Source organism: Agrobacterium sp. 10T429, from assembly GCF_056393925.1.
This window is the reverse complement of sequence record NZ_JBFTGV010000003.1, coordinates 57,672-173,014: the sequence shown is the minus strand read 5'-3', so window position 1 is coordinate 173,014 and position 115,343 is coordinate 57,672. Positions and strand designations below refer to the sequence as shown.

The 115,343-nt window shown below is 59.1% G+C and carries 97 protein-coding genes and 1 riboswitch (2 of these 98 cut by a window edge); of the genes, 49 read left to right on the top strand and 48 right to left on the bottom strand.

The features are described from left to right. On the bottom strand, positions 1 to 244 hold the 5' portion of the coding sequence (locus AC1DCP_RS10145) for a hypothetical protein (RefSeq protein WP_035199459.1). It extends 719 nt beyond the left edge of the window; only the first 244 of its 963 coding nucleotides appear in the window; its start codon is at positions 242 to 244; the stop codon falls past the left edge of the window. A gap of 908 nt (positions 245 to 1,152) precedes the next feature. Between AC1DCP_RS10145 and AC1DCP_RS10140 the strand changes: the two genes are divergently transcribed. Beyond that, a complete protein-coding gene (locus AC1DCP_RS10140) occupies positions 1,153 to 1,923 on the top strand; it encodes a helix-turn-helix domain-containing protein (protein WP_476774291.1) in 771 nt (256 codons plus the stop codon). 59 nt (positions 1,924 to 1,982) lie between these two features. On the opposite strand, the gene AC1DCP_RS10135 is transcribed toward AC1DCP_RS10140, so the two are convergent. Continuing rightward, the gene (locus AC1DCP_RS10135) at positions 1,983 to 2,333 is read right to left on the bottom strand and encodes a hypothetical protein (protein ID WP_013761572.1); all 351 of its coding nucleotides are present in this window, start codon (positions 2,331 to 2,333) and stop codon (positions 1,983 to 1,985) included. Positions 2,334 to 2,729: 396 nt separating this feature from the next. Between AC1DCP_RS10135 and AC1DCP_RS10130 the strand changes: the two genes are divergently transcribed. The 5 genes from AC1DCP_RS10130 to AC1DCP_RS10110 are packed head-to-tail and all read left to right on the top strand — an operon-like array spanning position 2,730 to position 8,159. After that, on the top strand, positions 2,730 to 3,752 hold the full coding sequence (locus AC1DCP_RS10130) for a UDP-glucuronic acid decarboxylase family protein (protein WP_013761571.1): 1,023 nt from the start codon (positions 2,730 to 2,732) through the stop codon (positions 3,750 to 3,752). Between the two features lies 1 nt (position 3,753). Further along, positions 3,754 to 4,737 (top strand): UDP-glucose 4-epimerase GalE, encoded by a 984-nt coding sequence (gene galE, locus AC1DCP_RS10125; protein WP_003510883.1) that lies wholly within the window; start codon positions 3,754 to 3,756, stop codon positions 4,735 to 4,737. Beyond that, on the top strand, positions 4,734 to 6,662 hold the full coding sequence (locus AC1DCP_RS10120; protein ID WP_035199454.1) for a glycosyltransferase family 2 protein: 1,929 nt from the start codon (positions 4,734 to 4,736) through the stop codon (positions 6,660 to 6,662). The genes galE and AC1DCP_RS10120 overlap by 4 nt, the downstream gene beginning before the upstream one ends. Before the next feature lie 15 nt (positions 6,663 to 6,677). Continuing rightward, positions 6,678 to 7,181 (top strand): DUF995 domain-containing protein, encoded by a 504-nt coding sequence (locus tag AC1DCP_RS10115; protein WP_003510879.1) that lies wholly within the window; start codon positions 6,678 to 6,680, stop codon positions 7,179 to 7,181. A 12-nt stretch (positions 7,182 to 7,193) separates the two neighbouring features. Further along, positions 7,194 to 8,159 carry a glycoside hydrolase family 26 protein gene (locus tag AC1DCP_RS10110; protein ID WP_003510877.1) on the top strand — a complete coding sequence of 322 codons (966 nt, stop codon included), beginning with the start codon at positions 7,194 to 7,196 and terminating at the stop codon, positions 8,157 to 8,159. A gap of 48 nt (positions 8,160 to 8,207) precedes the next feature. Here AC1DCP_RS10110 and AC1DCP_RS10105 read toward each other — a convergent pair whose 3' ends face one another. After that, the gene (locus AC1DCP_RS10105; protein ID WP_035199453.1) at positions 8,208 to 9,392 is read right to left on the bottom strand and encodes an AGE family epimerase/isomerase; all 1,185 of its coding nucleotides are present in this window, start codon (positions 9,390 to 9,392) and stop codon (positions 8,208 to 8,210) included. A 433-nt stretch (positions 9,393 to 9,825) separates the two neighbouring features. Here AC1DCP_RS10105 and bcsN point away from each other — a divergent pair, with 433 nt between their 5' ends. The 5 genes from bcsN to AC1DCP_RS10080 all read left to right on the top strand — a co-directional run bounded on the left by bcsN (position 9,826) and on the right by AC1DCP_RS10080 (position 18,871). Further along, a complete protein-coding gene (gene bcsN / locus AC1DCP_RS10100) occupies positions 9,826 to 10,725 on the top strand; it encodes a cellulose biosynthesis protein BcsN (protein WP_035199452.1) in 900 nt (299 codons plus the stop codon). Between the two features lie 82 nt (positions 10,726 to 10,807). Continuing rightward, positions 10,808 to 12,997: a UDP-forming cellulose synthase catalytic subunit gene (gene bcsA, locus AC1DCP_RS10095; RefSeq protein WP_035199451.1), complete on the top strand. Its 2,190-nt coding sequence runs from the start codon at positions 10,808 to 10,810 to the stop codon at positions 12,995 to 12,997. After that, positions 12,994 to 15,480: a cellulose biosynthesis cyclic di-GMP-binding regulatory protein BcsB gene (locus tag AC1DCP_RS10090; RefSeq protein ID WP_065687758.1), complete on the top strand. Its 2,487-nt coding sequence runs from the start codon at positions 12,994 to 12,996 to the stop codon at positions 15,478 to 15,480. Before bcsA ends, AC1DCP_RS10090 begins: the two co-directional genes overlap by 4 nt. Beyond that, the gene (locus AC1DCP_RS10085; protein WP_065687757.1) at positions 15,477 to 16,532 is read left to right on the top strand and encodes a family 8 glycosyl hydrolase; all 1,056 of its coding nucleotides are present in this window, start codon (positions 15,477 to 15,479) and stop codon (positions 16,530 to 16,532) included. Before AC1DCP_RS10090 ends, AC1DCP_RS10085 begins: the two co-directional genes overlap by 4 nt. Next, positions 16,529 to 18,871, top strand: a complete 2,343-nt coding sequence (locus tag AC1DCP_RS10080; protein ID WP_476774250.1) for a cellulose synthase — start codon at positions 16,529 to 16,531, stop codon at positions 18,869 to 18,871. Before AC1DCP_RS10085 ends, AC1DCP_RS10080 begins: the two co-directional genes overlap by 4 nt. A 30-nt stretch (positions 18,872 to 18,901) precedes the next feature. Here AC1DCP_RS10080 and AC1DCP_RS10075 read toward each other — a convergent pair whose 3' ends face one another. Both AC1DCP_RS10075 and AC1DCP_RS10070 read right to left on the bottom strand, forming a co-directional pair. Next, positions 18,902 to 20,056 carry an amidohydrolase gene (locus tag AC1DCP_RS10075; RefSeq protein WP_173997482.1) on the bottom strand — a complete coding sequence of 385 codons (1,155 nt, stop codon included), beginning with the start codon at positions 20,054 to 20,056 and terminating at the stop codon, positions 18,902 to 18,904. 60 nt (positions 20,057 to 20,116) lie between these two features. Then, positions 20,117 to 21,763: a GNAT family N-acetyltransferase gene (locus AC1DCP_RS10070; RefSeq protein ID WP_111801492.1), complete on the bottom strand. Its 1,647-nt coding sequence runs from the start codon at positions 21,761 to 21,763 to the stop codon at positions 20,117 to 20,119. Between the two features lie 233 nt (positions 21,764 to 21,996). On the opposite strand from AC1DCP_RS10070, the gene AC1DCP_RS10065 reads away from it, so the two are divergent. Both AC1DCP_RS10065 and AC1DCP_RS10060 read left to right on the top strand, forming a co-directional pair. Continuing rightward, complete coding sequence (locus AC1DCP_RS10065; protein WP_003510849.1) at positions 21,997 to 22,731, top strand: SDR family NAD(P)-dependent oxidoreductase; 735 nt, start codon at positions 21,997 to 21,999, stop codon at positions 22,729 to 22,731. Positions 22,732 to 22,769: 38 nt separating this feature from the next. After that, positions 22,770 to 24,122 carry an aspartate aminotransferase family protein gene (locus AC1DCP_RS10060; RefSeq protein WP_003510848.1) on the top strand — a complete coding sequence of 451 codons (1,353 nt, stop codon included), beginning with the start codon at positions 22,770 to 22,772 and terminating at the stop codon, positions 24,120 to 24,122. Positions 24,123 to 24,178: 56 nt separating this feature from the next. Here AC1DCP_RS10060 and AC1DCP_RS10055 read toward each other — a convergent pair whose 3' ends face one another. After that, complete coding sequence (locus tag AC1DCP_RS10055) at positions 24,179 to 24,616, bottom strand: EamA family transporter (protein WP_019564660.1); 438 nt, start codon at positions 24,614 to 24,616, stop codon at positions 24,179 to 24,181. Between the two features lie 192 nt (positions 24,617 to 24,808). Continuing rightward, entirely contained in the window at positions 24,809 to 26,155 is a 1,347-nt protein-coding gene (locus tag AC1DCP_RS10050) for a dicarboxylate/amino acid:cation symporter (RefSeq protein ID WP_013761559.1), read from the bottom strand. A 236-nt stretch (positions 26,156 to 26,391) separates the two neighbouring features. On the opposite strand from AC1DCP_RS10050, the gene AC1DCP_RS10045 reads away from it, so the two are divergent. Together AC1DCP_RS10045 and AC1DCP_RS10040 are read left to right on the top strand one after the other, a co-directional pair. Further along, entirely contained in the window at positions 26,392 to 28,233 is a 1,842-nt protein-coding gene (locus AC1DCP_RS10045; protein WP_035199441.1) for a sensor histidine kinase, read from the top strand. Between the two features lies 1 nt (position 28,234). Beyond that, positions 28,235 to 29,599 carry a sigma-54-dependent transcriptional regulator gene (locus AC1DCP_RS10040; RefSeq protein ID WP_065687752.1) on the top strand — a complete coding sequence of 455 codons (1,365 nt, stop codon included), beginning with the start codon at positions 28,235 to 28,237 and terminating at the stop codon, positions 29,597 to 29,599. Positions 29,600 to 29,699: 100 nt separating this feature from the next. Here the strand turns inward: AC1DCP_RS10040 and AC1DCP_RS10035 are convergent, their stop codons facing one another. Beyond that, positions 29,700 to 30,212 (bottom strand): BA14K family protein, encoded by a 513-nt coding sequence (locus tag AC1DCP_RS10035; protein ID WP_065687751.1) that lies wholly within the window; start codon positions 30,210 to 30,212, stop codon positions 29,700 to 29,702. A gap of 176 nt (positions 30,213 to 30,388) precedes the next feature. Here AC1DCP_RS10035 and AC1DCP_RS10030 point away from each other — a divergent pair, with 176 nt between their 5' ends. Further along, entirely contained in the window at positions 30,389 to 31,099 is a 711-nt protein-coding gene (locus AC1DCP_RS10030) for a GntR family transcriptional regulator (protein WP_025595694.1), read from the top strand. A gap of 49 nt (positions 31,100 to 31,148) precedes the next feature. Here AC1DCP_RS10030 and AC1DCP_RS10025 read toward each other — a convergent pair whose 3' ends face one another. Further along, positions 31,149 to 32,405: a D-amino acid dehydrogenase gene (locus tag AC1DCP_RS10025; protein ID WP_065687750.1), complete on the bottom strand. Its 1,257-nt coding sequence runs from the start codon at positions 32,403 to 32,405 to the stop codon at positions 31,149 to 31,151. Between the two features lie 7 nt (positions 32,406 to 32,412). Continuing rightward, a complete protein-coding gene (gene alr / locus AC1DCP_RS10020; protein ID WP_065687749.1) occupies positions 32,413 to 33,579 on the bottom strand; it encodes an alanine racemase in 1,167 nt (388 codons plus the stop codon). Positions 33,580 to 33,706: 127 nt separating this feature from the next. Here alr and AC1DCP_RS10015 point away from each other — a divergent pair, with 127 nt between their 5' ends. Then, entirely contained in the window at positions 33,707 to 34,165 is a 459-nt protein-coding gene (locus AC1DCP_RS10015) for an Lrp/AsnC family transcriptional regulator (protein WP_003500727.1), read from the top strand. Positions 34,166 to 34,263: 98 nt separating this feature from the next. Here AC1DCP_RS10015 and thiD read toward each other — a convergent pair whose 3' ends face one another. From thiD to AC1DCP_RS09990, 5 genes are read right to left on the bottom strand one after another with little or no spacing between them, the layout of a single operon-like run. After that, complete coding sequence (gene thiD, locus AC1DCP_RS10010; protein WP_113291560.1) at positions 34,264 to 35,061, bottom strand: bifunctional hydroxymethylpyrimidine kinase/phosphomethylpyrimidine kinase; 798 nt, start codon at positions 35,059 to 35,061, stop codon at positions 34,264 to 34,266. Further along, positions 35,058 to 35,720: a thiamine phosphate synthase gene (thiE, locus tag AC1DCP_RS10005; protein WP_113291559.1), complete on the bottom strand. Its 663-nt coding sequence runs from the start codon at positions 35,718 to 35,720 to the stop codon at positions 35,058 to 35,060. The genes thiD and thiE overlap by 4 nt, the downstream gene beginning before the upstream one ends. After that, entirely contained in the window at positions 35,707 to 36,447 is a 741-nt protein-coding gene (locus AC1DCP_RS10000; RefSeq protein ID WP_019564651.1) for a hydroxyethylthiazole kinase, read from the bottom strand. Before AC1DCP_RS10000 ends, thiE begins: the two co-directional genes overlap by 14 nt. 2 nt (positions 36,448 to 36,449) lie before the next feature. After that, positions 36,450 to 37,394 carry an ABC transporter substrate-binding protein gene (locus AC1DCP_RS09995; protein WP_162696085.1) on the bottom strand — a complete coding sequence of 315 codons (945 nt, stop codon included), beginning with the start codon at positions 37,392 to 37,394 and terminating at the stop codon, positions 36,450 to 36,452. Further along, positions 37,391 to 38,176 carry an ABC transporter permease gene (locus AC1DCP_RS09990; protein WP_112152950.1) on the bottom strand — a complete coding sequence of 262 codons (786 nt, stop codon included), beginning with the start codon at positions 38,174 to 38,176 and terminating at the stop codon, positions 37,391 to 37,393. The genes AC1DCP_RS09995 and AC1DCP_RS09990 overlap by 4 nt, the downstream gene beginning before the upstream one ends. Before the next feature lie 128 nt (positions 38,177 to 38,304). Beyond that, positions 38,305 to 38,407, bottom strand: a riboswitch (TPP riboswitch). A 181-nt stretch (positions 38,408 to 38,588) separates the two neighbouring features. Here AC1DCP_RS09990 and AC1DCP_RS09985 point away from each other — a divergent pair. Next, on the top strand, positions 38,589 to 39,878 hold the full coding sequence (locus tag AC1DCP_RS09985) for a TadE/TadG family type IV pilus assembly protein (RefSeq protein WP_174027165.1): 1,290 nt from the start codon (positions 38,589 to 38,591) through the stop codon (positions 39,876 to 39,878). 85 nt (positions 39,879 to 39,963) lie between these two features. On the opposite strand, the gene AC1DCP_RS09980 is transcribed toward AC1DCP_RS09985, so the two are convergent. The 6 genes from AC1DCP_RS09980 to AC1DCP_RS09955 all read right to left on the bottom strand — a co-directional run bounded on the left by AC1DCP_RS09980 (position 39,964) and on the right by AC1DCP_RS09955 (position 47,322). Next, a complete protein-coding gene (locus tag AC1DCP_RS09980; RefSeq protein WP_476774249.1) occupies positions 39,964 to 41,958 on the bottom strand; it encodes an alpha-glucosidase in 1,995 nt (664 codons plus the stop codon). Between the two features lie 12 nt (positions 41,959 to 41,970). Further along, positions 41,971 to 42,828: a carbohydrate ABC transporter permease gene (locus AC1DCP_RS09975; RefSeq protein ID WP_003500737.1), complete on the bottom strand. Its 858-nt coding sequence runs from the start codon at positions 42,826 to 42,828 to the stop codon at positions 41,971 to 41,973. Between the two features lie 4 nt (positions 42,829 to 42,832). Continuing rightward, positions 42,833 to 43,744: a carbohydrate ABC transporter permease gene (locus tag AC1DCP_RS09970; protein WP_003510821.1), complete on the bottom strand. Its 912-nt coding sequence runs from the start codon at positions 43,742 to 43,744 to the stop codon at positions 42,833 to 42,835. Positions 43,745 to 43,918: 174 nt separating this feature from the next. Continuing rightward, complete coding sequence (locus AC1DCP_RS09965; protein WP_013761547.1) at positions 43,919 to 45,154, bottom strand: ABC transporter substrate-binding protein; 1,236 nt, start codon at positions 45,152 to 45,154, stop codon at positions 43,919 to 43,921. A 54-nt stretch (positions 45,155 to 45,208) separates the two neighbouring features. Beyond that, the gene (locus AC1DCP_RS09960; protein WP_003510819.1) at positions 45,209 to 46,285 is read right to left on the bottom strand and encodes an ABC transporter ATP-binding protein; all 1,077 of its coding nucleotides are present in this window, start codon (positions 46,283 to 46,285) and stop codon (positions 45,209 to 45,211) included. Between the two features lie 332 nt (positions 46,286 to 46,617). Continuing rightward, the gene (locus AC1DCP_RS09955) at positions 46,618 to 47,322 is read right to left on the bottom strand and encodes a GntR family transcriptional regulator (RefSeq protein WP_003510818.1); all 705 of its coding nucleotides are present in this window, start codon (positions 47,320 to 47,322) and stop codon (positions 46,618 to 46,620) included. A 99-nt stretch (positions 47,323 to 47,421) separates the two neighbouring features. On the opposite strand from AC1DCP_RS09955, the gene AC1DCP_RS09950 reads away from it, so the two are divergent. From AC1DCP_RS09950 to AC1DCP_RS09930, 5 genes are all read left to right on the top strand, one after another. Further along, positions 47,422 to 48,579 (top strand): LLM class flavin-dependent oxidoreductase, encoded by a 1,158-nt coding sequence (locus AC1DCP_RS09950; protein ID WP_003510817.1) that lies wholly within the window; start codon positions 47,422 to 47,424, stop codon positions 48,577 to 48,579. After that, a complete protein-coding gene (locus AC1DCP_RS09945) occupies positions 48,579 to 49,472 on the top strand; it encodes an aldo/keto reductase (protein WP_035199429.1) in 894 nt (297 codons plus the stop codon). The genes AC1DCP_RS09950 and AC1DCP_RS09945 overlap by 1 nt, the downstream gene beginning before the upstream one ends. Next, positions 49,472 to 49,996 carry an NADH-dependent FMN reductase SmoA gene (gene smoA, locus AC1DCP_RS09940; protein WP_013761544.1) on the top strand — a complete coding sequence of 175 codons (525 nt, stop codon included), beginning with the start codon at positions 49,472 to 49,474 and terminating at the stop codon, positions 49,994 to 49,996. The genes AC1DCP_RS09945 and smoA overlap by 1 nt, the downstream gene beginning before the upstream one ends. A gap of 232 nt (positions 49,997 to 50,228) precedes the next feature. After that, positions 50,229 to 54,197, top strand: a complete 3,969-nt coding sequence (locus AC1DCP_RS09935; RefSeq protein ID WP_476774248.1) for an autotransporter domain-containing protein — start codon at positions 50,229 to 50,231, stop codon at positions 54,195 to 54,197. Beyond that, complete coding sequence (locus AC1DCP_RS09930) at positions 54,197 to 54,781, top strand: invasion associated locus B family protein (protein ID WP_112391211.1); 585 nt, start codon at positions 54,197 to 54,199, stop codon at positions 54,779 to 54,781. The genes AC1DCP_RS09935 and AC1DCP_RS09930 overlap by 1 nt, the downstream gene beginning before the upstream one ends. Before the next feature lie 56 nt (positions 54,782 to 54,837). On the opposite strand, the gene AC1DCP_RS09925 is transcribed toward AC1DCP_RS09930, so the two are convergent. The 7 genes from AC1DCP_RS09925 to AC1DCP_RS09895 all read right to left on the bottom strand — a co-directional run bounded on the left by AC1DCP_RS09925 (position 54,838) and on the right by AC1DCP_RS09895 (position 64,682). Then, positions 54,838 to 57,981 carry an efflux RND transporter permease subunit gene (locus tag AC1DCP_RS09925; protein WP_112674627.1) on the bottom strand — a complete coding sequence of 1,048 codons (3,144 nt, stop codon included), beginning with the start codon at positions 57,979 to 57,981 and terminating at the stop codon, positions 54,838 to 54,840. Continuing rightward, a complete protein-coding gene (locus AC1DCP_RS09920) occupies positions 57,978 to 59,279 on the bottom strand; it encodes an efflux RND transporter periplasmic adaptor subunit (RefSeq protein ID WP_025595710.1) in 1,302 nt (433 codons plus the stop codon). The genes AC1DCP_RS09925 and AC1DCP_RS09920 overlap by 4 nt, the downstream gene beginning before the upstream one ends. Before the next feature lie 294 nt (positions 59,280 to 59,573). Continuing rightward, positions 59,574 to 60,770: a polysaccharide biosynthesis/export family protein gene (locus AC1DCP_RS09915; RefSeq protein ID WP_013761539.1), complete on the bottom strand. Its 1,197-nt coding sequence runs from the start codon at positions 60,768 to 60,770 to the stop codon at positions 59,574 to 59,576. Between the two features lie 412 nt (positions 60,771 to 61,182). Further along, positions 61,183 to 62,220: an acyltransferase family protein gene (locus AC1DCP_RS09910; RefSeq protein ID WP_081307310.1), complete on the bottom strand. Its 1,038-nt coding sequence runs from the start codon at positions 62,218 to 62,220 to the stop codon at positions 61,183 to 61,185. A gap of 158 nt (positions 62,221 to 62,378) precedes the next feature. Continuing rightward, the gene (locus AC1DCP_RS09905) at positions 62,379 to 62,897 is read right to left on the bottom strand and encodes a helix-turn-helix domain-containing protein (protein WP_476774247.1); all 519 of its coding nucleotides are present in this window, start codon (positions 62,895 to 62,897) and stop codon (positions 62,379 to 62,381) included. Between the two features lie 281 nt (positions 62,898 to 63,178). Then, positions 63,179 to 64,303: a glycosyltransferase family 4 protein gene (locus AC1DCP_RS09900; RefSeq protein WP_003510798.1), complete on the bottom strand. Its 1,125-nt coding sequence runs from the start codon at positions 64,301 to 64,303 to the stop codon at positions 63,179 to 63,181. Between the two features lie 178 nt (positions 64,304 to 64,481). Beyond that, the gene (locus tag AC1DCP_RS09895) at positions 64,482 to 64,682 is read right to left on the bottom strand and encodes a hypothetical protein (protein ID WP_413373090.1); all 201 of its coding nucleotides are present in this window, start codon (positions 64,680 to 64,682) and stop codon (positions 64,482 to 64,484) included. A gap of 136 nt (positions 64,683 to 64,818) precedes the next feature. Here AC1DCP_RS09895 and AC1DCP_RS09890 point away from each other — a divergent pair, with 136 nt between their 5' ends. The 5 genes from AC1DCP_RS09890 to AC1DCP_RS09870 all read left to right on the top strand — a co-directional run bounded on the left by AC1DCP_RS09890 (position 64,819) and on the right by AC1DCP_RS09870 (position 70,201). Then, positions 64,819 to 66,345: an ABC transporter substrate-binding protein gene (locus AC1DCP_RS09890; protein ID WP_013761535.1), complete on the top strand. Its 1,527-nt coding sequence runs from the start codon at positions 64,819 to 64,821 to the stop codon at positions 66,343 to 66,345. 237 nt (positions 66,346 to 66,582) lie between these two features. After that, positions 66,583 to 67,524: an ABC transporter permease gene (locus AC1DCP_RS09885; protein ID WP_003510794.1), complete on the top strand. Its 942-nt coding sequence runs from the start codon at positions 66,583 to 66,585 to the stop codon at positions 67,522 to 67,524. After that, positions 67,524 to 68,399 (top strand): ABC transporter permease, encoded by an 876-nt coding sequence (locus AC1DCP_RS09880; RefSeq protein WP_019564634.1) that lies wholly within the window; start codon positions 67,524 to 67,526, stop codon positions 68,397 to 68,399. Before AC1DCP_RS09885 ends, AC1DCP_RS09880 begins: the two co-directional genes overlap by 1 nt. Before the next feature lies 1 nt (position 68,400). Next, positions 68,401 to 69,624 carry an amidohydrolase/deacetylase family metallohydrolase gene (locus AC1DCP_RS09875; RefSeq protein ID WP_113291554.1) on the top strand — a complete coding sequence of 408 codons (1,224 nt, stop codon included), beginning with the start codon at positions 68,401 to 68,403 and terminating at the stop codon, positions 69,622 to 69,624. Between the two features lie 82 nt (positions 69,625 to 69,706). After that, positions 69,707 to 70,201 carry a RidA family protein gene (locus AC1DCP_RS09870; protein ID WP_019564632.1) on the top strand — a complete coding sequence of 165 codons (495 nt, stop codon included), beginning with the start codon at positions 69,707 to 69,709 and terminating at the stop codon, positions 70,199 to 70,201. Between the two features lie 6 nt (positions 70,202 to 70,207). Here the strand turns inward: AC1DCP_RS09870 and AC1DCP_RS09865 are convergent, their stop codons facing one another. Then, the gene (locus AC1DCP_RS09865) at positions 70,208 to 71,044 is read right to left on the bottom strand and encodes an IclR family transcriptional regulator (protein WP_162691379.1); all 837 of its coding nucleotides are present in this window, start codon (positions 71,042 to 71,044) and stop codon (positions 70,208 to 70,210) included. Between the two features lie 89 nt (positions 71,045 to 71,133). Here AC1DCP_RS09865 and AC1DCP_RS09860 point away from each other — a divergent pair, with 89 nt between their 5' ends. Together AC1DCP_RS09860 and AC1DCP_RS09855 are read left to right on the top strand one after the other, a co-directional pair. Then, positions 71,134 to 72,330 (top strand): aminotransferase class V-fold PLP-dependent enzyme, encoded by a 1,197-nt coding sequence (locus AC1DCP_RS09860; RefSeq protein WP_413373097.1) that lies wholly within the window; start codon positions 71,134 to 71,136, stop codon positions 72,328 to 72,330. A 48-nt stretch (positions 72,331 to 72,378) separates the two neighbouring features. Beyond that, a complete protein-coding gene (locus AC1DCP_RS09855) occupies positions 72,379 to 74,214 on the top strand; it encodes an ABC transporter ATP-binding protein (protein WP_413373099.1) in 1,836 nt (611 codons plus the stop codon). A gap of 6 nt (positions 74,215 to 74,220) precedes the next feature. Here AC1DCP_RS09855 and AC1DCP_RS09850 read toward each other — a convergent pair whose 3' ends face one another. Next, entirely contained in the window at positions 74,221 to 74,850 is a 630-nt protein-coding gene (locus AC1DCP_RS09850) for a glutathione S-transferase family protein (protein WP_112152938.1), read from the bottom strand. 1 nt (position 74,851) lies between these two features. Then, the gene (locus AC1DCP_RS09845) at positions 74,852 to 75,217 is read right to left on the bottom strand and encodes an ArsR/SmtB family transcription factor (protein WP_003510774.1); all 366 of its coding nucleotides are present in this window, start codon (positions 75,215 to 75,217) and stop codon (positions 74,852 to 74,854) included. A 212-nt stretch (positions 75,218 to 75,429) separates the two neighbouring features. On the opposite strand from AC1DCP_RS09845, the gene AC1DCP_RS09840 reads away from it, so the two are divergent. The 4 genes from AC1DCP_RS09840 to AC1DCP_RS09825 are packed head-to-tail and all read left to right on the top strand — an operon-like array spanning position 75,430 to position 80,299. Next, positions 75,430 to 76,296, top strand: a complete 867-nt coding sequence (locus AC1DCP_RS09840; protein ID WP_413373102.1) for an ABC transporter substrate-binding protein — start codon at positions 75,430 to 75,432, stop codon at positions 76,294 to 76,296. Continuing rightward, positions 76,293 to 77,420 (top strand): LLM class flavin-dependent oxidoreductase, encoded by a 1,128-nt coding sequence (locus AC1DCP_RS09835; protein WP_112201040.1) that lies wholly within the window; start codon positions 76,293 to 76,295, stop codon positions 77,418 to 77,420. The genes AC1DCP_RS09840 and AC1DCP_RS09835 overlap by 4 nt, the downstream gene beginning before the upstream one ends. 31 nt (positions 77,421 to 77,451) lie before the next feature. Continuing rightward, positions 77,452 to 79,284 (top strand): TRAP transporter large permease, encoded by a 1,833-nt coding sequence (locus tag AC1DCP_RS09830; RefSeq protein ID WP_112201039.1) that lies wholly within the window; start codon positions 77,452 to 77,454, stop codon positions 79,282 to 79,284. Positions 79,285 to 79,300: 16 nt separating this feature from the next. Next, complete coding sequence (locus AC1DCP_RS09825; protein ID WP_112152934.1) at positions 79,301 to 80,299, top strand: TRAP transporter substrate-binding protein; 999 nt, start codon at positions 79,301 to 79,303, stop codon at positions 80,297 to 80,299. Between the two features lie 57 nt (positions 80,300 to 80,356). Here the strand turns inward: AC1DCP_RS09825 and AC1DCP_RS09820 are convergent, their stop codons facing one another. Further along, positions 80,357 to 81,868 carry an aldehyde dehydrogenase (NADP(+)) gene (locus AC1DCP_RS09820; RefSeq protein WP_013761523.1) on the bottom strand — a complete coding sequence of 504 codons (1,512 nt, stop codon included), beginning with the start codon at positions 81,866 to 81,868 and terminating at the stop codon, positions 80,357 to 80,359. A 245-nt stretch (positions 81,869 to 82,113) separates the two neighbouring features. On the opposite strand from AC1DCP_RS09820, the gene AC1DCP_RS09815 reads away from it, so the two are divergent. Then, on the top strand, positions 82,114 to 82,467 hold the full coding sequence (locus tag AC1DCP_RS09815; protein ID WP_034501960.1) for an antibiotic resistance protein VanZ: 354 nt from the start codon (positions 82,114 to 82,116) through the stop codon (positions 82,465 to 82,467). Positions 82,468 to 82,495: 28 nt separating this feature from the next. Here the strand turns inward: AC1DCP_RS09815 and uxuA are convergent, their stop codons facing one another. From uxuA to AC1DCP_RS09780, 7 genes are all read right to left on the bottom strand, one after another. Beyond that, complete coding sequence (uxuA, locus tag AC1DCP_RS09810; RefSeq protein WP_112153971.1) at positions 82,496 to 83,704, bottom strand: mannonate dehydratase; 1,209 nt, start codon at positions 83,702 to 83,704, stop codon at positions 82,496 to 82,498. Between the two features lie 16 nt (positions 83,705 to 83,720). Next, a complete protein-coding gene (locus tag AC1DCP_RS09805) occupies positions 83,721 to 84,767 on the bottom strand; it encodes an L-idonate 5-dehydrogenase (RefSeq protein WP_112153996.1) in 1,047 nt (348 codons plus the stop codon). Between the two features lie 72 nt (positions 84,768 to 84,839). Further along, a complete protein-coding gene (locus AC1DCP_RS09800; protein WP_003510762.1) occupies positions 84,840 to 86,246 on the bottom strand; it encodes a TRAP transporter large permease in 1,407 nt (468 codons plus the stop codon). Positions 86,247 to 86,250: 4 nt separating this feature from the next. Further along, entirely contained in the window at positions 86,251 to 86,823 is a 573-nt protein-coding gene (locus AC1DCP_RS09795; protein ID WP_421477839.1) for a TRAP transporter small permease, read from the bottom strand. A 61-nt stretch (positions 86,824 to 86,884) separates the two neighbouring features. Continuing rightward, entirely contained in the window at positions 86,885 to 87,859 is a 975-nt protein-coding gene (locus tag AC1DCP_RS09790) for a sialic acid TRAP transporter substrate-binding protein SiaP (protein ID WP_013761518.1), read from the bottom strand. 61 nt (positions 87,860 to 87,920) lie between these two features. Then, positions 87,921 to 88,637 (bottom strand): FadR/GntR family transcriptional regulator, encoded by a 717-nt coding sequence (locus AC1DCP_RS09785; protein WP_065661645.1) that lies wholly within the window; start codon positions 88,635 to 88,637, stop codon positions 87,921 to 87,923. A gap of 230 nt (positions 88,638 to 88,867) precedes the next feature. Further along, on the bottom strand, positions 88,868 to 89,554 hold the full coding sequence (locus AC1DCP_RS09780; protein ID WP_019564617.1) for an HAD family hydrolase: 687 nt from the start codon (positions 89,552 to 89,554) through the stop codon (positions 88,868 to 88,870). 410 nt (positions 89,555 to 89,964) lie between these two features. Between AC1DCP_RS09780 and minC the strand changes: the two genes are divergently transcribed. Genes minC through minE form a run of 3 tightly spaced genes read left to right on the top strand, consistent with a single transcriptional unit; the run spans position 89,965 to position 91,803 of the window. Beyond that, positions 89,965 to 90,693, top strand: coding sequence for a septum site-determining protein MinC (gene minC, locus AC1DCP_RS09775; protein ID WP_003510754.1), 729 nt, complete (start codon positions 89,965 to 89,967; stop codon positions 90,691 to 90,693). Positions 90,694 to 90,730: 37 nt separating this feature from the next. Next, entirely contained in the window at positions 90,731 to 91,546 is an 816-nt protein-coding gene (gene minD / locus AC1DCP_RS09770) for a septum site-determining protein MinD (RefSeq protein ID WP_003510752.1), read from the top strand. Further along, entirely contained in the window at positions 91,543 to 91,803 is a 261-nt protein-coding gene (minE, locus tag AC1DCP_RS09765) for a cell division topological specificity factor MinE (protein WP_003510750.1), read from the top strand. The genes minD and minE overlap by 4 nt, the downstream gene beginning before the upstream one ends. A gap of 45 nt (positions 91,804 to 91,848) precedes the next feature. Here minE and AC1DCP_RS09760 read toward each other — a convergent pair whose 3' ends face one another. The 3 genes from AC1DCP_RS09760 to AC1DCP_RS09750 form a co-directional block, all read right to left on the bottom strand. After that, complete coding sequence (locus tag AC1DCP_RS09760; protein ID WP_003510747.1) at positions 91,849 to 92,751, bottom strand: amino acid ABC transporter substrate-binding protein; 903 nt, start codon at positions 92,749 to 92,751, stop codon at positions 91,849 to 91,851. Between the two features lie 67 nt (positions 92,752 to 92,818). Then, positions 92,819 to 93,712, bottom strand: coding sequence for an amino acid ABC transporter substrate-binding protein (locus AC1DCP_RS09755; protein ID WP_060642281.1), 894 nt, complete (start codon positions 93,710 to 93,712; stop codon positions 92,819 to 92,821). Positions 93,713 to 93,742: 30 nt separating this feature from the next. Continuing rightward, positions 93,743 to 96,061, bottom strand: a complete 2,319-nt coding sequence (locus tag AC1DCP_RS09750) for an EAL domain-containing protein (RefSeq protein WP_013761514.1) — start codon at positions 96,059 to 96,061, stop codon at positions 93,743 to 93,745. A 346-nt stretch (positions 96,062 to 96,407) separates the two neighbouring features. Between AC1DCP_RS09750 and AC1DCP_RS09745 the strand changes: the two genes are divergently transcribed. After that, complete coding sequence (locus AC1DCP_RS09745; RefSeq protein ID WP_127966215.1) at positions 96,408 to 97,766, top strand: amidase; 1,359 nt, start codon at positions 96,408 to 96,410, stop codon at positions 97,764 to 97,766. Between the two features lie 47 nt (positions 97,767 to 97,813). On the opposite strand, the gene AC1DCP_RS09740 is transcribed toward AC1DCP_RS09745, so the two are convergent. From AC1DCP_RS09740 to AC1DCP_RS09730, 3 genes are read right to left on the bottom strand one after another with little or no spacing between them, the layout of a single operon-like run. Continuing rightward, positions 97,814 to 98,455, bottom strand: a complete 642-nt coding sequence (locus tag AC1DCP_RS09740; protein ID WP_476774246.1) for a ThuA domain-containing protein — start codon at positions 98,453 to 98,455, stop codon at positions 97,814 to 97,816. A gap of 17 nt (positions 98,456 to 98,472) precedes the next feature. Beyond that, positions 98,473 to 99,573 (bottom strand): Gfo/Idh/MocA family protein, encoded by a 1,101-nt coding sequence (locus AC1DCP_RS09735; protein WP_413373112.1) that lies wholly within the window; start codon positions 99,571 to 99,573, stop codon positions 98,473 to 98,475. Between the two features lie 53 nt (positions 99,574 to 99,626). Further along, the gene (locus AC1DCP_RS09730; protein WP_003510733.1) at positions 99,627 to 100,826 is read right to left on the bottom strand and encodes an ROK family transcriptional regulator; all 1,200 of its coding nucleotides are present in this window, start codon (positions 100,824 to 100,826) and stop codon (positions 99,627 to 99,629) included. Positions 100,827 to 101,022: 196 nt separating this feature from the next. On the opposite strand from AC1DCP_RS09730, the gene AC1DCP_RS09725 reads away from it, so the two are divergent. The 6 genes from AC1DCP_RS09725 (at position 101,023) to AC1DCP_RS09700 (ending at position 107,722) form a co-directional block, all read left to right on the top strand. After that, positions 101,023 to 102,324, top strand: coding sequence for an ABC transporter substrate-binding protein (locus tag AC1DCP_RS09725; protein ID WP_476774245.1), 1,302 nt, complete (start codon positions 101,023 to 101,025; stop codon positions 102,322 to 102,324). Between the two features lie 69 nt (positions 102,325 to 102,393). After that, entirely contained in the window at positions 102,394 to 103,332 is a 939-nt protein-coding gene (locus AC1DCP_RS09720; RefSeq protein WP_003510729.1) for a carbohydrate ABC transporter permease, read from the top strand. Beyond that, positions 103,325 to 104,173 carry a carbohydrate ABC transporter permease gene (locus tag AC1DCP_RS09715; protein WP_003510727.1) on the top strand — a complete coding sequence of 283 codons (849 nt, stop codon included), beginning with the start codon at positions 103,325 to 103,327 and terminating at the stop codon, positions 104,171 to 104,173. Before AC1DCP_RS09720 ends, AC1DCP_RS09715 begins: the two co-directional genes overlap by 8 nt. 17 nt (positions 104,174 to 104,190) lie before the next feature. Further along, a complete protein-coding gene (locus tag AC1DCP_RS09710) occupies positions 104,191 to 105,264 on the top strand; it encodes an ABC transporter ATP-binding protein (RefSeq protein WP_413373116.1) in 1,074 nt (357 codons plus the stop codon). 146 nt (positions 105,265 to 105,410) lie between these two features. Beyond that, the gene (locus AC1DCP_RS09705) at positions 105,411 to 106,463 is read left to right on the top strand and encodes a sugar phosphate isomerase/epimerase family protein (protein ID WP_013761507.1); all 1,053 of its coding nucleotides are present in this window, start codon (positions 105,411 to 105,413) and stop codon (positions 106,461 to 106,463) included. 71 nt (positions 106,464 to 106,534) lie between these two features. Continuing rightward, positions 106,535 to 107,722, top strand: a complete 1,188-nt coding sequence (locus tag AC1DCP_RS09700; RefSeq protein ID WP_013761506.1) for a Gfo/Idh/MocA family protein — start codon at positions 106,535 to 106,537, stop codon at positions 107,720 to 107,722. A gap of 119 nt (positions 107,723 to 107,841) precedes the next feature. On the opposite strand, the gene AC1DCP_RS09695 is transcribed toward AC1DCP_RS09700, so the two are convergent. The 3 genes from AC1DCP_RS09695 to AC1DCP_RS09685 all read right to left on the bottom strand — a co-directional run bounded on the left by AC1DCP_RS09695 (position 107,842) and on the right by AC1DCP_RS09685 (position 109,871). Continuing rightward, positions 107,842 to 108,090: a hypothetical protein gene (locus AC1DCP_RS09695; RefSeq protein WP_038493930.1), complete on the bottom strand. Its 249-nt coding sequence runs from the start codon at positions 108,088 to 108,090 to the stop codon at positions 107,842 to 107,844. A gap of 151 nt (positions 108,091 to 108,241) precedes the next feature. Further along, positions 108,242 to 109,513, bottom strand: a complete 1,272-nt coding sequence (locus tag AC1DCP_RS09690; protein WP_076845900.1) for a glycerate kinase type-2 family protein — start codon at positions 109,511 to 109,513, stop codon at positions 108,242 to 108,244. Between the two features lie 4 nt (positions 109,514 to 109,517). Further along, a complete protein-coding gene (locus tag AC1DCP_RS09685) occupies positions 109,518 to 109,871 on the bottom strand; it encodes a DUF1304 domain-containing protein (protein ID WP_076845901.1) in 354 nt (117 codons plus the stop codon). On the opposite strand from AC1DCP_RS09685, the gene AC1DCP_RS09680 reads away from it, so the two are divergent. The 4 genes from AC1DCP_RS09680 to AC1DCP_RS09665 form a co-directional block, all read left to right on the top strand. Beyond that, on the top strand, positions 109,858 to 110,031 hold the full coding sequence (locus AC1DCP_RS09680) for a hypothetical protein (RefSeq protein WP_003510714.1): 174 nt from the start codon (positions 109,858 to 109,860) through the stop codon (positions 110,029 to 110,031). The two genes, AC1DCP_RS09685 and AC1DCP_RS09680, sit on opposite strands and share 14 nt — an antisense overlap. A 69-nt stretch (positions 110,032 to 110,100) precedes the next feature. Beyond that, on the top strand, positions 110,101 to 110,865 hold the full coding sequence (locus AC1DCP_RS09675) for an ImuA family protein (protein WP_035199388.1): 765 nt from the start codon (positions 110,101 to 110,103) through the stop codon (positions 110,863 to 110,865). After that, the gene (locus tag AC1DCP_RS09670) at positions 110,780 to 112,297 is read left to right on the top strand and encodes a Y-family DNA polymerase (protein ID WP_476774244.1); all 1,518 of its coding nucleotides are present in this window, start codon (positions 110,780 to 110,782) and stop codon (positions 112,295 to 112,297) included. Before AC1DCP_RS09675 ends, AC1DCP_RS09670 begins: the two co-directional genes overlap by 86 nt. Then, positions 112,294 to 115,343, top strand: partial view of an error-prone DNA polymerase gene (locus AC1DCP_RS09665; protein WP_476774243.1) — the 5' portion only. The gene runs 226 nt beyond the window's last position; the window shows 3,050 of its 3,276 coding nt (coding positions 1-3,050); the start codon lies at positions 112,294 to 112,296; its stop codon lies beyond the right edge, outside the window. Before AC1DCP_RS09670 ends, AC1DCP_RS09665 begins: the two co-directional genes overlap by 4 nt.

Here is a 115,343-nt window from a genome sequence, read left to right as displayed (position 1 = left end):
TGTCATAGCTCCAGTCATAGTCGTTGTCGCGATTGTCGCCGTTGCCCACTGCAACGTCGATTTTGGCGTCAACATCCACATTGGTGCTGTTGTCGCTGTTGTCGTTGTTGCGGTTTTCACCGTTTGCGGTGCCGACGTTGCTGTCGTCCACCTTTGCGTCATTGGTCGAGGTGTTGGCGAAACCCTCCGAAAGCGCGCCAATCTTGGTGATGTCGTCGCCCGCAGGCTGTGGATTGTAACCCATGTCGATTTCCTCCGAAAAAGCTCGGAGCAGCTTTCGAAATCCCTCTCATCTAAAACGGGATTTTTTCGCGCTTGCTCCGCGTTGCACAAAGATTGATGTTCTGCAGATGCACTCGGTACGTCTCATCTGCGGCTTGGCATCGGCCCGTAACCGGGCTCTTCTCGTTCAGCCCTTGTGCGCTACTCGGTATTAAGGCGCACAAATCCGTTCCTCGCTCCGTTGGGAGCGCGGTGGCTTCGTCTTTTTGCTTTCGTTATGTCTTGAAAAGGAACCGGCGTTTGCAAACACACGTCAAAGGCCGGGGTTGTCTTTCCATCGGTCACTGTTTGCAGCGACGGTCAGACTGTGCAGCAGAAAAATCGCGCTTCCTAGCTATCAATTCGGGCTAAACATATCGGCACCCTTACCACCAATATATATGTCGGAAGGCGGTCGCATGGAGATTTGCCGCCGGTTCAGACGCAAATAATTGCGCTCAGGCCGGGAAAAGCTGCTTTTTCTAAAAATATAGTCAATGGCGGTGAAAAGGGTCCCTATCCCGAAATGGCACATTCCGGAAGCTCGTTTGCCGGGCAGGTATGTAAAGGGATATCAACCAAAAGTTATATTTTCCCGGATTGCAAAACCGGAGCGAAAGCTTTTCCGATGTGTTTGTTTTTACACTGGTTCCGGGCTGAACGATTCATTACGGGCGTAACCAATTTTGTACGTCAATTGCAAGAAATAACCCATTTGGGCCATTTCTTTGCACAGCTTTTCGTATTAGCCTCCTTAATTAACGGGTAATTAATGATAGTTGACATGGCGTGAAGCGGGAGTTGCCCCATTTGTTTCTAGGGGTATCCCGGCGAATGACAGAGCACACAACCAAAAAGAACGTAATGCGTAGCGCTTTAGGGGAGACGTCGATGTTCATGGGAACTTCAGATTATGCGGCAAAACAAAGTGGAGCCGTTGCGCCTATAAATGGAACTTTATTGATCATCGCGGATCCGGACCTGTTTTCCGAGTGCCTCGTGGAGGCGCTGGGCAAAAAGTTCCCTACATTCGCTGTGATGAGCGTTATGTCCGCGGCAACGATCGACGATGACTATGGCGCCGATGTCCGGCTGGTCCTGCCGTACCGTATGTCGGGCGAGCGGCTTCATAGCGTTCTTTCGGCAGTCCACGAAAAGCATCCGGATGCCCCAATTGCACTTGTCGTCGAAACCATCGACAAGTTTGAGGAGCCGCTGAAGCAACTGGTGGGGATGCGTATCATCGATGGCGTGCTGCCGCTTAATCTGCGGCTCGATGTTTTCATGGCGGCGGTTGATCTCCTCATGAAGGGCGGGGAGCATTTTCCCGCTGCCCTTCTCGGCAAGCTCACCCCCTATTCCCAGGCCATGAACGGCAAAAGCGTTCAAAGCAACGCCGTGATCGCCAACCGCGCCGACGCTCTTGCCGTCAGCAAGAGTGAAATGGCGGCGCTGACGACGCGCGAGGTGCAGATCCTCGACCTGCTTTGCAAGGGAACGCAAAACAAGATCATCGCCGACCGGCTTCACCTGTCCGAGAATACCGTGAAGGTGCACGTTCGCAACATCTACAAGAAGATGAATGTGCGCAACCGAACGGAGGCAGCGTCGCGCTTCTTTCACAAGGACGACGACGCGGCTATCTCCGGCTGGAGAAACTGAACATCTGGCGGCCTGATGCCGCAAGGACGCCAGTTTCAAGCAGAGGTTATGCCTGAGGCTCAGGGCCTCAGGAAACAGCGGGACTTCTGACCAAATCCGCTCGGTGAGCAGATATAGGGAGAAGAACCGGAATAGGAATGCCGCGGCGATATCGTCGGTGTGTCGTAAGTATCGGCAACAAGCGTGACGGCTGCGTTGCCTGTCTTGTCATAGCCGTAGGACGCCTTGGCTGGAGCAACCCGGCTCTTGATCGTCGCCGTATTAGCAGATGCGGTCTTGATCAGAACGGCATCTTCAACGACGGAGCACGAGGCCGTTGCGAAAGTGAACGTCGCAAGTGCGGCGGCAACAAGTGCAAAACGACAGCGGCGGGCCGCTTTGCTGTTATGGGAATAAGGCATTTCATTCATGATGTATGTCCCCTGAAATCGACTAGCTGTCGCATCTCGCCGGGTGGTTTTGCCCCGGTGGACCGAGCCTTACAAAACCAGAATAGTCCCGACTGGTTGAGCGAAGCTTGCGCTAATGCTCAATAAGAAAGGCATAATGGAGGCGTAGTTAAAAAGTATTAAATCGAGTGATTAATACGAGTAATTCGGGGTAATCAATTGTAATATTTCGATAAAATAAAGTTGACCTGTTTTATGACGCGCCTATCATAAAAGTTGAAATATACCGAATCCAAATATTAAAACCTCCAGAAGAAATAAAAACCGGAGGTGACATTCGAAATATCCTGCAATCTGGAGTTTGATCTAGTTCAAGTCGAATCAGCCGGGCTGGTTCCTCATTGGGAGGAGTGTGTAATGCGTAATTTCGTTCCCAACGACCATGACAACGGCGCTACAATCTATTCCGAGTGGCGGCCAGGCCAGCGCGTTCTGGTCAACGGCGGGGCTGGTTTCCTTGGCTCCCATCTTTGCGAACGTCTGTTGGCTTGCGGTCATGAGGTGATCTGTCTCGACGATCTTTCGACTGGACGGACCGTGAATGTTGAGCATTTGCAAGCCAACAAGCGGTTTTTGATGGTCGAGCATGATGTCCGCAAGCCCTATGACATCGACGTCTCGCTGATCTTCAACTTCGCGTCGCCGGCCTCGCCGCCGGACTACCAGCGTGATCCAGTCGGCACCCTGCTTACCAATGTGCTCGGCGCGGTCAACGTTCTCGAAGTCGCTCGCAGATGCGGTGCAACCGTGGTGCAATCCTCGACATCGGAAGTCTATGGCGACCCGCTCGTCAATCCGCAGCCGGAAAGCTATTTCGGCAACGTAAATACAATCGGGCCGCGAGCCTGCTACGACGAGGGCAAGCGCAGCGCCGAAACGCTTTTTTTCGATTATCACCGCTTTTATGGCGTCGATATCAAGGTTGGGCGCATCTTCAACACCTATGGGCCGCGCATGCGCCCCGATGACGGGCGGGTGGTCTCCAACTTCATCGTCCAGGCGCTGAAGGGGTCGGACATCACCATTTATGGCGACGGCAGCCAGACGCGCTCCTTCTGCTACGTCGATGATCTGATCGACGGGTTCCTGCGTTTTTCAGCCAAGCCGAAGGATTGCACCGGACCGATCAATCTCGGCAACCCGACTGAAATTCCGGTGCGGCAGCTGGCCGATATCGTCATCCGCATGACGAATTCCCGCTCGCGCATCGTGCATCTGCCCGCCGCGATCGATGATCCGCAGCAGCGCCGTCCCGATATTTCGCGTGCCAAGGAAATGCTCAGATGGCAACCGCGCGTACCGCTCGAAACCGGTCTGGAGAAAACCATCGTCTATTTCGATGCGCTGCTGGCCGGCAAGAAGGTTGCGGAGGCCGTATGAGATGTCCCGTACAATCCTCGTCACGGGCGGGGCCGGATTCATAGGCAGCCACATCTGCAAGGCGCTGGCGCATTCCGGCTTCAAGCCCATTGCTTACGATAATCTCTCGACGGGTCACGCGGATTCAGTTCGCTGGGGTCCCTTTATTGAAGGCGACATTCTGGATCGTGGTCTCTTGAAGGCCACGCTCAAGGAGTTCTCGCCAGCCTTCGTCATACATTGCGCCGCAAATGCCTATGTCGGCGAATCCGTCGAGGATCCGCGCAAATATTACCGCAACAATGTCGGCGGCAGTCTGGCGCTTCTGGATGCCTGTCTCGACCAGAATATCGGCGGGCTGGTATTTTCCTCCAGCTGCGCCACCTATGGCGTGCCGCCGCAATTACCGATCCGCGAGGAAACGGCGCAGATGCCGGTCAATCCCTACGGTCGTACGAAGCTGATTTTCGAAATGGCGCTCGATGATTACGCTGCCGCCTATGGCATGCGTTTCGTCGCTCTGCGCTACTTCAATGCGGCGGGTGCCGACCCGGATGGCGAACTTTACGAACGCCACGAGCCGGAAACCCATCTGATCCCCCGGGCACTGATGGCTGCCGCCTCACGGCTACCGCAACTTGATGTCTTCGGCCAGGATTACGATACCAGCGACGGCACCTGTATCCGCGACTACATCCATGTCAGCGATCTGGCTGATGCCCATGTGGCCGCCGTCAACTATCTTGCCGATGGCGGCGAGACCCTGCGTGTCAATCTCGGCTCCGGCCACGGCACATCGGTCGGGGATATCATCCGCGCGATCCATCGCGTCACGGGACAGGAAGTGCCGGTGCATTTCGGCGCAAGGCGCGCCGGTGATCCGCCCGCCCTGTTCGCTGATATAGAAAGAGCGAGGGCGACCCTCGGCTTTGCGCCGAAGCGCTCCGATATAGACACCATCATCCGCACGGCTGGTCCCGGCTTCGGGTTGGAGGTGCTGTCATGAAAGCTCGCTCTACCCCTTCCTTACCATCATCGCGTCCCGTCGCTGGGCAATTGCGAATGCTGCCCGTCTTCACCGGCTGGAACCGCATGGCCTATCGTCTCGGAATTGGCGGTTGGCTGGTGACGCTTGCCTATTTCTGGATCTGGTGGCTGGACCGGGATCGGGTCATCGACTGGCCGTATTTTACGATCGTTACGGTAACACTCGCGTGGATCACGCTTCTGCCGTCCTATTTCATCTTCATCTTCCTGAACGCCAGGGTCGTCGACCGGCGCTCTCCTCTGCCGCAGGGCAGGGTGGCGATGGTTGTAACCAAGGCGCCGTCGGAGCCTTTTACCGTAGTACAAAAGACGCTGCAGGCCATGCTGGAGCAGAAGGGCCTGGAATTCGACGTGTGGCTTGCGGATGAGGACCCGGATGCGCAAACGTTGAAATGGTGCGGCGCGCACGGTGTTTTCGTTTCGACGCGGAAGGGTGTCGTCGATTATCACCGCAAGACATGGCCTCGCCGCACCCGTTGCAAGGAAGGCAATCTCGCTTATTTCTACGATCATTACGGGTATGAGCGTTATGATTTCGTCGCGCAATTCGACGCCGATCACGTTCCGGAACCGGACTATCTGAGTGAAATCATCCGTCCTTTCGCCGATCCGGCGGTTGGATATGTCTCCGCACCAAGCATCTGCGATGCCAATGCAAAGGAGAGCTGGGCTGCGCGTGGCAGGCTTTATGCCGAGGCAAGCCTGCACGGCGCCCTGCAGCTGGGTTACAACAACAGCTGGGCGCCGCTTTGTATCGGCTCGCATTACGCCGTGCGCACCAAAGCCCTGCGTGAGGTGGGCGGTCTGGGACCCGAGCTTGCCGAGGACCATTCCACCACGCTTTTGATGAATGCGGGCGGCTGGCGCGGCGTCCATGCCGTCAACGCAATCGCGCATGGCGACGGGCCGGTGACTTTTACCGATCTCGTGGTGCAGGAATTCCAGTGGTCACGCAGTCTGATGACCATCCTCTTGCAATATTCGCGGCATTACGTGCCGAAGCTTCCCTTGCGGTTGAAATTCCAGTTCCTGTTTTCACAGCTCTGGTATCCCCTGTTTTCCGGCTTCATGGCACTGATGTTCGTGCTTCCCGCTTTTGCACTGTTGAGCGGCCAGGTACTCGTCAATGCCTCCTATCCAGTGTTTCTGGCGCATTTCCTGCCGATTTCGCTCATCATGATCGTGTTCGCCTTTTTCTGGCGGGCCACGGGGGCCTTTCGCCCGCATGATGCGAAACTCTTCGGGTGGGAAGCCATCGTGTTTCTGTTCCTGCGCTGGCCCTGGTCGTTGATGGGTGTGCTTGCGGCGATACGCGATACGATCCGTGGTGATTTCGTCGACTTTCGCATTACACCCAAGGGCACGCAGGCAAAACCGCCGCTGCCGCTGCGTGTAATCGCGCCTTACATGGTTCTGGCGGCACTAAGCCTTCTCGCAATGGTGCTGGCGCCGCGTGAAAACGCTGCGGAAGGTTTCTTCGTCTTCGCCGCGATCAATGTGGCGATCTACGCGGGCCTTTCGGTTTTTCTTCTCGTCCGACACACCATGGAAAACGGCTTGCCACGGCTGCCGGCATTGCGCGGTGGGGCGACGGTTGCCGCCTGTTCGTTACTGCTTGTGGCAGGTAGTGCCGCGGAACTCAGCTCCCATGCGATTGGTGGGCTGGAGGCCCTGTCGCACGGGCAACCCTATGTCAGCTTCACCGAAACGCGGTTCACCGTGGCCGGTGCTGGCGTGGAGGGAGCGAGATCGGTGCGTCTGAAACTGCGCATCGTACTGCCGGGAATGCCCGGAATTCGAAACATGCAGGCGGAGCCCATGGTGCCGCCACCGGTCATGACAACCGGAGAAATCATGCTGGCCGACAATAGGGTCGGACAATAGAAGGAGGAGGCTGTGATGAGAACAACAATAAGCAAATGCGGGTTCTCCGCTTTCGTACTCTGCCTTGCGGTGATCGCGCCAAGTGCCGTCCACGCCGCTGGCGGCACGAAGACGCCGAAACCGCTCCGGACCAGCGAAGTCGTAGATATGTATTACGACAAGACCTGGAAATGGGAGACTGGTGGCGGACGCTTCATCGCCGATGGCCGCAAGTTCATCGCCCTGACTGAAGAGAAAGGCAAGAAGGCCGTCGGTGAAGGCCGCTGGACCGTCGATGCCAAAGGTACGCTGTGCATGCGCGCTACCTGGAAAACCGATGCCGGAAACGGCAAGGCCGACACGTGTTTCGACCACGGTCGCATCGGTCAGGTGCTTTACCAGCGCAAGCAGGGCGGGCCCTGGTACGTCTTCCGGCATAATCCGCCACGGCCCGGAGATGAATTCCTGAAACTTGTCCGCAAGGACGACGTCACCCCGCAAATCGCCGCCTATGGCAAGGCGATGACTGCGACGAGGTAGGAGGAAAGTGTCATGCAAATAACAAGAAGAAGACTGCTCTTTGCAAGCGGGGCTGCTGTTGCTGCTTCAGCCAGCATGTACCCCATATTCAAACTGGATGCCCAAGGGGTCGCGCCCATGGGCTCCACGGGCATGAAGACGCTTGCCGACAAACGTCCGACATTGCACGCGGATGGTATACGCTTCGGCGCCTACGATCCGCACGGCGATTTCACCGGCCAGACCGGGGTGGCGACGGAACATCTGTTCCTGCCCTGGGAGGACGTGGATCTCGACAGCCTCGCGCTCGCAGACGCTTACGCTCTGGAGCGCAAGCGTAACGTGCTGATCACGGTCGAACCCTGGTCATGGGACGTCAACTGGCGGCTCACCTCCGACGAGTTGCGCCGCAAGGTGATGGGAGGCGATTACGACAAGAACATGCAGGCGATCGCCGCACGCATGTCCGCAATGAAGAGCCCGCTGATCCTGCGTTGGGGACAGGAAATGGAAGACACATCCGGCCGCTTCTCGTGGTCGGGTTGGAACCCGCAGGACTATATCACGGCCTACAAACGCATGGTGGACATGACCCGCAAGGCGGTCCCCGGCGTCAAGGTGATGTGGTCGCCGAAAGGTCTTGACGGTCTGCGCGCTTACTATCCTGGTGACAATTACGCGGACCTGGTCGGTCTCTCGGTCTTCGGTCTCGAGGACTATGACAAGATCGAATATGGCGGGCCGCAGAAGTTCACCGATCTCCTGCGCAAGGGCTATGGGCTTGTCGAAACCTTCAATAAACCGGTCTGGGTTGCTGAACTGGGTTATGAAGGCGGCGATTCCTACGTCCGTCCATGGATGAACGACGTGACGCTGAAACAGGCGGATTTTCCCAAGCTGGAAGAGGTCGTCTATTTCAACGACAAGGACGTGCATCCATGGCCGCACAATCTCGGCAAGCCCGACTGGCGCGTTGTGCGCCCGGCGCGGCTTAACTGAGGCTGGAGCGGGTAGAGCGGACGCCCGGCCCGCTCGCCCGCCCGGACTCTAATGGCTGGAGGCGAGTACTGCCTCAGCCTCATAGATGGCGCAGACGATGTGGTAGAAAGTGCTGGCCGGTGCCGGTTCGTCCAGCATCGGCTTGTCGGCCGGCCATTTGTCGAACCAAAGCCCTTTGACCGGTGTGTCGAGGAAAGGCTGCAGCGCGCCGATGGCCCTCAGGCCCGAGGCAAGATAACGCTGTCTTTCTTCACCAATGGTCACGCTGGCAAGGCGCAAGGCTGCCTTCAGCCATTCCGTCTGCGGCCAGAGCCGTGCCAGACCGTCATGTACCGAAAAATCATCGTACAAGCTCATGATCGCGACCTTGCGGCGTGGGCAGATGCCATGCGCTTCGCCGATCTCGAACATGCGCTTGGCCTTGGCGATTGCCTCGCCATTGTTGCGCAGGCTGCCCCAGCGCACCAGAAGCCAGGCCCATTCGAACTGGTGACCGGGCTCCATGATGCGGCCCTTCTCACCTTCAAACGGCATCCAGTCATGGCCGAAGAATTCGCGTAGCCCGCCATTGGTGCCATCGATGAAGCGGGTGAGTGCAAGGCCGGCGATCTCGTCGGCCAGCGCGGTCCATGGACCTTCGGGGTCCTGCACTTCCCAGGCAAGCATCGCCTCGAAAAGATGCATATGCGGATTGGAGCACAGCGGCGTGCGCGGCGGGTTCGCTTCCTCAAAGCCGGCGACGGGGTGTTTGTAGTCGCGATTGAGGACGGCGAGGATCTCGAGCGCCCGGGCACGCATCTCGTCCTTGCGGTCGGGAAGGGCTGCGGCCGTCTGTGCTGCGGCGAAAAGCGCGAAAGCCTGATTGTAGAGATCGAAGGACGGATCGATCAGCTTGCCGGTCTGGTCGGCGAGGTTGCCGTAAAGGCCGTTATCGAGGCGATAGACCTTTTCGAACCAGCTCAGCCCATGCAGCAACGCATCCTTCCACGGACCCTGCCAGCCGTTCTGGCCGGCGGCAGCGAAACAATAGGCCTGACGAGGCTGCACGCGGGCGCGGCGGTCATCAGAAAAAACCGGTTTCGCATCCTGGCCCAGGCGCTCGTAAAAACCGCCGTCCGGACGGGCGGAGCCCACCTCCCACCACAGCGGTAGCGCGTCCTCTTCAAGCCATTTCCGTAAGGTTCCGATCTCTTCGGCAAGCGCCTGCGAGATACTCGGAAATTGCACAGTCATGCGTCAACTCTCTGTTTTTACAGTTGAATGAAAAAAGTGATCAATAAAAATACGTCATTATAGACGCAAGTAGACCATGGGACATATTGCGCTGCAACCGTAAAAATATCGACCTCACGCCGAGCGAACCCGCACCAGCGCGATTTGGTTCCGTCGTCTCGTCCGGCAAAGAAGGGATCCGAAACGATTCGGAGGCCACAAAGCATCAGAAATTACAATATAAATTTGATATTGCTTATTCGCCTGCCTCCAGTATTTCGTAACAATGGTCTGGTCATTAGTGATTCGGTCTCCTTTTAACCTGTTAGGGCTTGGGGAAATAAAGGGGCACGGGGCAGTGAAATTTTCTGCCTTTACTTCATTGCTATTCTCTATTGCAGTTCTTTCGGGCTGCAATACTCCCTCGGGCGTCAGGTCGTTCGGGGGCGCAAAGATGTTGTCTGCGTCCGAAGCACTGGTTTTCCCACCGCCCGGCGGTCCGGAAATCGTCACCGTAGTCAATCGCACCTACTCCAATGCCGTGGCACAGCAGGTCGTATTGCGCGCCGAAGCCGCTACGCCCGGACAGAACTACATTAAGGCCGAGTTCTTCGGTCCGCAGCAAGCCGGCGACACTGATCGCGATGCTTTGACTTTCTCCGGCTTTAAGGCATCCTCCGTCGCGCGGGAAATCCGCTCGGAGTTTCCGGGTGAGAACATCGTCATGTCGGCGAATTATCTGCAGAACGGTTACGGCGCCTTTTCTTATGCGGCCGGCAAGGGCCGAGGCAGCGATACCTGCCTTTATGGCTGGCAGGACATCCGCTCACCCGAAAGCATGCGGCAGGATTTCCGCAACTTGGGGCGTATCAAGGTGCGACTGCGCCTCTGCCAGTCGGCGGCAAGCGTCGAGCAGCTTCTGACGGTCATGTATAATTACACGATCACCGGCACCTATGCCTCGCAAAGCTGGAACCCCTATGGCACGCCGCAGGCGGTGGATCAGAACCTTGGGCGGCCGGGCCATCCGGTCTATCCCATGAAGACCAATGAGGTGCCGATGCGGCCCGGCAGTGAAGTGACTGCGAGCATACCATTGCAACCCGTGCGCCGTGCTGCCGTACCCGTCACGCCTGTTCAGCCAACGGCGCAGCCCCTACCGCCGGTTGCGGCAGTCAGTATTCCGTCACCCGCATCCGTTGGCGCGCCCGCCCAGCCCGCAAGGCCTGCTGTAGTCGGCAGGCGCGCGGCCAGCGTGCAGGTGGAGAGCCAGCAGCCGACGCAGGTTCCGCAGGTAGCCATTCCGTCGCCCACATGTCTGTCCGGTTCGGCAGCGCCTCCGGGATGCAGGTGATGGCTGGAGCAACAGCAGAAGAGGGCATTGCAAAAGATCCCGGTAAAAATTCCGGGCGGGGAAGAGAGCGGAAAGTTTCGGGATGAACAAGGCCATCACAATCATTGTCTGGTTTCTTGTGTCGCTTTGCGTTCTGGCCATCGTCACGATGCCGGTCAGCCTGCAGACGCACCTGGTCGCCACGGCGATCTCGCTTGTCCTTCTCGCAACAATAAAGAGTTTCAACGGGCAGGGAGCCTGGCGGCTCGTGGCGCTTGGTTTCGGCACGGCCATCGTGCTTCGTTATGTCTATTGGCGCACCACGAGCACGCTKCCGCCCGTCAACCAGCTCGAAAACTTCATTCCCGGCTTTCTGCTTTATCTCGCGGAAATGTATAGCGTCGTGATGCTGGGTCTCAGCCTCGTCATCGTGTCGATGCCGCTGCCTTCCCGCAAGACCCGGCCTGGCTCGCCCGATTACCGGCCGACGGTCGATGTTTTCGTGCCGAGTTACAACGAGGACGCGGAGCTTCTCGCCAATACGCTGGCGGCGGCCAAGAACATGGATTACCCGGCCGACAAGTTCACCGTCTGGCTGTTGGACGACGGCGGCTCGGTGCAGAAGCGCAATGCCAGCAATATCGTCGAGGCGCAGGCGGCACAGCGCCGCCATGAGGAGTTGAAGAAGCTTTGCGAGGACCTCGACGTGCGTTATCTGACGCGCGAGCGCAACGTCCACGCCAAGGCCGGAAATCTCAATAACGGCCTCGCCCACTCGACCGGCGAACTGGTGACGGTGTTTGACGCCGACCATGCGCCGGCGCGCGATTTCCTTCTGGAAACGGTGGGCTATTTCGAGGAAGACCCCCGGCTCTTCCTGGTGCAGACGCCGCACTTCTTCGTCAATCCCGATCCGATCGAGCGCAATCTGCGCACCTTCGAGACGATGCCGAGCGAAAACGAGATGTTTTACGGCATCATCCAGCGCGGTCTCGACAAGTGGAATGGCGCGTTTTTCTGTGGTTCCGCCGCCGTGCTGCGGCGCGAGGCACTGCTGGATACGGAAGGGTTCAGCGGCGTCAGCATCACCGAGGACTGCGAAACGGCGCTCGCGCTGCATTCGCGCGGCTGGAACAGCGTCTATGTCGACAAGCCCCTGATCGCCGGGCTGCAACCGGCCACCTTCGCAAGCTTCATCGGCCAGCGCAGCCGCTGGGCGCAGGGCATGATGCAGATTCTGATCTTTCGCCAGCCTCTGTTCCGCCGTGGTCTCTCCTTCACGCAGCGTCTTTGCTACATGTCGTCGACGCTGTTCTGGCTTTTCCCGTTCCCGCGCACGATCTTCCTGTTTGCGCCGTTGTTCTACCTGTTCTTCGATCTTCAGATTTTCGTGGCTTCCGGCGGCGAGTTTTTGGCTTATACGGCCGCGTATATGCTCGTGAACCTGATGATGCAGAACTATCTCTATGGCAGCTTCCGCTGGCCGTGGATTTCTGAACTCTACGAATATGTGCAGACGGTCCACCTTCTGCCAGCCGTCGTGTCGGTGATCTTCAATCCGGGCAAGCCGACCTTTAAGGTGACGGCGAAGGACGAATCCATCGCCGAGGCGCGGCTTTCGGAAATCAGCCGCCCGTTCTTCGTCATTTTCGCACTTTTGCTGGTTGCGATGGCCTTTGCCATTTGGCGCATCTATGCGGAGCCATACAAGGCGGACGTCACACTCGTCGTCGGCGGGTGGAACCTGCTCAACCTCATTTTCGCGGGATGTGCGCTTGGCGTCGTCTCCGAGCGCGGCGAAAAATCGGCGTCGCGGCGCATCACTGTCAAGCGGCGCTGCGAGGTCAAGCTTGAGGGTAGTGACGCATGGGTGCCGGCCTCCATCGACAACGTGTCGGTGCATGGCCTGCTGATCAATCTTTTCGACAGCACCACCGCTATCGAAAAGAACACGACAGCGATCATTAGGGTGAAGCCGCATAGCGAGGGCGTGCCGGAAACCATGACCATCAATGTGGTCCGCACGGTCCGGAGCGACGGTTTCATTTCCATAGGCTGCACATTCTCGCCGCAGCGCGCCATCGATCATCGCCTGATCGCCGACCTGATCTTCGCCAATTCCGAGCAATGGAGCGAGTTCCAGCGCGTGCGCCGCAAGAACCCCGGCCTCATCAGAGGCACGGCGATCTTTCTGGCGATATCTCTGTTCCAGACGCAGCGCGGCCTGTTCTATCTGGCCAAGGCGCTCCGGCCCGCCTCCAAAACCGTCAAACCTGCCGGAGTTGTAAAATGACCGGCGGTAAAACGATCAGGAGTTCACTGACAGCACTGATGTTGGGTGTCGTCGCAACCGGTGCGATGGCGCAGTCCTCACCTTTCGACATGTCGCCGGAGAAGCCTGCACAGACAGCCCCGGCACCTGTGCCGCCGCCGACACTTCCCCCCGCTGTACCGCGCCAGCCGCAGCCAGCCCAGCAATCGACCCAGCCTGCAGTGGGCCAGCCTCCTGTGGTAATGCAGCCCGCACCTGCGCCGCAACCGCCGCTGCGGCCGCTGACGCCACCCGTATCCATGCCGCCGCAGGGTCAGGCGAGACCCGCACCCGTTCAGGCATCGTCACCCGCGGCGGATAGCCGTCGCCGGTATATCTTGCCGTACGAAAAGCTCAGCCTTTCCGGCGAAATGGATCGGCGGCAGTGGAGCATTTATCTGACGCCCGAGCAGGTGAATGCCGCCGTTTCGCTGAATATTGGTTATCAGAACGCCATCGTGGTCGCGCCGGAAGACTCGAATTTCCAGGTCAGCCTCAACAATGTTCCGCTGGAGACGGCGCGCATTGAGGCGCCCGACGGTGAGGGCAATGTTTCCTTGAAAATTCCACCCGGTGTCCTGCAGGTGGGCGCGAATGTCGTGACGCTTGGCGTGCAGCAGCGCCACAGAACCGATTGCACGATCCAGTCCACTTATGATCTGTGGACCGATGTTAATCCGGCAAATACCTATATCGGCTTTAACGCCGATGTCGCGGGCAACTTCACCAATATCGACGATATCCAGGCAACCGGTCCGGACGCCAAGGCGGCAACGTCGATCGAGATCGTTGCACCTGCACTCGGCAATCCGGCATTTGCAGATTCGCTGCTGCGCCTTTCTCAGGCTCTGGCACTCCGAACCCAGATGCCGAACCAGACGATCCGTTTCGTGGCAGCACCCTCCGCCGAACGCAAGGCGGGAACGCTGGTAGTTCTTGTCGGCACCGCGCGCGAGATTACCGGCTTCACCGGCGCGGTGCCGCCCGAGGCGTCGGCGGGTGCTTTTGCCGGCTTCGATACCACCGCACCGGGTGGCCTCTCGCCACTCTTCGTCAGCGGTCCCACCCCGCAGGCGGTACAGGCGGCGATTGAGACGCTGTTTTCCTCGATCTCGCGCACGCCCGGTGCCCAGAGAACGACCTTTTCCACCCGCAGCTGGCATGCGCCGGATGTGCCGCTCGTCATGTCGGACCGTCGCATCGCGCTTTCCGAGCTTGGGCTTGAGAGCAGCGAATTTGGTGGACGGCGTTTCCGCAACGAATTCTACGTCGGCATGCCCGCCGACTTTTATGCGTCGGCCTATGGCGAGGCGGCCATGCTGCTCGATGCCGCCTATTCCTCGCAGGTGCTGCCCGGTAGCCATATAGACATCTACGTCAATGACGAGATCGCCTCGACCGTGCCGATCTCCAACAATGGTGGCGGCATTTTCCGGCATCTGCCCATCAATGTGACGATGCGCCACTTCAAGCCTGGCCCGAACAAGATCACCATCGAGGCCGTGTTGATGACGGCGCAGGATCAGGTCTGCGCGCCGGGAGCGCCAGCCAGCACGACCCCGCGTTTTGCCCTGTTCGACACATCGGAAATCCATATTCCTGATTACGCGCAGATCGGTCGCAAACCGGATCTCGCCGCGATGTCCGGTGCCGGGCAGCCCTACAGGTTTGCCGCAAATCCCGTCGCGCTGTCGCTTGATCGTTTCGATACCGACACCATGTCGGCGGCGGCGACATTGGTCAGCCGGCTGGCAAGCGCCGCTGGATATCCGATCAATGTCGAGACCGTCGCATCGCCGCTGGTGATCGGGGACCGTGACGCCCTGTTCGTCGGGACGATTTCGCAATTCCCGCAATCGCTGATCAGCCAGTTCAATCTTGTCCCTTCCAGCCAGATATCCTGGAAAATGGGAACGGGCGTTCAGCCGCCTGCGCAGAACAGCGAAACCCTCTTTAATGACTGGCGAGAGCGGGTGGACGGCGGCATCTGGCAAGGCCAGGTTTCCTCCTTTGAGGAGTGGATGAAGCGGAATTTCGATCTGAGTTCCGATACGCTGCGTTTCCTGCCGGCGGCCGAGCAGCCCTATGCGCCGCCCGGCAATGTCTCCTTCATGCTGGTGCAGGGTCTAAGCCCTTCCGGCGAAGGGGTCTGGACGCTGGCTACCGCCCCGACGTCGGCGGAGCTTCGTGACGGCATGTCTTCGATGGTGCGTGAGAACCATTGGCGCGACGTCACGGGGCGGGTCGCAGCTTACGATGCCGGTGCAGAAAAGATCGAAACGGTCGAGGTGGGGCAGCCGTATTTCTATGTCACGCGGGCGTTTTCCCTCTCGAACTGGAGGCTGATCGCTGCTAATTGGCTGTCTTCCAATGTTCTTTCCTATTCGCTGGCATTCATCGGGTTCGTGTCGCTCCTGGGCTTTGCCACCTTCGCGATGCTGCGTATGATGGGGCGACACCGATGAGGCGTGGGATTTTTAGACTTGCCGGCATTTTCTGCGTGTCGCTGATGGCGTTGATCTCAAGCATCTCGATTGCCCGCGCCGCATCTGTCTCGCCTGAGGCCTGGTCGGCTTATAAAAGTGCGTTTCTCGATCCCGGCGGGCGCATCATCGATACCGGCAACGGCAATATTAGCCATAGCGAAGGCCAGGGTTACGGCATGTGGCTTGCCGTTCTTTCAGAGAACATTGCCGACTTCGAGCTGATATGGAGTTTTACCCGCACGGAACTCCTGGTGCGCGACGACGGTCTCTCCGCGTGGAAATGGGATCCGCGAACCAGACCGCATGTGACTGACATCAACAATGCCACGGATGGCGATATTCTGATTGCCTACGCGCTGGCGCTGGCTGCCGCGCAGTGGAACCGGCAGGACTATGCAGAGGCATCGGCGGCCATCGCATCAGCCGTCCTCAAGAAGACTGTCGTTCAGCGCGGCGGGCGAACGCTGCTTTTGCCCGCCGCCAGCGGCTTTGGCGAGGTTGACCGGGGCGACGGCCCGGTGGTCAATCCTTCCTATCTGATTTTCGAAGCATTTCCGGTCCTCAATCTCGTCGCACCATCGCCACTCTGGAAGGCGCTTGCCGACGACGGCGTGGCGCAGATCGCCACATTCGCTTTCAGCGACAGGAAACTGCCCGCCGACTGGGTGTCGATGAAGACGAAACCGCAACCGGCATCGGCGTTTCCACCCGAGTTCGGTTACAATGCGGTGCGGATTCCGCTTTATCTTGCAAGGGCGAAAATGGGCTCGCCGGAGCTGCTTGACCGCCTGAAAAACGGCATGACGCTGGAAAGCGGTGCTGCGGGAACTTTCGATCTCAAGAGCGGCGCGGTCAAGGACGTTCTGTCGGATCCCGGTTATCGCATCATTCCGGCGCTCGCAGCCTGCGCCGGCGGCGGCCCGGCTGTGCCTGCCGAACTGAAAGGCTTTCAGCCAACGCTTTATTATCCTTCTACATTGCATCTTCTGGCATTGTCGTTTCTGGCAAGGAATAACGGGGAGTGCCGATGAACAAACCGCTGTCTAGCTCGGCTCTCATCCTGCTTCTGATTGCTCTCGCCGCCTTCCACTGGCGCGACACCATTCTCGGACGTGTATCGGACATTCATACTTCGGCGGTTGGCGACAACCGTGCGGCGCAGCGCGTTTCTCCAGCGGCAGCCAATCCGGCCCAGATCAACGCGTTCCTTAAAAATCGCGAGATGGCGCAGCTAACCCAACCCGTGACGCCAGCGGTAACGGTGCCGGCGACTGATCCGCAACCGCCGGTTACGCAGACACAGACGGGTGGACAGATATCGCAGCCCCAAATGGCGCAGGCGCCCGCACCCCGCCAGACCCAGCCGGCGTCATCAGACATGCTCGAGGTCGATCTCAGCGCGCTGCGCTATTTCGCGGCCAAGGGCGATACCCAGCGCCTTCAGGCCGAAATCGCGAGGCTGCGCACGCTCTATCCGAACTGGACACCGCCTGCCGATCCGCTCGCCATTCCCGTTAACGGCGATCCCCGGCTCGATGCCATGTGGCAGCTTTATAGCGACGGCCGTTACGCCGAGGTCAGAAAGGCGATCGCCGACCGCCAGCAGGCGGAACCCGGCTGGCAGCCTCCCGACAATCTGACCGGCATGCTTTCCCTCGCCGAGGCCCGCCAGCGGCTCGTCAACGCTTCCGATCTCAAGCAATATGCGACAGTGGTGGACGCGGCCGCCAGCAATCCCGGCCTGCTGACCTGTAGCGAGGTGGATGTCCTGTGGCGGGTTGCCGATGCGTTTGCCAATACCGACCGCATGGGACGGGCGCGCGACGCCTATCTCTACATTCTCAACAATTGCACGACGCCAAGCGACAGGCTCGCCACGGTGCAGAAGGCGTCCGCGCTTTTGCCGGCGGAGATGATCGGCGATTTGCTTGCCAAGGAAAAGCCCAACGCAGACGGTCAGCTGGAATTCGAACCGGTCAAGAACGATCTCGCCCGCCAATTCGTGGCGAAGGCAGGGGAGAAGGAGGGAATTTCCGTTCCTTCCGCCTATCTGATGCGGCTTGAAAGGCTTGCCGAGACCGACAAGCTTGCAAGCGATGCCTTGTTGCTCGGCTGGTACAATATCCGCCAGAAGAACATGGCGGAGGCGGAAAAGTGGTTTCGCAAGGCGCGGGAAGAGGAAGACAGCGCGTCTGCATCGCAAGGGTTGGCGCTGGCGCTGATCGACCGCAACGAGCCACGTGAAGCTGAAGAGGTCATGTATAAGTGGCGCACCGCTTCGGACGACGGGCTTGCGACCTATCTTGCCGCGACAGCCAATCTCCTGGCGCTTGAGCCGCCTGTGGTCCTGCCGCCGGATGTGTTGCAGCGCATCGCCGCTGAAACAATAACTCGCAAGGATGCGGCGACCGCGCAGCAGTTCGGCTGGTATTCGCTTGCTTTCCGGCAGACGCCGCTCGCCTTGCAATGGTTCAGCACTGCGCTTGGCTGGAAAGCCGATGACGAACCGTCGGCCTATGGCATGGCAGTCAGCTATCACGATCTGCGCAATCTCGCCGGTCTGCGCAGCATACAGCAGCAATGGGCAAGCCGCTCGCAACGCATCGCTGATGTGGGAACGGCACGTATGGTGGACCAGTCCGCGCAGCAGATAGCGCCCGTCACCGCACCGCCTGTCGCCACAGCTTCCCAGACAACGGCACCCGCGCCCTATGCGCCGCAGCCTGAGACAGTGGTGGCTTATAGCCAGCCGTCTGTCCAGCAGCCGGCTCCGGAACCTTCGCGCAAGCAGGCGCGTCTGCCAGCGCAGACGCAGAGGACCGTAAGTGCCTCGTCACGTCCACGCTCCTGCGCGGTCTATCCCGATCCCCAGCGCCTGCCCGCACAGCAGGCGCTTGATCTCGGCTGGTGCCTGATGGAGACCAACCGGCCGGCGGAAGCCCTGAAGGCTTTCGAATCCGCCATTGCTGGCGGCCAGTCGACTGTTAAAAGCGATGCGGCCTATGGCCAGAGCCTTGCCTATCTGCGCATGGGGCTGACGGACCATGCCGCTGTCTCGGCGACGAAATCGCGCATGGACCGCCCGCGCGCGACTGAGTTGCAGGTTTCAATCCTGGCCGACAGGGCGGTTTCCGCCTTCCAGTCGAAACGTTATGCGGAAACGCTTCTCCTGCTTGATCAGCGGGCGCGGCTTGCCGATGAGCGTACCGATCTCATGGTATTACGCGGTTATTCCTATCTTGCCATGAACCGCTACGCCGATGCTGCGCAGATTTTCGAGAGTCTGACGTCCATTGGCGATAAGGAGGGCATCAGGGGACTGGCAGCGGTCCGTGCCGCCCGGCCGAGCAGAGGGCCCCAGGGCGGCTGATGGCGTTGGGCGGCAATGGGCTGCCGTTGCTTACCCCGCGTCGGTGAGGTTGCGGATGATGCGCATGAAGATGCGTGCGCCGATATCGATCAGCCCATCCGGAAAGTCGTAGTCGGGATTGTGCAGGTTGGGATAGTCCTTGCCTGCGCCCAAAAAGAACATGGCCGATGACGAGACGGCGCGGAACCTTCCGAAATCCTCGGAGGCCCGCATCGGCAAACCTTCCGACCCGTGGGAAATTTTCTCCGCAGTTAGCGCCCGCAGGATATGGTCGACGGCTTCCGGCGCATTTTCGCAATGCAGGAAAATATCATCATAGGCGATATCGAGTGTCAGTTTCTGTTCTTCGGCCACCTTTTTTGCCAGCGCTTCCGCATCCGCGCAGAGTTTTTCCATTCGGTCGTCTGTCAGCGTCCGGAGCGTCGCCCAGATTTCCGCATCTGCCGGAGAGATGCCGAAGGCCGCTTCACCCATCACGGCATGGGTGATTGTCACCATCGAAAAATCGGGTTGCGGTGGAAAGCCGGAACCGAGATCGGTCAAAGCCGGCATCAACTCAGATATCGCCCGCATCGGCGAGACGCCATGCTCCGGTGAGGAGGCGTGCGCGGTCTTGCCGGAGAAGCGGATTTTGATGCCGCGTGATGCGCAGTTGACCGGCCCTTCCACCACGCTGACATGGCCGAATGGCAGGCCTGGAAGATTGTGAAGAGAAAAGGAATAATCCGGCTTCATCTCGCCAAAGCGCGGATCGGCGATGACGGCGGCCGCGCCCGCACCTGTCTCTTCTGCCGGTTGGTAGAGCAGTACGACGCTGCCGGTTTCCGGGCGCTTTCTGGAAAGTCCGAGTGCAAGCGCCGTTAGAATGGTGGAATGACCGTCATGGCCGCAAAGATGGCCCTTACCATCGGTGCCGGAGCGGTATTCGGCGTCGGTTTTTTCCTGAATGGGCAGAGCGTCGAGTTCCGAGCGGATGAGGACTACCGGACCGCTTTTGCCGCTGTCATAGACCGCTGCCACGCCATGAACACCCAGATCGGTGAACATCCGATCCGGTTTTGCCTGCTCGAGGAAATCGCGAATACGCCGCGCTGTTTCCTTCTCCTCGCCGGAAATTTCCGGATGGCGGTGCAGCTCATGGCGCAGCTCGATGAGGTCAAGCGTATCCTTGTTGGTCAGAAACATAAAAAACCCTTGCAAGTCGTCCGGCCGATTTTTTCTGCCGCAACTTACAGGTCATTACGTTCAATGCAAAACCTTTGGCGGACGCCAGCGCTTGCCCGTCGATTTTGGCCTGGCGCTCAGCGTGATGACATCGGCAGGCAGCGGAATCCTGGCCTTTCCCAGTTCCAGCCGGGCAAGGGCTGCGCGCGCCTTTTCGGCATATTCCAGATGCGTAGCGTCGTCAGAATGGTAATGCTGCAATCTGTCGAGGATTTCGGCGCCTTCCATCGTTCTTTCGGCCGCAATCAGCGCCACGGCGCACTTGTAGAGCGCCTCGCGGTGGAAGGGGGCGCGATTGGTCACCTGACGGAATGCTTCGGACGCCTCGTGATATTGCCGTTGCGCCAACCGCGCTTCGCCTATGCGCATCCACAGCAGAACCGGGTCCTGACCGCTGCCGAGGAGACCGAGGAAAGCGATTTCCGCTTCGCGGAATTCACCGCGGTCGAAGGTCAGATTGGCCAGCCCGAATTGTGCGCCAAGGTGATCGGGCGCGGCTGCCAGCACCTGGGAAAAGGCGATGTTGGCGGCCGCCTTCTTGCCCGTCTTGTAAAGTTTGAGACCCTCTTCGTAGACGAAGCGTATGCTGCGCGGGTGGAGCTTGCCACCGAGATTGTCGCCCGAGCGGGTGCGGAACAGCGTGCAGCTGAGCTTGTGCTCCTCCGGGCCGAAGAAATATTTGTACGGCTCGTTGCCTCGCAGGAAATCATAAGTCTTGAAACCCTGTTCGATCGCCCTGCGGATGCAGTGTCCGTGCAGCACGAGGCCGGGTGAGGGGGTCTTCCAGTTCTCGTCACGACCGGTAATGTAGAACAATACCGACTTTTTCTGCCGGTCGATGATGTTGGCAAGCGCGCCGAGCGGCTGGTCGCCGAACCACAGGACCGGCACTTCCAGATCGCCGCGTATATAGACATCCATCAGCATTTGCCGTGTTGCGCCGATCAACAGTTCGGTGCGCTCCTTGCCCTTGTGGGGCGCCCAGCGGATGCGCCAGAAATCGAACAGGATGCCCATGTCCCGCTTGATTGTTTCTCTCGTTGCGAAGGTGATGCGGTATTCGTCACCGCCTTCCACCTTCCTCATGAAGCGGCGGAGCTTTTGCCGGGACTGGCTGCTCATATGGCTATCGAGATAGGAGTCGAACGTGTCCGGCAGGGCCACGACCGGGCAGATGCAATTGTTGATGTTATAGGGGTTGGTCGGCATGTTGTCGCGGAACATGACGAGCGGTCCCTGAAGCGCGCGGATCATCGCGTCGCGCCGCTCCGGTGGGCCGGAAAGATAGTCGAGCTTGAGTTCGGTCCAGTTCTGCTGCCGAATATAGGAACAGAAACCGGCAACCGCGTTATTTTCATATTCCGGCAGGGTAATGAAGCCGGTGTAATCCGCCGCGGCATTGCCAGCCATGACGATGCTGTCGTGGAAGCGGCCGGTTTTCTTGTCCGGTTCGGTGACGATGCGTAGCGGAAAAAATGCCACATAGGGCGAGCCTTCGGGACGTTCCCTGAGCGCCAGGATGAACCAGCGCTTGCGGCGCGGCATATAATCCCGCAGCCAGCCCCAGGACAGGAAGTGTCGGGAATGGGGATCGGCCATGAACACCGTTTCCCAGTTTTGCCGGATCGCCTCGAAGCCGGCGTCGGTGTCGATGATGTCGATACGCATTCGTCCCTCTCCCAATACGGATCACAGATTCGGGAGATTGCATTTTATGAGCAAATGGCCGGCTTCAAATATTCCCTTCGGGTGAAAGGCCTATATCAAATGGGATTAGCCCGTGACGCGGCAACCATTCGTGCACCGCGACAAAATAGCCCTTGTCAGCGGGTCGCAGCACTCTAACATGCGGGCTGAATGCGCGACCGGCTCAACGGTTCGCATGGCAAAGGAGTTCTTTCATGGCTGTTCCTTTTATGCTTTTGACTGGTGCGAGCCGCGGAATAGGGCATGCCACCGTCAAGCTGTTTCAGGAAAAAGGCTGGAGAATCCTGACCGTATCGCGACAACCCTTTTCGGAGGAATGCCGCTGGCCATCTGCGCGCGAAAGCCATATCCAGGCCGATCTGGAGGACCTGTCCCGCATCGACGATCTGGCCGACGAGGTGCGCTCGCGCCTGCCGGAAGGAAAGCTGGCCGCACTCGTCAACAATGCCGGAATCTCGCCGAAGGGCGAAGGCGGTAGCCGCCTTGGCGTTGCCGACACAACGGCGGAGATCTGGACGCGGGTGCTCAACGTCAATCTCGTCTCGACGGCGCTTCTTGCCCGTGCGCTTCTGCCGGAACTGGAGGCGGCAAAAGGCTGCATCGTCAACGTTACCTCCATTGTCGGCTCGCGGGTGCACCCTTTCGCGGGCGTCGCCTATGCCGCATCGAAGGCGGGACTTGCAGCTCTGACACGGGAGCTGGCGCATGAATTCGGCCCGCGCGGCGTGCGCGCCAATGCCATAGCGCCCGGCGAAATCAACACCGCCATACTTTCACCCGGAACCGCTGAACTCGTGGAAGCGCAGGTCCCGCTCGGGCGGCTAGGCACCACGGCGGAGGTGGCGCAGACCATCTACTTCCTCTGCTCGGAGCAGTCGAGCTACATCAACGGCGCAGAAATTCTCATCAATGGCGGCCAGCACGTCTGACGCTTCAGCCCATCCAACCGAAACGGAGCCTTTATCCCATGACCATTCTGCCGAATTCCGTCGAGGCACGCGATATCGCCTACCAGATGCATCCAAACGTCAATCTGCGTAAATTCGAAAAGACCGGTGGTCTGGTCATCGAAAGTGGTGAAGGCATCTATGTGACCGACAGCAGCGGCAAGCGTTATATCGAGGCGATGGCAGGGCTTTGGTCTGTGGCGCTTGGCTTCGGTGAACAGCGACTGGTGGACGCTGCGACGAAGCAGATGCAGAAGCTGCCCTATTACCACACCTTTTCCTACAAGACGCACGGCCCGTCGGTCGATCTTGCCGAGTTGCTGATCGAGCTTGCACCAGTGCCGATGTCGAAGGTCCATTTCACGTCTTCGGGATCGGAGGCGAACGATCTCGTTGCCAAGATGGTGTGGTATCGCTCCAATGCGCTGGGCAAAAAGGACAAGAAGAAGATCATTGGCCGCATCAAGGGTTATCATGGCGTGACGATTGCCTCGGCCTCGATCACCGGCCTGCCGCGCAACCATGAAAGCTTCGACCTGCCGCTGGACCGCATGCTGCATACGGCCTGCCCCTCCTATGTGCACTTCGGCAAGCAAGGTGAAAGCGAGGCGGATTTTACCGCGCGTATTCTGAAGGAACTCGAAGATCTGATCCTCAGCGAAGGCCCGGAAACCGTTGCCGCCTTCTGGGGCGAGCCGGTGATGGGTGCCGGCGGGGTTCTTCTGCCGCCTGAAGGTTATTGGGAAGGTGTGCAGGCGATCCTGAAGAAATACGACATTCTGCTTGTCGTGGACGAGGTCATCTGCGGGTTCGGCCGCACCGGCAAGATGTTCGCCTGCGAGACCTACGGCATCAAGCCGGATGTGCTTGTTGTTTCCAAGCAGATATCCTCATCCTACATGCCGCTGTCGGCGATCATCATGAATGACGGTTTCTACCAGCCGATCGCAGACGAATCCGACCGGATCGGCTCCTTCGGTCATGGTTATACCGCCTCCGGCCACCCGGTCGCGACGGCCGTCGGTCTCGAAAACCTGAAGATCATTCAGGAGCGCGATCTGGTCGGTAATGTCGCGAGGCTGGAAGGCAAGTTCCTCGATCATCTGAAAGCGCTTTCCGACCATCCGCTGGTACATTCCTCGCGCGGCGTCGGTCTTCTTGGCGCGCTGGAGATAAAGCCGTGGGAAGGTACGAAGCCGGGCGATGCGACGCTCGCCATTGCCGCCGGCATTGAGGATGAGGGCGTGATTACTCGTCCGATCGGCGAATCGATCTGCTTCTGCCCACCGCTAATCATCACGGCCGAGCAGCTTGATGAGCTGTTCGCTGGCGTTAAGCGGGGACTGGACAAGGTTGCGGCCGCACGTGCCTGATGACTTTGCGAATGTCCCGGCCGGTTCGTCCGGCCGGGCACCGCTGTGGGCTTGCCTTATCCCCGGTATGCCACAAGCACCGCGCCGCAGGCGATTAGCACCACACCCAGCCAGTTGGGCAGCGACAGCCGTTCCCCCAGAAACAGAACCGCGAAGACGGCGACGAACACGACACTGAGCTTGTCGATGGGGGCGACGCGGGCGGCATCGCCGATTTTCAGCGCCCGGAAGTAACATATCCAAGATGCGCCGGTCGCCAGCCCCGAAAGCACGAGAAAGGTCCAGGTACGCGCCGAAATGGTGGAGGGCTGCTGCCAGTTGCCGGTAACATAAACCATCAGGCCAGCGGCAGCGAGAATGACGATGGTGCGTATGAAGGTGGCGAAATCGGAATTGACGTTTTCGATGCCGATTTTCGCAAAAATCGCAGTCAATGCCGCAAAGGCCGCCGATAGCAGCGCCCAGAATTGCCAGGCCAGAAACAGGTTCTTCATAAGGGCCTACTCCGTTTTTCGCATTCGTTCTCGCTCGATCTGGCCTATAACATCCGCACGGCGATAAAAACCGTTTTCGACGGTTGGAAGGGCTTCAAACGATGAAAGGCCGGAGCATCGATCTGATGCGCCGGCCTTCATTCGAGAGCCTGCCCGGACGAACCGGGACAGGCTGGACCTTGGGAGGTCGTGTTATTCGGCGGGCTGAACCGCACCCGGAAGCGAATCCACATCGGCGATGCCGGTGAATTCTTCCTTGCCGCTGAGAACGCGGGCGAGCTGTTCCTGATCCAGTTCACCTTCCCAGCGGGCAACAACGATGGTGGCGACCGCATTGCCGACGAAGTTGGTGAGTGCGCGGCATTCCGACATGAAGCGGTCGATGCCGAGGATGAGCGCCATGCCGGCAACCGGAACCGACGGCACGACGGAGAGCGTTGCGGCCAACGTGATGAAGCCAGCGCCTGTGATGCCAGCAGCACCCTTGGAGGAGAGCATGGCCACGAGCAGCAGAAGGATCTGTTCGCCGAAGGAGAGGTGGATGCCGGTCGCCTGTGCGATGAAGAGGGCAGCCAGCGTCATGTAGATGTTTGTGCCGTCGAGGTTGAAGGAATAACCGGTGGGGATGACGAGACCGACGACGGAGCGCTTGCAGCCCGCCTTTTCCATCTTGCTCATCAGGCCCGGCAGGGCGGCTTCCGAAGACGAGGTGCCGAGAACCAGCAGCAGTTCTTCCTTGATGTAGCGGATAAGCGCGACGATCGAGAAGCCGTTATAGCGGCAGACAGCGCCGAGGACCACGAACACGAACAGTGCTGATGTGACGTAGAAGGTGCCGATCAGCATCGCGAGGTTGGTGACGGACGAGATGCCGTATTTGCCGATGGTGAATGCCATGGCGCCGAAGGCACCGATGGGGGCGGCCTTCATCAGTATCGCGACCAGCTTGAAGATCGGATACATCATGGCATGCATGAAATCGGTGACGGGCTTGCCCTTTTCGCCGACGATACCGAGCGCGATGCCGAACAGCACGGAGAAGAACAGCACCTGCAGGATATCACCGCTGGCAAATGCGCCGACGATGGTGGTCGGGATGATGTTCATCAGGAAGCCGGTGATGGTCTGCTCATGGGCCTTGTCGGCGTAGGTCGCGACGGCCTTGGCATCCAGCGTGGCCGGATCGATGTTCATGCCGGCGCCCGGCTGCACAGTGTTGGCGACGATGAGGCCGACAATGAGCGCGAGGGTGGAGAACACGAGGAAGTAGATCATGGCCTTGCCGGCCACGCGTCCAACCTTCTTCATATCGTTCATGCCGGCGATGCCGGTTGCGACAGTGAGGAAGATGACGGGAGCGATGATCATCTTGACGAGACGGATAAAGCCGTCGCCGAGCGGCTTCAGCTGTTCGCCAAAGGCCGGATAGAAATGGCCAAGTGCGATACCGGCGATAATGGCGACCAGAACCTGGAAATACAGGTGCTTGTAGAATGGCTGCTTGGCGTGGCCTGCCGCCACGGTTGTTGTATCGATCATGTTTTTTCCTCCTCGGCCTCACCCTGCCTTAATTGGCCTCCCGGGATCGCCGTGTCGTTGACGGCTTCGCGCCGATTGAGGAGTCATGTGCAATACGCATGCCAGACTTGCTTATTTGGTGTAACTGGCTGATTTACAAAGTACTTTTTATTGACGCCGTATCAGCTCGCCGGTGTATGTGCGGATATCCGGACAAAACCTCTTGCGGTCTGTGTGTAAATCCGCACAATTGCCGCATGACCCAAGAAGATCAGGCCTCTTATTCCCAGGCACGACGGCGCGCTCAATGGCTGGCGTTGGCGGGCTTGTGGCTGCTCGTCAGCCTGGGAGTTCTGTTGGTTGCCGATGACTTTGCGCGAAACCAGGCAATACGCACCGCCGCGTCCGAGGCCTCCACCGATGCCGAACTCAAGATCGCGCTTCTGAATGTTGCGCTGGAGCGGCCGCGCGCCATTCCGCTGGTTCTGTCCGGCGATCCCGACCTTGCGATTGCGCTGGATGGCGGTGGCGCGCCTGCCATTGACCGGCTGAACCGCAAGCTGGAGGGGCTGATCGAAGGTACGCAGTCCTCTGTCATCTACGTGACCGGACCGACCGGCTTGACAATTGCCTCGAGTAACTGGCGACAGGCCGACAGCTTCGTCGGCTCCAATTATGCCTTCCGCGAGTATTTTCAGGCGGCGATGAATACCGGCATGTCCGAACATTATGCGCTTGGCAATGTCAGCCGCCGGCCGGGCCTTTATATCTCGCGCCGCATCGATGCCGCAGACGGTCGGCCGCTCGGCGTCGTCATCGCCAAGGTGGAGTTCAACCGTCTGGAGGCGGATTGGAACATCGGCGGCAAACCGGTCTATGTGGTTGACAGGAACGGCGTCGTGCTGATGACGAGCGTGCCGGATTGGCGCTTCAAGACCGTAGCGCCGATTGACGAGGCGCGACGCAAAGCCATTTCCGAAAGCCTGCAATTCGGTAACGAGGCGCTTACGACGCTGCCGTTCCGGATGGCGCGACTCTCGAGCGACGGCGTTCCGCTCGTCCGTGTCGATGACCCGGCAAGTGAGCGCGGCGATTATCTGCGGTTGGAAACGCCGGTGCCGACGACCTCATGGACACTGCATTATCTGCAGCCGGTGGCACCGGCGCTGAACGCCGCCATTCGCGAGGGCAGGGTGGTGGCGCTGGCAACGCTGATGCCGCTTATGGCGCTTTCGGCTCTGTGGCTGTGGCGCAGGCACAAGGCGCTGAGGGAAAAGGAAGAGGAGCAGCGCGCCCGCACCGAGCTGGAAATGAAGGTGCAGGAGCGCACCCGTGACCTGACGAGGACCCGCGACCATCTTCAGGCGGAAATTGCCCTGCACGAAAAGACGACAGGTGAATTGCGCAACGTGCAGCACGAGCTGGTGCAGGCCAACCGTCTCTCCATTCTAGGGCAGGTGGCGGCGGGCGTTGCCCACGAAATCAACCAGCCGGTAGCGACGATTCGCGCCTTTGCCGACAATGCCCGCACCCTGCTGAAACGCGACCGCATGGCGGAGGCCAACGAAAATCTCGAAAACATCGCGGCATTGACCGATCGCATCGGCACGATTACCGGCGACCTGAAGATATTGGCGCGCAAGGGCCGCACCGCTGCCGAACCGGTCAGTCTCAAACTGGTCATCGAAGGCGCGGTGATGCTGTTGCGCAGTCGTTTTTCCGGACAGATGGATGCACTTGATATCGTGTTGCCGGATCAGGACCTGAAGGTGCTTGGCAGCCGCATCCGGCTCGAGCAAATTCTCATCAACCTTCTGCAAAACGCACTGGAAGCCACTGAAGCGATTGATGCGGCGCGTGTCGAGGTGCGGGTGCGCGAGGAAGGGGACATGGTCTTGCTTTCGGTCAGCGACAATGGGACCGGCATTCCCGAAGCGATCCGCGCCCAACTTTTTTCGCCCTTTAATACATCCAAGGAAAGCGGCCTAGGCCTTGGTCTCGTCATCTCCAACGATATCGCCTCCGACTATGGCGGGCGGATTGAGGTAACGAGCAGCGAGGCAGGCACGTCTTTTTCCGTATATCTGAAGCGAGCATGACATGATGGCAGGTGGAACCATATTTCTGGTGGATGACGACTCCCAGCTGCGCAAGGCGATGGTGCAGACGTTGGAACTCGACGGATTGCCCGTCACCTCCTTTTCCCGCGCCGAACAGGCACTTGCAGCGCTCAACGAGGATTTCGACGGCGTCGTCATCACCGATGTTCGCATGCCCGGCATGACCGGGCTTGAGTTCTTCGACCATGTCCGCAGGATTGATGCCGATCTGCCGGTTATCCTCATCACTGGCCACGGTGATGTGCCGATGGCGGTCGATGCCCTTCACAACGGCGCCTATGATTTCATCGCCAAACCATTCCCCGCCGAACGCATGGTTGAAAGCGCCCGCCGCGCGCTGGAAAAGCGCCGCCTCGTGCTGGAAAACCGCGCGCTTCGCCGGGCGAGTGCTCAAGCCGAGGACGATTTGCCGCTGATTGGCCAGACGCCCGCCATGGAACGCCTGCGCACCACGCTCCGGCACATTGCTGATACGGATGTAGACGTGCTGGTGGCAGGTGAGACGGGCAGCGGCAAGGAAGTGGTGGCAACGGCGCTGCATCGCTGGAGCAAGAAGCGATCCAGGGGCAATTTTGTGGCGCTGAATTGTGGTGCGCTGCCGGAAACGGTGATCGAAAGCGAGCTTTTCGGCCATGAGCCGGGTGCTTTCACCGGTGCGCAGAAAAAACGCGTTGGTCGCATCGAACATTCAAGCGGCGGCACGCTGTTTCTCGACGAGATCGAAAGCATGCCGCTTGCCGTACAGGTGAAGATGTTGCGCGTTCTGGAAATGCGCGAGGTCTCGCCACTCGGTTCAAATGAGGAGCGACCGGTCGATATTCGCGTGGTGGCGGCGGCGAAGGTGGATCTCGGCGACCCGGCCGAGCGTGGCACGTTTCGCGAGGACCTATATTACCGGCTGAATGTGGTGACGCTGTCGATACCGCCGCTGCGCGAACGCAAGGCGGATATTCCGCTGCTGTTTTCGCACTTCGTCACCAAGGCCGCCAACCGATTCAACATGCCGGTGCCGCAGATCAGCGCCGGCGTTTCCCGCCGCCTTAACGACTACGACTGGCCGGGCAATGTGCGCGAACTCGGGCATTTCGCTGAAAGGGTAGTATTGGGGCTGGAGATGGATGCGGCCACCACGACTGTTTCGCAATCGAGCATTCCGGCTTCCGGCACCCTGCCGGAGCGAATGGATGAAATAGAAGCGCAGATCATTCGCGAAACGCTTGTGCAATCTAATGGCGACGTGGCCGAAACCATTGCGACACTCGGCATTGCCCGCAAGACCTTTTACGACAAGCTGCAACGTCACGGCATCAACCGGGCGGATTATGTGAAAAGCGGCGCTGCTTGAGGTGCCGCAGGATCTGGGGCGACACTTAATGAAAAGCCGCGGACGTTTCCGTCCGCGGCCTGATTATTAACAGCGATAACTGCGCAGACGTTGTCCCAGATCAACCCGCTACGCAGAAATGACGCTGGCCGTCATTGCCGACATAAGTGCCGGAGCGGCCGTTGAAGCTGCGATAACGCTGCGAGCAATAATCGTACCAGGCGTTCGTCCACGGCTCGATGGTGCGGTAGGTACGGCGTTGCTGGTAGTAGCCGGAATTATTGTCATAGACCGGTTGGGCACGGTAAACCGGTGCCGGACGATAGACCGGAGCGGGTCGATAAACGGGCTGCGGCTGTGGCTGATAATAGCGGTAGTCCGGCTCTTCGTACACATAGCTCGGTTCATAGCGACGCGGCGGGTCGATATAGACGCGCTCGTCGTCTACCGGTGCCGGGCGGGAAAGGGCTGAGCCAACGGCGACACCGGCGGCAAGGCCAAGCACGCCACCCAGAATAGCGGCATCGCGACGGTCGCGGCGGCCCCAGTCATCGGCGGATGCGCTGTTGAAGGGCACGATGGTGGCGGCGGCGGCGGCGATAGCCAGAACGGTTTTAGCTGCAAAGGACGACATGATCTTCTTCCATCCGGATGGCAGGGCGCTGCCAGTTGCAAATTCGATGGTTAAAGAAATATAGCGCGCCTGCTGAACGGGCGCTGAATGAATTGTGGCGGCTGGCGACAGCTCGCGATTCCTGTTTGCGCAAGCCGCGCTTCGCGCTAGAACTCAAGTTCAAACAGGACAATTCCATGAGCCTTGCCCATATAACCGTCAATTCCGATTCATCCCACGAAGACCGTGCCCAGGCTATTCGAGATACGCTGCGCGACGCCATTGTCGACCGACGGCTTGCCCCGGGAACGAAGCTGTCGGAATCGGAAGTGGGAACGCTGTTCGATGTCAGCCGCACGGTGGTGCGGGCGGCTCTTCAGATGCTGGCTTATGAAGGACTGGTCAAGGCCGAGCGCAACCGCGGCGCTTTTGTCTCCAATCCCACACCGGACGAAGCGCGGCAGGTCTTTGCGTCGCGCCGGCTGATCGAGCCCGGCGTTCTGGACGCCGCAATCGAAAAGATCACGCCTGCGGCGGTGAAGCAGCTGAGAGAGCATCTGGTTCAGGAAAGCCGCCACCAGCATGAGCGCGGCCCGCACGCCAGGCGCGCGGAAATCAAGGCATCAGGCGATTTCCACCTGATGCTGGCCTCGCTTGCCGGCAATGCCATCCTCGAAAAATTCATGGACGAACTGGTCGCCCGCTCGTCGCTGGTTATCGCGCTCTACGGGCGCTCGGGCGTTTCAAGCTGCGGCCACAACGATCATGCCGACCTGCTCGATGCACTGGAGGCGAAGGATGCGGCAAAGGCCCGTGCCTTGATGCTGCAGCACCTCGATCACATCGAGGCCGATCTCGACCTTCGCATGAAGGAAGGATTGGCGCTGAAGGATGCACTGGCACTTTGAGCGGCCACCATCCCCGCCCTTAAGACGGGGATAAGCGCCATGTCGCACTTCAGGCTGCGTAACGGCTGAGTGCCAGATCGTGCGTGTCTATCTCGGGCTTGTTCCCGCTGATGAGATCGGCAAGCACACGGGCCGAGCCGCAGGACATGGTCCAGCCAAGCGTACCGTGGCCGGTGTTGAGATAAAGATTGCTGTAGCGGGTGGCGCCGATGACAGGCGTACCATCCGGCGTCATCGGGCGCAGGCCGCACCAGAATTTCGCCTTGCTCTGGTCACCTGCGCCGCCGAACAGGTCTTCCACCGAATGGGCCAGAGTTTCCTGTCTTGCTGCGGGCAGATCCTTGCTGAAACCGGCGATTTCCGCCATGCCACCGGCGCGGATCCGCGAGCCGAGCCGGGTGATCGCCACCTTGAACGTTTCGTCCATCACGGTCGAAACGGGCGCGCGTTCCTCCTTCACGATCGGAACCGTGATGGAGTAGCCCTTGACCGGGTAAACCGGCAGGGTAAGGCCGAGCTGGCGGACGAATTGCGGGGAATAGCTGCCCAGCGCGGCGACGAAAATATCGGCTTCCACCAGCCCCTTGGTGGTCTCCACGGCCTTGATACGGCCTGCCTCGACGATGGGGCGCATGATGCCGGTATCGTAGATGAAGGTGACACCCGCCTCTTCAGCCATGCGCGCAAGTTCGGTGGTGAACATGAAGCAGTCGCCGGTTTCATCACCGGGCAGGCGCAGGCCGCCGACGATCTTTTCCCTGGAAGGAGAAAGGCCAGGCTCGATGGCGGCGCAGCCTTCGCGGTCGAGAATTTCGAAAGGCACGCCACCTGCCGTCAGCACGTCCACATCCTTGCCGATGGCATCGAACTGCTTCTGGGTGCGGAAAACCTCCAGAGTGCCCTGCATGCGCTGGTCGTATTCTATCCCGGTTTCGTCGCGCAGCGCCATCAGGCAATCGCGGCTATATTCGGCAATGCGCACCATGCGGCTCTTGTTGATGGCATAACGCGCCGATGTGCAATTGCGCAGCATCTGGCTCATCCAGCGCCACGCCGCCGGATCGGCGGTCGGGCGGATGATGAGCGGGGCATGTTTCATGAACAGCCATTTCATGGCCTTCATCGGAATGCCGGGCGCGGCCCATGGCGAGGAATAGCCGGGGGAAACCTCGCCGGCATTGGCAAAGCTGGTTTCAAGTGCTGCGGCCGGCTGGCGGTCGATCACCGTCACCTTGTGTCCGGCTTTGGCCAGATACCAGGCGGAGGTCACGCCGACGACGCCGGCTCCGAGGATAGTGACGTTCATGATCGTCTCACTTATGGCTCACAGATGTTGAAGCGACGGCCGGGGTTTCGCCCGGCTGAATATAATTGCGGCGGTAACGGCGTCCGAGGCCGGTCAGGATTTCATAGGCGATCGTGCCCGCGTCCTCGGCAATGTCTTCCAGCGTCTGGTCAGGCCCGATCATCTGCACGAAGCTGCCTTGCGTCAATGTTCCCAAGGGCAGGGCGGATATGTCGAGAATGATGCTGTCCATTGAAACGCGACCAGCAATGGGCAGGCGAACGCCATTGTACCATGCCGCACCGCGATTGCTGAGCGATCGCGGCAGGCCATCGGCATAACCAGCAGCGATCGTCGCAAGCCGCGTCGGCCTGGCCGCTTCGAATGAGCCGCCATAACCGACCAGCGATCCGGCGGGAACGTCGCGGGTCTGAATAACGGCGACATCAAGCCGGACAACCGGTTTCATCGGGTTGGGACGGGTAACGGAGGGCGCGCCGCCATAAAGCGCGATGCCGGGGCGTAGCAGGGAGTTGTGATAGTCGTTGCCCAGAAAGATGCCGCCGGAATTGGAAAAACAGACGGATACATCAGGAAAAGCGACAGCGGCTTTTCGCATCACAGAGAGTTGGGCGGCATTGGAGAGGTGATCCGGCTCGTCGGCGCAGGCGAGGTGGCTCATCACGAAGGCGATGTCGATACCATCAAGCAGTTGCGGCCGGGAGGCGAGGACTTCAAGCTCCTCGGGAGAGAGGCCGAGACGGCACATGCCGGTGTCGATCTGCACTGCGGCGGGTAATGTCTTGCCAAGATTTTTGGCGTGGGCCGCCCATTGGGCGATCTGCTCGAGCGAATTCAGAACCGGTGTGACGGCCATGGCTGCGCAGGAGGTTTCGTTACCGGGCTGAAGCCCGTTGAGGACGAAAATCCGCGCTTCCGCTGAAAGACGCAGCCGGAGCGCCAGCGCTTCATCGATATGGGCGACGAAGAAATTCCGGCAGCCCGCGTCAAACAGCCCCTGCGAGACGATATCCGCGCCGAGGCCGTATGCGTCAGCCTTGACGACCGCTGCCGTCTGCGATGTGGGTGCCATTGCCGCAAGCGCGAGATAATTATCGCGCAATGCGCCAAGATCGATGGTCAGATGGCCGCTTGCACCACCCGCTGCATGCTGGCGGCTGATCTGCATGTCCATGGTCGTTCACCCTCATTTTTATCATATGAGAGTATTGCAACGATTGTCGAATTTCTTGGCTATTGTTCGAATAAGATGCGATAAAAATGCAAACTACGCAACTTTCATTGTCATATTGGAATTTTCTATGTCGTCACTCGACGCGACCGACCGCCACATCATCCGCCTGCTCCGGCTCAATGCCCGCATCAGCAATGCGAAACTTGCTGCGGAAGTCGGCCTTTCGGCCTCTGCCTGCCTTCGCCGGGTCGATATTCTGGAACGGGAGGGTATCATCCGGGGCTATACGGCGCTGACCAGCGGCCTTGCCGGCGGCGAGGTGATCTCGGTCATCGTGCAGATCACGCTCGACCGCCAGACGGAGGATTTTCTCAACAGGTTTGAGAACGCGGTGCGGCGTTATCCAGAAATTCGCGAATGTTACCTGATGACGGGCGGGTCGGATTATTTCCTGCGATGTGAGGCGGAAAGTGCGGGCGATTTCGAGCGCATCCATAAGGAGATTCTGTCGAAGCTGCCGGGTGTTTCGCGGATTCATTCGAGTTTTGCGATCAGGAATGTGCTGGCGACGCCGAAGGCGCGGTGAGTAGTTTTTTCGAGAAGACAATTACGCAGCGGAATATGCGGTTGCCCCTCTGTCCGGTAGGACAGAGGGGGGTAAGCCCCTCACTCTGCATGTCGATGTCACCCCCACCACCGATAAAAATGATGCACCGGTCCCCGACCGTCCCCGACGGCAAGCCCCCGACCAGCGTCAAGCGCCCCATTCAGATAGTCCTTCGCAAGACCAACCGCCTCACGCAATTCACAACTCTTGGCCAAATGAGCCGTAATCGCTGCCGCCAGCGTGCATCCTGTCCCATGGTCGTTTTTCGTGTCCACTCGCATAGCGGAAAGCGCCTGCACGGTGCCGTCTGCAAACAGATAATCCGTACTCTGTGGCCCGTCGCCATGGCCGCCCTTGATGAGCACGGCTTTCGCGCCCACCTTCAGGATCATCTCGGCCTGACGGGTGATCTCCGCCTCGGTGTCTGCAATCGGCAACCCGGTGAGAAGCGCTGCTTCAGGCAGGTTCGGCGTGACGATGGTGGCGAACGGCAGCAGGTCGCGCCGCAATGTCTCGATCGCATCCGCATGCAACAGACGGTCGCCGGAGGTCGCAACCATCACGGGGTCGAGCACCACCGGCTGGGGCTGCTGCCGAAGCCTTGCAGCTATGGCCGCGATGGTTTCGATCCGCGATACCATGCCGATCTTCACCGCATTGACGGCAAGATCGGAAAAAACCGCATCCATCTGCGCGACGATGGTGGCGACGGAAATATCCTCCACTGCCGTCACACCTTTGGTGTTCTGCGCGGTGATGGCGGTGATGACGCTGGCGGCATAGGCGCCGAGTGCCGAGAAAGTCTTGATGTCGGCCTGAATGCCCGCGCCGCCGCCGCTGTCTGAGCCGGCGATGGTCAATGCGATTGCTGTCATGAATGTCTCGCTTTCAGCGCTGCATCGACTGCCGCGCGGAAGTCCCTGGTTGTGCTGGCAATATCGTTTGCGCGGAAGATTGCAGAAATGACGGCGACACCATCCGCACCGGCGGCGATGACGTTCGGCACCCGGGCAAGATCGATACCGGCGATGGCGCCCACCGGCATGCCCGGCCGCAATTCGCGGAGCAGAGTGCGGAGCGTCGTAAAGCCGTCAAGGCCGACAGGCTTGTCTGGATTGACCTTGGAAACGGTTTCGAACACGCCACCAATGCAGGCGTAATCGGCGGGCATGGAGGCCGCCCGCTCGGCATCGGCGCGGTTCTTGACGGTAAGGCCGATGATCGCCTTATCTCCAAGGATGCGTCTGGCGGTTTTGGCATCCATATCATCGGCGCCGAGATGCACCCCGTCCGCGCCAGAGGCGAGCGCCACATCCACCCGGTCGTTGATGACCAGCGGCACGCCCGTGCCGGCAATGGCTTCGCGAATAGCGAGGGCGTTTTCGATCATCTCCCGCGTGGAGGCGTGTTTGTCGCGATATTGCAGAATGGTCGCGCCGTTGAGTGCGGCCGCCAGAGCAAGCTCGCCCAAGGGCGCAACATCGCCGAGGCTCGCATCGACCAAAGCGTTGAGACGGTAATCAACCTTGTTCATGCTCAATCCTCGCATGGTTTATTATGTCTTCGCCGGAAATTTCTGAAAGCACATCCAGAAATGCCGGCTCGAATGTGCCGGGGCCTTTGGCGTTTTTCGCTGCCAGTTCGGCTGCGACACCCGTGATGGCGAGGGCGGCGGCGGCGGCCGTCAGTGCGTCTTTTTCCACCGCCATGAAGGCGGCGATGACGCCACCCGATAGGCAACCCGTGCCTGTCACCTTCGCCATCCACGGGTGACCGTTGACGATTCTGACGCTCCTTGTGGCGTCGCGCAGGTTATCGACAGGTCCGGTCTCTATCCTGATGGCGTTCGGAACAGCACCGATCAGGCTCATCTCAGCGCTGTTGCCGCGCACGATGGTGGGTCCAAGCGAGATCAGGTCACGCGCGAACGCCAGTCGCGATGGCGAATAGTCGCAATGCACGGGGTCCAGAATCCACGGCTTGCCAGCCGCGCGGGCGATCTCGACGGCAAATCGAATGACTTTTCGCCGGTCGGCGTCGAGCGTGCCGAGATTGATCGTCACCGCATCGGCTTTCGTGACGAAAGCACCGATTTCTTCGAGTGAGGTTGTCATCGAGGGTATGCCGCCGACAACGGTAATGCCGTCCGCGGTGAATTTCTGTACCACGGTGTTCATCAGGCAATGCACGCGCGGGCGCGTCTGCCTTACCCTTTCGAGGATCTCTGCGGCCTTCGCCGCAGTCGGAAAACTGTTTGCCATGGTCATTGCAACTCCACGGCAATGTCTTCCACCGCCGGCGCCTGCTTGATCAGTTGCATGTCTTGCATGAAGGTGCCGAAGCGTGTGTAGCGGGCGCGATCGAGTGCGGCTGGACGTTTGGCGAAACGCGGCAGCGTATCGAAAAACGCCTGTTTGTTCAGCGCGTCGTCAAGGTTCGGATAGGCCTTGATGAAAAGCTGCCAGGATTCTTGCGGGTGGTTGGTGATGAAAATCGCGGCCTGCTCAACGGCCGAGAGAAAACGCGGCAGGCGGCTGTCTTTCACGAGATCACGATGGGTGACGAAGATGAGCTCGTCATAGGCGGGCACGCCATGTTCCTCGGGGAAGAACGAGCGGCCTTCGTGGCCTTCAAGCTTCATCTGCGTCAGTTCGAAATTACGGAAACCGCCAAGCGTGGCATCGACCTTGCCGGCGATCAGGGATGGCGAGAGTGAGAAATTGACGTTGACCAGTTCAACATCGTCCTTTGTCAGTCCCTCCTTCTCCAGCATGCGCTTCAGCATCGCATCCTCGAAACCGGAAACCGAGAAGCCGACCTTCTTGCCTTTCAGGTCCTTCAGGCTCTTGATCGGCCCGTCGGCCAGAACGGTGACGGTGTTCAGCGGGGTTTCGACCAGCGTGCCGAAACGGACGAGCGGCAGCCCTGCATCGTGGTCGAGATAGAGGTTCGGCTGGTAGTGTACACCGATATCGGCCTGTTTTGCCGAGACAAGACGCGGCACGGCGGATGGGTCCGCAGGCGGAACCAGCTCAACGTCCAGCCCGGCATCTGCGAACAGGCCGCGTTCCTTGGCAATCACCATCGGTGCATGGTCCGGGTTCACGAACCATTCCAGCAACACGGTAAGCTTGTCGGCCGCCTGCGATTGCACAGGCGAAAGCACGCTTGCTGCCGCGACGACGAGGGAAAGAAGAGTTCGTTTCATGGTGCCGAAAGTCTCCGCAAATGTTTGAAAGGAATGAGATGGTCTGTTTCTTTGGCCCAGGGGGCGAGGTTGGCCGTTGCCCGGTCGACGACAAGCCGCAGCAGCACCGCCATGACGGCGAGAATGGTCATGGCGGCGAACATTGTGTCGGTCTGCATGCGGGCATTGGACTGGATCATGACAAAACCGAGCCCGGCGGAGGCGCCCACCCATTCGCCAATGACCGCGCCGAGCGGGGCGAGCGGAGCTGCGACCCTCAGCCCGGAAATGAGTGAGGGAAGCGCCAGCGGCACACGCAGCCGGGTGAGGATTTGCCAGTGGCTCGCCTCCGTCAGCGAGGCGGCATCGAGGATTGTCCGATCCGTGCGATTGAGGCCGTCGGTGAAGGCTGAAGCGACGGGGAAAAAGATGATGATCGCCGTCATGACAACTTTCGAGGCCATGCCGAAACCGAACCAGAGTACGAGAATGGGGGCCAGCACGAAGACCGGAAATGCCTGCAACACGAGAACCATGGGCCAGACGAGGCGGCCAAAACGCGGGACGGCGGCAATCGTAAAGGCAACGAGAATGCCGGCGGCAATGCCAGCCGCAAGCCCGACAGCCATTTCACCTGATGTCACCATGGCCTGTCCGAACAGGAAGGCTGGCTGGCGCAGGAGTGCTGCGGCAACATCGGCGGGCGAGGGCAGGATGTAGCGGGGCGGTGCAAACAGCCAGATGCCCAGCTGCCAGACAATCAGAATAAGGACGACGCCCTTCAGCGCATGGGAGGCACGCATCGGCCGGGGCTCAGACGCAGCCGTACCGTATACGAAGGGAAGGATGTTTCATCATCATCGTTCGGTCTCCAGCTGTGGCGATCACGGAGATCCGGGCAAAGCGGAGAAGAGAAAGGGCAGTACCGCAAACGCGCTACAGTTTCCGTTCCTACGCCGGCATGACCCGGATCAGGTTCAAGGGTCCGGCTCATCGCCATCTCAGCACCGTCTGGTGCTCCCCTCGGAAGAGACTGTTTTGCTAGGAGGGTTTTGAAGTAATGTCAACGTTGAAAGTTAACGAGAATATTGGCGCATTTGCCGCGAACATATTAGTTGTTGATTATATTAAGTTTATCAAAAATTAGTTATTTATTGAAACCGCTTTTCAATTCCGCTGTATTAGCTTCAGCTCCCAGATTGGTTGGGGGCGAACTTGAAAAACTTCTGGCGAGAGAAATCTGGAAATTTTGGCATTCTGACCGCGCTGCTCATGGTGCCTCTGTGCGGGGCTGCCGGTGTGGCGCTCGATATTACGCGCGGCATGTCGGTCAAAGCCGATCTGCAGCAGGCGGCGGATTCCGCGGCTCTGGCGGCAGTCGCCGATATGTCCGCAAGTGTTCAGGCGGCAAAGAAGATGTCGGGGGACGGTGTCATTCCCGTCGGCAATGAAGAAGCCCGGGCATTCTTCGATGGCAATCAGCGCGGCGACGCGGACTACACCATTACCTCTGTCGATGTTTCGGTGATCAAGCACGGCAATGTGGTCGAGTCGTCCGTCAGCTTCAAGGCGTCGGTCAGCACGACCCTCTCAGGGCTTCTGGGGAAGGATTTCGTTTCGGTTGGCGGCACGGCCACGGCCAAATACGAAACGGAAACCTTCAGCGATTTCTATCTTCTGCTTGATAATACGCCCTCCATGGGAGTGGGCGCGACACCCACGGATGTTGCCACCCTGGTTGCGAACACTGGCGATAAATGCGCTTTTGCCTGTCACATCGTGAAGGACGGCGTGGCAGACCCGAACAGCTATTACTTCAAGGCCAAGAAACTCGGGGTTACAACGCGTATCGACGTGGTTGCCAAGGCAACCGCCAGCCTGATGGACACGGCAAAGTCCACGCGCAAAAGCAGCAATCAATATCGCATGGCCGTCTATACCTTTGGGGAACGGGCGGAAGATACCAAGCTGCTTGAGGTCGTTTCGCTAACCTCGGATCTCGACGCAGCAAAGAAAAAAGCTGGTGAAATCAACCTGATGTCAATCCCCTATCAGGGATACAACAACGACCAGCAAACAGATTTCGACCGGGCACTGATCCAGATTGGAGATAAGGTCGGCAGTTCGGGCACGGGCGCAAGCTCGGCAAATCCGGATAAGGTTATTTTCTTTGTTTCAGACGGGGTGGGCGACAGTTACAAGCCGTCCTCCTGTACGAAAAAACTGACAGGAGGCCGCTGTCAGGAGCCGATCGACATCAAAGACTGTACGAAACTGAAGGAAAAGGGTTTTCGTATCGCGGTGCTTTATACCACCTATCTGCCGCTGCCGACGAATGACTGGTATAATAGCTGGATCAAGCCCTTTCAGGCGGAAATCGGCTCACGCATGCAGAGCTGCGCTTCCCCGGGTCTGTACTTCGAAGTCAGCCCGTCCCAGGGCATCAGCGACGCGATGACGGTACTGTTCAAGAAAGCCATTACATCACCACGCCTGACGGGCTGATGGCCGTTTAGCGAGGCCTGTTAGAGCATCGGTTGAACGCCGCAATATTTGCGGCGTTTTTTGGAAATGGCCGGAAGGTGATGCTTCAAGCGATATTGCGAAGCTGTTCAAATAACGCAGTAAAGGGCGTTTCAGCGCGGTAGAACACAGCCGGCTGGCCTATCGGAGCCTCCACGGTGATCTCGTGCCCGCCAAAATACCGCGCGCCACTCCAAAGATGCATCCATTCCCCATCGCCCGGAAGGTAAAGCGTGCGCTGCGTCTCCCCCGCCTTCCAAACTGGTGCGACCAGCATGTCGGCCCCATAGAGATAGCTGTCCTGAATGGCATAGGTCTGCCGGTCGTTCTCGTGATGCAGGAAAAGCGGGCGCTGTACCGGCAGGCCGGTTTTGGCCGCTTCAGTGGAAAGCGATTTCAGATAGGGGGCGAGTGCGACATAGATCGCCGTCATGCGGGCAAAATGGCCAAGAACCGTCTCGTCCTGATCGATCTGGAGATTGTCGCGCGGGCGATTGCCCTCATGGGTGCGCATGACAGGAGTAAAGGCTGCCATCTCCGTCCAGCGCATGATGAGTTCCGGGGTTCTGACATTGCCGAACAGGCTGGTATAACCGCCAATATCGGAATGGTGATAGGCATTGCCGAGAAGACCGGAGGACAGCGCACCGCATATGACGGTGACGAGACCGTCATGGCGGGAGAAATCGACAGACTGGTCGCCGCCCCACAGCAGCGGGCAGTGGGCTTGCACACCGGTAAAGCCCGCCCGCATGAAGAACAGCGCTTCGCCGGTTTTGCCGCGGCTTTCAACGGCCTTGGCGTTGACCTCTGCCCAGAGCGTCGGCCAGGCATTGTGCATCAGCTTGGCGTCGATGCCGTTCGATAGCGTGATGTCGATCGGCAGATATTCGCCGAAATCGGCCATCCAGCCGGAAAGGCCGAAATCAAGCATGTTCTTGCCGATGATCTCTTCGGAAAACCACTCGGCTGCGGCCGGATTGGTGAAATCGACCACGCCACAATCGAACTCGCCGAAATCCACGAGCGCCGTCTTGCCGTCCGCGCCGGTGGCGAAATAACCGGCCGCCAACGCCTCCGGAAAAAGCGGGCCGTCGACGCAGAGATAGGGGTTCACGTATCCCAGAAAACGAATGCCCTGATCGGCAAGCTCGGCGATCTTCTGACGCAAATGCGGATAACGCGCCTCATTGGCCTGCCAGTCCCAGAAGAGCCGGGCGCCGAAGGATGTCTGGCGAAGCCCCACCCAGTCCTCGCACCACAGGCCGGAGACCTTGGTTCCGGCAGCGCGGATTTTTTCCAGCCGGGCGAAGGAGTTGCCGCCATCCTTTAACCCGATGATCGCGCCGCCATAGACCCACTCCGGCAGTTCCGGCTGGCGTCCGAACCGCAGCGAGAGGGCGGAAACGATATCGGTGAAACGATCGCCGGTGAAAAACTCGATCCTCTCGGGGATCGCCCATATCTCGACTTCGTGGAAATCTTCGTCGCGGAAATCGAAGACCGAATAGGCGCTGGTTTCCACATGCAGCGCATATTTGCGCGACGACAGATAGGTCGGCTGCGGGTAATTGGTGTTGTAATAATCGCCACCCGCCTTGCCGCTGACGTCAGCCTTGAAGGTGATTTCAGCGGTCTTGTCGCGGCCGACACCGGGTTCGGAGGTCCAGAGCGGAAAGCGGCGGCCGCGCATGTCGAAATAGGACATCTGTTCGCCACCGCCCCAGACATGTTCGTCTTCATCTGCGATGATCCGCAGCCACAGCCGATTGATGGTTTCATCCAGCGCCGTGACCCTGATGGCATTTCCATCCAGCGCCAGATGAAGGCGTGCGGCCTGCCCGGGTGCGGAAGACAGCGTAACGCTGTCGCCACTGACTTCGGCGTGGCGCAGCGCAGTTCGTTCGATGACATAGTCCTCGATATCGAAATTGCCGCGATACATATCCATCCGCTCCTTGCCCAAACCGGCGAAGAAAGCCGGGTTCTCAGGCGAATGAGAAAGAATGGTGTGGCTGCCAATCGCAAGCGTGAAGCCGTCTTTGGTCTTTTCGAATTGCATGACTATACCTGTTTAACCCTTAAGACCGCCGGCGGTGAGACCGGAGACGACGCGTTCCTGAAAGATGACGATCAGGATCGCAACCGGGACGATGCCGACCACCAGCGCCGCCGAGATGACGGGCCAGGGGAAAGCGAACTCACCCTGGTAAAGCTGGATGCCGACCGGCAGCGTGCGCAGTGCCGGATTGGAATTGAAGGAAAGCGCCAGCAGGAATTCGTCCCAGGCGTTCACGAAAGCGAGAATACCGGCGGTGAAGACGCCTGGCGCGCATAGCGGCACGACAACCTTGAACAGCGCGCCGATGCGGGTGCAGCCATCAATCATGGCGGCGTTTTCCAGATCGCGCGGGATGCTTTCGAAGAAGGACACCAGCATCAGCGTGCAGACCGGCAGGGAGAGCACGGTGTAAGGCAGTATAAGAGCGGTCCAGCTATTGAGCAGGTTGAGCGCACGCATGATCTCGAACAGAGGCACCAGCAGCGTTACCAGCGGGAATGTGGAAACGGCGATGATGAGCGAGAGGATCAGCGCCCGGTACTTGAGATCGAGCCGCGCCAGCGCATAGGCTGCCAGCACCGAAATCAGAATTGTGAGTGCCGTGGAAAGCAGCGCGACCATGAAGCTGTTGAACAGGAAGAGGTGCAACGGCTGGTCGGAAAAGGCCTGCATGTAATTGGCAAGCGTCGGCGCATGCGGAAACCATGTGATCGGTTTCACCGTCAGTTCCGCTTCGGTTTTCAGCGAGGTGAACAGGATCCATATTGCCGGAAACAGGCCGTTGACCAGCAATATGGAGGCCGCAATGAAGCGCAGCGGCTTGCCGGAGAAGAAGGAGGACAGACCGGAGGAGGTCGCAACGGTGCTCATGGGATCAGTCCTTCGTCCTGATAATGCGGAGATAAACGGCGGTGACGCACATGGAGAGCGCAAACATCATGACCGCCAGTGCCGAACCGTAACCGAGATCGAGGAAGGAAACGGTGTTCTGGTGAATGTACATGGCGAGCGTCGTGGTTGATGTGCCGGGGCCGCCGCCGGTCATCATGTATGGAATATCAAAGGTCTGCAGCGCCGTAATCGTACGGAAGATGAGAGCAACGACGATCGAGGGCTTTAGGAGCGGCAGCGTGATCTCGAAGAACTGCCTGAGCTTGCCGGCGCCATCCACATCGGCGGCTTCATAAAGCGAGCGCGGAATGGTTTGCAGCCCTGCAAGGATCATCAGTGCCATGAAGGAGGAGGTCTTCCAGATGATGGTCAGGCAGATGGCCGCAAAGGCCCAGTTCGGGGAGTTGAACCAGATGATGCCTTCAAAGCCCAGCCGGTTCAGCACATCGTTGACCACGCCGTATTCGTAGTGGAAAAACCACGCGAAGATGAGGCCGGCGAACGACAGAGGCAGCGCCCAGGGGATGAGCAGCGACAGGCGCATCGGCCATTGCATCGAAAACGGCAGGTTTGCGAGGAGCGCAAGGCCCAGGCCCATGAACAGCGCTCCCGGCACCGTTATCAGCGTTATCAGCACCGTATTCCAGGTCGTTTCCCAGAAAATCGGGTCATCGAGCATCGCCGTGTAGTTTTCAAAGCCGATGAATTCCGCCGGCAGGCCCGATGTCAGCGAAAGGCTGAAAAACGAGGTGTAGACGAGACGCGCCACCGGATAAACGATGATAAGCGAAAGAAGAATGGCTGCAGGCGCCAGCAAAAGCACGGCAAGCGACCGGTCACCGAGATCGAGCCACCGCGTCCAGCGCGGCTGCGGTTTCTCGTCCACCCTGACCATTGTTCTCTCCGGCATCGTCACGTCTGCCACTCCCGCAACTGAATTCACGTCATCGTCTCCCGATCAGACCGGTTAAGTCCCGGCCCGTTTATCGCGCCGTTCAGGCGATTTTCACTGGTTCGGCCAAACGGGCCGGCAACGGCATGTCCTGCATGCCGCCCCCGGCCACAGGGCTTAGCGCAATACGCGGCGCAGACGGCTTTCCATCTGCTTTGCGCCGTCTTCCGGCGACATCACGCCCGCAAGCACGCCATTGACGGTGGTGCGGATCGTTTCGCTGACCTCGTTGTAACGCGGTGTGACCGGACGGGCCTTTGCCGTTTCAACAACCGGAAGAGCATCCGCAAACCAAGGGATGGACTTGGTCACATCAGCATCCTTGTAGAGCGAGGCATAGGTGGGCAGCAGCGCGGCATTGATGGCCATGAACTTCGAAACATCCTGGCTGGACAGATATTCCACCAGTTTCTTGGCTTCGTCCTGCTGCTTGGAATAGGCGGAAACGCCGAATTCCCAGCCGCCGAGGCACGTCGTCTGCTCTCCGCCCTTGACGGCCGGCAACCGGGCGACGCCAACCTTGTCGTTCACTTGGGATTCCTTGCCCTGAAAATGGGTCCAGGCGTAGGACCAGTTGACGGCGAAGAGAACCTTGCCCGCCTGGAATTCCTTGCGCGTGTCGTCGGTCGCAACTTCGGAAATGTTCTTCTTGGAAATGCCTTCGTCGACGAAGCTTTTCCAGAGCTTCAGCGAATCCACGGCCGCCTGATTGTCGAAATTCAGCTTGCCGTTTTGAACCAGCGACTTGCCTTCGCTCCAGTAGGGCAGCAGGAACGTGCATACCGCACCTTCGATGGCCTTACCCTGGAAGGAGAGGCCCTGAAGTTCGGGGTTCTTTTCGCCCTCCATCACCTTTTTTGAGGCTTCCTTCAGCTCATCCCAGGTGGTCGGCGGCTGGATGCCGTATTTGTCCAGCAAGTCCTTGCGATAGTAGAGGAACATGGAATCGGCGAACGCCGGCAGCGCCACGATCTTGCCGTTCACGGTGTTTGCTTCTGCATAGGTCGGCAGGTAGGCGGACAAGTCCTTGCCGGAGAAATCGCTGGTCCAGCCAGCGGTTGCGAATTGTGCGGGACGGATGACATCGAGCATCAGCACGTCAAGGCTCGAATCCTTGGCAGACATGACGGTGTTGAGATATTGCGCCTGCATTTCGGAGGTGTTACCGCCGGTCTCGATCACGACTTTCACGCCCGGCGTCTTCGCCTCATATTGATCGAGCGCCTTGCGCCACACGTCGGGTTGATGCTGGCTGGAAACGAAGATTTTGAGTTCGGCGTCGGCAAAGGCCTGTCCCGAAAAGCTGAGCATCGTTGCGCAGAGCGCCGCTCCCGTAAGGGCTTTGAATTTCATGTTTTCCTCCCGTTATTGAAATCTTGAAGCCGGGCCGGTGGCGGCCCGATCCTGTCACTGAATGGAGCGTTCCGTCGTCACGTCGAACAGGTGCACCTTCGATGGGTCGAGGCCGATCTTCAGTTCCTCATTCGGAGCCGGTTTCATCTCTGGCGGCATTCTCGCTGTCAGCGCCGCATCACCGAGGGTGAAATGCACCAGCGTATCCGACCCCAAAGGCTCCACCACCTGCACCTTGACGGAGAGCTGTGTGTCAAATCCCCCGGCAGGACCGAAATGTTCAGGGCGAATGCCGACGATGACCTCCCGTCCATCGAGCGCCGTTTCACGGGACGGTCTGATTGCTGCCAGTGGAAGAGAGTTGCCGTCCGTAAATGTCAGCCTGTCGCCGGTCACTCTGGCGCGGGCGAAATTCATGGCAGGCGCACCGACGAAACCGCCGACGAACACGCTTTCCGGACGGTTATAGACCTCGTCCGGCGTGCCCACCTGCTCGATATCGCCGCCACGCAGAATGACGATGCGGTCAGCCAGCGTCATCGCCTCCACCTGATCATGCGTCACGTAGATGATGGTGGTGCCGAGCTGCTGGTGCAGGCGCTTGATTTCCGTGCGAACCTGTCCGCGCAGTTTTGCGTCGAGGTTGGAAAGCGGCTCGTCGAACAGGAACACCTGCGGGCGGCGCACGATGGCGCGACCCATGGCCACGCGCTGGCGCTGGCCGCCGGAAAGCTGGCCCGGACGACGGTCCAGCAGATGGCTGATGCCCAGCATATTCGCTGCCTCATCAATGCTGGCATTGGCCTGCGAGGCGCTTACACCACGTACCTTCAGGCTGAAACCCATGTTTTCACGCACCGTCTTGTGCGGGTAAAGCGCGTAGTCCTGAAACACCATGGCGATGTCACGCTCGCGCGGCGGCAGTTTGTTGACAACGCGGTCGCCGATCATCACCTCACCGCCGCTGATGCTTTCCAGCCCGGCGACCATGCGCAACGTCGTGGATTTTCCGCAGCCGGAGGGGCCGACGAAAACCACGAATTCACCATCGTTGATTTCAAGGTCGATACCCTTGACGATGCGCAGGGCACCGTAACTCTTGTCCAGCTTGCGCAGGCTGACTGAAGCCATCTTTTCCTCCTCACGTCCGGGGCGTCCAAAATCGGATGAACGCAAACCCGGCATCAACCTTCAAATCCACGCATCGCTTTTCGAAAAAATCATCCCGATCGTCCGGCGATATCGTGGGACGGCCAAACGCCTGTCTCCCTAGGCCCGTGATATTACCTTTCGTCAAAAGGAAATCAATAGTGTATCAATTTTATTTCTGACAGAAATCAAAAACCGGCAAAGCTTTGATTTGTAGAAATATTTCAACGAAAACCCCTGCGTGGCAGGTCGCGGCTTCCTTGCCTGCGGTCAATTTTCTCTGTCCATGTGGATCACGCGAATTTCGTGCGTTTTCAACGTATGCGTGAAACGTACCGTGCGACGGTGTGGTCGAACCATGTCCATGAGACTTCAGCCACGGCTCCGTCCTGACCCTGGCTCAGGCGAAGGACCCGCGGCACCGACGCGCCGGGTTTCTGGCCGAATTGTGCAGGCGCCCATTCTGGCACTTCCCCGAGGTCGATGCGGTCTTCTGCCTTCGATATCCAGAGATTGAGGCGGGTGCGATAGTAGAGATAGAGCGATTCCGACAGGTTCTCGATGGTAATCGTGTCGACATAGGAACCGTCTAGCCAGATCTCCTCGATTGCCGCCGGTTTCCCCGCGATACGCCTCAGGCGGCGGATGCGGTGGCCTTCCGGCGATGTGCCAAAGGCGGGCAGGGTGGATGGCTTGGCAAGGCGCGCAACATCCAGCACCTCCGCCGTTGGCAGGCCACCGCCCTCGATCATCTCCAGCCGGAAGAAGGCATAAACGCTCTGGGGATCGCTGACCGCGCGGATATAATTGCCGGAACCCTGCACACGCTCCAGCAGTCCACGCTCCTGCAACTCCGCAAGCGCCTTGCGAAGCGTGCCGACAGCAATGCCGAGATCGGCTGCCATATCCCTTTCGGGAGCAAGCTTTTCACCATCTGTCAGACGGCCCGCAGCGACTTCGCGCACCAGCATTTCGGCGATCTGCAAATACATAGGCAGGCTGCCGCCCGTGTGTTTCATGATGCCATCCCCTCCGCAAAACAAAAATTGATACATCATTGATTTACATATTTCTTGATGTTATGCAAGAAAAACGAGAGCGCCTTGAGGAGGAATTGCATGACCGTCGTACCCGTTACATCCGCTGATCTCGATGCTGCCGAGGTCTCCTGGTTTTCTGCCCTTTGTTCCGATGATTACGCCTATCTGGGCGTGCCGGATGGCAGCCTGCGCTCCAGCTTCGAACATTGCTCGGATATCGTCAAAAAGGCCGAGGAACTCGGTTTTCGCAACATTCTCTGCCCCTCTTCCTATCAGGTCGGCCAGGACACGTTGAGCTTCGTGGCGGGTTGCGCTCCGATCAGTGACCGCATCAATTTCCTTGCTGCAATCCGTTGCGGCGAAATGCAGCCGATCATGCTGGCGCGTACGGTGGCGACGCTCGATCACATGTTGAAGGGCCGCCTGACGCTCAACGTCATCAGCTCCGATTTTCCCGGCGAGGTGGCTGACAGCGCGTTTCGCTACAAACGCAGCCATGAAGTCGTGCAGATTTTGCGCCAGGCCTGGACCCGTGACACGATTGACCATGACGGCGAGATCTACCAGTTCAAGGGTGTCTCCACCGAGCCTGCACGTCCGTACCAGCAGAATGGCGGTCCGCTGCTCTATTTCGGCGGTTATTCGCCGGATGCGCTGGAGCTGTGCGGCGCGCAATGCGACGTGTATCTGATGTGGCCCGAAACGAAAGACCAGCTCGCAGACCGCATGCGCGCTGCCCATGAGCGTGCCGCAGCCCATGGCCGCACGCTGGATTACGGCCTGCGAGTCCACATGGTCGTGCGCGATACCGAACAGGAAGCGCGCGAATATGCCGAGCATCTGGTTTCGAAGCTCGATGACGAGTATGGCCAGCTGATCCGCAACCGCGCCCACGACAGCGGCTCACTCGGTGTATCGCATCAGGCGCGGGCCCGAGAACTGGCCGACAAGTTCGGTTATGTCGAACCAAACCTGTGGACCGGCATCGGCCGGGCGCGCTCCGGCTGTGGTGCAGCGCTCGTCGGCTCCACCGACAAGGTCCTTTCGGCGCTGGAGGAATACCAGAAAATGGGTATTCGCGCCTTCATCCTCTCGGGTTATCCGCATCTCGACGAGGCTGAACACTTCGGAACCAAGGTCCTGCCGCAAATGAAAACCTGCTCCCTGCCGCATGCATACGGCCGGGTGCCTTCTGAAACACCTGCCACGCCGCTGGGCAACGGGGAACGCCACTGATGGAACGTATCGCTCTTTCTGAAAACCTGGAACTTAGCCGCATCGTTTACGGCATGTGGCGCATCGGCGACGATGCTGATACTTCGCCTTCCCATGTACAGGCAAAGATCGAAGCCTGCCTGGAGCAGGGCATCACCACCATGGATCAGGCTGATATATACGGTGGATACACGGCGGAAGCCATTCTGGGTGCCGGCCTCAAGGCAGCTCCATCCCTTCGCGACAAGATCGAGATCGTGACGAAATGCGGCATCGTGGCGCCAGCCGGGCGTCACTCATCCGCCCGCGTCAAGCATTACGATACCACGGCTGGCCATATCAACGCTTCAGTCGAGGCCTCCTTGCGTGACATGGGCACAGATCGTGTCGATCTGTTGCTGATCCACCGGCCCGATCCGCTGATCGATCCCGAAGAAACCGGCAAGGCGCTCGATGCACTGGTAGCGTCCGGCAAGGTCAAGGCCGTGGGCGTTTCCAATTTCCGCCCGTGGGATTTCGCCCTGCTGCAATCGGCTATGAGCAATAGGCTGGTTACGAACCAGATCGAAATGAGCTTGCTTGCGACCGATAACTTCACCAATGGCGATCTGGCCTTCCTGCAGGAAAAGCGCGTTTCACCGATGGCGTGGTCGCCGCTTGGCGGCGGTTCGCTGTTTTCCGGTGCGCATGGTGGAACCATGGCTGCCCTGCAGCGCATCGGCAACGAGCAGGGCGTCGATGCCACTGCCGTTGCCATCGCCTGGCTGCTGCGGCATCCGGCAAAGATCGTGCCCGTGCTCGGCACCAACAATATTCAGCGCATAAAAACGGCGGCCGATGCCCTGCGCGTCACCATCGACCGCCAGACCTGGTTTGAGCTTTACACACTTGCAATTGGAAGCGAGGTGCCGTGATGACAGTCGCAGAAGCGATCAAAATGCCCAATGAGCATGTATTTGTTCCCGGCGGCGAAAACAGCCGCAGCTTTCGCAATGCGCTCGGCGCTTTCACCACCGGCGTGACGGTGGTGACGGCAACGACGCCCGAAGGGCCGATCGGAATGACGGTCAACAGCTTCGCGTCGGTATCGCTCGATCCGCCGCTGGTGCTGTGGTCGCCTGCCAAAAATTCATCGCGCTATCCGGCCTTCAGCGGCGCAACGCATTTCGCCATCCATGTGCTGAGCGCAGATCAGGACGTGCTGAGCGCCCGCTTCACCCGCAACGGCCGCGCATTTGACGATCTTGACTGGGAAATCAACGACGAGGGCGTTCCGGTCATTCCGGGCACGCTCGCCCGTTTCGAATGCCGGCAGGCGGCAGCCCACGATGCGGGCGATCACACCATCATCGTCGGCGAAGTGCTGCGTGCCGCCCACCGCGATGGCGATCCCCTGTGCTTTTCAGGCGGAGCCTTCGGGCGGTTTTCAAAGCAGTAGGCAGAACGGGATTTTCCCGTTCGATCTCGGCAGAGATTTACTCCAGCCATCTGTTGCTTATTTAACGGAGCACGCCTGTCGTGCTCCGTTTTTGTTTCGTCTGTCAGTAAAAACCACGCTTTGCGCTGTTCATACTGGAAATCATCTTTCAAACTGGCGTAGTTGATCTGATTCACAAAATGATTCGCTCGATCAAAGGAAGACCGCACGTCGCGCGGGTTAGGGAGACTGAATGTCCGCTTGTTTCTGCCATGTTTCGGAAGGGGAAACCTGTCCGACAGCGGAAATGCGTGCCTTGACGCCAAGCAGGCTTTTCGTCTGCGGTACGGCGGGTCTTTTTTTCTTTATATTTTCGCTTGCCGCTACATCGGAGGCTATCGCCGAAACGTTGCTCTGGACGGGGTCCGATGGGGGTGACTGGTTTGCCGACGCGGACTGGGGTCCGTCGCGCCGCGTGCCTGGTGCCAGCGATGATGTGATGATCGATACCTACGGCCCGGTCATTACGATAGGGACGAGCGCCAAAGCCCGTGAATTGTTGATAGGCACCGCGCCAGGGGCCGGCACGCTGGTAGTGCAGGGCGGCTTGCAGACAGATTCAGTTTTTCTCGGCGCTGTCAGTGGCGCGTCCGGCACCGCAAGTTTCATCGGTGCGAAATGGCAGAATGACGGTGATGTCTCCATCGGTGGCAGCGGCGTGGGTAACCTTTCCCTTTTGCACGGCACGACGGCATCGTCGAAGAACGTCCTTATTGGCGGAAGCGGGACTGGAAATGGCTCCCTCAAACTCGATAACTCTTCCACTCTCACGACTTCCGACACCGTTTTTGTGAGCGGGTCGTCTTCAGGAGCTGGCGGCGGTGGAAATCTGGAGGTGCTCGGCGCCAGCGAGCTTTACAGCGCGAGAGGCGTTCTGGCCGAAGACCTCGGCACGACGGGAACCGCGCTGGTTTCCGGTGAAGACAGCCACTGGACCATGTCCGGGGATATGGTCGTTGGCGAAGCAGGCGTTGGTAAGCTCACCGTAACCGGTGGCGGCACGGTCATCAGTCAGACAACGACGGTGATTGCCAATCTGGCTTCTGCGGACGGAAGTTCTGTCACGGTCAGCCGCCTCAACTCTTCACTGCGAAGCGGCGGCGCACTTGTCGTCGGCAATTCGGGCGCTGCGAAGCTTCTGGTCGAGGCTGCGGGGACCGTCACCAGTGGCGAAGCCATTATCGGTCGCCACTCGGTGAGTGAGGCGACCGTGACCGGCGACGGCTCCAACTGGAGGACCGGCAATCTGCAGATCGGCGGCGACACCGCCGATCCGGGCGGTGCCGCTGGCAACGGCAAGCTCAACGTCCTGGCAGGTGGCTCCGTGGATAGCACGGCGGCGCAGCTCGGCGTTGTGGCGGGCGCGACCGGCGCTGCCGTTGTGGACGGGCAGCGGTCGGTCTGGACAGTCAACCGTGGTGATCTCGAGATGGGGGTGAATGGCACGGGTTCGCTGGCGGTCACGGGCGGCGGCCTTGTCGATGCAGCGAATATTATCATCGGAGCAAATGCCGGTGGTACCGGTTCCGCCCGGGTATCCGGTGCCGGCAGCAAATTGCAAAGCCGCGCCGATCTCAATGTCGGCCTTGACGGCAACGGTTCCATGACCGTCGAGGCCGGTGGCACGGTGGAAAGCCGCGACGGCTATGTTGCGGCCCATGGCGGTTCCACTTCCACCGTAACGGTGGCGGGCGACGGATCGAGCTGGGCGATGACCGGAACGTTTTTTGTCGGATACGGAGGCGGGGCTACAGGAAATGTGTCGGTCAGCGCTGGCGGCGGTATCAAAGCTGCCAAGGTGATGCTCGGTGATCTTGCCGGTTCCTCCGGCACGATGACGATCACAGGAGCGGGTTCGAACGTCACCGCTTATATCGACAACGGCGTTGTGAACTCCGGCTCCGTTGATGTGGGTTTTGAAGGTTCCGGAAGCTTGACCGTTACGAATGGCGGATCGCTTGATGCCTATGATCTCTATGCGGGCAGTGCGGCGGGATCGAATGGAAACGTTCTGGTCAGCGGTGTGGGATCGCGCGTTGCGGTTGGCAATCTCATGGTCGTCGGCTATGCCGGAAACGGTTCCGTGGAGATAACCGGCGGAGCCTCGCTGGCTGCGCCCACTATTCTCATTGCCGCATCGGCGGGTTCCACAGGGGTGCTCAACATCGGAGCTGCCGCGGGCCAAACCGCCCGCTCAGCCGGTGCGTTGGAAGCGCGCACGATTGCTTTCGGTGCAGGCAACGGCAGCATCGTCTTCAACCATTCCGAGACCGGCTATATACTCTCCGCCGATATTTCAGGTGCGGGCAAAGTCGTTGCCGAAGCTGGCGTCACAACGCTTGGCGGCAATAACAGCTATTCCGGCGGCACCACGATTTCCTCCGGCACGCTGAAAGGCAACTCAAAAAGTTTCGGCTCGGGCGGCATCGCCAACGATGCGCAACTCGTTGTCGATGGTGCCGGCACGCTTTCCAATGCCATCAGCGGTACTGGCACCTTTGAAAAGACCGGCGATGGTAATCTGGTCTTGGCCGGAAATAGTACCTATACGGGCACCACTGCGGTTTCCTCTGGAAAGCTCAGCGTCAATGGCTCGCTTGCAAGCGCTGTTTCGGTCGGTACCGGTGCCACACTCGGGGGCTCCGGCACCATCGGCGGCCTGACTGTCGGCTCGGGTGGCACGCTCGCGCCCGGCAATTCGATCGGCACGCTGGCTTCCACGGGCAGCGCAACATTTGCTAGTGGCTCTCGCTATGAGGTTGAAATCGACGCCGCCGGCAATTCCGACAGGCTTGCCGTGACCGGAACCATCACTATCGACAATGATGTCAGTCTTGTCGTTACGTCGCTGGCGAACCAAACTGCCTATAGCCTCAGCACCCGCTACACGATCCTGACGGCAACGGGTGGAATTACCGGTACGTTTTCAAGTGTCGGCGAAAATTTCGCCTATCTGACCGCAAGGTTAGCCCGGAGTGCCGACGACGGCAGCACTTATCTTTCCTTCGCCCGGGCATCACCGGATGCCGGCTTTCTGGCCGCTGAAACATCGACGGCCAATGCGCGCGGGGCCGCCAACGCCATAGAGGCGCTTGGGGAAAGCTCGCCGCTCTACGAGGCGGCAGTGTTTCTGCAGCAGGGCGAAACCCAATCCGCCTTCGCGCAGCTTGCCGGGGAAATTCATCCCTCGCTTGCCATGGCTTTGATCAACCGCAGCCAACTCACCCGCGATGTCATTTTCAACCGGCTGCGCAGTGCTTTCGAAGGTGTCGATGCGCGCCCGATCCTGCCGGTCGCCTATGCTGAAGGCGGATCAAACCCGTTTGACATTGACGAGGGTTCACTCACGTTCTGGTCCAGTGGTTTCGGCTCTCGCGGCCGCATCGATGGCGATGGAAACGGCGCATCGGCCGAGATGAAGGGCGGCGGCGTCCTCTTTGGTGTTGACGGAGATCTGGCTGATGGCTGGCGTGCCGGGGTGGCGGCCGGTTACGGCCGCGATGTGATCAGCCAGGGTTCTCCTGCTGCATCTGCTGACGTAGACAGCTACTATGTGGCGGGTTATGCGGGCAAAACAATTGGCCCTGCATCCCTGCGTCTTGGTGCAACCCACGCCTTTCAGGATGTCGAAACCCGCCGGGCGGTTTCTTTTTCAACATTGAAGGAGGACCTAACCGCTGGTTACGACGCTTCCACCACGCAGGTCTTTGCCGAAGCCGCCTGGCGGTTCGATTTTGATCTCACCCATATCGAGCCTTACGCCAATATCGCTTACGTGAATACGCGGACGGATGCTTTCCGGGAGATGGGCGGTATCGCCGCCGTCTCTTCGGGTGCCGTCAGCCACGACGAGTTTTATTCGACGCTCGGGGCGCGCATCAGCCGTGACATTGCGTTGGAGGGGATGCTTGGACGCGCGATACTCGATATCGGGTGGCGTCATGCCTATGGCGATCCGATGATGGAGAGCGCACTGTTCTACGATGGTGGCAGTGCGTTTTCTGTGACAAGTGCTGCCATGGCGCGCGACGTGGCATTGATCAATCTGGGACTTAGCTACAATCTCAACCCATCCGCCACCTTGACATTCCGTTACGGCGCGGTTTTTGGCGCGGGTCTGCTGGATCAATCTGCTTCAGCCCAACTTGGAGTTCGTTTCTGATGAAGCGCAGTCAAAACACGCTTTGGAAAACGGCTCTCACGGTGTTCCTGTCCGCCGGTTTGGTGGCAGGCGATGCTCCCGCGCAAGATGCAGAAAAAAAGGCGGACGCGCCGTTGCGTGAGGTTCACGGGAGTTGGCAGCTTGCTTGCGTCGCGCCTGCGAAAAAAGATGATAATGACGCCAGTACGCCGGTTGCGGAGACGGCAAAACCTCTTTGCGCCATCGCTCAGGTCCAGCTTGAGGAGAAGACACGCAAATTGGTCGTCTCCGTCGAGTTCCGCCTGGATGATGTCGGGACGCCGGGTAAGCTTTCCGGCACCATGGTCATGCCTTTCGGCCTTGCCGTCACAAAGCTGTTTTCGGTAAAATCCGGAAATGTGCGGTTGCAGGAAGTTCAGGTCAGCACGTGTCTGCCCGTGGGCTGCATCGTTTCCTTCACGCCGTTCGTCGAACTTGTAACCGCGCTGAAGGCCGGACAAACCCTGACAATAGAGGCCCCCGATCTGCAGGGCCGAACGGTTTCGTTCCAGTTGCAGGGACAGGGATTTTCCGAGGCACTGGAGCGCCTCGGAAGCTTGCATTAGAGCATTTCCGGTAGAAACCGCATCGCGGTTTGTGTCCGGAAATGCGTATCTACGATCTATGCCGCGACGGAATCGGGTTCGCTGGAACCTTCCGGCTTTTGCGGTTCCGCGTGTTTTTCGGCCGATTTCTTGCGCGAAAACAGCCCGGTGAGGTAGGTACCCAACCTGTCCATTTCCACGAAGATGACCGGGGTGATGAACAGCGTCAGCAATTGCGAGACGATGAGACCACCGACCACGGCAACACCAAGTGGCTGGCGCAGTTCCGAGCTGGCGCCTGAGCCGAGGGCGATGGGCAGGGCGCCCAGCAGCGCGCAGAAGGTCGTCATCATGATCGGCCGGAAACGGCGCACGCAGGCTTCGTGGATGGCGCTGGTGGGCGGTTCGGCCTTTTCGCGGATCAGTTCCACCGCCACGTCGATCATCATGATCGCGTTTTTCTTGACGATGCCGATCAGCATCAACAGCCCGATCAGCGCAATGATCGAGAAATCCATGCCCATCACCTTCAGCGCCACCAACGCGCCAAAAGCCGCCGCCGGCAGACCGGAAAGGATGGTCAGCGGGTGGATGAAGCTTTCGTAAAGCACACCCAGCACCACATAGATGGTCAACACCGCCGCAAGAATGAGGATGCCGGTATTGCCCTGGCTCTGCTGGAATATCGCCGCCGTGCCGCCATAGCTGGTGAACACGTCCTGCGGCAGGCCGATGGTGGTTTTGATCTGGTCAATACGGCTCGTCGCATCCGAAAGCGCCACGCCATCCGGCAGGTTGAAGGAGATGGTCGTAGAAACGAGCTGGCCCGTCTGGTTGATGGTCACCGGCGCCTGCGTGCGGGTGAGGGTGGCGAAGTTGGAAAGCGGAACCAGAACACCCGATTTTGCCGAGAGAATGTTGATGTCGCTCAGGAAATCGTCATTCCACTGTTTCGAGCTGTCGAATTCGACGATCACATCATAGCTATCACCGGTCGACTGGATTTGCGCCGCCGTATAACCGCCGAACGACATTTCCAGCGTCTTGCGCAATTGGTCGTTGGTAATGCCGAAGGCGGCTGCCTTTTCCGGGTCGACCGAAATAGTCGCCGCAATTGCGCCGTTCTGAGCGTCGGAATTGACGGCGGCGAATGTGCGGTCGCGGCGCATCGCCTCCATCAGCTTGTTCGACCATTCATTGGTCGCGTCGGCATTCAGGCCCTGAATGACGAGCTGGTATTGGCTGGCGGAGCTGCGCCCGCCCAAACGCAAGCTTTGCTGGGGATTGATATAGGTGCGGATGCCCGCCACCTTCGATGTCGCCTGGCCAAGTTCCGCCAATACCTGGCTTAGCGGTGCACGCTCTTCCTTCGGTTTCAGCTCCACGAACATCGAGCCGTTATTCAGCGGGTTGCGGGAGTTGCCGCCGACTGTAGAGGTCACATGCACCACGGCCGGGTTCTTGCGGATCTGATCGGCCACCTGCGCCTGAAGATCGCGCATCGCGGTATAGGAAATGTCCTCACGCGCCTGCGTCGACACGGAAAGGCGACCGATATCTTCCTGCGGGAAGAAGCTGGAAGGCAAAGTCTCGAACAGATAAAGCGATGCTGCAACCGATGCCAGGAATGCGCCCAGAACCACGCGGCGATGGGAAAGGCACCAGCCGACGGCCTTGCCATAGAGGCGAAGCGTGCGCTCGAAGCCGGCGTCGAACCAACGGATGATGGCCGGCGGTCTGGAGGAATGACCCGAAAGCCGTGAGGCGAGCATCGGCGTGACAGTCAGCGAAACCAGCGCCGACGCCATGATCGCCAGCGTGACCACCATGCCGAATTCGTTAAACAGCCTGCCGATCACTCCGCCCATCAGCAGAATGGGAATGAACACTGCGACCAGTGAGATGGACATGGACAGAATGGTGCCGCTGACTTCCGCGGCGCCCTGAAGGGCCGCCTCGCGCATCGTCAGGCCTTTTTCCTCGTGCAGTCGCAGGATGTTTTCCAGCATGACGATCGCATCGTCCACCACAAGTCCGACCGACAATGTCAGCCCAAGTAGCGAGATATTGTCGATACTGTACCCCAGAACATACATGGCGCCGAAGGCGGTAATCAGTGATAGCGGCACTGCAAGGCCCGGAATAATGGTCGCCGTCAGATGCCCGGTGAAGAGATAGATAACCGCAACCACCAGCCCGATGGTGAGGAGCAGCGTGAACTGTACGTCGGCAATCGCGTCCTTGATTGCAGTCGAGGCGTCGTTCATGACGTTGATATTGACCGATGGCGGCAATTGCTGACGCAGCGCCGGTAACTTGGCCCGGATGGCATCCACCACATCAACGGTGTTGGCGTCCGGCTGGCGCTGCACGGCAAGAACGATCGCCTGTTCGCCATCGAACCAACTGCCGGCATTGGGGTTGTCGATACTGTCGGTGACATTGGCGATATCGCCGAGATGGATGGAAGCACCGTTGCTTGTCGCCACCACCAGCGAGCGGAAGGCCGCTGCATCGGTGCGCTGGGTGTCTGCCTCTATCGTCAGGCGCTGGTTGTCATTCTGCAACGCGCCCACGGGCACCTGATTGTTCGCCTGCGCGATGGCGGTTGTGACGGTATCGACGCCAAGCCCTCTTGCCTGAAGCTGCGAGGGATCGAGGCCAATGCGCACGGCATAGGTCTGCGCGCCGTAGATACTCACCTGCGCGACGCCGGAGATGGTTGAAAGCAGCGGCGAGATGATGTTCTCGGCGATTTCGTCCACCTTGCTGGTCGGCATCTCCTTGCTGTTGATGGCAAGCAGCAGTACCGGCGCATCGGCCGGGTTGGTCTTGCGGTAACTCGGCGTTGTCGTCATGTTGCTTGGCAACTGCCGCTGTGCGCGCGAAATCGCCGCCTGAACATCTGCTGCCGCTGCGTCGATGTCACGGTTGAGATCGAATTGCAGCACGATGGAGCTGTTGCCCAGAGTGTTGGTGGCGCTGATTTCGCTGACACCCGGAATGGTCTCGAACTGCTTCACCAGCGGCGTGGTGACTGAGGTGGCCATGGTTTGCGGCGAGGCGCCCGACAGCGACGACGAAACGCTGATCGTCGGAAAATCGACTTTCGGCAGCGCAGCGACGGGCAACAGGCGGAAACCGGCAAGCCCGGCGAGCACGAGGCCGATGGCGAGAAGGGTGGTTGCGACGGGTCGGTTGATGCAGAAATTCGGGATCATGGGTTACCCACCTGTTCCTGCTGCGAAATATTGGCGGCCAGATTGGCGGCCGCGCCGCCCTTGTCCGAGAATTGCTCGACCACCTGTTGACCGTCGGCAAGTCCCGACTGGCCTTCGATGATCACATGCTCGCCGCCGGTGAGGCCGCTGGCAATGGCTGTCATATCGCCGTTGGAGCGGGCAACTTCCACGGTCGTCATATGAACACGGTGGTTGTCATCGACGGTGTAGACGAAATTACCCTTCGGCCCCGGCCGCACGGCAACCGTCGGCACGACGATCATCTCCGCGTCGGAGACGAAATGAGCCGTGACGTTGACGGACTGGCCGGGCCACAACAGCCCGCGATCGTTCTTGAATTCCGCTTTGGCAAGTACGGTACCGGACGTTTGGTCTACGACGTTGTCGTAAAAACGCAGCATGCCGCTCATGGGCTCGCCGCCGGTTGCCGCCGGGTCTACATCGACCGCCGTGTCCTTCTGAACGCCTTCGCGCAATTGCGGCAGGTAGCGCTGCGACAGGCGAAAACTGACCGAGATGGGATCGTATTTCGTGATCGTCACAATATTGATGCCAGCGCTGAGATAGGCACCGGGGCTGACGGTAACATCGCCCAGTCGCCCATCGAAGGGCGCACGGATCTCCATATGTTCGAGCGTTACCTGGTCGGAAGCAAGCGTCGCCTTGTCGGCATCGATCTTTGCGGCGGCGCTGTCCCGGGCTGCCCTTGCCTGATCCAGCACCTGCTGGGACTCTGCGCTCTGCTTGACCAGATTGGCGGCGCGCTGGAAGGCGGCTTCCGTCTGTTCCAGCGTTGCCTGATCGGCAGCGATATTGGCCTTGTCCTTGTCGACGGCTGCGCGGGCTATACGGTCATCCATCTTGAGGATCAGATCACCCGCCTTGATATGCTGGCCGTCCTTCGCGGAGATTTCCGTAACGAGACCGGCCTGAAGCGGCGCTATATTGGTGATGTCGGCGGCAACCGCCCATCCCGTCGCAGTAGCATCCATTGGCAACGTCGCCTTGTTGACGGCGATGGTGCTGACGGTAGGCGGCCCGCCATTGCGCCGCCCGCCACCTTGCCTCTGGCCTGTCTGCTGGCCGGCTTGACCGTTCTGCGACGTCTGGCCCTTCTTGCCGGCAGATCCATCGGCCGTTGCCGTTTCTGCATGTGGGGAAACGCTGGCGAATTGTTTGAGGTAGGGAATTTGATCAAGGGGCAGGCGATCTTTAAAATACCACGCGCCGGCGGCTGCGATGGCGAGAACGCTGAGGGCGGTCCAGAAACGTTTCATCTGACGGTTCCGCAAAGTGAGAGCAATACATGTTTCCCGAACATGTTCGGCAAGCCCTGGGAGCAGCTTTAGCTCCCACAAGACACCCAATGCGCTGCAAAATCACCTTAAACTTTTGTAATGGCGGCGACGATATCTGCCGTCATGTTGCCTTGCGAAACAAGGGTTGTGGCGCTTTTGGGCATATGACAGTCGCCGGGTTCGACGCATGACAGTTGACCCCACTCGTGACCAAAATAAAAAGCCGCCTCGTTTCCGGGGCGGCTTTGAACAGGAGCGGCGAGTTGCCGAGGATCAGAACGCCCGGATGGCGTTGCGCGTCGCAAGCACATCCTCGGAGACGTTGCCGGCCGTTGCGGGAACGGAGCCGACGAGGTCCAGGAACTTGTAAAGTTCGGTTGCCTGCGAGTTGGTGACGTAGATGATATCGCGATCCTGCATCGGGAATTTCGTGGTGGCAAAGAAGGTTGAAGGATCGCGCAGGTTGGCGCGGAAGATGACCGGAACTTCCTGTCCCGGGAACTTGGACATGTCGATGCCAAGCTTCACAAGAAGATCGCGTTTGACGGTACGATAGACATAGACCTGCGCCGGGTCGGCACGGGAATCGAGCAATCCGCCCGCCTTGCCCAATGCATCCGAGAGCTTCAGCGCGGCGTCCTCAAATTCGAAACGACCATTGAGGCCGGAGGCGCCGAAAGCGAGATAGGTGCGACGTTCACGCTCCACCATGACCGTGTCGCCCGGAACCACATAGATGTTCTCGGAAGGCGTGCTGACAAGGTGATTGTAGTTGACGCGCGCGGTCTTGCCGCGACGGATCAGCGTGACATAGGATTCGATATTTGGGGCGCTGAGGCCTTTTGCATAGGAGATGACGTCGAGAACGCGGTCACCCGCTTCTGAAAGCTGGACCTTCGTCGGCTCCTTGACGTCGCCAAGCACCGATGCCTGTGCGGAGCGGCTGGAAATCTTGGTGATGAGGACCTGCGGTTCGATGGCCCGGTTGGCCAGACGCTCCTCGATCTCGCTCTGAACATCCTCGACATTGCGGCCTGTTGCGCGGATCTTGCCGGCATAGGGAACGCTGATATTGCCTTCCCGGTCTACCGTCTGGTTCGGCAGGCTGATGAAGTTGCCGGGACGGCTGCCCGCATCGTTTGGAATGAAAAGTCCGCCCGCCTGGCTTTCGAAGATCGCGACCTGCACCACGTCACCAACGCCCATCGGCAACGCCGGAACACCACCCTTGCCGCCGCCGAAACTGCCGAGCAGGGTAGCGGTGGTGGTATCGCCGACATAGTTCAGGACGGAACTGTTGATATCGATAAGAGCGTAGTCAACGCCCGCAGTTTTCTTTTTGTCCTTGGAACTGAATTTCACTGAAGCGTTGGATTCGATTGTTGCCGCATCGGGGCCTGATGCCGCGGTCACGGTGCACCCCGCAAGTGCTGCGGAGGCAAGCAGAATCGAAACATTCAATAAACGCATTTGGTCCTCAAAATAAATTTCGTCCGAAAAAAGAAACAAACCGGACATCGTATAGTTTTATAAAAATCGGCACTTCATATTTGACACCGGTAAATCAAATCTCAACCGGGCATTACATCCGTTCAGCAGAATCGTGTCACGAAATGTCTACGCTGGCATCAGGCTTATTGCCTAACTTAAGGCGATGCTTCAAGTTAAGTCGTCGCTCGATTGCGCCGGAAAATCCGTAACATGCACAATATTCACGAACCCGAATGGCGTCAGTATCATCGTTCTTCAATATTCAATCGGACGGCATAATCACTGCGATTACCGCATAGCGCTAGTGCAGTTTTGTCACGCTTGTCCAGTTTCTTTCATGTTTGACTTAAAAACATGATAATTGGTTGTTTTAAAGTATCTTTTCCCCGCATCAGCGGCCGATCCTCAGTCTCCCCGGCTGGCCTGCGGCGCTGGTTTCACGCTTGCGGTGGGCGGAGGCCGGCAGCGCCAGCCACTCTTGGATCCCTAAGCGGATAGCGGCCATCTGTACGATGGCCGGTATGGCAACGCCGATAACGGTCGTGATCGCTAGCAAGCTCGCCATATCCGTGACGTGGAAAAGATTCACCGCGACAGCTCGGCCAAAGCCTATAGCGATGATGTGCATGACATACACGCCGACAGATAACTGGCCGAGTGTCTTGAGCATCGACGAAATCGCGCTTTCGCGAATAACAAGCGCCTGCGAAATTGCGATAATCAGGAATATGCCGAGAATTGCGGATGGGAAAGGAAGCCGTTCGGGAATTTCGGTTTGCCACGAGAAATAGGTGGAAATCGCAAAGGCGACGAGAAGCGCGAGAAATGAGTGTACCGTGTATCGCCTCTGCCGAAAACCATATTGCTTGGCAACAGTGCCAAGTGTGAAATAGACGAGCCCATATGCGATATCCAAGGGAACAGACTGGCTGTGCAGATAAAAAAGTGTGAAGAGGGCAAGCGCAAATGCCATGCGGACAATCGGAGGCACCTGAACGAAAATATATGATGCAAGTTGGCAGAAAAACAATGCGTAGAGAAACCAGAAGGGGCTGATCGGGTTCCACAGGATTTCGAGGACACGGGTGAAATCTATGGTCGTGTTAGTGAGACCAAAACGACCCATAGCCACCATCAGACTGCCATGCAGAATTGACCAGAACAGATAAGGGTAAGCGATATTCTTTCCGAGTTTGGTAAGAAAATCCGTCGGGCCGAAATTTTTTTCGGAGAAAAAAAGTCCAGAAACGAAGAAAAAAAACGGCATATGGAAGGTGTAAATCGTATAGTCAATAAAGCCCATAAGGCTGAAGTGCGTCGGCATACCGGAAATACTCAAACCTCTTTCCGCGTGACCAAAGACAACCATAATTATGCCGAGACCCTTGGCTATATCATAGCTGTGATCACGCAACGCCTTATCTTCCATGAAAACACCTAATGTAAATTTTAAAATTATTTAGAATTTAGTGAGCTATTTATTTGATATGGATACAAAATTTATTATGAAGTACTAATCATGTATCGGAAGTATTGAATGAGATTAAAAATCTGTCTATTGTGGCAGCTGTATAAATATGCTTAATATTAAAAACTTGAAGATTCGCATTTGCCGAGTCCCGATCCTGGTGTTGTTATACGCTCCCTGAAGCGTAGCAGAAGTACGGGTAAAATTGCTTCTACCATCTGGACGTCGCGAATGTCCGATATGGTTTTGGCCAGTTCGTTATAAATAAGCGCGGCCTCCGTTATTGTAGACCGTGTAGGCGACTTTTGGCGACACTCCGCGAAGATCGTCTCGACCCGGTCGCTGATTTTTTGCAGCAGGGCAACGTCGTAGGCAAGAGTAGGTGCCGCTGGCGCTGTGTCAAACATGTCGCCCATACCGGCCACGAGCCAACTTATATTGATGCCGAACCGCTCACGATAGAGAGCCAAAACGCCAGCGTCGGGAATACGGTCGCCCCGTTCATAGTAACCAAGCATTGCAACTGTCAGGCCTAGTGCCTCAGCAAATGTCTCACGCTCTTCAAATTTCAGTGCTTCGCGGACCTCGGTCAGCCGTTTTCCCAACGGCGTCTTTGGCTCGACGCGTTTCCTGCTCATAATTCCGCATAAATATCACGATTTGGTATTTACTAGATACCAATTTGTGATATTCCTCTGTTTGTACAAAGACCAAATCACTCATGAGGTAGGCCGGTCAGGGCCGCCTCGCTCACAACGAGGAATCATTATGCACGGCGACTGCATTGCGGACAAGGCGACGGCGAGCCTGCGCTGGATAAGAGAATGCCGGTGACGCCACTTGCTTGACCTATGAGTGTCTCTGTCGAAGACAACAGAGTATATCCAATATGGATATATTCGACCTTGAAAATTGCATGTCAGGCCCGTTCAGCCAGCGCGAAATTCACGGTATCGGCAAATTCTCGCAGGAAGCGTTCACTTGAAAAGCGGGCGGCGTTGTCGACACAGGCGTTCTTGTCGAAACTGTCGGAGTTATCGACAAACTCCTGCACCGCAGCGCAGATGGCTTCAGGCGTTTGCTCGCGGAAATAAAGCCCGGTTGGCTGATTGGAGGCGCCGAGAGGAACAACGGTCTCTAGTACACCGCCTTTTCCATAGGCGATGACGGGTGTTCCAAGCGCTTGCGATTCAACCGGGACGATGCCGAAATCGTCTTCGGCAGCAAAGACGAATGCCTTGGCTTCCGCCATGTATTTGTGAAGCTCGTCATTGCCGACGAAGCCGAGGATCTCGACATTGGGAGTGGCGATCTCCTTGATGCGTTTCATGTCCGGGCCGTCGCCGATGACGACCAGTCGTCTGTCGGGCATTTTTGCAAAGGCTTCTACGATGAGGTGGACCTTCTTGTAAGGCACCAGCCGCGAAGCAGTGACGAAATAATCGCCTTTCAGGTCGGAAGGGGAGAGATGGGAAGTATCCACGGGCGGATAAATAACCGTAGAGTCGCGTCCGTAGCATTTGCGAACCCGGCTGCGAATGAATTTGGAATTGACCGTCATGAGATCGACGCCATTGGCGGTGCGGATGTCCCACATGCGAATATAGTGAAGAACGGCACGGGCGATCCACGAGGCGAAACCGCGACTAAGCTTCGATTCTTTCAGGTACTGGTGCTGGAGATCCCAGGCGTAACGGATGGGGCTGTGAATATAGGAGACGTGAAACTGGCCGGGTCCGGTGATAACGCCCTTGGCGACGGCGTAGCTTGAGGAAATCACCAGATCGTAGCCGCTGAGATCAAATTGTTCGACGGCCAGCGGCATCAGCGGCAGATAGGAGCGATATTTTTTACGAGCGAAAGGCAGTTTCTGGATGAAGGAGGTGTTGACCGGCCTGCCACCGAGAAAGCCCCGGTCTCGATCGCTCATGAAATCGACAAGGCAATAGAGATCCGCGTCAGGATAGATCTCAAGAAGGTTGTGAAGCACTTTTTCGGCCCCACCTCTGTCGGTGAGCCAGTCATGCACGATTGCCGTCTTCATGATTTCCTCAATAATTTCAACGTAATAAAAATTTATAACCCGCCTTGGAATAAAGCTCGGCGGTTTAKAATATCTGGTCTGTCTGCAGCCCTTAAAAACACGGCTGGGAAGGCGAATAACGTAACGATTAATAAGAATGCGAGATTATGTCTGTCGTAATCTGGTTTTGGTCTGATCCTCAATAGCACTTTGTTCGCAAATGCGAAATATCAAAGCCTCTTAATTCCTCCCCTTCCTTTTCCAGTTGAAAGCCAGCCTTAGTTTCCGCAGTTCCGGCTGGCAGCAGCGGTGTTTTCCGCGCGCCGTGTTTCGGGCGAAATAGCCTTTTTTCCATCGACTTACGTTCCGTTTCCGCCTCTTGCGAAGGCCCGTCTTCCATTTCGGCTGTCTTGGAAACCGTTCCTCGCGCCGCATTGTCATTGACAAGGCGCCCTATCGAGTTATTCTGTTATAAAGATTGGTATAACATAATAATGGAACTCATAAGGTCGGAACCAAGAGCTGGGAGCTTAACAATGAGACGTAAACTTGCATTTCTCGCCACTGCCGCTTTGATGCTAGCGCCGGGCGTGATGATGGCTGCGGAAAAGGGCGGTGTCATCAATGTCGCCACGATCGGCGAGCCGCCGACACTCGATCCCATGGCCTCGACGGCCGATCTCGTCGGTATTGTCACGCAACATATTTTCGAAACGCTCTATACCTTCGACAAGGGGTGGAAGGTGACGCCGCTTCTGGCGGAAAGCCTGCCTGACATCAGTGCGGACGGCAAAACCTACACAATCAAGCTGCGGAAGGGCATCAAGTTCCATGACGGCAGCGATATGACCTCGGAAGATGTCGTCGCCTCGCTTGGCCGCTGGATGAAGATCGCATCACGCGGAAAACAGGTCGCCGGTTTCATCGACAATATCTCCGCGCCTGATGCCGAGACGGTGACAATCACCCTCAAGCAGCCCTATGCGCCGCTAACCTCGCTGCTTGCTTTCAACAACTCCGCAGCCATCATTCTGCCCGCTGAAAAGCAGGCTGAGCCGATGACAGAATTTGTCGGCACCGGCCCTTATATGTTGAAGGAACGCAAGGCGGACCAATATATCCAGCTCGTCCGTTTCGACGGCTACAAGTCTCGTGACGGTGAAAGTGACGGATATGGCGGTGCGCGCCATCAGTATCTCGATGAAATCCGTTTCGTTCCGGTTCCCGATCCGAATACCCGTGTCGAGGCCGCTGTTTCCGGCCAGTATGACTACGTCGATTCCATTCCGGTGGAATCCTTCGCCAAGGTGAAGTCCTCCTCGGCCTCGCAGCCGTTGATGCTGAAGCCCTTCGGTTATCCGGTCTTTGTATTCAATACCAAGGAAGGTTTGTCTTCCAAGCTGGAGGTCCGCAAGGCGGTGACCGAAGCGTTGAACATGGAGGACATGCTGGCGGCGGCGTTCGGCAGCACGGATTTCTATGCGCTTGATGGCGCCTACTATCCGTCCAATTTCTCCTGGCATTCGGAAGAGGGCGTCGAAGGCAATTATAATGTCGGCAACCCGGAGGCCGCAGCCGAAAAGCTGAAGGCCGCCGGATATAATGGCGAGCCGTTGCGCATCCTCACCAGCCGTCAGTATGAGTTCCACTACAAAATGGCGCAGGTGGCAGCGGAGTATCTGAAGCTTGCAGGTTTCAAGGTGGATATGCAGGTGGTGGACTGGGCGACGCTGACACAGCGCCGTGCCGACCCGAAGCTCTGGGATATCTACATCAGCCACAGCCCCTTCCTGCCGGAGCCGGCGCTGATTGGCGCGCTTTCCACAGGTTCGCCGGGCTGGTGGGACACGCCGACGCGCAAGGCGGCGGTGGACGCTTTCACCTCGGAGGCTGATCCGGAGAAGCGCATTGCTCTCTGGGCCAAGGTGCAGAAGACGATCTATGACGAGCTGCCGCTCATCAAGATCGGCGACTTCAACGCCGTGGCGGCGAAGTCCAACAAGCTTGATGGCGTCGATCCGGCTCCCTGGCCCTATTTCTGGAATGCTTCGGTTACGAAGTAAGACCGCTCCGCACTCCGTGACCCCCGGACTAAATCCGGGGTCCAGCGCGATTAAGTCTTTGACCGAAAGAGGACGCCTTCACCACGCAGACGCGCGGTGGCTGGATGCCGGATCAGATCCGGCATGACGGAGGCGGGAGTCTTCCAGCCATGAGCGCCGGGTTTACCGGCACTCGTCGACAACTCTGTTCAACCGTCGCCTGAGAGCGGCCCATCACGCGCTTCGGAGCATTCATACGTGATACGGTATATTTTCCAGAGACTTGCCGGAATGATCGTGGTGATGTTTCTCGTCGTCACCATCGTTTTCATCATCCTGCGCGTCACGCCCGGGGATCCGGCGGCGGTGATGCTCGGGCCGGACGCTTCGGCACAGGACATCGCGGAGTTGCGCACCAGACTTGGCCTAGATCAGTCGCTTGGCGTGCAATATGTCTACTATATCGGGCAATTGCTGCGCGGCGATCTCGGCCAGTCGATCTTCCTCAACATGCCGGTTGGATCGGCGCTTCTGGATCGGGCGGAACCGACCTTCTTCCTGACGATCTTTTCGCTGTTGATCGCCAGTGCCATCGCGCTTCCCATCGGCATCTATGCCGCTTACCGGCGCGGTTCCTTCGTGGATCAGGCAGCGACAACCATTGCGATGCTGGCGGCGAGCATTCCGAGCTTCTGGCTTGGCCTGATCCTCATGCAGTTCTTCGCCGTCCGGCTCGATATGTTTCCGGTGTCGGGATATGGCGGTCCGGGCGCAAGCTTCCTCGAGCGCATGTATCACCTAACCTTGCCGGCCATCGCACTCGGCCTCGTTTCTTCCGCCCTCATTCTGCGCTTTACCCGCGCCTCGATGCTGGACGTTCTCGGCGACGACTACGTCCGCACCGCCAGAGCCAAGGGCGTCAAGGAACGCCGGGTGGTGATGAAACACGCGCTGAAGAACGCACTCATCCCCATCCTCACCGTGCTTGGTCTCACCGCCGCCGTGCTGATTTCCGGCGCGGTCGTTACGGAAACCGTGTTTGGCCTGCCGGGCGTAGGCAATCTCGTCGTGTCAGCCGTCTTGAGGCGCGATTATCCGGTCATTCAGGGCGCGCTTCTCGTCATCGCCGGGCTTTACGTGCTCATCAATTTTGCCATCGACATGCTGTATCTGCTGGTCGATCCGAGGGTTCGTTACTGATGGCCGATATCACCTCCACCGCCCAGCCGGCGCGCAACCCGACCATCCTGTTCATTCGGCGTCTGTTGAAGCGCAAGACGGTCGCAGCCGGTCTGATCGTGCTGCTCGTCTTCGTGCTGCTCGCCGTTTTCGCGCCGATGATCGCGCCTTATTCGCCGTCGAAACTGTCGATCGTCAACCGTCTGAAACCGCCGAGCGAACTCTACTGGTTCGGCACCGACGAGTTCGGCCGTGACGTTTTTTCCCGTACCATCTTTGCGGGAAGGCTGTCGCTTCTGGTCGGGGCCGCCGTGGTGGCGCTGTCGGCGTTGATCGGCATCACGCTCGGCCTGCTTGCCGGTTTCTTCCAGAAGCTGGATACGCCGATCGCGCGACTGATCGATGCCATGATGGCGTTTCCGGATATTTTGCTGGCCATCGCGCTAGTGGCCGCACTCGGGCCGTCGCTGACGACGGTAATCATTGCACTTGCCGTCGTTTATTCGCCGCGCCTTGCCCGCATCGTGCGCGCCTCGACGCTGGTTATCCGGGAATTGCCCTATGTGGAGGCGGCCAAGGCGCTCGGCATCTCCACCTTCCACATCATGACGCGGCATGTGCTGCGCAATCTGATCTCGCCGATCCTCGTGCAGTGCACCTTCCTTTTCGCCAGCGCCATGTTGGCCGAGGCCGGCCTTTCATTTTTGGGGCTGGGTGTCAGCCCCGAAATTCCGACCTGGGGAACCATGATCTCTGCCGGCCGCCAATATATCGGCCAGGCGGACTGGATGACCTATTTCCCCGGCTTTGCCATCATTCTTTCCGTGCTCTCGCTGCAAATGGTCGGCGACGGGCTGCGGGACATGCTCGACCCAAGACTGCGAAGGGATTTGTAATATGACGTCCGGTGAACAGGCAAAAACGCCTCTTCAAGCTCCCATTCTTCTCTCCAATGTGAAACCCGTCGGCTTCGAAAAGGGGGGGGCACAGGCCCAGACCGATATCCTGATCGGCGGCGATGGCAAGGTCGTGGCGGTTGGGCCTGCCCTTCAGGCGCCGGCGGATGCGCAGCGCATCGACGCAAAGGGCGCATTCGTCTCGCCCGGCTGGGTGGATCTGCACGTGCATATCTGGCATGGCGGCACCGATATCTCCATCCGCCCGTCAGAATGCGGGGCCGAGCGCGGCGTGACGACGCTGGTGGATGCCGGTTCGGCGGGGGAAGCAAATTTCCACGGTTTTCGCGAATATATCATCGAACCATCGAAGGAACGCATCAAGGCCTTCCTCAATCTCGGCTCCATCGGGCTTGTCGCCTGCAACCGGGTGCCGGAACTGCGCGATATCAAGGATATCGACCTCGACCGCATCCTTGAATGTTATGCAGAGAACAGCGAACATATCGTTGGCCTCAAGGTGCGGGCGAGCCATGTCATTACGGGTTCTTGGGGTGTTACGCCGGTCAAACTCGGCAAGAAGATCGCCAAGATCCTGAAAGTGCCGATGATGGTGCATGTGGGTGAACCGCCTGCGCTCTACGATGAGGTGCTGGAAATTCTCGGTCCCGGCGATGTCGTGACCCATTGCTTCAACGGCAAGTCCGGCTCCAGCATCATGGAAGACGAGGACCTGTTCAACCTTGCGGAGCGCTGCGCCGGGGAAGGCATCCGGCTGGATATCGGCCACGGCGGTGCATCCTTCTCCTTCAAGGTGGCGGAAGCGGCGATCGCGCGCGGCCTTTTGCCCTTCTCGATCTCCACGGATTTGCATGGCCATTCGATGAATTTCCCCGTCTGGGATCTGGCGACGACCATGTCGAAGCTGCTTTCGGTCGATATGCCTTTCGAAAATGTCGTCGAGGCCGTCACCCGCAATCCGGCCTCCATCATCCGCCTCGACATGGAAAACCGCCTCGATGTTGGCCAGCGTGCGGATTTCACGGTTTTCGATCTTGTCGATGCCGATCTGGAGGCGACCGATTCCAATGGCGACGTTTCGCGTCTCAAGCGGCTGTTCGAGCCGCGCTATGCGGTGATCGGTGCGGAGGCCATTGCCGCCAGCCGTTATGTCCCAAGAGCGCGCAAGCTCGTGCGCCACAGCCATGGCTATTCCTGGCGCTGAACCGACTGGAGCGGCGGGGAGGGATGCTCTCCGTCTTCCGCAAAGAATAGGGATACCCGTCCCGGTATTATGAGGAATTCGCGTGAAACAGTCTTCGCTTGAGGCAGATGGGCGTCATTCGCCCTACGACCGGCTTGCCGCGCTCGGCATCTCGCTGCCGCCGCCACCGCCGCCGATCGCCAATTTCGTCACGCATGTGGTGGAAGGCAACATGCTCTATCTTTCGGGGCAGGGCCCGAGGGAGGAGAACGGACACCTGTACGCCGGCAAGGTCGGAGCCGAGATCGGGCTGGACGAGGCGTACCAGCATGCGCGTTTAACCGGCATCAATCTTCTTGCCGTCATGCATGAGGCGCTTGGGGATCTGTCGCGGGTGAAGAAGGTGGTCAAGCTGCTGGGCATGGTCAATGCCGTCAGCGATTTCCGCGATCATCCAAGCGTCATCAACGGTTGTTCGGATCTCTTCATCGATGTGTTCGGCGATGCGGGGCAGCACGCCCGCTCCGCCGTGGGGTTCGGTTCGCTGCCGGGCAACATCACCGTCGAGATAGAAGCCATCATCGCCCTTAGGGATTGAGGCCGTTCAATGGTTGCGCCAGCCCATCAGCTTCTCGATCCTTTCGGCCGAAACCCTGACCTGTTCGGTATAGTGGTTTTCGTCCGCCAGCACCTTCTGTTCCGGCAGCACGATGGAGATCGTCGCCACGCATTCTCCATTGGTGTCGCAGATCGGCGAGGCGATGCAGGCAACAGCGTAGTCGGATTCCGCAACCTGTATCGACAGCCGGTCACGGAACGCCGTGCCTGCCGATTGAGAAAGCGCTTCCGGATTGATTTCCGCACGGCCGGTGGGCGACGTGCGGGCGCAGCGTTTGAAAAGCTCGACGCGCTCCTCTTCCGGCAGATGGCCAACGAGCAGGCGGCCGGATGCCGTCCAGTTCAATGGAACACGGGTGCCGACGCGCGAGGCAACCTGGAAATGGCTGGGGCCATCCGCCATGGCGAGCACCAGCATATGGTCACCGTCGCGACCGCAAAGCTGCACCGTCTCACCCGCATGGCGGCACAGATCATGCATTTCGTGGGTGGCGACACCCATGAAATCCAGCGAGCGGGCATAGGCAAGGCCGTAGTGATAAAGCCGTGCGCCGAGCCATATGTTACCTTCGGCGTTGCGCGCCAACATGTTCTTTTCGACCAGATCGTCAACGATCACATAGACGGTGGAAAGTGGCGCCTTGATCGCCTTGGCAATGGCGTAAGCGCCAGCTGGCGATCCGGTTTCGTAAAGGTAATCAATCACCTGAAGAGCGCGATCAATGCCGCTGACACGCGAGCGCTTGGCCACCTTCGCGTCCGGGTTTTCCTTGCTCGCGGACAAGGCGTGTGAAGACAATTCGTCCAGTTTATGGGCGTCCAATTTCGGGCTCCTCATGAATTTTGAGAAGCTATTACATTATTATGGCATATATGTCGATGCCTATCGCATCGCAAAGACAGGAGAAAGACATGACCGAGGATATCAGAAGCAGGATCGGCCTTCGCCCGGTCATCAACGTCTCGGGCACCATGACGTCGCTCGGTGCTTCCGTCGTCGTTCCAGAGGCGGTGCAGGCCATGGCGGCGATCCTGCCGCAATTCGTAGAGATCAACGATCTGCAGCGCAAGGCAAGCGCGATCATCGCGAGACTGACGGGCGGCGAGGCTGGTTTCGTCACTGCTTCCTGCTCTTCCGGCATCAGCCTTGCTGTTGCCGGCGCCATCACCGGCAACAATCTCCTGGCCATCGAAAAGCTGCCTGATATCGCACCGGAAAAGAACGAAGTGCTGGTGCAGATGGGGCATGTGGTGAGCTACGGCGCGCCGGTGGATCAGGCGATCCGGCTTGGCGGCGGCAAGGTGGTGCTGGTCGGGCAGGCCACATCGACCCATCGCTTCCACATGGAAAACGCCATCACCGAAAAGACGGCGGCGGCGGTCTATGTCATCTCGCACCATGTCGTGAATTACGGCCTGCTGCATCTTTCCGAATTCGTAGAGATCGCCCATGCCAAGGGTGTTCCGGTTATCGTGGATGCGGCGTCCGAATATGATCTGGAGCTGTTTCTGGCCACCGGCGCAGATATTGTACTCTATTCCGGCCACAAGTTTCTCGGCGGCCCCACCTCCGGCATCGTGGCCGGAAGTAAGGAACTGGTGCGCCACGCCTTCCTGCAAAATATGGGCATTGGCCGCGGCATGAAGGTCGGCAAGGAAAGCATCTATGGCGTTATGGCGGCACTGGAAGCCTGGGAAAAGCGCGACCATGCCGGCATCCGTGAGCGCGAGACCGGATATCTCAATCTCTGGAAGGAAACGCTGGATGGCCGCCCGGGCGTGACCGCGCTCATCGAGCCGGATCCGACCAATAACCCGCTCGACAGGCTGCGCGTGATCATCGATGCCGAAGAAGCGCATATCACTGCCTGGGACCTGACGACGGCGTTGGCCAGGGGCAATCCTCCCATCATCACCCGCGACCACGAGGTAGAGCATCGCTATTTCTATCTCGACCCATGCAATCTGCATCCCGGACAGGAAACCATCGTGGCGTCTCGTCTGGCCGAGGAACTGGACAAGGCGCGTGCCTCCAACGAGGTGATTGCAACACCTTTCGAAGACCGGAGCCGACACCGCTTCGACGGCATGCTGCGCTGGCCGGACTAGGCTTGACCGCTTGCGCCGCCAAAACCTAACGACAAGAAGGGAACGATCATGACCATGCCGCAGGCCGCACCCGTTGGTGCCGAAGATGCCGTGCTTTCCGTCCGCAATCTCACCACGTCCTTTCACGTGGATGGCGGCTGGAAACCCGTGGTTCGTGATATTTCCTTTGATGTCGGGCCGGGTGAAACGGTCGCGATCGTCGGTGAAAGCGGTTCGGGTAAAAGCGTTACCTCCCTCTCCATCATGCGGCTGCTGGATCGTGAAAGCAGCAGGGTGGAGGGTGAAATCCTGCTTGGAGGACGCAACCTGCTGTCCCTCTCCGAAGATGCCATGCGGCAGGTGAGGGGAAACGAGGTCGCCATGATCTTTCAGGAGCCGATGACCAGCCTCAATCCGCTGTTCACCATCGGCGACCAGATTTCCGAGGCCTTGTTATGCCACCAGCCGATGTCGAAAACCGAAGCGAGGGCGGAGACGGTTCGGCTGCTCGAAAAGGTCCGTATTCCTTCAGCCGCATCGCGTTTCGATGAATATCCGCATCGCTTTTCCGGCGGCATGCGCCAGCGCGTGATGATCGCCATGGCGCTTGCATCCCGGCCGAAGCTGCTGATCGCCGATGAGCCGACGACCGCACTCGACGTGACCATTCAGGGCCAGATCCTTGACCTCATCAAGACGCTTCAGGAGGAGGAAGGCACGTCGGTTCTGTTCATCACCCATGACATGGGCGTGGTGGCTGAGATCGCCGATCGTACCGTTGTCATGTATCGCGGCGAGCAGGTGGAAGTTGGCGCGACCGCTGATATCTTTCATCGCGGCAAGCATCCCTATACCCGCGCGCTTTTGTCCGCCGTTCCGGTTCTGGGTTCCATGACGGGTGAGGAAAGACCGCTCAGGTTTCCCATCGTCAACACCACCACAGGCGAAACGCAGCAGCCGGCGCGGCCCGGCGATACCGTTGACGCGAGTGCCCAGCCGGTGCTCAAGGTAGAAGGGCTGACCAAGCGCTTCGATATTCACTCCGGCCTTTTGGGGCGGCTCAGCGGCCGCGTGCATGCGGTGGAGAATGTGTCCTTTGATCTCAGGGCCGGCGAGACATTGTCGTTGGTCGGCGAAAGCGGTTGCGGCAAATCGACCACCGGGCGCGCCATCATGCGGCTGATCGAGCCGGATGCCGGCTCAGTGATGGTTAATGGCGAGAATATTCTCGCCCTCGACAAATCAGGCATGCGCGAGATGCGCAAAACGGTGCAGATGATCTTTCAGGACCCCTATGCCTCGCTCAACCCGCGCATGACGGTGGGTGCGGCGATTGCCGAACCGTTTCTGGAGCACCGCATGGGAAACGCCCGCGAGGCAAAGGATGTTGTGGCCGATATGCTGGCGAAGGTCGGCCTTTCGCCCGATATGGCGGCGCGCTACCCTCATGAATTTTCCGGCGGCCAGCGTCAGCGTATCTGTATCGCCCGCGCGCTTGCGCTCCAGCCGAAGGTGATTGTCGCCGATGAGAGCGTTTCGGCGCTGGACGTTTCGATAAAGGCGCAGGTCATCAACCTGATGCTGGATCTGCAGCAAAGCCTCGATCTCGCCTTCCTGTTCATCAGCCATGACATGGCGGTGGTGGAGCGCGTCAGCCACCGGGTAGCGGTAATGTATCTCGGCGAGATCGTTGAAATCGGCCCGCGTGCGGCGGTGTTTGACAATCCGCAGCATGATTACACCCGCAAGCTGATGGCCGCCGTGCCGGTGCCGGACCCGGACCGCAGAAACACCCGGCGAAATGCCGCGAATGACGAGCTGAAAAGCCCGATCCGCGCGATCGATTACGTGGTGAAACCGCGTGAGTACCGTGAGGTCTCGCCCGGTCACCTTGTCGCCTGCTAAAGCGGGTTAAAGACCCGGTACATCGGATGTTGCGAAAGGCACGCGGTAACCGCGCCGGAAGGTTTCGCGCTGTCCGAGCTGGCGATACCATTGCTGTACCGCCGGAAAATCGTCGAGGTCAATTTTATGGCGCGCGAAACGCGAGACCCATGGCCAGATGGCGATATCGGCTATGGAAAAATCACCGGCGATGAATTCCCGGCCCGTCAGGCGCTGGTTCAGTGTGAGGTAGAGGCGCTCCGTATCCGAGGCGAAACGCGCCTCGGCAAAGGGTGCCTGTCCGGTATTGTAGGTCAGGAAATAATGGGCATAACCGAGTGTCGGGCCAAAATTGGCGGCCTGCCACATCAGCCATTCGGTGACTGCCAGCCGCGCAGCAGGGGAGGCAGGCAGAAGACGCCCGGCCTTTTCGGCGAGATAGATCAGAATCGCGTTCGATTCCGCTAGAACTGTGCCGTTATCGCGGTCGATGATTGCCGGGATTTTCGAGCCGGGATTGACGCGGGTATAGTCGGCTGAGAATTGTTCGCCTTTTTCAATGTCGATGGCGTGGCTGATATAGGGCAGGCCGAGTTCCTCCAGCGCAATCGAGATTTTCAGGCCGTTCGGGGTGATCCAGGTGTAGAGGTCGATCATGCTAATCGAACATCGCCTCATCTAGTGGCAAAGCTCGCCTGCCTTTCTTGCCGGTCACATCAGAAAGATCAGTATAAAGACCGCGCAATGTCGCAACGAGCTGGATGATGCGCGGGTCGGTGACGCGATAAATCACCTGTTTGCCTTCCCGCGAGCCCTCGATCACACCGGCATCGCGCAATTCGGCAAGCTGCTGGGAAAGTGTCGGTTGCTGAATGCCGAGCTCATATTCCAGTGCGGAAACGGAAGCCTCCGTTTCCATGAGATAACAGACGATGGCCAGGCGATTGGCGTTGGCGACAAGCTTTAAAAGCTCGCTCGCCTCCACCACGCTGCGGCAGATGAGATTGGAAACCGGTTTCGTCACGACTACAGGTCCATTTTTCAAACTATAAAAAAGTAAATTGTATTGCGATAAATTTCAATGGTTTGATTAGGCCGAGTTTGACCGTGTCAGGAAATTTTTTAAAATCTACAGGATTTATAGATTTCTCTTTCGCTTTCCCGCAGAGGATCGCCAAAACGTTCCTCGAAAACATTCTATAAAAAAGTAGATTGATTGAGAAATGAGGTGTCGACATGAAAATCGGGGTCCATCCCAACAATCTGCATTTGCGGCTCGCCCGGCTCTGGCCCGGCGCGTTTGATGAATTCGATCCGGAATTCGTGCCCTACCGCGAGGGGCGCGATACCGCAGCGCTTTTGGAAAAAGGCGAAATTCATTTCGGCGGCACGGGCTCGACGCCGCCAATCGAGGCGGATGCGCGGGGGCTTTCCGCAGCTTATATCGCTGCCTCGGCACCACGCCCCGCAAACGGCGCGATCCTCGTGGGGCGCGACAGCCCCATCCGCTCTGCGGCCGACCTTTCGGGAAAACGCATATCGCTGATTGACGGGTCTTTTCATACCTATCTTCTTGCGCGTAGCCTGGAAGGGGCGGGGCTTGGCCTTGCGGATGTAATACGCATCGAGAGCGGTGACAGCGATAGCCTGCGCGATCTCGTGGAAGGCCGCGTCGATGCCTGGGTGACGATGTCGCCACGGCTCGAAAAAGCCCTGACCCATGACGGGATCAGTCTTCTGGTCCGTTGCGGCTCCACCATTCCCAACCGTTCGCTGTTCTGGACGCTCGCGCGTCACACTGTGGCGCTGGAACAACGCGATGCGATTGCCGCCGAACTGGACCGCGTTGGCCGCGCCGTCATGGCGGATATAGACAGAGCCGCGGCCCTTCTTGCCGCCGAGCCAGGCAGCGAAGGCGATGCGCAGTCCTGGGCAAAGGTGCTGCGCTCACGCGATCTTTCGGTGGTGCCCGCCGCCGAAAATATCCTTGCCGAACAGCAGGAGGAGGCCGATACGCTTTACAGGCACGGCCATTTCTCTCTACCGGTTCTGACCGGGCAGAGACCGGCCCCACAATCAGGCAGCGCGGGAGGCGACAGATGAACGTTTTCTGGTACATGTGCGCGCCCGATGGCGCCTATCCCTGGCAACCGGAAGGATCCCGCAAGGTTGATCTCGGTTATTACAAGCAGCTTGCTCTTGCTTATGATCAGCTTGGTTACACAGGCGCCCTGTTTGCCACCGGCGCGCATGATGTCTGGGTTCTGGCTGGCGCGCTGCTTTCCTATACCGAGCGGCTGAAGTTTCTGGTCGCGATTCATCCGGGTCTTGTCGCGCCAACGCTGCTCGCCAAGATGGCGGCGACGCTTCAGGAATTTTCGCGCGGACGCCTGCTGATCAACGTCGTCTCGGGCGATGCCAAGATGCTCGGTGCATATGGCATGACCATGCCGCATGACGAACGCTACGATATGGCGGATGAATATCTGCAGATCTGGCATCGTCTTTTTGCCGGTGAGACGGTCGATTTCAAGGGCCGCCATTTCCAGACCGAGGGTGCGAAGCTCGCGCTGCCGGTGGGGCAAGGCATAGAGCCACCACCGCTATGGTTCGGCGGCTCTTCGGACAAGGCGATCGAGGTCGCCGCCAAACATGTCGAGACATATCTTTCCTGGGGTGAAACGCCCGATCAGATCGGCGCGAAGGTCGATCTCGTCAAGGCGCGGGCGGAGAAACTCGGCCGTGAGCTGGAATACGGTATTCGCCTGTACGTTATTGTCCGCGATACGGATGAAGAGGCATGGGCCGCCGCCGCCGATCTTTACGGGCGCATGGACGAGCGTGCCATTGCAGCCAACCAGCGTTTCGTCGGCAAGACCGATTCCGTCGGCCAGCAGCGCATGACGGCGATGCATGGTGGACAGAAGCCTGAGAACCTGCGTGATCTCGAAATTGCCCCCAATCTCTGGGCCGGCATCGGTCTTGTTCGGCCGGGACCGGGCACCGCAATTGTCGGCTCGCCCGATACGGTGATCCGCACGCTGGAGGCCTATAAAAAGGCGGGCGTGAATACCTTTATTCTGTCCGGCATGCCATTGCTGGAAGAGGCCTTCCGTTTCGGGGAAAAGGTTCTTCCGCGTCTTGATGTATCGCGGGAAGTCTCGTCAGCCAAACAATTCACCTGGTCGACCTTGTTCGACCGCGACCTCTCGGTAAAGGCATCGTAAACATGGCCTTCCGGGAGTGGAGAAAAAAGACATGACGGCTGGTCCGGCAACAACGATTGCACAACGGCGCATCGGCCCGCAGCGTGCGGCGGAGCGGGCGCTTGCCGTTCTGGACAAGGCGCTTGGCGCGGTCGCCGCCGCAATCCTTGCGACTCTTCTCGTGGTGGTCCTGGTCAATGTCACCCTGCGTTATCTGTTTCACACCGGCTTCATCGGTGCGGAAGATCTCGGCATCTGGCTGCATGTGGCGATGATCGCGGTCGGCGCGCCGCTCAGTCTCAAAAGCGCGCTTGCCATGCGGCTCGATGTTTTCGTGCGGTTTTTGCCTGAGCGGTTTCATGCCGCCACCGAAGTTCTGGCGGATGCCTTCTCCTTCATCGCAGCACTGATCCTCGCCTTCGGTGGCGTTGAAATCGCGGCGATGCTGGGTGGTACGTCTCCGACGCTCGGTCTGCCGGAATGGGTGCGTTTTGGCTTTCTGGGTGCAGGCGGCGCGTTGATCCTTCTTTACCTGGCGCTTCAGCGTGTCAGTGAGGGCAAGACATTTGCCGTTCTAGTGTCTCTCACCATTGCAATTGCGGCCTATGTCGGCCTGCCGGAAGTCTTCATAGATACGAGCCTGCCGCCCAGCCTATTTCTGGCGCTGACGGCGGCGGTGGGGCTGGTGCTGGCAGCACCGCTCGCCCATGCCTTTCTCGCCGCAGCCTATGTGGCGATCGCCTTCGGCAGTACCTTGCCGGAGCCGGCCATCGTTTCCTCAACGGTAACAGGCATGTCGAAATTCCTGCTGCTCGCCATCCCCTTCTTCCTGCTGGCCGGAAGCCTGCTGACGGAATCGGGGGTTGCCAACCAGCTGGTTCGGTTCGCCGCCTCCATGGTTGGACACCGCCGGGCAGGGCTGGCGCAGACGACGCTGTTGACCAGCGTGCTGTTTTCCGGCGCATCCGGTTCCTCTGTTGCCAACGCCGCCTTCGGCGCTTCAACCTTCCAGCCGGAACTGGTCAAACACGGCTATCCGCCGGCGCAGGCGGGCGCGATCATCGCTGCAACGTCGGTGCTCGACAATGTCATCCCGCCCTCCATTGCCTTTCTCATCCTTGCAACGGCTACCAACCTGTCGGTGGGCTCGTTGCTGGTTGGCGGCTTTTTCGCCGGTGGGCTGATGGCGATCTGCCTTGCGGTGGCTATCCATTGGAGCGTGCGCAGCGTCGATACCCTGCCGCGCGCCACGGGCACGGAACGCTGGCGCTCGGCTATCGCCGCCATACCCGCCTTCGGTCTCGGCGTCATCGTGGTGGTCGGCATCCGCATCGGCGTCGTCACCACCACGGAGGCGGCCGCACTTGCCGCACTCTACACGCTGCTTCTCGGCTTCGGGTACCGGCTGGGCGCGGGGCGTATCTTCGCAACTTTCCGGCAATCAGCCGGTGAGGCGGCGGCCATCGGTCTCCTTATCGGCACGGCAGGCCCCTTCGCCTTTCTTCTGGCGGTCGATAATGTCTCCGGCCTCGTCACGGATTTCGTGACATTGCTTGGCGGCAGCAAGATCGCGGTGCTTCTGCTTTCCAACCTCATCCTGCTCGTGGTGGGGCTGGTGCTGGATATCGGTGCGGCCATCCTGCTGTTTGGACCGATCCTGTTGCCCGCGGCCGTTGCGGCCGGCATCGATCCCATCCATTTCGGCGTCATTCTCGTGGTCAACCTGATGATCCATGGCCTCACACCACCGCTCGGCATGCTGATCTTCGTCGTCAGCGGTGTCACCCGCATTCCGGCGACAGCGCTATTCCAGGCCGTCGTTCCCTATCTCCTATCCCTTCTCGTTTCCCTCGCCATTCTGTGCGCCTGGGCCATTGTCTTCTAAATCCGGGGTTTTATTCATGACTATTATCGATCGTCGCAATCTCCTGAAACTCTCCGCTGCGGGTGCGGCAGCACTTGCCACGCCCGCCTTCGTGCGCAACGCAAATGCCAGGACCCGCAACATTACGGTCGCCTCCCTGTTCGCGGACGACAAGCCGGAGACGAAAATCTGGGTGAAGATCAGCGAGCTGGTGGAGGCAAAGCTGCCCGGCCGTTTCCGCTTCAACATCGTCAAGAGCGGTGCGCTGGGCGGCGAAAAGGAAGTGGCGGAAAATATCCGTCTCGGATCGGTTCAGGCGAGCCTTTCCACGGTCTCTTCGCTCTCCGGCTGGGTGCCGGAACTGCAAATCCTCGATCTGCCCTTCCTGTTCCGCGATGCAGACCATGTTCGCAAGGTGGTGACGGGCGAGACCGGCAGCGAGCTGAAGACCAAGCTTGGCGCGCAGCAATTCGTGGCCGTAGACTTCATCAACTACGGCGCCCGCCATCTCCTGACCAAGGAGCCGGTAACCCGGCCAGAGCAGCTCAACGGCAAGAAGATCCGCGTCATCCAGAGCCCGCTGCACACCAAGCTGTGGAGCGCCTTCGGCACCACGCCGGTCGGCATTCCCATCACCGAGACCTATAATGCACTGTCAACCGGCGTAGCCGACGCCATGGATCTGACGAAGTCCGCCTATGCCGGGTTCAAGCTTTACGAGGTTGTGCCCTACATGACCGAGACCGGCCATATCTGGGCATCGGGCGTGGTTTATTATGGTGCGGCTTTCTGGAGCCAGCTCGATGACGAAGAGAAGAAGGCCCTGACCGAAGCATCAAGCGAAGGCGCGCTCTATTTCAACCAGCTGATCGTCGAGGACGAGGCGAAGTCTGTGGAGCTTGCGATTTCGAAGGGCGGCAAGGTCTTGCAGCCCGAAGCCTTGGATGAGTGGCGCAAGGGGGCGCAGGGCGTCTGGCAGGATTTCGCCGGCACTGTCGGCGGCATCGAGAAAATACAGGCGATCCAGTCGGCCTGATACCGAAGCACTATTGTGAATGGGGAGGGCGCAGGAGCGCCCTCCCCATTTTTTTGATCAGCGGATATCCTGCGGCAGAACGTCCGAAGGAATATTCTGGTAGGAAACAGGGCGCGTGAAGCGGCGGATCGACATGGTACCGACCGAGGTCGCGCCGAAGTTCGTGGAAGCCGGGTAGGGGCCGCCGTGAACCATGGCTTCGGAGACTTCAACGCCGGTCGGGAAGCCGTTGGCGAGAACGCGGCCGGCCTTGCGCTCGAGGATCGGCAGCAGCTTGCGGCCGAGTTCGGCGTCACCTGCGTCAAGATGCATGGTCGCTGTCAGCTGACCTTCGAAGCTCTTTGCCACTTCGATCATTTCTTCAGCGCTGTCGACCGTCACGATCAGGCCGAGCGGTCCGAAGACTTCTTCGGCGAGCGCGTGGTTGGCAACCCAGTCCTTGCCCGAAACGCGGAACAGGTAAGGCGTTGCGTTACGCAGGTCGCAGGTGGTGGTCAAAACGTCGCGCACGCCGTTACCGGCTGCGATGCGGTCGCGACCGTCACGATAGGCAGCGGCGATACCGTCGGTCAGCATGACCTGCGGGCCGACTTCGGAAAGGGCCGCCCGTGCGGTTTCCGACACGGCATCCGCCTGCGAGGCAAGCACCACGGCAATGCCGGGATTGGTGCAGAACTGGCCAGCACCCATGGTGAGCGAACCTGCCCAGCCCTTGGCGATGGCTTCACCGCGCGCGGAAACGGCTTCCGGCAGCAGGAACATCGGGTTGACGGAACCGAGTTCGCCGAAGAACGGGATCGGTTCCGGACGCTGGGCGCAGAGATCGAACAGTGCGCGGCCACCGGCGAGCGAGCCGGTGAAGCCGACTGCCTTGATGCGCGGATGCTGGACGAGCGCGGAACCGACATCGCGGCGGCCGCCCTGGATCAGCGAGAAGACGCCGGGATGCAGATTGTGCTTCTTGACGGCGGCGAGAACGGCCTCGGCAATGATTTCACCGGTGCCGGGATGGGCGGAATGACCCTTGACCACAACCGGGCAGCCGGCTGCGAGAGCGGCGGCGGTATCGCCACCGGCGGTCGAGAAGGCGAGCGGGAAGTTGGACGCACCGAAGACCGCAACGGGGCCGATCGGACGCTGCATCAGACGGATATCCGGGCGCGGCAGCGGCTGGCGGTCAGGCAGCGCTTCGTCGTGGCGGCGGTCGAGATAGTCGCCCTTGCGGATATGCGATGCGAAAAGGCGAAGCTGTCCGGTGGTGCGGCCGCGTTCACCCTGCAGGCGTCCTGCGGGCAGGCCGGTCTCGGACGTGCCGATTTCAGTGATGGCGTCGGCGCGGGCCTCGATCTCATCGGCGATGGTGTCGAGGAATGCGGCGCGCTCTTCGCGGGTCGTGTAGCCGTAGCTCCAGAAAGCCTCTTCGGCTGCTTCTGCGGCCGCATTCACCAGATCGACGGTGCCGACCGAAAAATCGAAAGCTTCGCCATGTGCAGGCTCGCTGCGGAATTTCGCTTCCGTGGCGACCCATTCTCCTGCAACCAGATGTTTGCCGTGCGGCTTGAAACTCATTGTGCTCTTCCCTGAAAATCTGATCCTGTGTGGAAAATCCACCCGATACCGTAAAACCGGACCGAAGGGCGACAGCCTGAAAGGCCATCAGCCGCGATCCTTGTCCGGTTGCCCTCTGCCTTAGCCCGAGTAAGGCTTCAGCGAAAGCCGGATTGTGCAGTATCTGTCCAAAAAGTGTGATTTATTGGGCGGTGGAAGAAAAAGACGATCTTCCGTTTATGCGCGCAGCGCTCTATTGTGACGTCATGATGACAAATAGACTTCCGAAATACATCGCCTGGTCGGTTCTGCTGCTGATCGTGATCGTTACAGTTTGCCCGATCGGGCTTCGGCCGCATACGCTGACGACCGTCGGCATCGACCGCGCCGCCGCCTTTGCCTTCTGTTCGGCTGCCTTCGTGCTGGCCTATCCGCGTTACTGGCTTGCCATCATTGTCGCGGGTGTCGTGGCGGCTTTCGGCATCGAGGCGCTGCAATTTCTGTCGCCCACACGGCATCCGCATATGACAGATGCAGTTGTGAAAGCCGTTGGCGCCATTGCCGGTGGGCTTGCCGCCTTTTCGTATCTTCAATTCAGGACGCGATTGACCGCAAGCTAAGAGGCTGCCGGCAGCCAATCGTGTCGGCTTAATTCGCCTGCTTCGCCAATCCGAAACGGCCATGCGACAGCGTGCGCTCGATGCCGCGAAGCTCTGCCAGCCCCTTCAATCGGCCGATGGCGGGATAACCCGGCTGCGCCCCGCGCGTCAGGTCATCAAGGATTTCCTGGCCATGGTCGGGCCGCATCGGAATGGTGTGGTCTGCACGGCCCTCCGCACGACGGCGGGATTCTTCCGACAGAAGTACTGCGATAACGGCGACCATATCCGTTCCACCTTCCAGATGCTCGTCCTCGAAGAAGGAGCAGGGCACGGTGTCCGTGTCGCGCGTGACGTTGCGCAGATGCACGAAATGGATGCGGTCTGCAAAACGGCTGGCGATGAAGGGCAGGTCGTTATCCGCCCGCGCGCCGAGCGAGCCGGTGCAGAGCGTAACACCATTGGCCCGGCTGTCGACTTGCGAGAGCATATGGGCGTAGTCGGACTCCGTTGAAAGAATACGCGGCAGGCCGAGCAGCGGCCATGGGGGATCGTCGCCGTGGGCGCAGATGTTGATGCCGACCTCTTCCGCGACCGGCGTCACTTCCGACAGAAAGTTGATCAGGTTCTGCTGCAGTTTTTCGCGGTTTATGCCGTGATATGAGCGCAGCTTTTCGAGAAGCTGGCTGAGCGTGTAACCATCCGCCGAACCCGGCAGGCCCGCGCCGATATTACGTCCGAGTGCGGCGATCTTCGTATCCGGCATGTCGGCGAAACATTTTGCCGCTTCCTCGATCAGCCACTCCGGATAATCGCCCTTTGCGTCGGGGCGTTTGAGAATGTGAATGTCGAAGGCGGCGAAATCGGAAAGGTCAAAACGCATGGCTTTTGCGCCGTGCTTCGTTTCCCAGCGCAGATCGGTGCGGGTCCAGTCCAGCACCGGCATGAAATTGTAGCAGACGGTGCGAATGCCCGTGGCGGAGAGGCGGCGCAGCGTCTCCTGCCAGTTGGCGATATGGTTTTTCCAGTCGCCCGTCTGGGTTTTGATCTCCTCGGAGACCGGCACGCTTTCCACCACGTCCCAATACAGCCCACCGGCCTTGATCGCCTCATGCCGTTTGGCGATCTCGTCCACCGGCCAGACATCGCCGGTGGCGATGTGGTGCAGCGCGCTTACGATGCCTTCCGCCCCTGCCTGAGCCGCATCCTGAACCGTGACCTTGTCCACCGGGCCGAACCAGCGCCATGTATGTCTCATTTTTTATCCTCAAACATCATTCTGCGGAAAATGTCAGCTGCACCTTGCAGGCGGCGGAGCGGTCTCCGGCCTGCTCGAATGCGGATTTCGCCTCTTCAAGCGGGAAGCTGTGGGAAATGATCGGCCTCACATCGATCCCGCGCGTGGAGATCAGGCGGGCGGCAATGGCGAATTCATCGTGGAAACGCTGCGAGCCGCGCCAGAGGATTTCCTTGCCCACCAGCGCATTGAGCGGAATGGTTATGTCACCGGTGACGCCCACCTGCACGACAGTACCGCGCGGACGTACACAGGCGAAGGCGGCGCGAAGCGCAGGTGCCGCGGCGGAGCAATCGAAAACGACGTCGAAATACCCCTTATTGTCCTGATAGGGTAAAAGTGCTTCTGCGTTTTTCGCGACATTGATGGTGCGGTCCGCCCCCATGGCGGGCGCGCGCTCCAGCGCCGCATCGGTTAGGTCGGTGGCGAGAATGATGCCGGCACCGGCATGGCGGGCGGCGGCAATCGTCAAGAGGCCGATCGGCCCGGCGCCCGTTACCAGCACCTTGGCGCTGGTCAGATCGCCCGCTTGTGCGACGGCATGCAGGCAGACTGCAAGCGGTTCGGTGCAGGCGGCTTCAGCGGGCGAAGTGGTGTCTGAAAATGTCGCGCATTGTTTTGCGGGAACCACGAGCCGATCACGGAACATGCCCTGTTCATGCGGCAGGCGCATGGCGCTGCCCATGAAGCGCATATCGAGGCAATGGATCGGTTGGCCTTTCAGGCAGAAATGGCAATGGCCGCAAGGCTGCGAGGGATTGACGGCGACGAGCTGGCCGAGTGCGAGCTCGCTGACGCCTTCGCCCAGCGCCTCCACCCGGCCCGATGCCTCATGGCCGCAGATGATCGGCTCGCGCACCCGCACAGGCCCGAAGCCGCCGTCCTGATAATAATGTAGATCGGAACCGCAAATGCCGCCCGCCGCCATGGTCAGCAGCACTTCACCGGGGCCGGGCGCCTGCATGTCCTGCGTTTCAACGCGGATATCTTCACGGCCGTATAGACGTGCCACGCGTGTCTGCATCACCGTGCCTTTCATCGTATGTGTATTGGATGAATGAAACCCGCGCGGCTAGCCGCGCGGGCAGTGCGTCGATTAGCGGATCAGGCCCATCTCGGTCGGCAGCCACAAGGTGATTGCCGGGATGAAGGTGATCAGCAGCAGCGCCACGAACAGCGGCACCAGCCATGGCAGAATGGCGACGGTGGTGCGCTCGACGGAGAGTTTCGCCACGCGTGAGAGCACGAACAACACCATGCCGAGCGGCGGATGCAGCAGCCCTATCATCAGGTTGAGGGTGATGATGAGGCCGAAATGCACCGGATCGATATTGAACTGCAGCACCAGCGGCAGCAGGATCGGCACGAGGATGGTGATTGCCGCGATCGTGTCTAGGAAGCAGCCGACGAACAGCATCAGCAGGTTGACCAGCAGGAGGAAAATCCACTTGCTGTCGGTGATCGTCAGGATCGCCGCCGATAGCAACTGTGCTGCCTGGCTGACCGTCAGAAGCCATGCGAAGATTGATGCCGCCGCAACGATGAAGAGAACCGATGCCGTGGTCTCTATCGTGTCGAAGGTCGATTTTGCCAGCGACTTGAACGTCATCGTCCGGTAACGGACAAGCCCGAGGAACAGAGACCACAACACGGCTGCGACAGCCGCCTCCGTCGGCGTGAACCAGCCCATCGTCATGCCGCCGATCAGGATCACCGGCGTCATCAGGGCCATCACGGCAGAGAAGTCAAAATACCAGTCGCAGGCGAGCAAGACCACCAGCACGATCAGGATCGACAGGTTGAGCGACAGGCCAAACAGCGTCAGGAGATAGATGCCGAGCGGCACCATCATGACGACGAGCACTTCAAGCGAAGCGCCGAAGATGGTTCTGAGGTTGAACGGCGTATCGGAACCCCAACCCTTGACGTAGGCGAAAACGGCAACGGTGATCATCATCAAAAGCGTCATGACGACGCCTGGAACGATGCCGGCCATGAACAGTGCGCCGATCGAGACGTTTGCCATCATGCCGTAGATGACGAAGGGCAACGATGGCGGAAAGATCGGCCCGAGCGTTGCGGAAGCGGCGGTGACGCCGACGGCCGCTTCGACCGGATAACCATGATCCTTCATTGCCTTGATTTCGATGGTGCCGATGCCGGCGGCGTCGGCGAGGGCCGTGCCGGACATGCCGGAAAAGATTACCGAGCCGATGATGTTGACCTGTGCCAGACCACCTTTCATCCAGCCGACCAACGCCACGGCAAAGGAATAGATGCGTCCCGTCACCCCCGCCGTGTTCATGAGATTGCCGGCAAGGATGAAGAAGGGAACGGCGAGAAGCGGGAAGCTTTCCACGCCCGCAATCAGACGCTGCGCCGCGATGATATCTGGCGCGACATTATACGAGACGATGTAGAGAAGCGATGCCGTGGCCATTGAAATGGCGACCGGCAGGCCGATCAGCATCAACAGAAGAAACGAGCCGATAAGAATAAGCATATGTTCAATCCCCCGCGCTCTGGAATTCTTCCGGCCGTTCCAGAACGGAATAGCCACGCTGCATGTTGGCGATGAAGACCTGCACCGAACGGAAGAACATCAGGACGAAAGCGGCCAGAACCGTATAGAAAACGATGTTGCGCGGCAGGGCGACGGTGACCATTTCCTCGTCCGAGACGATTTCCAGATACCGCCACATCAGCCACGAGGTGTAGGCGAAGAACACAATGCGCAGCACGTCGACAAGGATCGACATGACGCGGGCAACCTGCGGCGGAACGTAGTGATAAAGCACATCCACCTGGATGTGGCGTGACATGCGCACGCACATGACCGAACCTAGAAACACCACGCCAATCAGGCAGTTGACGGCGATTTCTTCCGTCCAGGCATAGCTGTCGTTAAGCACGTAACGGGTGAAGAATTGAAGGAACACGCAACCTGTCATCAGCCAGAAAAGGCCAAGCGTAACCCAGTCCTCGAAGGCGTAGACCTTCAGGTCGACTTCGGGCGGCGCCTCGTCAAACGTGTGGGCGAGTTCTTCAGGCGTGACCTGAGTATGAATTTCCTGCGACATTGAGATATCCCGTCTGGAGAGAAAGGGCGGTGCGGCAACGGAGGCCGCACCGGATCTTGGCTCACTTGACGGCGCGAATGGCTTCCCAGTCGGCCTTGTCGTAACCGAAGTCCTCGAACTTCACCTTCTCCATGACGTTCTTCTCAAAGTCCGCCTTGTCCACCTCTGCGACGTTCAGGCCACGCTTCTTGAACTCTTCCACGAGGCTTTTTTCGCGTCCTTCGATGGTCTTCGTGGTCCGCACGGCGGCTTCCTGCATGACGTCCGTGAAGATTTTCTTGTCTTCATCGGAAAGCTTCGACCACAGGTTCTTCGAGATCACCGTGTTGAGGTGGTCGACGATGTGGCCGGTCAGCACGATGTTCTTCTGCACTTCGAAGAACTTCTTTGCCTCGATGGTGGTCAGCGGGTTTTCCTGTGCATCGACCGTGCCGTTCTGAAGCGCCAGATAGACTTCTGCGAATGCGATCGGGGTCGTGTTGGCGCCGCAGGCGCGTGGCATGGCGAGATAGGCCGGAACGTCGGGAACACGCATCTTCAGTCCCGCCATATCGGCGCAGTTGGCAATCGGCTTGTTCGACGTGGTGTGGCGCGTGCCGTAATAGCTGACGGCGGCGATGTGGTTGCCGGTCTTGTCCTCGTAACCCTTGGCAAGCCGCTTGAAGATATCACTCTTGGTATAGGCGATCAGATGGCTCGGGTCGCGGAAGATATATGGGAAATAGGTGACGCCGATCGGCTTGAAGTCACGTGCGGCAAAACTGGAGCCGGAGATGATGATATCCACCGTGCCGATCTTCAGGCCCTGGTTGATATCCGCTTCCTTGCCGAGCTGCGAGGCGGGGAATACATCCACCTTGTAGCGGCCGTCGGTGCGCTTGGCGATTTCTTCCGCAGCCCAGACCGAATCCGTGTGGAACGGTTCGGAGGTCTCGTAGACATGCGCCCATTTCAGCGTTGTTTGCGCCTGTGCCGCCAAAGCCGAAAGCAAAATGGCAGCGGTTGCGCCCATCAAAGTCGACAATCTGATTTTCATTCTTAACTCCTCCCGAATTAAAGCCAGATTTCTGTTTTTCCCGTCGCCGGTTGCGGCGCGGTCACTCCTCTCCGATCGTTTCCTCCCCGAAACTCTCGGAAAATCTCTTTTGCGACAGCGTCAGATGCTGGCGCATCGCCTCGCGTGCGCCTTCCGGATCGTTCGCCGCGATCGCGTCGCGGATCACCCGGTGTTCCTGAACCGCAAGAATCCATGTGTGAGGACCCTCGAAATAGCTGGCGAGCTTTTCGAAATAGGGCGAAAGGCTGCGCTCGTCATAGATCAGGCCGGTAAAGCGGTTCAGCGCCGAGTTGCCGATGATGTCGGCAATGGCGGTGTGGAAGGCGCGGTCCAGGTTGAGGGCCTGCGGCGAATTGTCGAGCGCCCCGGCCATGCGTTCGATGATGTCGTCCAGCCTGGCGATGCATTCAGACGTGGCAAGCCGCGCGGCCTCCTCGGCAATAGCGCTTTCAATGATGCAGCGCGCCTGCAGGATTTCGAATGGGCCGTGCGCGTCCGGCACGGGTGACTTTGCCTTGTTAGCCGTTCGGGACGTGTTCACATACACGCCCGAACCCATGCGGATATGGATATGGCCTTCCACTTCCAGAACGATCAGTGCTTCCCGCACCGTCGGGCGGGACACGCCAAAACGTTCCGCCAGATCGCGCTCCGCCGGCAGGCGCTGACCGTCCGTCAGTTCCCCGCTCTCGATAAGCAAGCGAATTTGTTCCGCGACCAGCCTGTAGAGGCGGCGCGGCTCCAGAGCCAAAAACATGATGTCCTCCCAGCGCGAAAGTCTCCCCCCTTCGCGCAAGCGGTAAGATGGTCTTACCAATTTTATTAGGTAGGATTTATGCGGTGCTGTCAATTGGCCGCTAGAGGAAAACTACACGGCGAAAGACTGGGGACCGGTGCGGCAGGCTCGGCGCAATGGATTGGATTTTACGAACGTGATTGATCCTCGGGGCAGACCCGAGGGTGACACCGCATGTTTGGGTTGGCTTTTCAGCCCTTGTTACTTGTGAGCTTCAAGCCGCCGTCGTCGCCGATGGTGACGTCCAGCTCACCGTACCCACCGATCGAAAGGTGCGGCGTTTCGATGGGATGCGAATGAGTGGCGTTAATGACCACGACCGTTGCGCCCATGCTTTCCCCCGCCAGAATGCCGGCGGGCGCATCTTCGAAGACGACGCAGTCTTCAGGTGCGACGCCGAGCTTCGCAGCAGCCTTTCTGTAACCCTCCGGGTCAGGCTTGCCGTTCACAACGTCCTCGGCACAGATCATCACTGGAGGCGGGGTGAGGCCTGCCGCAGCCAACCGGAGTTCGGCAAGGGCGCGGGCGGCGGAGGTGACGATAGCCCATTTTCCGGCCGGCAATTTCTCAAGAAATGCGGCTGCCTGCGGAATCTGGAGGATGCCGTCAACATCGTCCATTTCCTTTTGCAAAAGCATATCCGCCTGTTCCTGGATATCGAGGCCGGGAACTGCCTCGCGACGCACAACCTCGGATGCGCGCATGCCATGGATGCGCTGCAGGAAAGCCTCCGGCTCTATGCCGTTGTCTACGGCCCATTCGCGCCAGACCCGCTCCACCACCGCAATGGAATTCAGCAGCGTTCCATCCATGTCGAACAGGAAGGCGCCATATTCGCGCGAGGAGATCTGGGCGGTCGCCGGGACTTTGCTGTGCATCGCATTCTTCCGTTGGATGTGTCGGGTTGGCCTCGTGTCTATAGCATCGGCAGGCATAACGGAATCGTTTTTCCGCTCCTCAAGCAAATGGCGACCCATCCGCCAGTGGCGAACATCGTGCCGGAATCGGACAGTTTGCACGGACTGCGACTCGGGGCATGGTCAGGCAGGGGAGGCGGCGTCCGCACACGGTCATGCGGGCGTCAGGTTGCAGCAAGGATCAACTGCTATTGTGAGTTTTCGAAAGCAGTCAAAGTTCGCAAAATCAAAAGCTAAACGGAGCTTATGAATGTTGTGCATGAGATTTTTCGCAGCGGAATTCTCTTAACGAAACCGTCGTTTAAGGGGTGTTGTTAACCATTTGTTAACCATATTCGAGGTACCTAATTGTCAACGATTTGTTTACCAAGATGACCAAAGTGCTAACAGACCAGCGTTCGATCCGTATCAAAGGCCGCTCCTTCCTCGCGGTCGTTCTGTCCCCTGAAGCTCCGCTCGATCAATGGCTGGAACGGCTGGATGATCTTGCTGCACGTTCGGCCGGGTTCTTCCTGTCGCGTCCGGTGGTTCTGGATGCGTCTGAACTGTCGCTGGACAAGGCAGGGCTGAAGGCTCTGCTGGCAGCGCTGACGGAACGTAATGTCGGCATCATGGGGATCGAAGGTGTTCGCCCCTCGATGATCGAGCCGGGCATGCCGCCGTCGCTGAAGGGCGGAAAGCCCGCTTCAGATGTCGAGGTCGAGCCCGTCGCCATTGCCGCCGAATTGCCGGAAGAAAAGCCGCGCGCTTCGGGCGAGGTTCGGGCCGTGGTGCAGTCGCTGGTCATCAACGAGCCGGTGCGCTCCGGCCAGTCGATCATGTTCCCCGAAGGCGATGTGACCGTCATCGGTTCGGTCGCCTCGGGTGCGGAAATCATCGCGGGCGGGTCGGTGCATATTTACGGGGCGTTGCGCGGTCGCGCCATGGCCGGTTCGCTTGGCAATGTTTCGGCGCGCATCTTCTGCCGCAAGCTGGAAGCGGAGCTACTGGCAATCGACGGTGTCTACAAGGTTGCCGAGGACATTGACGACAAGCTGCGCGGCCAGCCCGTTCAGCTGTGGCTGGAAAACGATACGATAAAGGCCGAAAAACTTGGCTGACGACATAGAGAAAACAACACAGGAACAGGAGAGCCGTATGGGGAAGGTAGTCGTTGTTACTTCCGGCAAGGGCGGGGTTGGCAAGACCACCTCGACCGCAGCGCTTGGCGCCGCATTGGCGCAGAACAAGCAGAAGGTCGTAGTTGTCGATTTTGACGTCGGACTGCGTAACCTCGATCTCGTCATGGGTGCTGAACGCCGGGTGGTTTACGATCTCGTCAACGTCATCCAGGGCGATGCCAAGCTGACGCAGGCGCTGATCCGCGACAAGCGCCTCGAGACGCTGTTCCTGCTGCCCGCCTCGCAGACACGCGACAAGGACAATCTGACGCCGGAAGGCGTGGAATGGGTCATCGCCGAGTTGAAGAAACATTTCGACTGGGTCATCTGCGACAGCCCGGCCGGTATCGAACGCGGCGCGACGTTGGCCATGCGCCATGCGGATGTGGCCGTCGTGGTCACCAATCCGGAAGTCTCCTCGGTGCGTGACAGTGACCGCATCATCGGCCTGCTCGATTCCAAGACGCTGAAGGCCGAACGCGGCGAGCGCATGGAAAAGCACCTGCTTCTGACGCGCTATGATTCGGCCCGTGCCGAGCGTGGCGACATGCTGAAGGTCGACGACGTTCTGGAAATCCTCTCCATTCCGCTGCTCGGTATCATTCCCGAAAGCACGGATGTGCTGCGTGCTTCCAACGTCGGTGCACCGGTTACGCTCGCGGATGCCCGTTGTGCACCTGCGATGGCTTACTTCGACGCTGCCCGCCGCCTGTCAGGCGAGGACATTCCGGTGGTCATTCCGGGCGAAAAGCGGGGTATCTTCTCCAAGATCTTTGCTAGGAGGGCTGCATGAGCATTTTCGGCCTGTTCCGTAAACAAAAGTCGGCACCGCTTGCGCGCGAGCGACTGCAGGTGTTGCTTGCCCACGAAAGGGCGTCGTCGGGAACCGATCTCGTCGCCGTCCTCCGGGAAGAAATTCTCGCCGTCATCGCCAAGCATGTACAGATCGATAACGATCGGGTGCATGTGAAGATGGATCGTGACGAGCATGTCTCCATACTGGAGATCGATGTCGAGATACCGTTGAGCGCCGACCTGCGCGCCGCGTGATGTTTTCTCCGAATACCGCCGCCCCTTGCAGGGCGGCGTTTTTCTTTACTCTGCCGTCGTATCGACCGGCATTCTAAATGCCTCGGCCAGATCGTCGGGAAGCGGGCGCTTGAGGTTTATGCCGTTCGGCGGGATCGGCGCGTTGAACCACTTGTCGTAGATCGCGTTGATTTCGCCGCTTGCATAAATTTTCCCAAGGGCTTCGTTGACGGCGTTCTTGAAGGCGGTGTCGCCCCGTCGGAGCATCAGGCCATAGGGCTGTGGTGGGGCAAGATATTCGTTCGAGATGGAATAGTCTTCGGGCTTGCCCGTTTCAGCGACGAAGGACCTCAGAAGAATATCGTCCATGACGAAGGCCGAGGCTCGATCTTCCGTCACCATGTCGAAACTGCCTTCCGTACTGTCGTTTTGCAGGACGGCGATGTTCAGTCCCAGTTTGCGGTTAAGCACATTCAGCTGACTGATATTGATCGTTCCCGTTGTCACCACCACGGTTCGACCGGCAAGATCGCTGACGCTTGTCATGTTGCTTGATTTCAGGGCGACATAACGCGTGCCGGTGATGAAGTGGCTGTAGGAAAACCACACGGCCTTGCGTCTTTCCTCCGTATTCGTGCTCGCCACGCATTCCATGTCGATTGTGCCATCATTGAGAAGCGTGATGCGGTTGCTGGGGGTGCGCTTGACGAAATCGATTTTCAATTCCGGCAGGCCCAACTTCTTCTTGATGGAATCCGCCACCTTCAGGCACAGTTCGATGCTGTAACCGATCGGCTCCGGACCAATTCCCATATAGGAAAAGGGAAGATTTCTGTCGGCAAAGCCGAGCCGGATGGTGCCGGTTCTGGCAATGGTTTCGAGTGTAGGCGGTTGGGTCTCGTCGGCGGCTGCAATGGTGGGTAAAAGACTAAAAACCCCAAGCATGAGCCACAATGTCGATCTCTGCATCGCGCATCTCCAGCCAAAATTATCAGTCAAAACATTTTCATAAAATAGAGGTGGGGTTTTTACTCCCTCAGTCCCGGTATTCGCTCGGATGGTCATAGGCTTGTTTCAAGGAGGCGGTCATCGGCAGGTTCAGGTTCATGCCATTGGGCGGAATGGGTTTGGTGAACCATTTTTCGTAAAGGCCGTGAATGGTGGGACCGGTGAAGATCTGCCGCAGGCTTTCGTTGACCGCCGCCTTGAAGGCCGGGTCGTTGCGCCGAAACACCAGGCCGTACGGTTCGGGTGCGCTCAGCGTTTCGTCCGAGAGCGCGTAGAGGTCGGGATTCTCCGATGTTGCCGCCAGCGCCGCCAGCAATATGCCATCCATGACGAAAGCAGAGGCCTTGCCGGCAACGACGAGTTCGAAGGCTTCCTCATTGGTTTTTGTGGGCATCACCGAGATATTGAGGTTCTTTTCGCGGTTCACCGCATTCAGCTGCTCGATGTTGACCGTGCCGGAGGCGGATGTGACGGAGCGTCCGGCCAGATCGGCAAGGCTCTTCAGATTGTCCTGTTTACGGGAGAGAAATTGCGTCGCGGTCATGAAATTCGGATAGGAGAAATCCACCATTTTCCGGCGTTCGCTGTTGTTGGTCGTCGCCGCGCATTCAATATCGATCTTGCCGCTCCGGACGAGAATGAACCGGGTTGCGGGCGTGGCCTTTACATATTCAATGTCGAGTTTGTCCAGCTTCAGTTGCGTGCGGATGTCCTCGCTGATCGCACGGCAAAGATCAGTCGAGAAGCCGGTCACTTCTCCGTCCGGCAGCTGATAGGAAAACGGCGGTTCTGCCTCACGATAACCGATGCGGATTTTCGCGGTCTTGGCAATCTGCCGAAGCGTATCGCCTTCGCCGGCGGCCTGCACCGGAGTTGTGGGGATAAAGCATGTGAGGAAAAGGCAAAATACTGAAATGCGCATTTTATGTCCTTTTGGCTGTCAGCCGCGTTCTCAAATCGCTTTTTGTGGCGGGTAATAGGTTTCCTGCATCGGTCGTCCGACGTCGCTATATTCGTCGTTTCCGGTTTGGGCGATGACGGCACGGTTCTTGAGTATCCGGGCAAGCGGCGCCGGCTCGGCAAAATAATAGCCCTGTGCCTCGTCACATCCGGAAAGCTTGAGGGCCTCGACCTGTTTCTTGTCTTCCACGCCCTCGGCGGTGACTTTCAGGCCGATCTGTTCTGCCATGTCGATGATGGTGTTGACGATGGCCGAGCACATTGGATTTTCCGGCAGGCCGGAAACGAATTCGCGGTCGATCTTGATCTTGTCGAAGGCAACATGCGTCAGCGTGCTCAACCCGGCATAACCGGTGCCGAAATCATCAAGCACGAGGCGGACGCCCATTTCCTTCAGCAGCTTTAAAGCCCTGGCGCTGTTGTCGCGCTCGAGCATTGCCGTTTCCGTCACTTCAAGCTCGAGCCGCTCGGCCGGGAAGCCGGAGGCTTTCAGCGCGCCGTCAACGATCGGGACAATATCGTCATTGCAAAGCTGCACGGCGGAAAGATTGACGGCAAGTCGGATATCCCTGGGCCAGGTCATGGCGTCCATGCAGGCCTGCGCCAAAACCCATTCGCCCAGAGGTTTGATGAAATTGTTTTCTTCGGCAAGCGTTATGAAGCGATCCGGCGTGATGATGCCAAGCTTGCTGTGCCGCCATCTGGCAAGGGCCTCGTAGGCGACAATGCGGCCGCTCTCCAGATTGACCACGGGCTGGTAATACAGCTCGAATTCGTGGTTTTCGAGCGCGGATTTCATGTCTATTTCGAGCGCGTGCTTGTGCTGCGCCGCCATGTCCATGCCAGGCTCGTAAAAGACAAAAAAGCCGCATCCCATGGATTTCGCCCGGTAGAGACCAAGGTCCGCATGTTGCAGAAGCTGGGTGGCGGAGTTGCCGTGATCGGGCGCGCAGGCGATGCCGATGCTGGTATCGACGCTTATATGGCTACCTTCGAGGCTGAAGCTGCGCGAGACCGCATGGACCACGCGCTTTGCCAGCGCGCCCGCATCCTCGCGACAATTATCGGTCACCGCTTGTATGATCGCAAATTCGTCGCCGCCGAGCCTGCTCACCATGTCGTTTTCACCGAGCACGGAGGAAATCCGCGAGGCCACGGCCACCAGCAGGGCGTCGCCTGCCGCGTGTCCCAACGTATCGTTGACGGCCTTGAAGCGGTCGAGATCGAGCAGCATGACGTTGAACGGCTGGCCTGACGTGGAAAGATGTTCGAGACGGTTCTCCAGCGTCTTCATCAAGAGCACGCGGTTGGGAAGCCCCGTCAGCGCATCATGATGGGCCATATGTTCCAGTTGCTGCGCCATGTCACGTATCTGCCTGAGCCGTCCACGTTCCAGAACGGCCTCCCGCAGGGTTTCGATGGCGGTGGCCATATCGCCGATCTCGTCCCGTCGATCCTGAAACGGTGTGACGACATCGGTTTCCTCACGGGCGATCCTGAGTGTCGCCTGCACCAGCGCCGGAACGGGTTTCAGAAAATGCCTGGCAATCAGCGTCACGAGAACGCCGGTGACGGTCAGAACAACGATCAGGGCGACGAGCGAATTGTAGATGAGCTTGCGCTGCGCGCCATAAAGTGCGTCCGAACCGCCGATGCTGACGGCGACCGCGCCAATCGGTTTTTTCGTTTCCGTGCTGATGATCGGCAATAGGCCGATATAATGGCTGGAATCGCCAATCGTCGCAAAGCCGGTGGCAAAACGCGCGGCGACCGCATCTCTGGAGAAGATGGGATCGGTGGCAATCGGTTTTTCGGCGTCGTCGGTGGCGTTGTCGAAGGCCGCCGCGATTTGACGGAATCCGGAATCGGCCTCATCGTAGCGGAAAAGCCAGACGGCATTCTTGGTCTGCGCACCGATGAGGGCGAGAACGTCGCTGGGGTTGAAGCCGGTAACGAGAATGGATGCGTCGTCGCCAATCGGCTTGTCGGTCAAGATGCCGTTCACCTGTCCGTCCGTGTCGGCGGTGACGCTGACATAGGTATAGATGCTGCGCAGGGTGGCGCTGGCAATCTGTGAATTGACGCGGGCCTGGTTGAGCCATTGCTCGCTGGCTGCGGCAACGAACATGTACCAGCCGACGAGCGCCCCGATGCTGTAGGAAAAGATCACGCCGCCGAGAAATATCAGGGTTATCTTGCTGGCGAGCGAACGCCGCCGCGAAAAGCGGCCCGGTACCGGCTGCGTCGTTGAGCGAAGCGTGTCACCGGTTTCAGTCTGTCTATCTATCCCCCGATAGGCAGTCTCTTCCATTCGCGATATTCCCCCGCGATGTCGCGTTATGATTGTTTTATGGAATTTTTATAGGGCATGTATTTCAATGGTGTCTGCTAAATAATTCAACAAAGTTTAGATGCGATTAAGAATTAATCCGTCTTTTTATAGTCGCCGCTTATATAAGGCGCCGAAAATATGTACCTCAGGTTGAAATATTCGATGGCTTGTGATGGGACATCGACGCCAAATACGCCGATGCATTGGGGCCCCTTTTCGCGCTCATCAACCGCGCTTTATGGTTGCAAGGGTACCGCGATTGACCTTGCCAAGCTGCCGATAAACGGCATGTTGTGCGTAACATGCCGGTTTCAGGGAACATATCATGGCTCACAAGGGCAAAAACATCGCGCAGCTTTCCATTCTCATCCAGAGCGGCCATCTTGATCCGCGCGCCTTGGCGGAAGAGACCCTTGATGCAATCGGGAAATCGGAAGACCGGGCGATCTTTGTCGGCTTGACGGCGGAGCGGGCCATGGCGGAGGCGGAAGGCGCCTTGAAACGCATTCGCGAGGGACGATCCTGCGGCGTGCTCGACGGCATTCCGGTCGCCTGGAAGGACCTTTTCGATCTCGAAGGCACTGTGACCACGGCTGGATCGACGGTGCTTTCGAACGATGGGCCTGCGTCCCGTGACGCGGATGTGGTGAGCGCGCTGAAGGAGGCCGGGATGGTCTGCATCGGCCGTACCAATATGAGCGAGTTCGCGTTTTCCGGCCTTGGCATCAACCCGCATTACGGAACGCCGCGCAATCCCGCTTCCACGGATGTCCACCGGCTGCCGGGCGGCTCTTCTTCCGGCGCGGGTGTCGCGGTTGCGGCCGGCCTGGTGCCGGTGGCAATCGGTACGGATACCGGCGGATCGGTGCGCATTCCCGCCGCCTTCAACGGTGTGGTGGGGTACAAGGCTAGCCGCGGCCGTTACTCGATGCGCGGCGTCTATCCGCTGGCTAAAAGTCTCGATTCGCTCGGCCCACTCACTCGCACTGTGCAGGACGCCGTGTGGGTAGATGCCGCCATGCGTGGCAAGGCGGCTTTTGACGCGGCGCGTACGCCTCTGTCCGGCTTGTCGCTCGTCGTGCCGGAAACAGTGTTTTTCGATGGCATCGAGGAGGGCGTCGCGGTCGCTTTTGAGCAGGCAGTGGAACGGCTTTCCCGCGCCGGCGCTTCTGTACGGCGGCAGGCATTCCCGGTCTTTTCGCAATTATTCGATCTTATCAAGGAAAAGGGTGCGCTGGTAACGGCGGAAGCCTTCGCCCTGCACAAGGCGCGGCTGGAAGGTGCTGATGCGGCTCGCATGGACCCACGCGTGGTTGCGCGAGCAAGACTGGGCGCGAATATCTCCATGCCGGATTACATCGCCATTATCGAGGCGCGCGAACGCATGACGGCGGCTTTTTCGGGCATGATTGGCAAGAATGAGCTGCTGATATCGCCGACATTGCCTCATGTCGCGGCCAAGGTCGCACCGCTTGTGGAGAATGATGAGACCTTCTTTGCCATGAATGCCAAGACCCTGCGCAACACCCAGATCGGCAACTTCTTCGATCTCTGCGGCGTTTCCATTCCCTGCGGCACGGGTGAGGCGGGCATGCCCGTTGGCCTGCTGCTATCAGGCCTGCACGGCACGGATGACCACGTTCTGGGTGTGGCGATGGCTGCGGAAGAGATTATTCGGGGCTGATGATAAAGAAAAAGGCGGCCTTGTTTGGCCGCCTCTCAATGCACGCTTTAACGTGCCGCCCAGTTGGCGCCGCGGCGGAACATGGTTTTCATCTGCGGCACGGAAAACTCCTTGGCCTGATGGCCGAGCGCCGAATAGAAGACGCGGCCCTTGCCGTATTTGCGTTTCCAGACCACCGGCATCACTACACCGTCGATCCACCAGGCGTGGTCGCCGGTGAATTTTGTCGTCGCCAGCACCTCGTTGGAGGGATCGACATGCATGTAGTATTGCTCCGATGTGTAGGGGAAATCGGAAACTCCCTCCATCAACGGGTCGTCGGGGCGGGTGATGTTGACGTGATAGTCGATGATATTGCCGGGATGGGCGACCCACTGGCCGCCGATCATGAACTGGTACTCGACGCAGTCGCGGAAACTGTCGCCTGCACCACCGTGAAAGCCGGCAATGCCGACGCCGTTTTCGACGGCGGCGGTGAGATTCTTGATCTCTTCCTTCTCGATCTTCGACATTGTCACGATCGGCACGACAAGGCTCAGATCATGCACGGAAGGATCGGCGAACGCCTCCGTGCCGTGTTCGACATAGACCTTGAAACCATCCTCTTCCAGAATGTCCTTGACGATGGTGGCGCATTCCTGCGGCTCGTGGCCGCTCCAGCCGCCCCAGACGATGAGTGCTTCGCGCATTTATTTCCTCCTCGGGATTATTTGCCGAGCTGGCCGTCGACCAGCGAAGTTTCAAGGGGAGCAGGGCGCTCCACCCCGGTGGTGATGGAAACGGTGGTGCCGCTGTCCGCTGCCGTCTGGAAGGCCTCCATGACCTCCAGCACGTGCAAGGCAAGATCGCCATTGGCGCGGTGCGGGCGGTTTTCGCGGATCGCATGGGCCATGTCGGCCACGCCGATCGAGCGGTAGTTGCCGTCAGCATAGGGCGAAGACAGTGCCTGCGGCTCGAACTGGCCGCCCTTTTTCAGCAATTGCACCTCACCGCCGAAATGATTGGGGTCGGGCACGATCAATGTGCCTTCCGTTCCGTAGATTTCCAGCGGTACATGTTTGTGGCCCGCCACATCGAAGCTCATGCCCACCTGCACCACCGCGCCATTCTTGAATGCCAGCACGCCGGAAACATGGGTGGCGACATGGACTGGGATTTTCTCGCCATTCTTAGGTTCGCTGGTGATGAGACGTTCGTTGCGCGGCGCGATGGCGAAACCTGCCACCTTGGCGACCGGGCCGAACAGGTTGACGAGATCGGTGATGTAATAGGGTCCCATATCCAGCATCGGCCCGCCGCCGACTTCGTAATAAAAGGCGGGGTTGGGATGCCAGCGCTCATGGCCGGGGCACATGAAGGTAGCCGTTCCGCCAACCGGCTGGCCGAGCACACCTTCGTCTATCAGGCGGCGCGCGGTCTGGTGCCCGCCGCCGAGGAAAGTGTCCGGTGCCGAACCGATGCGCAGGCCCTTTGCCTTTGCCGCGTCCGCAAGCCGTTTACCCTCCACGAAATTGATGCCGAGCGGCTTTTCCGAATAGGCATGTTTTCCCGCCTCAAGTGCGCGCAGGCCCACCTCCACATGCGCCTTGGGAATCGTCAGGTTGACGATGATTTCCACGGAGGGGTCAGACAGAAGTTCATCGATACTTCTTGCCTGAAGGCCGAACTCGTCTGCCCGCGCTTTTGCTGCCTCCTCGTTCATATCCGCCAGTCCGCGAATGTCGAGAATGGGAAACGACGCCATCGCCTTGAGATAGGCGCTGGAGATGTTGCCGCAGCCGATGATGCCGATACCGACCTTGTTCATGTGATTTCCTCCCGTAAATCAGAAATGCCTAAGCCCACTCTCAACCTTGCCGGCTAGAGCGCCGGCCCTGTGGTGTTCCATGGCGATTCGTAAAGCTCGTAAAGTGCGACGGCTGCCGCCCCTTGCGCCCACAGTTCGTCGCTTGCGACGTCGAAAACCAGCTCTGCGACGCCTGCCAGCGATGGCGGCACGGCGGCGTTGTAACTGTCGCGGATGCTGGTAATGAAGGGCTCGCCGAGCTCGAGACTGGAGCCGGTGATGATGACCCGTGGCGGCGCAAACAGCGTGACGATATTGGCAAGCGTCAGGCCAAGGGCTGCACCGGCGCGCAAGGCTGCCGCTATAAGATCGTTGTCTTCCGCCGCAATCAGCGCATGGGCATGCTGCATGCCGCGACCAAGCCGGATAGCTTCTGCAAAACGCCCGTCCACCGGGCGGGAACCGAGAATGGCGTTCTCGCCCGCCTGGCTCGCCAGCCGCACGGTTCCTTCACTGGCAAGGCCGATCACGAGGTCGCCGAGATTGTGGCTGAGGCCGCCTGCACCACGAAACAGCTGGTTTTGATGCATCACGCCAAGCCCAAGTGTCTGCTCGAGCGAGATCAGCACCATGTCCTCCAGATCGCGCGCATGGCCGAACCAGTGATGGGCAAGCGTGATGGCGTGGGCGTCGCTTTCGATGATGGTGGGGGAATTCAGCCGTGAGGTCATTTCCTCGGCAAAATCGACGTTCACTTCCCGCAGGATAGGGCTGCTGCGGATCCTGCCGGTGCGATGTTCGATGACGCCTGGCAGGCCAAGGCAGACCATGTCCACATCTTCCAGCGACAGTCCGGCATCGACCACGCAACGCCGCACCCCGTCTTCCACCAGATCGGCAATGACGCCGATCGGTTGGCGGTCTACACGGATCGGCAGGGCGAGGGTGGACAGCACGTTGCCGCAAAAATCGGTGACGACGAAGACCATGCGGCTTGCCGCAATCTTGGCGCCCACCACGCGGGCCGCATCCGGGTTCAGCTCCAGCATCACCCGCGGCCTGCCGCGTGCGCCCTCCGTGCGGATATCGCCGATATGGCGGGTAAGGATAAGCCCGTCATCGAGCAGCGATGCGGTGATGGCCGATACGGTGGTGGTGGAAAGCTGCGTTCTTTCGCTGATTTCCACCCGGGAGATCGGTCCGTGGCGGCGGATGCTGTCCAGCACGCTTAGCCGGTTGATCGCGCGCATCAGTTCTGGGTCTGCGGTCTTCATGGGTTCCTGCTGCGATCAATGCCGGTTCGAAAACCAATTTATGTCGGATTGCGGATTAAATAACGGTGTCAGGGAGGGGTGTGTCAAGCCGTTCGCTCAAAAAATCGGCATGGCGCCTTGACAATGAGCGAGTGCTAAGGTGAATTAATCCGCATTGGGGAATAAATGAGGAAATCCCCGAGGGAGGATCACGATCATGACGATTAGGCACGCAGGCGCAAGCCTGAGCGGCAGGCTGATAGGCTTTGCCACAACGACAAGCATTGCTCTCATGCTCGGCGCCGCAAGCGCCTCGGCCGCAACGGTCGTTAAATGGATGCATGTGGAGTTGGACCCCAAAGCCGTGGCCGTCTGGGAGGAGATTGCCAAGGACTATGAGGCCAAACATCCTGACGTGGACGTGCAACTGCAGTTTCTCGAAAACGAGGCCTTCAAGGCCAAATTACCGACGTTGCTGCAATCCAACGACGTTCCCGATTTCTTTTATAGCTGGGGCGGCGGCGTCCTTGAGGAACAGTCAAAAACCGGCGCACTCAAGGATTTGAGCGAGGTTTTCGACGCCGATGGCGGCAAGCTGCGGCAGGCCTATAACGCCGCGGCAATCGACGGCCTCTCCTTTGACGGCAAGGTCTGGGCAGTGCCCTACAAGGTCAGCCTCGTCAGTTTCTTTTATAACAAGGAGCTGTTTGCCAAGGCGGGCGTGAAGGCGGAAGACATCAAGACCTGGGACGATCTCGGCGCCACCGTCAAGAAAATCAAGGCAGCGGGCATCGTTCCGATTGCCGGTGGTGGCGGTGAAAAATGGCCGATCCATTTCTACTGGAGCTATCTCGTCATGCGCAATGGCGGGCAGACCGTGTTCGACGCCGCCCGCAAGGGCGAGGGTGAAGGCTTCATGGATCCCTCCATCATCAAGGCGGGCGAGCAACTGGCCGAGTTCGGCAAGCTCGAACCCTTCCAGCCCGGCTATCTCGGCTCCACCTGGCCCCAGGCGCTCGGCGTCTTCGGTGATGGCAAGGCCGCGATGATCCTCGGCTTTGACAATACTGAAGCCAACCAGCGCAAGAATGCCGGTGACGGCAAAGGCCTTGCGGCAGACAATATCGGTCGCTTCGCCTTTCCCGCCGTCGAAGGTGGTGCTGGCAAAGTCACCGACACGCTGGGCGGTCTGAATGGTTGGGCAGTCACGAAAAACGCTTCCAAGGAAGCGATCGATTTCGCGGCCTTCCTGACCAGCAAGGAAAGTGAAGAGAAGATGGCGGCTGCGGGCATGATCCTGCCGGTTGCGACGGGTGCGGATGGAGCGGTCAACAACCCGCTGCTGGCAGATTCGGCCAAGCAGCTTGCAAGCTCTACCTGGCACCAGAACTTCTTCGACCAGACACTGGGCGCTGCCGTTGGCCGCGTGGTCAACGATGTCTCCGTCGAAATCGTTTCCGGCCAGATGAGCGCCGAAGAGGGCGCCAAGCAAATTCAGGATGCTTTCGAGCTTCGCTGATTTCGGTTCCATGACGGCGCCGCGCGGGACGCGGCGCCGCAGTATCTGCCTGAATGAAAGCGGATAGAGATGACGGATATTTCCATGACTTCTGCGTCCATACCGGCGCGCGGCGCGTCGAAGACGAAGCGCAAGCAAAGCTCGGTCGCGCATGACCGTGCGCTGACCCTGCTGGTCTTCCTTCCGCCCGCATTGCTGCTCTTTACCCTGTTCGTCATCCTGCCCATGGGCGAGGCGGCATGGTACAGCCTTTACCGCTGGAACGGTTACGGCACGCCGACCGATTTCGTGGGCTTGAAGAATTTCCAGGTCCTGTTCGGCAATGCCGCCTTTTCGCAGGCTCTGCTCAATAACGGCCTCATCATCCTGATTTCCGTGCTGATCCAGATCCCGCTGGCGATCTGGCTTGCCATGATGCTGGCGCACCGCCTTCCGGGCGTCGTTGCCTTTCGGCTGGTTTTCTTCCTGCCCTATGTCCTTGCGGATGTCGCGGCCGGCCTGATCTGGCGCTTCGTTTATGATGGCGATTACGGCCTTTTCGCTGCCATCTCCAATTTCTTCGGCTTCGCCAACCCTTACGTCCTGGCCGACAAGGATGTGGCGATCTACGCCGTGCTTGGCGTCATCGTCTGGAAGTATTTCGGTTTCCACATGATGTTGTTCATCGCCGGCCTTCAATCCGTCGACAAGAACGTGCTGGAAGCTGCCGAAATCGACGGCGCCTCCGGCTGGCAGAAGTTTCGATACGTCACCTTGCCGATGCTCGGCTCAACGGTGCGCCTGTCCGTCTTTTTTGCGGTGATCGGCTCGCTACAGCTGTTCGACATGATCATGCCGCTCACCGGCGGCGGTCCGTCCAACTCCACGCAAACCATGGTCACCTTTCTCTATACCTACGGCGTCATGCGCATGCAGGTGGGGCTTGGCAGCGCGGTGGGTGTCGTTCTCTTCGTTATCTGCGTGACGCTCGCCTTCGGTTACAAAAGGATTTTCATGCGCCATGACTGAACCATCCACTTCCGTCCGCATGCCGCTGCAAACAAAGCTCTATCTTTATATATCGCTGAGCCTGATCGCGGCCATCGTGCTCATCCCGCTTCTGACGACGGCGCTTGGCGGCTTCAAGACGCTGGGGGATCTGCGCGTCAACCCGTTCGGCTTGCCAGCCGAGTGGCAATGGGCCAATTACGGCGATATCCTCTTTGGCAAACGCTACTGGCTGCAGATATTCAATTCGCTGGTGATTGCGCTGTTGACGGTCTTTTTGACGCTGACCGTCTCTGCCATGGCCGCCTTCACCTTTGCGCATGTGAAGTTCTTCGGCTCGTCTTTCCTGCTGAATTACTTCCTGCTGGGACTGATGTTCCCGGCGGCGACCGCCATCCTGCCGCTGTTCATCCGCATCCGCGATCTCGGTCTGCTCGATACCTATTGGGGCGTGGTTCTGCCGCAGGTGGCTTTTGGGCTCGGCATGAGCATCCTTCTGTTTCGCAATTACTTCCGCAATCTGCCGGAAGAGTTGTTTCAGGCCGCTTTCGTGGATGGTTGCGGCTATCTGCGCTTCTTCTGGCACATTTCGATGCCGCTCTCACGACCCATCGTGGCGACGGTTGGGATCGTTTCCTTCGTCGGCAGCTGGAACAGCTACATTCTGCCGCTGATCATGCTGAACTCGGAATCGAAATATCCCTGGCCACTCGGCATCATGGTCTATCGCGGCGAATTCGGCACGGAATGGCAGCTCGTGCTCGCCTTCATCACGCTGACGATCCTGCCGACCGTCATCGTCTTCTTCCTCGCACAGAAACACATCATCGCGGGCCTGACGGCCGGTGCCGTCAAATCGTGACTTGAAAGGAGCAAAACATGGCTTCCGTCGAACTTAGGGATATCCGCAAGTCCTATGCCTCGCTCGATGTCATTCACGGCATCTCGCTCGATATAACCGATGGCGAATTCATTGCGCTGGTCGGGCCTTCGGGCTGCGGCAAATCTACCCTGCTGCGCATGATCGCCGGGCTGGAGGAAATCACCGATGGGGATATTCTCATTGGCGGCACCGTCGTCAATTCCATGACGCCGCGCGAGCGCAATATCGCCATGGTATTCCAGTCCTATGCGCTTTATCCGCATATGACGGTCGCCGAAAACATGGGCTTCAATCTGAAGCTTGCCGGGCAGCCGAAAAACGTCATCGATGAGCGCGTGGCGGAAGCCGCCCGCATGCTCGATCTCGGCAAGCTTCTGGACCGCAAGCCCTCGCAGCTTTCGGGTGGCCAGCGCCAGCGCGTCGCCATGGGCCGCGCCGTGGTGCGCAACCCGGCCGTCTTCCTGTTCGATGAGCCGCTGTCCAATCTGGATGCCAAGCTGCGCGTGCAGATGCGTAGCGAAATCAAGGCTCTGCATCAGAAAGTCGGTACGACCTCCATCTACGTCACCCATGACCAGATCGAGGCAATGACGCTGGCCGACCGGGTGGTGGTGCTCAATCACGGCCGTATCGAGCAGCAGGGCACGCCGCTCGAACTTTATAAGACACCTGCCAATCTTTTCGTTGCCGCCTTCATCGGCTCGCCGGCCATGAACCTCATCGAAGGCGTGGTCGACGGCGAGGGCGATCAACCTGCCGCCCGGCTGAAGGACGGGACGGCGATCCGCATTGCCGCCTCAAGAAATGTCAAGCGCGGCCAGTCGGTGACGATCGGGTTGAGACCGGAACATATCGGTTCGACCGTCGGCGGCGATATTTCACTGTCCGGCAGGACGGTGTTGGTCGAGCCGACAGGCGCGCAGACGCATGTGGTCTTCGAACTGGCGGGCGATCAGGTTACGGCGGTGGTGGATGGCGAGCAACTGGTCAAGATCAACACCCCCTTTGCCGCCACCGTGCATCACGAGCGTGTGCATGTGTTCGACAGGGCAAGCGGTCTGGCGCTTTAGACGTGTTTCGTTTTTTAGTGGAATAACGAAATTCTCTCGCTCCCCGGCATTTGGGGCTTGTCTGAAAATAATGAGCGGTTAGCTTGGCAAATTGGGAGCCAAAGCGGTTTTACCGCTGAACTGTATCGATACAGGAGGAGATTTTTATGAAAACGATCAAGGGACCGGGTCTTTTTCTCGGTCAGTTTGCCGGTGATGCTGCGCCTTTCAATACATGGGACGGCATTACCAAATGGGCGGCAGAAAAGGGTTATGCCGGCGTGCAGGTTCCCACCTGGGCCGGGCAGTTGATCGATCTGAAAAAGGCCGCCGAATCCAAGGACTATTGCGATGAATTTGCGGGTGTCGCCCGCCAGAACGGCATCGAGGTAACCGAGCTTTCCACCCATTTGCAGGGCCAGCTGGTTGCCGTTCACCCCGCCTATGACGAGGCCTTCGATGGTTTTGCAGCACCTGAAGTGCGCGGCAATCCGAAGGCTCGCCAGCAATGGGCGGTGGAACAGGTGAAGCTTGCCCTGAAGGCTTCGAGAAATCTCGGCATCAACGCACATGCGACCTTTTCGGGCGCTCTTGCCTGGCCCTTCATCTATCCGTGGCCGCAGCGCCCGGCCGGTCTGGTGGAAACCGCCTTTGACGAGCTGGCAAGACGCTGGACGCCGATCCTCGATTACGCCGATGAGCAGGGCGTGGATGTCTGCTACGAAATCCATCCCGGCGAAGATCTGCATGATGGCGTGACTTTCGAGATGTTCCTGGAGCGTGTGAAGAACCACAAGCGCGCCAACATGCTCTACGACCCGTCGCATTACGTGCTGCAATGCCTTGATTATCTTGACAATATCGACATCTACAAAGACCGCATCAAGATGTTCCATGTCAAGGACGCTGAGTTCAATCCGACCGGCCGCCAGGGCGTGTATGGCGGTTATCAGGGTTGGGTCAACCGTGCGGGCCGCTTCCGCTCGCTGGGTGACGGGCAGGTGGATTTCGGTGCGGTCTTCTCGAAAATGGCTGCCAATGATTTCGACGGATGGGCAGTGGTTGAATGGGAATGCGCGCTGAAACATCCTGAAGACGGTGCCCGGGAAGGGGCCGAGTTCGTCAAGCACCATATCATCCGCGTCACGGAAAAAGCCTTTGATGATTTCGCATCTGCTGGCACCGATGATGCGGCCAACCGGCGCATGCTTGGGCTTTAAAAGCATTTCCAGGAAAAGTGTGAAGCCGTTTTCCGTGTGGGAATGCGCTTAGAAAATGCCGAGGAGACATTATGGCTATTGAAGGAAAGACAACCGACAAGGCGAACACGCGGATTCGCCTGGGCATGGTGGGTGGCGGTTCGGGTGCATTTATCGGCGGCGTTCACCGCATGGCCGCGCGGCTCGACAACCGCTTCGATCTCGTGGCCGGGGCCTTGTCCTCGACACCGGAAAAATCCCTCGCCTCCGGCCGCGAACTCGGGCTTGCTCCAGAGCGTTGCTATGGGTCATTCGAAGAAATGGCAGAGAAGGAAGCGCTTCGCGAGGATGGTATCGAGGCGGTAGCGATCGTCACGCCCAACCACGTACATTATCCTGCGGCGAAGGCGTTTCTGGAACGCGGCATCCATGTCATCTGCGACAAGCCGCTGACCTCCAATCTGGAGGATGCCAAAAAGCTGAAGGACGTGGCGGACAAGGCGGACGCGCTGTTCATCCTCACCCATAACTACACCGGTTATCCTATGGTGCGGCATGCGCGTGAACTTGTGGAAACCGGTGCGCTCGGGAACATCCGTCTGGTGCAGATGGAATATCCGCAGGATTGGCTGGCTGAGCCGTTGGAGCAGACCGGTGCGAAACAGGCCGTCTGGCGCACCGATCCGGCGCAATCCGGTGTCGGCGGCTCCACAGGGGACATCGGCACCCATGCCTATAATCTCGGCTGCTTCATTTCCGGTCTGGAAGCCGATGAACTGGCAGCGGATGTACATACCTTCGTGGAGGGTCGCCGTCTGGACGACAATGCGCATGTGATGCTGCGCTTCAAGCCAAAGGACGGCAAGCAACCAGCCAAGGGCCTGCTTTGGTGCAGCCAGGTGGCTGTCGGGCATGAAAACGGACTGAAGGTCCGCGTTTACGGCGACAAGGCAGGCATCGAGTGGACGCAGGCTGATCCGAACTATCTCTGGTTCACGAAGCTTGGCGAGCCGAAACAGCTCATCACCCGCGGCGGTGCTGGCGCCGGTGCTGCGGCCGCGCGTGTCACGCGCATTCCCTCGGGCCATCCGGAAGGATATCTCGAAGCCTTCGCGACCATCTATACCGAAGCGGCCCATGCCATCGAAGCCCGCCGCACCGGTTCGGAGCTCGACAAGGCGGTCACCTATCCGACCGTCGATGACGGTGTCAAAGGCGTTGCTTTTGTCACCGCCTGCATCGAATCCGGTAAAAAGAATGGCGGCTGGGTGAAGCTGTAAGATCGATATGGCGTCGCGGCGTATTTCTTCTCCCTGCGGGGGGGGGAGGGCCGGATGAGGGGGCAAGCTCTCGGCATATCTCTGCCTGCTTTCCCCTCACGACCCACCTGAAGACGTGATCAATTTGCGCGTGTCATCTGCTGCTGCATTCGTTCAGTCACGGGGCAACCGTCCTGTATTCTCGTCCAGGATGAGACGTTAAGTTTCATTTCGCAGCGCGCGAGATAGGAGCCGCCATCGACCCTGAGGCAGGATGTCTGGCCGAGTTCGAACATGACACCGCGATTTCGGCATTTGCAATTGTGGGCGTCCGCCAAGGTGGGGATCAGGGCCAGGGCTAGACCAATTACGAGCACTCCAAAACGCATGGCTGAGGCTCCAAAAGACAGGCCACCAGATTATACCTGTCCGACGGTATAGTCAAAACAGCCACGTTCAACGATGCGCACCGCAAGGCCATAACAGCCACGTTCAACGATGCGCACCGCAAGGCCATAACAGGCTCGAACTCTCCTGCTTTCACCCGATCAAAATCGCCCTGATATCATTCACATTCGTCAGCGTCGGACCGGTCACGACAAGGTCGCCAACCGCCTTGAAGGCGGTGTAGCTGTCGTGTCCCACCAGCGACTGGCGCGGATCGGCACCGGCGTTGCGCATACGCGCAAGCGTATCGGGCGTCACCAGTGCGCCTGCCGCATCCTCAACGCCGTCTATGCCGTCGCTATCGCCGGCAATGGCCCAGATACCGCCTGCACCCTTCAGCGTCAGCGCAAGGCTCAGCAGAAATTCCGTGTTGCGCCCACCCTTGCCGGCCAGCCCTTTGCCGATCGTCACCGTGGTTTCTCCGCCGGAAAGCAGCACGGCCGGGCCTTTGACTGGCAGGCCCTTGCGGCTGGCGGAGAGGGCGATACCCGCCATCACCGCGCCGACATCCTTTGACTCGCCCTCCAGCGAATCCCCGAGGATGAGCGGCGTAAGGCCAAGCTTCACCGCCTCGTCCGCCGCCGCCTGTAGGGCGAGCGAGGGTGTCGCGATCAGCCTGATGTCCTCTTCTATATCGCCTGCCTTCGGCGTTTCCTCGCCCTTTTCCAGCACTTTGCGCACATTCTCGGGAAGATCGAGCGCATAACGGGAGACGATTTCCCGCACATTGTTGATATCGCTCGGATCGGCAACCGTGGGGCCGGAAGCGATTTCGGAGGGATCGTCGCCCGGTACGTCTGAAATCAACAGCGAAACCACTCTGGCCGGTTTGGCGGCCAGCGCCAGTCGTCCGCCCTTGATGCGGGAGAGGTGCTTGCGCACGGCATTCATCTCGGAAATCGTCGCACCGCTGGCAAGAAGTGCGCGGTTGACGGCCATCTTGTCCGCAAGCGTCATGCCTTCGGCAGGTGCGACCATCAGTGCCGAACCGCCGCCGGAAATTAGCGCGATCACCATGTCGTCTGCGGTCAGCCCTTCAAAGGAGGCAAGAATGCGTCTTGCCGCTTCGGCACTCATGTCGTCGGGCACGGGATGGGAGGCCTCGATGATTTCGATGCGCCCGGCCGGAACGGCATGACCGTAACGGGTTACGACGATACCGGAGAGGTTCACATCCGCCCAGGCCTTATCAAGCGCTGCGGCCATGGCAGCCGAGGCCTTGCCCGCGCCGACCACCACGCACCTGCCCTTGGGCGGGGAAGGAAGATGATGTTGCAGCACCTTTGCGGGATCGGCACTCGCCACTGCCGCCATAAATATGCGGTTGAGGGCGTCTTTTGCGCGGAGATCGTTCCATGCGGTCATAGGTTCATACTCCGATCCAGAGGAAGCCGAGCGCAAACAATGCCGGCAAAGCCTGAATGAACAGGATTTTCATATTGGCGGTAATGGCGCCGAAAATGCCGGCTATCAGGACACAGGTGAGGAAGAAGACCTTGAAACTCAGTCCTTCATCGCCCTGCGTGAGCCCATAGATCAATCCGGCTGCCAGAAAACCATTGTAAAGCCCCTGATTGGCGGCAAGCACCTTCGTCTGTCGCGCAAAATCCTCAGAGAGGCCGAAGGCCTTGCGGCCGGTCGGCTTTTCCCACAGCAGCATTTCCAGAATGGTGATGTAAACATGGATGGCCGCAACCACGGCAATCAGAATGCTGGCGATCATCGGCGGTTTCCTCCAAACCCTGATGTCCGGCGCGTCAATTATCCGCAAAAAGGGAGAGGCCGACCGGATAATCCGTTTTAACGGTGGCACACATGGCCGCAAGGCCATAATCCCTCTCTTCCCGCGCAAACCTGTTGAAGAGCCGCACAGCATTGCTTGACTCTTTGCTGAAATAAGAACAAAACAGGAACAATAAAACTGAAAAACCGGAATTGAAACCTGTCATGCCATGCAAAAGCGCGCGGAACAGTTGCTCGTTGTCGAAGAGCTGCGTGAAAGGCTGGAAAGGATCGGTGGCGGTCCTCACCGCCTGCACGAGGCCTTGCCTTTCGGCGTAGATGCCATCGATCACCATTTGCCTGGAGGCGGGCTGAAGCTCGGTTGCCTGCATGAGGTGAGCGGCGGCGGCAATGGTGCCGCCGATGGTGCGGCAGCGGCGCTTTTTGCGGCCGGTGTGGCAGCAAGGCTGTCCGGCAAGGTCTTATGGTGTGTCACCCGCAGGGATCTGTTCATGCCGGGATTGACGCAGGCGGGCCTGTCGCAGAACCGGGTCATCATCGTCGAATGCCGCGATGAGAAAGGCGTGCTCGACTGTTTCGAGGAAGGCTTGCGCTGCAACGGTTTTGGCGCCGTGATGGGCGAGCTTGCGAAGTTGCCGATGAATGCCTCGCGACGGTTGCAACTGGCGGCGGAAACCTCTGGTGTCACGGGCATCGCCATCCGCCGCTTCCGGCGCCCCGCCGATGCGGCGTTGTTTGGCGAGCCGACGGCCGCTGTCACCCGCTGGCGTGTCTCTGTCCGGCCATCTTCGCCCCTGCCGGTGCCGGGGGTGGGCAGGCCACGCTGGTTTCTGGAACTTTTGCGATGTCGCGGCGGCGAAAGCGCTGCATTTGAAGTGGAAGCCTGTGATGCAAAGGGTCGTCTCGCTTTACCTGCCGACATGGCCGACGGATCGCTACCGGCGTCTTTCGGGGCAGAACGCGCCGCCGGTTGAAAAGCCGCTGGTCATGATCGGCCGTCAGGGCAGCCGCCGCCTGGTGCTGGCGCTGAACAAGGCAGCAAAGGCGGCGGGCATCCGGCCCGGCACACCCGTCAGCAAGGCGCAGGCTTTGGTGCCGGGTCTCGTCGTCGAGGATCTGGATGCGGCGGCGGATGCCCGCGCCTTGCAACAACTCGCTTTTCATTTCCTGCGTATCTATGCCCCGATCGTCGCCGCAGATTCGCCTGATGGGCTGGTTCTGGATACGGCAGGTGCGGACCATCTGCACGGCAATGAGACGCTGATGTTGAGCGGCATGGTGAACCGCCTGCATGCCGCAGGCTTCGCCGCCCGCGCTGCCATTGCCGATAGCTGGGGGGCGGCCCATGCGCTTGCCCGGTTTGGCCGTGAGGAGATCGGCATCGTATCGCCGGGCGGGCAGCGGGCGGCGATCAGCGGGCTGCCGCTGGCGGCGCTCAGGCTGGAGGAGCGTATCGTTTCCGGATTGAAGGTGCTCGGTTTTCGCACCATAGGCGAACTTGCCGAGGCTCCACGGGCGCCGTTGACCCTGCGTTTCGGCCCGGAAGTGGTCAGGCGGCTCACTCAGGCTTTTGGCGAGACTGGCGAACCTATCGAGCCGGTGCGCATTGCCGAACTGGTGGAGGTGCGCCGCGCCTTTCCCGAGCCGATCGCGGCGGCGGAGACAATTGCCCGCTATGTGCAAAAGCTGGTTGCTGAGCTTTGCGTCTCGCTGGAAAAGCGCGGCCTTGGCGCACGTCGCGTCGATCTGCTGCTGCACCGGGTGGATAGCGGCTTGCAGGCCGTGCGGGCCGGCACCTCCAGACCGGTGCGTGATGTCAAACAGCTTGTCCGGCTTCTGACCGACCGGATCGACACCATCGATCCCGGCTTCGGCATCGAGTTGATGGTGCTGACCGCCACCCATGCCGAGCCGCTTGTCGCCGCGCAGGCCCGGTCCTCGCTTCTGGAGGAAGGGCGTGCGGAAATCGCCGATACGGTCGATGTCATCCTCAATCGTGGCCACAGGGTCTATCGTTATGCGGCGGTGGCAAGCGACGTGCCGGAACGTTCTCTTGCCAGCGTTTCGGCGCTGGCACCTGAGGATACCCTCGGCTGGCCTTGCCACTGGCCGCGCCCGGTCAGGCTTTTTGCAAGGCCGGAACCCATCGAAACTCTGGCGCTGCTTCCGGATCATCCGCCGCGTTATTTTATCTGGAAAGGCGTGCGCCATAATGTGCGGCGCGCTGATGGGCCGGAACGGGTGTTTGGCGAATGGTGGAAACGCGACCGCGAAAAGGCCGCCGTGCGCGATTATTTCACTGTCGAAAACGAAAGCGGCGAGCGCTTCTGGATTTTCCGCTCAGGTGATGGCGAACATACCGAGACGGGCTCACAGGGCTGGTTCATCCATGGGGTCTTCGCATGAGCACGCCGCGCTATGCCGAGCTTCAGGTGACCACGCATTTCTCCTTCCTGCGCGGTGCAAGTTCCTGTGATGAACTGTTCGAACAGGCAAAAAATCTCGGTATCGAGGCACTCGGCATCGTCGATCGCAATAGCCTTGCGGCCATTCCCCGCGCTTATGAAGCGGCCGATAATCATGGCATCCGGCTCGTCATCGGCTGCCGGCTCGATCTGGATGACGATCTTTCCGTGCTTGTCTATCCCATGGATCGCCCGGCTTACGGGCGGCTTTGCCGGCTGCTTTCCGTCGGCAAGAAGAGGGGTGGCAAGGGTAAGTGTCGGCTCACATGGGACGATCTCGTAGCTTATGGCGAAGGCCTTATCGTGGTGCTGCTCGCCGATCTGGCTGACGATCTCTGCGCGCTTCGCCTGCGCCGGTTGAAAGCTGCTTTTGCTGACCGGGCCTATATGGCGCTGAGCCTGCGAAGACGACCCAACGACCAGATGCGGCTTTTCGAATTGTCGAATATGGCTGCAGCCGCTGATGTGCCGACTGTTGTTACCAATGACGTGCTGTTTCATGTGCCCGAGCGTCGCATGCTGCAGGATGTCGTTACCTGCATCCGGCACAATTGCACCATTGACGAGGCGGGTTTCCGGCGCGAGCGACATGCCGACCGCTATATGAAGCCGCCTCAGGAAATGCACCGGCTGTTTGCCCGCTACCCGGAAGCACTGGTCCGCAGCCTCGAAATCGCGAAGCGTTGCACCTTTTCGCTGAAGGAGCTGGTCTATCAATATCCTGAAGAGCGCAGCCTGCCGGGGCTGACGGCGCAACAGGCGTTGGAAAAGCTCGTCTGGGAAGCGGCGCCGGGGCGTTATCCGGATGGTCTGCCGGAGAAGGTTGAAAAGGCGCTGCATCATGAGTTGGGGCTTATCGGCAGGCTGGAATATGCACCCTATTTTCTGACGGTAAATGCCATCGTCCAATTTGCACGGGGGGAAAATATTCTCTGTCAGGGGCGCGGCTCAGCCGCCAATTCGGTGGTATGTTATGTGCTCGGCATCACCGCCATCGATCCTCTCAAGGTTGATCTACTGTTCGAACGTTTCGTTTCGGAAGAACGGCGCGAGCCGCCTGATATCGACGTGGATTTTGAGCATCAAAGGCGCGAGGAGGTCATCCAGTGGGTTTATAACACTTATGGTCGCGACAAGGCCGCGCTGTGCTCGGTCGTCACCCGTTATCGCGGGCGCGGGGCGCTGCGCGATGTCGGCAAGGTTCTGGGCCTGCCGGAAGATTTGACCAAACTTCTGTCCTCGCAGGTCTGGCGCTGGAGCGAAGGGGTGGGCGAAAAGCAGGTGCAGGAACTGAACCTCAATATGGAGGACCGCCGCCTGAAGCTCGCCTTCGAGCTGGCCAACCAGCTTGTCGGCACGCCGCGCCATCACAGCCAGCATCCGGGCGGCTTCGTTCTGACCCATGACCGGCTGGACGAGTTGGTGCCGATCGAACCCGCCGCCATGGACGACCGGCAGATCATCGAATGGGACAAAGACGACATAGATATCGTCAAATTCATGAAGATGGATTGCCTGGCGCTCGGCATGCTCTCCTGCATGAGACGCGGTTTCAACATGCTGGAGGAGCGCACGGGCGTTAAATACGATCTCGCCACTGTCCCACAGGATGATGACCCTACCTATGCCATGATCCAGAAAGCCGACACGCTGGGTACCTTCCAGATTGAAAGCCGGGCGCAGATGTCCATGCTGCCGCGGTTGAAGCCAAAGATATTTTACGATCTCGTCATTCAGGTCGCCATCGTTCGTCCCGGTCCCATTCAGGGCGATATGGTGCACCCCTATCTTCGTCGCCGTGACAAAAAAGAAGAAGAACATTATCCCAAAGAGGAGCTGAGAGGCGTGCTGGGCAAAACGCTGGGTGTACCGCTGTTTCAGGAGCAGGCGATGCGCGTCGCCATCGAATGCGCCGGTTTTTCACCCGGTAAGGCGGATCAGTTGCGTCGCGCCATGGCGACCTTCAAGAATGTCGGCACCATCTCCAAATTCCGTCAGGATATGATCGATGGCATGGTGGATCGTGGTTATGAGCAAGAATTCGCCGAACGCATCTTCAAGCAGCTGGAAGGGTTCGGCAGTTATGGTTTTCCAGAAAGCCATGCGGCCTCCTTCGCGCTGATCGCCTATGCCTCCTCATGGCTGAAATGCCATCATCCCGATATTTTCTGTACGGCGCTTCTCAATTCGCAACCCATGGGGTTTTACGCCCCGGCGCAGATTGTGCGTGATGCGCGCGATCATGGCGTGGAGGTGCGCCCGGTTTGCGTCAACAACAGCCGGTTTGATTGCACGCTGGAGCCCACGGGCAAGAAGAATGCGAATGGTAAAGAGCGCTACGCCGTGCGGCTTGGCCTGCGCATGGTGAAGGGGCTTTCCAACGATCATGCAGCAAAAATCGTCGCCTGCCGTCAGGATCGCGATTTCGTTTCCGTGGACGATCTCTGGCGGAGGGCAGGTGTTCCCGCCGCTGCCCTAGTCTGTCTCGCCGAAGCCGATGCCTTTCTGCCGTCGCTGTCGCTTTCCAGACGCGAGGCGCTGTGGGCCATCAAGGCGTTGCGGGATGAGCCGCTGCCGCTTTTTGCTGCCGCTGCCAGTCGGGAAAACGCTGTGGTGGATGAGCTTTCCGAACCCTCCGTCGCGCTGCGGCCCATGACTGATGGCGGCGAGGTGGTGCAGGATTATGGCCATGTGGGGCTGACCCTGCGCGAACACCCCATGTCCTTCCTGCGGCGCGATCTTTCCCGCCGGCGCATCGTCAGCTGCGCGGAGGCGGTGCGCGTCCGTGATGGCACGTGGCTGGAAACGGCGGGGCTGGTTCTGGTGCGCCAGCGCCCAGGCTCGGCAAAGGGAGTGATCTTCATGACTCTGGAKGATGAGACAGGTATTGCCAATGCGGTTCTGTGGGTCAAGACCTTCGAAAAATACCGGCGCGTGGTGCTTTCCGCCGGCATGGTCGGTATTTACGGCAAGATCCAACGGGAAGG

Coding starts and splice junctions, on each gene's coding strand:
- AC1DCP_RS10140 (WP_476774291.1), top strand. CDS start 1,153: ATGTTCATGGGAACTTCAGATTATGCGGCAAAACAAAGTGGAGCCGTT.
- AC1DCP_RS10135 (WP_013761572.1), bottom strand. CDS start 2,333: ATGAATGAAATGCCTTATTCCCATAACAGCAAAGCGGCCCGCCGCTGT.
- AC1DCP_RS10130 (WP_013761571.1), top strand. CDS start 2,730: ATGCGTAATTTCGTTCCCAACGACCATGACAACGGCGCTACAATCTAT.
- galE (WP_003510883.1), top strand. CDS start 3,754: ATGTCCCGTACAATCCTCGTCACGGGCGGGGCCGGATTCATAGGCAGC.
- AC1DCP_RS10120 (WP_035199454.1), top strand. CDS start 4,734: ATGAAAGCTCGCTCTACCCCTTCCTTACCATCATCGCGTCCCGTCGCT.
- AC1DCP_RS10115 (WP_003510879.1), top strand. CDS start 6,678: ATGAGAACAACAATAAGCAAATGCGGGTTCTCCGCTTTCGTACTCTGC.
- AC1DCP_RS10110 (WP_003510877.1), top strand. CDS start 7,194: ATGCAAATAACAAGAAGAAGACTGCTCTTTGCAAGCGGGGCTGCTGTT.
- AC1DCP_RS10105 (WP_035199453.1), bottom strand. CDS start 9,392: ATGACTGTGCAATTTCCGAGTATCTCGCAGGCGCTTGCCGAAGAGATC.
- bcsN (WP_035199452.1), top strand. CDS start 9,826: ATGTTGTCTGCGTCCGAAGCACTGGTTTTCCCACCGCCCGGCGGTCCG.
- AC1DCP_RS10090 (WP_065687758.1), top strand. CDS start 12,994: ATGACCGGCGGTAAAACGATCAGGAGTTCACTGACAGCACTGATGTTG.
- AC1DCP_RS10085 (WP_065687757.1), top strand. CDS start 15,477: ATGAGGCGTGGGATTTTTAGACTTGCCGGCATTTTCTGCGTGTCGCTG.
- AC1DCP_RS10080 (WP_476774250.1), top strand. CDS start 16,529: ATGAACAAACCGCTGTCTAGCTCGGCTCTCATCCTGCTTCTGATTGCT.
- AC1DCP_RS10075 (WP_173997482.1), bottom strand. CDS start 20,056: ATGTTTCTGACCAACAAGGATACGCTTGACCTCATCGAGCTGCGCCAT.
- AC1DCP_RS10070 (WP_111801492.1), bottom strand. CDS start 21,763: ATGCGTATCGACATCATCGACACCGACGCCGGCTTCGAGGCGATCCGG.
- AC1DCP_RS10065 (WP_003510849.1), top strand. CDS start 21,997: ATGGCTGTTCCTTTTATGCTTTTGACTGGTGCGAGCCGCGGAATAGGG.
- AC1DCP_RS10060 (WP_003510848.1), top strand. CDS start 22,770: ATGACCATTCTGCCGAATTCCGTCGAGGCACGCGATATCGCCTACCAG.
- AC1DCP_RS10055 (WP_019564660.1), bottom strand. CDS start 24,616: ATGAAGAACCTGTTTCTGGCCTGGCAATTCTGGGCGCTGCTATCGGCG.
- AC1DCP_RS10050 (WP_013761559.1), bottom strand. CDS start 26,155: ATGATCGATACAACAACCGTGGCGGCAGGCCACGCCAAGCAGCCATTC.
- AC1DCP_RS10045 (WP_035199441.1), top strand. CDS start 26,392: ATGACCCAAGAAGATCAGGCCTCTTATTCCCAGGCACGACGGCGCGCT.
- AC1DCP_RS10040 (WP_065687752.1), top strand. CDS start 28,235: ATGATGGCAGGTGGAACCATATTTCTGGTGGATGACGACTCCCAGCTG.
- AC1DCP_RS10035 (WP_065687751.1), bottom strand. CDS start 30,212: ATGTCGTCCTTTGCAGCTAAAACCGTTCTGGCTATCGCCGCCGCCGCC.
- AC1DCP_RS10030 (WP_025595694.1), top strand. CDS start 30,389: ATGAGCCTTGCCCATATAACCGTCAATTCCGATTCATCCCACGAAGAC.
- AC1DCP_RS10025 (WP_065687750.1), bottom strand. CDS start 32,405: ATGAACGTCACTATCCTCGGAGCCGGCGTCGTCGGCGTGACCTCCGCC.
- alr (WP_065687749.1), bottom strand. CDS start 33,579: ATGGACATGCAGATCAGCCGCCAGCATGCAGCGGGTGGTGCAAGCGGC.
- AC1DCP_RS10015 (WP_003500727.1), top strand. CDS start 33,707: ATGTCGTCACTCGACGCGACCGACCGCCACATCATCCGCCTGCTCCGG.
- thiD (WP_113291560.1), bottom strand. CDS start 35,061: ATGACAGCAATCGCATTGACCATCGCCGGCTCAGACAGCGGCGGCGGC.
- thiE (WP_113291559.1), bottom strand. CDS start 35,720: ATGAACAAGGTTGATTACCGTCTCAACGCTTTGGTCGATGCGAGCCTC.
- AC1DCP_RS10000 (WP_019564651.1), bottom strand. CDS start 36,447: ATGGCAAACAGTTTTCCGACTGCGGCGAAGGCCGCAGAGATCCTCGAA.
- AC1DCP_RS09995 (WP_162696085.1), bottom strand. CDS start 37,394: ATGAAACGAACTCTTCTTTCCCTCGTCGTCGCGGCAGCAAGCGTGCTT.
- AC1DCP_RS09990 (WP_112152950.1), bottom strand. CDS start 38,176: ATGCGTGCCTCCCATGCGCTGAAGGGCGTCGTCCTTATTCTGATTGTC.
- AC1DCP_RS09980 (WP_476774249.1), bottom strand. CDS start 41,958: ATGCAATTCGAAAAGACCAAAGACGGCTTCACGCTTGCGATTGGCAGC.
- AC1DCP_RS09975 (WP_003500737.1), bottom strand. CDS start 42,828: ATGAGCACCGTTGCGACCTCCTCCGGTCTGTCCTCCTTCTTCTCCGGC.
- AC1DCP_RS09970 (WP_003510821.1), bottom strand. CDS start 43,744: ATGGTCAGGGTGGACGAGAAACCGCAGCCGCGCTGGACGCGGTGGCTC.
- AC1DCP_RS09965 (WP_013761547.1), bottom strand. CDS start 45,154: ATGAAATTCAAAGCCCTTACGGGAGCGGCGCTCTGCGCAACGATGCTC.
- AC1DCP_RS09960 (WP_003510819.1), bottom strand. CDS start 46,285: ATGGCTTCAGTCAGCCTGCGCAAGCTGGACAAGAGTTACGGTGCCCTG.
- AC1DCP_RS09955 (WP_003510818.1), bottom strand. CDS start 47,322: ATGAAACACACGGGCGGCAGCCTGCCTATGTATTTGCAGATCGCCGAA.
- AC1DCP_RS09950 (WP_003510817.1), top strand. CDS start 47,422: ATGACCGTCGTACCCGTTACATCCGCTGATCTCGATGCTGCCGAGGTC.
- AC1DCP_RS09945 (WP_035199429.1), top strand. CDS start 48,579: ATGGAACGTATCGCTCTTTCTGAAAACCTGGAACTTAGCCGCATCGTT.
- smoA (WP_013761544.1), top strand. CDS start 49,472: ATGACAGTCGCAGAAGCGATCAAAATGCCCAATGAGCATGTATTTGTT.
- AC1DCP_RS09935 (WP_476774248.1), top strand. CDS start 50,229: ATGTCCGCTTGTTTCTGCCATGTTTCGGAAGGGGAAACCTGTCCGACA.
- AC1DCP_RS09930 (WP_112391211.1), top strand. CDS start 54,197: ATGAAGCGCAGTCAAAACACGCTTTGGAAAACGGCTCTCACGGTGTTC.
- AC1DCP_RS09925 (WP_112674627.1), bottom strand. CDS start 57,981: ATGATCCCGAATTTCTGCATCAACCGACCCGTCGCAACCACCCTTCTC.
- AC1DCP_RS09920 (WP_025595710.1), bottom strand. CDS start 59,279: ATGAAACGTTTCTGGACCGCCCTCAGCGTTCTCGCCATCGCAGCCGCC.
- AC1DCP_RS09915 (WP_013761539.1), bottom strand. CDS start 60,770: ATGCGTTTATTGAATGTTTCGATTCTGCTTGCCTCCGCAGCACTTGCG.
- AC1DCP_RS09910 (WP_081307310.1), bottom strand. CDS start 62,220: ATGGAAGATAAGGCGTTGCGTGATCACAGCTATGATATAGCCAAGGGT.
- AC1DCP_RS09905 (WP_476774247.1), bottom strand. CDS start 62,897: ATGAGCAGGAAACGCGTCGAGCCAAAGACGCCGTTGGGAAAACGGCTG.
- AC1DCP_RS09900 (WP_003510798.1), bottom strand. CDS start 64,303: ATGAAGACGGCAATCGTGCATGACTGGCTCACCGACAGAGGTGGGGCC.
- AC1DCP_RS09895 (WP_413373090.1), bottom strand. CDS start 64,682: ATGGAAGACGGGCCTTCGCAAGAGGCGGAAACGGAACGTAAGTCGATG.
- AC1DCP_RS09890 (WP_013761535.1), top strand. CDS start 64,819: ATGAGACGTAAACTTGCATTTCTCGCCACTGCCGCTTTGATGCTAGCG.
- AC1DCP_RS09880 (WP_019564634.1), top strand. CDS start 67,524: ATGGCCGATATCACCTCCACCGCCCAGCCGGCGCGCAACCCGACCATC.
- AC1DCP_RS09875 (WP_113291554.1), top strand. CDS start 68,401: ATGACGTCCGGTGAACAGGCAAAAACGCCTCTTCAAGCTCCCATTCTT.
- AC1DCP_RS09860 (WP_413373097.1), top strand. CDS start 71,134: ATGACCGAGGATATCAGAAGCAGGATCGGCCTTCGCCCGGTCATCAAC.
- AC1DCP_RS09855 (WP_413373099.1), top strand. CDS start 72,379: ATGACCATGCCGCAGGCCGCACCCGTTGGTGCCGAAGATGCCGTGCTT.
- AC1DCP_RS09850 (WP_112152938.1), bottom strand. CDS start 74,850: ATGATCGACCTCTACACCTGGATCACCCCGAACGGCCTGAAAATCTCG.
- AC1DCP_RS09840 (WP_413373102.1), top strand. CDS start 75,430: ATGAAAATCGGGGTCCATCCCAACAATCTGCATTTGCGGCTCGCCCGG.
- AC1DCP_RS09835 (WP_112201040.1), top strand. CDS start 76,293: ATGAACGTTTTCTGGTACATGTGCGCGCCCGATGGCGCCTATCCCTGG.
- AC1DCP_RS09830 (WP_112201039.1), top strand. CDS start 77,452: ATGACGGCTGGTCCGGCAACAACGATTGCACAACGGCGCATCGGCCCG.
- AC1DCP_RS09825 (WP_112152934.1), top strand. CDS start 79,301: ATGACTATTATCGATCGTCGCAATCTCCTGAAACTCTCCGCTGCGGGT.
- AC1DCP_RS09820 (WP_013761523.1), bottom strand. CDS start 81,868: ATGAGTTTCAAGCCGCACGGCAAACATCTGGTTGCAGGAGAATGGGTC.
- AC1DCP_RS09815 (WP_034501960.1), top strand. CDS start 82,114: ATGATGACAAATAGACTTCCGAAATACATCGCCTGGTCGGTTCTGCTG.
- uxuA (WP_112153971.1), bottom strand. CDS start 83,704: ATGAGACATACATGGCGCTGGTTCGGCCCGGTGGACAAGGTCACGGTT.
- AC1DCP_RS09805 (WP_112153996.1), bottom strand. CDS start 84,767: ATGCAGACACGCGTGGCACGTCTATACGGCCGTGAAGATATCCGCGTT.
- AC1DCP_RS09800 (WP_003510762.1), bottom strand. CDS start 86,246: ATGCTTATTCTTATCGGCTCGTTTCTTCTGTTGATGCTGATCGGCCTG.
- AC1DCP_RS09795 (WP_421477839.1), bottom strand. CDS start 86,823: ATGTCGCAGGAAATTCATACTCAGGTCACGCCTGAAGAACTCGCCCAC.
- AC1DCP_RS09790 (WP_013761518.1), bottom strand. CDS start 87,859: ATGAAAATCAGATTGTCGACTTTGATGGGCGCAACCGCTGCCATTTTG.
- AC1DCP_RS09785 (WP_065661645.1), bottom strand. CDS start 88,637: ATGTTTTTGGCTCTGGAGCCGCGCCGCCTCTACAGGCTGGTCGCGGAA.
- AC1DCP_RS09780 (WP_019564617.1), bottom strand. CDS start 89,554: ATGCACAGCAAAGTCCCGGCGACCGCCCAGATCTCCTCGCGCGAATAT.
- minC (WP_003510754.1), top strand. CDS start 89,965: ATGACCAAAGTGCTAACAGACCAGCGTTCGATCCGTATCAAAGGCCGC.
- minD (WP_003510752.1), top strand. CDS start 90,731: ATGGGGAAGGTAGTCGTTGTTACTTCCGGCAAGGGCGGGGTTGGCAAG.
- minE (WP_003510750.1), top strand. CDS start 91,543: ATGAGCATTTTCGGCCTGTTCCGTAAACAAAAGTCGGCACCGCTTGCG.
- AC1DCP_RS09760 (WP_003510747.1), bottom strand. CDS start 92,751: ATGCAGAGATCGACATTGTGGCTCATGCTTGGGGTTTTTAGTCTTTTA.
- AC1DCP_RS09755 (WP_060642281.1), bottom strand. CDS start 93,712: ATGCGCATTTCAGTATTTTGCCTTTTCCTCACATGCTTTATCCCCACA.
- AC1DCP_RS09750 (WP_013761514.1), bottom strand. CDS start 96,061: ATGGAAGAGACTGCCTATCGGGGGATAGATAGACAGACTGAAACCGGT.
- AC1DCP_RS09745 (WP_127966215.1), top strand. CDS start 96,408: ATGGCTCACAAGGGCAAAAACATCGCGCAGCTTTCCATTCTCATCCAG.
- AC1DCP_RS09740 (WP_476774246.1), bottom strand. CDS start 98,455: ATGCGCGAAGCACTCATCGTCTGGGGCGGCTGGAGCGGCCACGAGCCG.
- AC1DCP_RS09735 (WP_413373112.1), bottom strand. CDS start 99,573: ATGAACAAGGTCGGTATCGGCATCATCGGCTGCGGCAACATCTCCAGC.
- AC1DCP_RS09730 (WP_003510733.1), bottom strand. CDS start 100,826: ATGAAGACCGCAGACCCAGAACTGATGCGCGCGATCAACCGGCTAAGC.
- AC1DCP_RS09725 (WP_476774245.1), top strand. CDS start 101,023: ATGACGATTAGGCACGCAGGCGCAAGCCTGAGCGGCAGGCTGATAGGC.
- AC1DCP_RS09720 (WP_003510729.1), top strand. CDS start 102,394: ATGACGGATATTTCCATGACTTCTGCGTCCATACCGGCGCGCGGCGCG.
- AC1DCP_RS09715 (WP_003510727.1), top strand. CDS start 103,325: ATGACTGAACCATCCACTTCCGTCCGCATGCCGCTGCAAACAAAGCTC.
- AC1DCP_RS09710 (WP_413373116.1), top strand. CDS start 104,191: ATGGCTTCCGTCGAACTTAGGGATATCCGCAAGTCCTATGCCTCGCTC.
- AC1DCP_RS09705 (WP_013761507.1), top strand. CDS start 105,411: ATGAAAACGATCAAGGGACCGGGTCTTTTTCTCGGTCAGTTTGCCGGT.
- AC1DCP_RS09700 (WP_013761506.1), top strand. CDS start 106,535: ATGGCTATTGAAGGAAAGACAACCGACAAGGCGAACACGCGGATTCGC.
- AC1DCP_RS09695 (WP_038493930.1), bottom strand. CDS start 108,090: ATGCGTTTTGGAGTGCTCGTAATTGGTCTAGCCCTGGCCCTGATCCCC.
- AC1DCP_RS09690 (WP_076845900.1), bottom strand. CDS start 109,513: ATGACCGCATGGAACGATCTCCGCGCAAAAGACGCCCTCAACCGCATA.
- AC1DCP_RS09680 (WP_003510714.1), top strand. CDS start 109,858: ATGCTGGCGATCATCGGCGGTTTCCTCCAAACCCTGATGTCCGGCGCG.
- AC1DCP_RS09685 (WP_076845901.1), bottom strand. CDS start 109,871: ATGATCGCCAGCATTCTGATTGCCGTGGTTGCGGCCATCCATGTTTAC.
- AC1DCP_RS09675 (WP_035199388.1), top strand. CDS start 110,101: ATGCAAAAGCGCGCGGAACAGTTGCTCGTTGTCGAAGAGCTGCGTGAA.
- AC1DCP_RS09670 (WP_476774244.1), top strand. CDS start 110,780: ATGCAAAGGGTCGTCTCGCTTTACCTGCCGACATGGCCGACGGATCGC.